The 89,332-nt window shown below is 71.4% G+C and carries 84 protein-coding genes and 1 pseudogene (1 of these 85 only partly in view); 41 read left to right on the top strand and 44 right to left on the bottom strand.

Annotated features, from left to right (window positions below):
* Nucleotides 1-183: 183 nt before the first annotated feature.
* The 11 genes from hypE to ACFQ6S_RS10000 all read right to left on the bottom strand — a co-directional run bounded on the left by hypE (nucleotide 184) and on the right by ACFQ6S_RS10000 (nucleotide 12,222).
* Entirely contained in the window at nucleotides 184-1,254 is a 1,071-nt protein-coding gene (hypE, locus tag ACFQ6S_RS10050) for a hydrogenase expression/formation protein HypE (protein ID WP_383405700.1), read from the bottom strand.
* Nucleotides 1,247-2,389, bottom strand: coding sequence for a hydrogenase formation protein HypD (gene hypD, locus ACFQ6S_RS10045; RefSeq protein ID WP_383405699.1), 1,143 nt, complete (start codon nucleotides 2,387-2,389; stop codon nucleotides 1,247-1,249). Before hypD ends, hypE begins: the two co-directional genes overlap by 8 nt.
* Nucleotides 2,386-2,676, bottom strand: a complete 291-nt coding sequence (locus ACFQ6S_RS10040) for a HypC/HybG/HupF family hydrogenase formation chaperone (RefSeq protein ID WP_383405697.1) — start codon at nucleotides 2,674-2,676, stop codon at nucleotides 2,386-2,388. The genes hypD and ACFQ6S_RS10040 overlap by 4 nt, the downstream gene beginning before the upstream one ends.
* A gap of 3 nt (nucleotides 2,677-2,679) precedes the next feature.
* Nucleotides 2,680-5,013, bottom strand: coding sequence for a carbamoyltransferase HypF (gene hypF / locus ACFQ6S_RS10035; protein WP_383405695.1), 2,334 nt, complete (start codon nucleotides 5,011-5,013; stop codon nucleotides 2,680-2,682).
* On the bottom strand, nucleotides 5,010-5,738 hold the full coding sequence (gene hypB, locus ACFQ6S_RS10030; protein ID WP_383405693.1) for a hydrogenase nickel incorporation protein HypB: 729 nt from the start codon (nucleotides 5,736-5,738) through the stop codon (nucleotides 5,010-5,012). Before hypB ends, hypF begins: the two co-directional genes overlap by 4 nt.
* A gap of 49 nt (nucleotides 5,739-5,787) precedes the next feature.
* Nucleotides 5,788-6,375, bottom strand: coding sequence for a hydrogenase maturation protease (locus ACFQ6S_RS10025; protein ID WP_383405691.1), 588 nt, complete (start codon nucleotides 6,373-6,375; stop codon nucleotides 5,788-5,790).
* On the bottom strand, nucleotides 6,372-8,081 hold the full coding sequence (locus tag ACFQ6S_RS10020; protein WP_383405689.1) for an enoyl-CoA hydratase-related protein: 1,710 nt from the start codon (nucleotides 8,079-8,081) through the stop codon (nucleotides 6,372-6,374). Before ACFQ6S_RS10020 ends, ACFQ6S_RS10025 begins: the two co-directional genes overlap by 4 nt.
* Before the next feature lie 165 nt (nucleotides 8,082-8,246).
* Nucleotides 8,247-8,759 (bottom strand): hypothetical protein, encoded by a 513-nt coding sequence (locus ACFQ6S_RS10015; protein WP_383405687.1) that lies wholly within the window; start codon nucleotides 8,757-8,759, stop codon nucleotides 8,247-8,249.
* Nucleotides 8,760-9,039: 280 nt separating this feature from the next.
* Nucleotides 9,040-10,122, bottom strand: a complete 1,083-nt coding sequence (locus ACFQ6S_RS10010) for a FecCD family ABC transporter permease (RefSeq protein WP_383405685.1) — start codon at nucleotides 10,120-10,122, stop codon at nucleotides 9,040-9,042.
* Nucleotides 10,119-11,123 (bottom strand): FecCD family ABC transporter permease, encoded by a 1,005-nt coding sequence (locus tag ACFQ6S_RS10005; RefSeq protein WP_383405683.1) that lies wholly within the window; start codon nucleotides 11,121-11,123, stop codon nucleotides 10,119-10,121. Before ACFQ6S_RS10005 ends, ACFQ6S_RS10010 begins: the two co-directional genes overlap by 4 nt.
* A gap of 55 nt (nucleotides 11,124-11,178) precedes the next feature.
* Nucleotides 11,179-12,222 carry an ABC transporter substrate-binding protein gene (locus ACFQ6S_RS10000; RefSeq protein ID WP_383405681.1) on the bottom strand — a complete coding sequence of 348 codons (1,044 nt, stop codon included), beginning with the start codon at nucleotides 12,220-12,222 and terminating at the stop codon, nucleotides 11,179-11,181.
* A 171-nt stretch (nucleotides 12,223-12,393) separates the two neighbouring features.
* Here ACFQ6S_RS10000 and ACFQ6S_RS09995 point away from each other — a divergent pair, with 171 nt between their 5' ends.
* Together ACFQ6S_RS09995 and ACFQ6S_RS09990 are read left to right on the top strand one after the other, a co-directional pair.
* Complete coding sequence (locus ACFQ6S_RS09995) at nucleotides 12,394-13,176, top strand: cyclase family protein (protein ID WP_383405679.1); 783 nt, start codon at nucleotides 12,394-12,396, stop codon at nucleotides 13,174-13,176.
* The gene (locus ACFQ6S_RS09990) at nucleotides 13,176-14,816 is read left to right on the top strand and encodes a thiamine pyrophosphate-binding protein (RefSeq protein WP_383405677.1); all 1,641 of its coding nucleotides are present in this window, start codon (nucleotides 13,176-13,178) and stop codon (nucleotides 14,814-14,816) included. The genes ACFQ6S_RS09995 and ACFQ6S_RS09990 overlap by 1 nt, the downstream gene beginning before the upstream one ends.
* A 62-nt stretch (nucleotides 14,817-14,878) precedes the next feature.
* Here ACFQ6S_RS09990 and ACFQ6S_RS09985 read toward each other — a convergent pair whose 3' ends face one another.
* Nucleotides 14,879-16,333, bottom strand: coding sequence for a glyceraldehyde-3-phosphate dehydrogenase (locus ACFQ6S_RS09985; RefSeq protein WP_383405675.1), 1,455 nt, complete (start codon nucleotides 16,331-16,333; stop codon nucleotides 14,879-14,881).
* A 158-nt stretch (nucleotides 16,334-16,491) separates the two neighbouring features.
* Here ACFQ6S_RS09985 and ACFQ6S_RS09980 point away from each other — a divergent pair, with 158 nt between their 5' ends.
* The 4 genes from ACFQ6S_RS09980 to ACFQ6S_RS09965 all read left to right on the top strand — a co-directional run bounded on the left by ACFQ6S_RS09980 (nucleotide 16,492) and on the right by ACFQ6S_RS09965 (nucleotide 22,644).
* The gene (locus ACFQ6S_RS09980) at nucleotides 16,492-17,451 is read left to right on the top strand and encodes a LysR family transcriptional regulator (protein WP_383405673.1); all 960 of its coding nucleotides are present in this window, start codon (nucleotides 16,492-16,494) and stop codon (nucleotides 17,449-17,451) included.
* A 156-nt stretch (nucleotides 17,452-17,607) separates the two neighbouring features.
* Nucleotides 17,608-19,572, top strand: coding sequence for a collagenase (locus ACFQ6S_RS09975; protein ID WP_383405671.1), 1,965 nt, complete (start codon nucleotides 17,608-17,610; stop codon nucleotides 19,570-19,572).
* Nucleotides 19,573-19,774: 202 nt separating this feature from the next.
* Nucleotides 19,775-22,159, top strand: coding sequence for a molybdopterin cofactor-binding domain-containing protein (locus ACFQ6S_RS09970; protein ID WP_383405669.1), 2,385 nt, complete (start codon nucleotides 19,775-19,777; stop codon nucleotides 22,157-22,159).
* A gap of 8 nt (nucleotides 22,160-22,167) precedes the next feature.
* Entirely contained in the window at nucleotides 22,168-22,644 is a 477-nt protein-coding gene (locus tag ACFQ6S_RS09965; protein WP_383405667.1) for a (2Fe-2S)-binding protein, read from the top strand.
* A 55-nt stretch (nucleotides 22,645-22,699) separates the two neighbouring features.
* Here the strand turns inward: ACFQ6S_RS09965 and ACFQ6S_RS09960 are convergent, their stop codons facing one another.
* Nucleotides 22,700-23,662 carry an esterase/lipase family protein gene (locus ACFQ6S_RS09960; protein WP_383405665.1) on the bottom strand — a complete coding sequence of 321 codons (963 nt, stop codon included), beginning with the start codon at nucleotides 23,660-23,662 and terminating at the stop codon, nucleotides 22,700-22,702.
* Between the two features lie 327 nt (nucleotides 23,663-23,989).
* Between ACFQ6S_RS09960 and ACFQ6S_RS09955 the strand changes: the two genes are divergently transcribed.
* On the top strand, nucleotides 23,990-25,204 hold the full coding sequence (locus ACFQ6S_RS09955; RefSeq protein ID WP_383405663.1) for a helix-turn-helix domain-containing protein: 1,215 nt from the start codon (nucleotides 23,990-23,992) through the stop codon (nucleotides 25,202-25,204).
* Nucleotides 25,205-25,215: 11 nt separating this feature from the next.
* On the opposite strand, the gene ACFQ6S_RS09950 is transcribed toward ACFQ6S_RS09955, so the two are convergent.
* Nucleotides 25,216-26,175: a LysR family transcriptional regulator gene (locus ACFQ6S_RS09950; protein WP_383405661.1), complete on the bottom strand. Its 960-nt coding sequence runs from the start codon at nucleotides 26,173-26,175 to the stop codon at nucleotides 25,216-25,218.
* Between the two features lie 117 nt (nucleotides 26,176-26,292).
* Here ACFQ6S_RS09950 and ACFQ6S_RS09945 point away from each other — a divergent pair, with 117 nt between their 5' ends.
* Nucleotides 26,293-26,988: a type 1 glutamine amidotransferase domain-containing protein gene (locus ACFQ6S_RS09945; protein ID WP_383405659.1), complete on the top strand. Its 696-nt coding sequence runs from the start codon at nucleotides 26,293-26,295 to the stop codon at nucleotides 26,986-26,988.
* 126 nt (nucleotides 26,989-27,114) lie between these two features.
* Here ACFQ6S_RS09945 and ACFQ6S_RS09940 read toward each other — a convergent pair whose 3' ends face one another.
* Nucleotides 27,115-27,357 carry a hypothetical protein gene (locus ACFQ6S_RS09940; RefSeq protein ID WP_383405657.1) on the bottom strand — a complete coding sequence of 81 codons (243 nt, stop codon included), beginning with the start codon at nucleotides 27,355-27,357 and terminating at the stop codon, nucleotides 27,115-27,117.
* Nucleotides 27,358-27,521: 164 nt separating this feature from the next.
* Between ACFQ6S_RS09940 and ACFQ6S_RS09935 the strand changes: the two genes are divergently transcribed.
* Together ACFQ6S_RS09935 and ACFQ6S_RS09930 are read left to right on the top strand one after the other, a co-directional pair.
* Nucleotides 27,522-29,024: a purine-cytosine permease family protein gene (locus tag ACFQ6S_RS09935; protein WP_383405655.1), complete on the top strand. Its 1,503-nt coding sequence runs from the start codon at nucleotides 27,522-27,524 to the stop codon at nucleotides 29,022-29,024.
* A complete protein-coding gene (locus tag ACFQ6S_RS09930) occupies nucleotides 29,021-29,569 on the top strand; it encodes a cysteine hydrolase family protein (RefSeq protein WP_383405654.1) in 549 nt (182 codons plus the stop codon). Before ACFQ6S_RS09935 ends, ACFQ6S_RS09930 begins: the two co-directional genes overlap by 4 nt.
* A gap of 31 nt (nucleotides 29,570-29,600) precedes the next feature.
* Here ACFQ6S_RS09930 and ACFQ6S_RS09925 read toward each other — a convergent pair whose 3' ends face one another.
* Both ACFQ6S_RS09925 and ACFQ6S_RS09920 read right to left on the bottom strand, forming a co-directional pair.
* The gene (locus tag ACFQ6S_RS09925; RefSeq protein WP_383405652.1) at nucleotides 29,601-30,506 is read right to left on the bottom strand and encodes a peptidoglycan-binding protein; all 906 of its coding nucleotides are present in this window, start codon (nucleotides 30,504-30,506) and stop codon (nucleotides 29,601-29,603) included.
* A 130-nt stretch (nucleotides 30,507-30,636) separates the two neighbouring features.
* Nucleotides 30,637-31,986 (bottom strand): phosphoribosyltransferase family protein, encoded by a 1,350-nt coding sequence (locus ACFQ6S_RS09920; protein WP_383405650.1) that lies wholly within the window; start codon nucleotides 31,984-31,986, stop codon nucleotides 30,637-30,639.
* Nucleotides 31,987-32,165: 179 nt separating this feature from the next.
* Between ACFQ6S_RS09920 and ACFQ6S_RS09915 the strand changes: the two genes are divergently transcribed.
* The 3 genes from ACFQ6S_RS09915 (at nucleotide 32,166) to pqqB (ending at nucleotide 34,436) form a co-directional block, all read left to right on the top strand.
* Nucleotides 32,166-32,915 carry a Type 1 glutamine amidotransferase-like domain-containing protein gene (locus tag ACFQ6S_RS09915; RefSeq protein WP_383405648.1) on the top strand — a complete coding sequence of 250 codons (750 nt, stop codon included), beginning with the start codon at nucleotides 32,166-32,168 and terminating at the stop codon, nucleotides 32,913-32,915.
* Nucleotides 32,916-33,016: 101 nt separating this feature from the next.
* Nucleotides 33,017-33,418 carry an SseB family protein gene (locus ACFQ6S_RS09910; protein ID WP_383405646.1) on the top strand — a complete coding sequence of 134 codons (402 nt, stop codon included), beginning with the start codon at nucleotides 33,017-33,019 and terminating at the stop codon, nucleotides 33,416-33,418.
* Nucleotides 33,419-33,584: 166 nt separating this feature from the next.
* On the top strand, nucleotides 33,585-34,436 hold the full coding sequence (pqqB, locus tag ACFQ6S_RS09905) for a pyrroloquinoline quinone biosynthesis protein PqqB (protein ID WP_383405644.1): 852 nt from the start codon (nucleotides 33,585-33,587) through the stop codon (nucleotides 34,434-34,436).
* A gap of 30 nt (nucleotides 34,437-34,466) precedes the next feature.
* Here pqqB and ACFQ6S_RS09900 read toward each other — a convergent pair whose 3' ends face one another.
* From ACFQ6S_RS09900 to ACFQ6S_RS09875, 6 genes are all read right to left on the bottom strand, one after another.
* Entirely contained in the window at nucleotides 34,467-34,856 is a 390-nt protein-coding gene (locus ACFQ6S_RS09900) for a MarR family winged helix-turn-helix transcriptional regulator (RefSeq protein WP_383405642.1), read from the bottom strand.
* A gap of 93 nt (nucleotides 34,857-34,949) precedes the next feature.
* Nucleotides 34,950-35,300 carry a VOC family protein gene (locus ACFQ6S_RS09895; RefSeq protein ID WP_383405640.1) on the bottom strand — a complete coding sequence of 117 codons (351 nt, stop codon included), beginning with the start codon at nucleotides 35,298-35,300 and terminating at the stop codon, nucleotides 34,950-34,952.
* A gap of 164 nt (nucleotides 35,301-35,464) precedes the next feature.
* Nucleotides 35,465-36,496, bottom strand: a complete 1,032-nt coding sequence (locus ACFQ6S_RS09890; protein ID WP_383405638.1) for a LacI family DNA-binding transcriptional regulator — start codon at nucleotides 36,494-36,496, stop codon at nucleotides 35,465-35,467.
* Nucleotides 36,493-37,401, bottom strand: a complete 909-nt coding sequence (locus ACFQ6S_RS09885; RefSeq protein ID WP_383405636.1) for a carbohydrate ABC transporter permease — start codon at nucleotides 37,399-37,401, stop codon at nucleotides 36,493-36,495. The genes ACFQ6S_RS09890 and ACFQ6S_RS09885 overlap by 4 nt, the downstream gene beginning before the upstream one ends.
* Entirely contained in the window at nucleotides 37,398-38,372 is a 975-nt protein-coding gene (locus tag ACFQ6S_RS09880; protein WP_383405634.1) for a carbohydrate ABC transporter permease, read from the bottom strand. The genes ACFQ6S_RS09885 and ACFQ6S_RS09880 overlap by 4 nt, the downstream gene beginning before the upstream one ends.
* Nucleotides 38,369-39,694 (bottom strand): ABC transporter substrate-binding protein, encoded by a 1,326-nt coding sequence (locus tag ACFQ6S_RS09875; RefSeq protein ID WP_383405632.1) that lies wholly within the window; start codon nucleotides 39,692-39,694, stop codon nucleotides 38,369-38,371. Before ACFQ6S_RS09875 ends, ACFQ6S_RS09880 begins: the two co-directional genes overlap by 4 nt.
* 182 nt (nucleotides 39,695-39,876) lie before the next feature.
* Between ACFQ6S_RS09875 and ACFQ6S_RS09870 the strand changes: the two genes are divergently transcribed.
* Both ACFQ6S_RS09870 and ACFQ6S_RS09865 read left to right on the top strand, forming a co-directional pair.
* Nucleotides 39,877-41,898: a beta-galactosidase gene (locus ACFQ6S_RS09870; RefSeq protein WP_383405630.1), complete on the top strand. Its 2,022-nt coding sequence runs from the start codon at nucleotides 39,877-39,879 to the stop codon at nucleotides 41,896-41,898.
* Between the two features lie 123 nt (nucleotides 41,899-42,021).
* Complete coding sequence (locus ACFQ6S_RS09865; protein ID WP_383405628.1) at nucleotides 42,022-43,590, top strand: arabinogalactan endo-beta-1,4-galactanase; 1,569 nt, start codon at nucleotides 42,022-42,024, stop codon at nucleotides 43,588-43,590.
* Nucleotides 43,591-43,663: 73 nt separating this feature from the next.
* Here the strand turns inward: ACFQ6S_RS09865 and ACFQ6S_RS09860 are convergent, their stop codons facing one another.
* Nucleotides 43,664-44,146 (bottom strand): SRPBCC family protein, encoded by a 483-nt coding sequence (locus ACFQ6S_RS09860; protein WP_383405626.1) that lies wholly within the window; start codon nucleotides 44,144-44,146, stop codon nucleotides 43,664-43,666.
* A gap of 258 nt (nucleotides 44,147-44,404) precedes the next feature.
* On the opposite strand from ACFQ6S_RS09860, the gene crcB (ACFQ6S_RS09855) reads away from it, so the two are divergent.
* From crcB (ACFQ6S_RS09855) to ACFQ6S_RS09805, 11 genes are all read left to right on the top strand, one after another.
* On the top strand, nucleotides 44,405-44,866 hold the full coding sequence (gene crcB, locus ACFQ6S_RS09855) for a fluoride efflux transporter CrcB (RefSeq protein WP_383405624.1): 462 nt from the start codon (nucleotides 44,405-44,407) through the stop codon (nucleotides 44,864-44,866).
* Entirely contained in the window at nucleotides 44,863-45,243 is a 381-nt protein-coding gene (locus tag ACFQ6S_RS09850; protein WP_383405622.1) for a DUF190 domain-containing protein, read from the top strand. Before crcB (ACFQ6S_RS09855) ends, ACFQ6S_RS09850 begins: the two co-directional genes overlap by 4 nt.
* The gene (gene crcB, locus ACFQ6S_RS09845) at nucleotides 45,240-45,614 is read left to right on the top strand and encodes a fluoride efflux transporter CrcB (RefSeq protein WP_383405620.1); all 375 of its coding nucleotides are present in this window, start codon (nucleotides 45,240-45,242) and stop codon (nucleotides 45,612-45,614) included. The genes ACFQ6S_RS09850 and crcB (ACFQ6S_RS09845) overlap by 4 nt, the downstream gene beginning before the upstream one ends.
* Nucleotides 45,615-45,708: 94 nt before the next feature.
* A complete protein-coding gene (locus ACFQ6S_RS09840) occupies nucleotides 45,709-46,548 on the top strand; it encodes an undecaprenyl-diphosphate phosphatase (RefSeq protein ID WP_383405618.1) in 840 nt (279 codons plus the stop codon).
* A gap of 155 nt (nucleotides 46,549-46,703) precedes the next feature.
* Nucleotides 46,704-47,381, top strand: coding sequence for a FadR/GntR family transcriptional regulator (locus tag ACFQ6S_RS09835; protein WP_272117025.1), 678 nt, complete (start codon nucleotides 46,704-46,706; stop codon nucleotides 47,379-47,381).
* Complete coding sequence (locus tag ACFQ6S_RS09830; protein ID WP_383405616.1) at nucleotides 47,378-48,817, top strand: amino acid permease; 1,440 nt, start codon at nucleotides 47,378-47,380, stop codon at nucleotides 48,815-48,817. Before ACFQ6S_RS09835 ends, ACFQ6S_RS09830 begins: the two co-directional genes overlap by 4 nt.
* Nucleotides 48,818-48,869: 52 nt before the next feature.
* Nucleotides 48,870-49,886: an asparaginase gene (locus ACFQ6S_RS09825; protein ID WP_383405614.1), complete on the top strand. Its 1,017-nt coding sequence runs from the start codon at nucleotides 48,870-48,872 to the stop codon at nucleotides 49,884-49,886.
* Between the two features lie 117 nt (nucleotides 49,887-50,003).
* The gene (gene aspA, locus ACFQ6S_RS09820; RefSeq protein ID WP_383405612.1) at nucleotides 50,004-51,413 is read left to right on the top strand and encodes an aspartate ammonia-lyase; all 1,410 of its coding nucleotides are present in this window, start codon (nucleotides 50,004-50,006) and stop codon (nucleotides 51,411-51,413) included.
* Between the two features lie 51 nt (nucleotides 51,414-51,464).
* Nucleotides 51,465-52,406 carry a glutaminase gene (locus tag ACFQ6S_RS09815; RefSeq protein WP_383405610.1) on the top strand — a complete coding sequence of 314 codons (942 nt, stop codon included), beginning with the start codon at nucleotides 51,465-51,467 and terminating at the stop codon, nucleotides 52,404-52,406.
* 243 nt (nucleotides 52,407-52,649) lie between these two features.
* Nucleotides 52,650-54,044 (top strand): polyprenol phosphomannose-dependent alpha 1,6 mannosyltransferase MptB, encoded by a 1,395-nt coding sequence (mptB, locus tag ACFQ6S_RS09810; RefSeq protein WP_383405608.1) that lies wholly within the window; start codon nucleotides 52,650-52,652, stop codon nucleotides 54,042-54,044.
* On the top strand, nucleotides 54,041-55,393 hold the full coding sequence (locus ACFQ6S_RS09805) for a glycosyltransferase 87 family protein (RefSeq protein ID WP_383405606.1): 1,353 nt from the start codon (nucleotides 54,041-54,043) through the stop codon (nucleotides 55,391-55,393). The genes mptB and ACFQ6S_RS09805 overlap by 4 nt, the downstream gene beginning before the upstream one ends.
* Nucleotides 55,394-55,479: 86 nt before the next feature.
* Here ACFQ6S_RS09805 and ACFQ6S_RS09800 read toward each other — a convergent pair.
* Both ACFQ6S_RS09800 and rho read right to left on the bottom strand, forming a co-directional pair.
* A pseudogene (locus ACFQ6S_RS09800) lies at nucleotides 55,480-56,313 on the bottom strand (D-alanyl-D-alanine carboxypeptidase family protein); the annotation flags it as partial.
* A 92-nt stretch (nucleotides 56,314-56,405) separates the two neighbouring features.
* Nucleotides 56,406-57,542: a transcription termination factor Rho gene (gene rho, locus ACFQ6S_RS09795; RefSeq protein ID WP_383405604.1), complete on the bottom strand. Its 1,137-nt coding sequence runs from the start codon at nucleotides 57,540-57,542 to the stop codon at nucleotides 56,406-56,408.
* Nucleotides 57,543-57,940: 398 nt separating this feature from the next.
* On the opposite strand from rho, the gene ACFQ6S_RS09790 reads away from it, so the two are divergent.
* The 3 genes from ACFQ6S_RS09790 to ACFQ6S_RS09780 are packed head-to-tail and all read left to right on the top strand — an operon-like array spanning nucleotide 57,941 to nucleotide 60,248.
* The gene (locus ACFQ6S_RS09790) at nucleotides 57,941-58,654 is read left to right on the top strand and encodes an SgcJ/EcaC family oxidoreductase (RefSeq protein WP_383405602.1); all 714 of its coding nucleotides are present in this window, start codon (nucleotides 57,941-57,943) and stop codon (nucleotides 58,652-58,654) included.
* Nucleotides 58,651-58,992, top strand: coding sequence for a YciI family protein (locus tag ACFQ6S_RS09785; protein ID WP_383405600.1), 342 nt, complete (start codon nucleotides 58,651-58,653; stop codon nucleotides 58,990-58,992). The genes ACFQ6S_RS09790 and ACFQ6S_RS09785 overlap by 4 nt, the downstream gene beginning before the upstream one ends.
* Nucleotides 58,989-60,248: an RNA polymerase sigma factor gene (locus ACFQ6S_RS09780; RefSeq protein ID WP_383405598.1), complete on the top strand. Its 1,260-nt coding sequence runs from the start codon at nucleotides 58,989-58,991 to the stop codon at nucleotides 60,246-60,248. Before ACFQ6S_RS09785 ends, ACFQ6S_RS09780 begins: the two co-directional genes overlap by 4 nt.
* Before the next feature lie 15 nt (nucleotides 60,249-60,263).
* Here ACFQ6S_RS09780 and ACFQ6S_RS09775 read toward each other — a convergent pair whose 3' ends face one another.
* Nucleotides 60,264-60,662, bottom strand: a complete 399-nt coding sequence (locus tag ACFQ6S_RS09775) for a nuclear transport factor 2 family protein (protein WP_383405596.1) — start codon at nucleotides 60,660-60,662, stop codon at nucleotides 60,264-60,266.
* Nucleotides 60,663-60,732: 70 nt separating this feature from the next.
* Here ACFQ6S_RS09775 and ACFQ6S_RS09770 point away from each other — a divergent pair, with 70 nt between their 5' ends.
* Both ACFQ6S_RS09770 and ACFQ6S_RS09765 read left to right on the top strand, forming a co-directional pair.
* Complete coding sequence (locus tag ACFQ6S_RS09770) at nucleotides 60,733-61,290, top strand: PadR family transcriptional regulator (RefSeq protein WP_383405594.1); 558 nt, start codon at nucleotides 60,733-60,735, stop codon at nucleotides 61,288-61,290.
* A 5-nt stretch (nucleotides 61,291-61,295) separates the two neighbouring features.
* Entirely contained in the window at nucleotides 61,296-62,036 is a 741-nt protein-coding gene (locus ACFQ6S_RS09765; protein ID WP_383405592.1) for a class I SAM-dependent methyltransferase, read from the top strand.
* Between the two features lie 18 nt (nucleotides 62,037-62,054).
* Here the strand turns inward: ACFQ6S_RS09765 and ACFQ6S_RS09760 are convergent, their stop codons facing one another.
* The 4 genes from ACFQ6S_RS09760 to ACFQ6S_RS09745 form a co-directional block, all read right to left on the bottom strand.
* Nucleotides 62,055-62,798 (bottom strand): GntR family transcriptional regulator, encoded by a 744-nt coding sequence (locus ACFQ6S_RS09760; RefSeq protein WP_383405590.1) that lies wholly within the window; start codon nucleotides 62,796-62,798, stop codon nucleotides 62,055-62,057.
* Between the two features lie 130 nt (nucleotides 62,799-62,928).
* Complete coding sequence (locus tag ACFQ6S_RS09755; RefSeq protein ID WP_383405588.1) at nucleotides 62,929-64,095, bottom strand: serine hydrolase domain-containing protein; 1,167 nt, start codon at nucleotides 64,093-64,095, stop codon at nucleotides 62,929-62,931.
* A 113-nt stretch (nucleotides 64,096-64,208) separates the two neighbouring features.
* Entirely contained in the window at nucleotides 64,209-64,613 is a 405-nt protein-coding gene (locus ACFQ6S_RS09750) for a nuclear transport factor 2 family protein (RefSeq protein WP_383405586.1), read from the bottom strand.
* Between the two features lie 10 nt (nucleotides 64,614-64,623).
* Nucleotides 64,624-65,592, bottom strand: coding sequence for an acetylxylan esterase (locus tag ACFQ6S_RS09745; protein WP_383405584.1), 969 nt, complete (start codon nucleotides 65,590-65,592; stop codon nucleotides 64,624-64,626).
* A 102-nt stretch (nucleotides 65,593-65,694) separates the two neighbouring features.
* On the opposite strand from ACFQ6S_RS09745, the gene ACFQ6S_RS09740 reads away from it, so the two are divergent.
* Nucleotides 65,695-67,074 carry an 8-oxoguanine deaminase gene (locus tag ACFQ6S_RS09740; RefSeq protein ID WP_383405582.1) on the top strand — a complete coding sequence of 460 codons (1,380 nt, stop codon included), beginning with the start codon at nucleotides 65,695-65,697 and terminating at the stop codon, nucleotides 67,072-67,074.
* A 26-nt stretch (nucleotides 67,075-67,100) separates the two neighbouring features.
* Here the strand turns inward: ACFQ6S_RS09740 and ACFQ6S_RS09735 are convergent, their stop codons facing one another.
* The 3 genes from ACFQ6S_RS09735 to ACFQ6S_RS09725 all read right to left on the bottom strand — a co-directional run bounded on the left by ACFQ6S_RS09735 (nucleotide 67,101) and on the right by ACFQ6S_RS09725 (nucleotide 69,126).
* Nucleotides 67,101-67,685: a hypothetical protein gene (locus ACFQ6S_RS09735; RefSeq protein ID WP_383405580.1), complete on the bottom strand. Its 585-nt coding sequence runs from the start codon at nucleotides 67,683-67,685 to the stop codon at nucleotides 67,101-67,103.
* A 78-nt stretch (nucleotides 67,686-67,763) separates the two neighbouring features.
* On the bottom strand, nucleotides 67,764-68,519 hold the full coding sequence (locus ACFQ6S_RS09730) for a ferredoxin reductase (RefSeq protein WP_383405578.1): 756 nt from the start codon (nucleotides 68,517-68,519) through the stop codon (nucleotides 67,764-67,766).
* A gap of 1 nt (nucleotide 68,520) precedes the next feature.
* Complete coding sequence (locus tag ACFQ6S_RS09725) at nucleotides 68,521-69,126, bottom strand: sulfite oxidase-like oxidoreductase (protein WP_383405576.1); 606 nt, start codon at nucleotides 69,124-69,126, stop codon at nucleotides 68,521-68,523.
* 343 nt (nucleotides 69,127-69,469) lie between these two features.
* Between ACFQ6S_RS09725 and ACFQ6S_RS09720 the strand changes: the two genes are divergently transcribed.
* Nucleotides 69,470-70,291, top strand: a complete 822-nt coding sequence (locus ACFQ6S_RS09720; protein ID WP_383405574.1) for a putative protein N(5)-glutamine methyltransferase — start codon at nucleotides 69,470-69,472, stop codon at nucleotides 70,289-70,291.
* On the opposite strand, the gene ACFQ6S_RS09715 is transcribed toward ACFQ6S_RS09720, so the two are convergent.
* Both ACFQ6S_RS09715 and ACFQ6S_RS09710 read right to left on the bottom strand, forming a co-directional pair.
* On the bottom strand, nucleotides 70,292-71,044 hold the full coding sequence (locus ACFQ6S_RS09715) for a hypothetical protein (protein WP_383405572.1): 753 nt from the start codon (nucleotides 71,042-71,044) through the stop codon (nucleotides 70,292-70,294).
* Between the two features lie 134 nt (nucleotides 71,045-71,178).
* A complete protein-coding gene (locus tag ACFQ6S_RS09710; protein ID WP_383405570.1) occupies nucleotides 71,179-73,257 on the bottom strand; it encodes a SpoIIE family protein phosphatase in 2,079 nt (692 codons plus the stop codon).
* Between the two features lie 269 nt (nucleotides 73,258-73,526).
* Here ACFQ6S_RS09710 and ACFQ6S_RS09705 point away from each other — a divergent pair, with 269 nt between their 5' ends.
* Nucleotides 73,527-74,399: a hypothetical protein gene (locus ACFQ6S_RS09705; RefSeq protein WP_383405568.1), complete on the top strand. Its 873-nt coding sequence runs from the start codon at nucleotides 73,527-73,529 to the stop codon at nucleotides 74,397-74,399.
* Between the two features lie 121 nt (nucleotides 74,400-74,520).
* Nucleotides 74,521-74,898 (top strand): hypothetical protein, encoded by a 378-nt coding sequence (locus ACFQ6S_RS09700; RefSeq protein ID WP_383405566.1) that lies wholly within the window; start codon nucleotides 74,521-74,523, stop codon nucleotides 74,896-74,898.
* 67 nt (nucleotides 74,899-74,965) lie between these two features.
* Here ACFQ6S_RS09700 and ACFQ6S_RS09695 read toward each other — a convergent pair whose 3' ends face one another.
* Entirely contained in the window at nucleotides 74,966-76,126 is a 1,161-nt protein-coding gene (locus ACFQ6S_RS09695) for a M20 family metallopeptidase (RefSeq protein ID WP_383405564.1), read from the bottom strand.
* A 169-nt stretch (nucleotides 76,127-76,295) separates the two neighbouring features.
* Here ACFQ6S_RS09695 and ACFQ6S_RS09690 point away from each other — a divergent pair, with 169 nt between their 5' ends.
* The gene (locus ACFQ6S_RS09690; protein ID WP_383405562.1) at nucleotides 76,296-78,311 is read left to right on the top strand and encodes an FAD-dependent oxidoreductase; all 2,016 of its coding nucleotides are present in this window, start codon (nucleotides 76,296-76,298) and stop codon (nucleotides 78,309-78,311) included.
* 31 nt (nucleotides 78,312-78,342) lie between these two features.
* Nucleotides 78,343-78,894: a PadR family transcriptional regulator gene (locus ACFQ6S_RS09685; protein ID WP_383405560.1), complete on the top strand. Its 552-nt coding sequence runs from the start codon at nucleotides 78,343-78,345 to the stop codon at nucleotides 78,892-78,894.
* Between the two features lie 46 nt (nucleotides 78,895-78,940).
* Here the strand turns inward: ACFQ6S_RS09685 and ACFQ6S_RS09680 are convergent, their stop codons facing one another.
* Together ACFQ6S_RS09680 and ACFQ6S_RS09675 are read right to left on the bottom strand one after the other, a co-directional pair.
* Nucleotides 78,941-79,480 carry a hypothetical protein gene (locus ACFQ6S_RS09680; protein WP_383405558.1) on the bottom strand — a complete coding sequence of 180 codons (540 nt, stop codon included), beginning with the start codon at nucleotides 79,478-79,480 and terminating at the stop codon, nucleotides 78,941-78,943.
* 168 nt (nucleotides 79,481-79,648) lie between these two features.
* The gene (locus ACFQ6S_RS09675; protein ID WP_383405556.1) at nucleotides 79,649-80,638 is read right to left on the bottom strand and encodes a fibronectin type III domain-containing protein; all 990 of its coding nucleotides are present in this window, start codon (nucleotides 80,636-80,638) and stop codon (nucleotides 79,649-79,651) included.
* A 444-nt stretch (nucleotides 80,639-81,082) separates the two neighbouring features.
* Between ACFQ6S_RS09675 and ACFQ6S_RS09670 the strand changes: the two genes are divergently transcribed.
* On the top strand, nucleotides 81,083-81,778 hold the full coding sequence (locus tag ACFQ6S_RS09670) for a glycoside hydrolase family 75 protein (protein WP_383405554.1): 696 nt from the start codon (nucleotides 81,083-81,085) through the stop codon (nucleotides 81,776-81,778).
* Between the two features lie 42 nt (nucleotides 81,779-81,820).
* Here ACFQ6S_RS09670 and ACFQ6S_RS09665 read toward each other — a convergent pair whose 3' ends face one another.
* Nucleotides 81,821-82,582 (bottom strand): SDR family NAD(P)-dependent oxidoreductase, encoded by a 762-nt coding sequence (locus ACFQ6S_RS09665; protein ID WP_383405552.1) that lies wholly within the window; start codon nucleotides 82,580-82,582, stop codon nucleotides 81,821-81,823.
* Nucleotides 82,583-82,722: 140 nt separating this feature from the next.
* Here ACFQ6S_RS09665 and ACFQ6S_RS09660 point away from each other — a divergent pair, with 140 nt between their 5' ends.
* Entirely contained in the window at nucleotides 82,723-83,373 is a 651-nt protein-coding gene (locus ACFQ6S_RS09660) for a TetR/AcrR family transcriptional regulator (protein WP_383405551.1), read from the top strand.
* 51 nt (nucleotides 83,374-83,424) lie between these two features.
* On the opposite strand, the gene ACFQ6S_RS09655 is transcribed toward ACFQ6S_RS09660, so the two are convergent.
* Nucleotides 83,425-84,186 (bottom strand): TioE family transcriptional regulator, encoded by a 762-nt coding sequence (locus tag ACFQ6S_RS09655; protein WP_383405549.1) that lies wholly within the window; start codon nucleotides 84,184-84,186, stop codon nucleotides 83,425-83,427.
* 58 nt (nucleotides 84,187-84,244) lie between these two features.
* Here ACFQ6S_RS09655 and ACFQ6S_RS09650 point away from each other — a divergent pair, with 58 nt between their 5' ends.
* Complete coding sequence (locus tag ACFQ6S_RS09650; protein WP_383405548.1) at nucleotides 84,245-85,447, top strand: erythromycin esterase family protein; 1,203 nt, start codon at nucleotides 84,245-84,247, stop codon at nucleotides 85,445-85,447.
* A gap of 29 nt (nucleotides 85,448-85,476) precedes the next feature.
* On the opposite strand, the gene ACFQ6S_RS09645 is transcribed toward ACFQ6S_RS09650, so the two are convergent.
* Genes ACFQ6S_RS09645 through dhaK form a run of 3 tightly spaced genes read right to left on the bottom strand, consistent with a single transcriptional unit; the run spans nucleotide 85,477 to nucleotide 87,518 of the window.
* On the bottom strand, nucleotides 85,477-85,887 hold the full coding sequence (locus ACFQ6S_RS09645) for a PTS-dependent dihydroxyacetone kinase phosphotransferase subunit DhaM (protein WP_383405546.1): 411 nt from the start codon (nucleotides 85,885-85,887) through the stop codon (nucleotides 85,477-85,479).
* Nucleotides 85,880-86,479: a dihydroxyacetone kinase subunit DhaL gene (gene dhaL, locus ACFQ6S_RS09640; RefSeq protein WP_383405544.1), complete on the bottom strand. Its 600-nt coding sequence runs from the start codon at nucleotides 86,477-86,479 to the stop codon at nucleotides 85,880-85,882. Before dhaL ends, ACFQ6S_RS09645 begins: the two co-directional genes overlap by 8 nt.
* Before the next feature lie 46 nt (nucleotides 86,480-86,525).
* Entirely contained in the window at nucleotides 86,526-87,518 is a 993-nt protein-coding gene (dhaK, locus tag ACFQ6S_RS09635) for a dihydroxyacetone kinase subunit DhaK (RefSeq protein ID WP_383405542.1), read from the bottom strand.
* 316 nt (nucleotides 87,519-87,834) lie between these two features.
* Between dhaK and ACFQ6S_RS09630 the strand changes: the two genes are divergently transcribed.
* A protein-coding gene (locus ACFQ6S_RS09630) for a SpoIIE family protein phosphatase (protein ID WP_383405540.1) crosses the window boundary here: on the top strand, nucleotides 87,835-89,332 show its 5' portion. Its footprint extends 689 nt past the window's final position; the window shows 1,498 of its 2,187 coding nt (coding positions 1-1,498); the start codon lies at nucleotides 87,835-87,837; its stop codon lies beyond the right edge, outside the window.

Raw genomic sequence — 89,332 nt, 5'->3', positions numbered from 1 at the left:
GCCCCTTCGACCCCGCTGGGGCTGCCGCCCCAGGCCTCGCTTCGGCCCTGAAGGGGCCTTGTCCTCAAACGCCAGAAGAGACGAAGCCACTCAACCCCCCCTGTTTCACCTCACACCACCCCCCCCCCCCCCCACTCCCCCGCTGGCCCAACAACCCCCCCCCCGGGGCCCGGTCGCGTGCGGTCAGCAGATACGCGGCAACTGCTCGCCCAACGGCAGGTCCACCACCCGGGTGCCGCCCAGACCGGTGGCGACCACGACCATCCCCGGATGCTCGGCGACGCACTCGCCGATCAACTCTGCCCCGGACCCTTGAGGATGGGCCCGCATCGCCACGAGGACCTCCTCCGCCGCCGACGGGGGCACGAAGGCGACCAGCCGCCCCTCGTTGGCCACGTACAAGGGGTCGAGGCCCAGGAAACCGCAGGCGTTCACCACCGCGTCCGGCACCGGGACGGCACGTTCGCGCAGCAGGACACCGGTTCCGGAGGCGCGGGCGATCTCGTTGAGGGAGGCGCCCAGACCGCCCCGGGTGGGGTCGCGCAGCACATGGATGTCGGGAGTGACGGCGAGCATGGCCGCCACCAGATCCGCGAGCGGCGCGGTGTCGCTGGCGATCTCGACGCCGAACTCCAACCCCTCACGGACGCTCATGATCGCCACCCCGTGCAGACCGATCGGCCCGCTGACGATGACCGCGTCTCCGGGCCGGGCACGCTGCGGGCGGATGTCCACGCCGGCGGGGACGAGCCCCACTCCGGCGGTGGTGACGTACACCCCGTCGCCGTGCCCGGACTCCACCACCTTGGTGTCACCCGTGGCGATACTGACCCCGGCCGCCTCGGCCGCCGCGCCCATGGAGCGGGCGATCCGCTCGACGACGCTCAGCTGCACACCCTCCTCCAGGACGAACGCGGCGGAGAGGTACGCGGGCCGGGCACCGCTCATCGCCAGGTCGTTGACGGTGCCGTTGACCGCGAGGTCACCGAGGCTGCCGCCGGGAAAGAACAGCGGCCTGACCACGTACGAGTCGGTGGAGAACGCCAGCCGGGCGCCGCCCAGTTCGAGGACGGCGGAGTCGGTGAGCGCGGCCAGGTGGCTGTTGCCGTAGGCAGGGGCGAAGACCTGCTCCATCAGCTCCGCCGACAGCGCACCTCCGCCACCGTGCCCCATCACCACGACCGGCTGGTCGCGCAGCGGGGCGGGACAGGTCCAGGCGGCCGGGTCGGCCGTCTCGGCGAGTTGTTCAGGCAACGGGGTTCATCTCCTCGCGCGCGGCCGGAGCGGCCTGCGGCGTCGGGCCGCTCATCCGGCGGTACAGGTAGTAGGCCGCGCAGGCGCCCTCGCTGGAGACCATGGTGGCGCCGAGCGGGGTGCGCGGGGTGCAGGTGGTGCCGAACGCGGCGCATTCGGTGGGCTTGATCAGCCCCTGGAGCACCTCGCCGCTGCGGCACTCGGCCGGCTCCTCGGTGCGGATGCCGGCGACGTCGAAACGGTGCTCGGCGTCATAGGCGCGGAAGGCGTCGGTCAGCCGCCAGCCGCTCGAGGGGATGGGCCCGATGCCGCGCCAGTTGCGGTCCGTGACCTCGAAGACCTCCTCGATCATGCGCCGGGCCGCCGGGTTGCCCCGCTCCTGCACGGCCCGGGCGTAGGCGTTCTCCACCCGGTGCTCGCCGCGCTCCAGCTGATGGACGGCGAGGCGGATGCCCTCGAGGATGTCCAGCGGCTCGAATCCGGTCACGACGAGCGGTACCCGGAACCTGTCCGCCAGGTCCGGGTATTCCGCCGTGCCCATCACGCTGCACACATGCCCGGCCGCGAGGAAGCCCTGCACCCGGCAGCTGGGGGAGGTCATGATGGCCTCGATGGCCTGGGGAACCCGGACATGGGACACCAGCAGGCTGAAGTTCTCCAGACCGAGACGGCGGGCCTGGTGCACGGCCATGGCGTTGGCGGGGGCGGTCGTCTCGAAGCCGATGGCGAAGAAGACGACCTGCCGGTCCGGGTTCCTGCGGGCGAGGTCGAGGGCGTCGAGCGGGGAGTACACCACCCGGACGTCACCTCCCTCCCCCTTGACCCGGAACAGGTCCCGGTCGGTGCCCGGCACCCGCAGCATGTCGCCGAAGGAACAGAAGATCACCCCCGGGCGTGCGGCGATCTCCAGCGCCTTGTCGATGACATCGAGCGGGGTGACACACACCGGGCAGCCGGGCCCATGGATCAACTCCACCTCCTCGGGCAGGAGTTGGTCGATACCGTGCCGGATGATGGAGTGGGTCTGCCCGCCGCACACCTCCATCAGCGCCCAGGGCCGGGTGACCGTGGCGCGGATCTCGTCCAGCAGCCGGCCGGCGAGAACCGGGTCGTTGAACTCCTCGACGTACTTCACTGGACCTCACTCCCGCTCTCCTGCTTGGAAGCCTGCTCCCAGGCGTCCCCGAACTCCTCCTCCAGCAGCCCCAGTTCCTCGAATAGCTTGAGCGAGGCCAGGGCCGACTCCTCGTCCAGGCGCTGGAGCGCGAACCCGACGTGCACGATGACGTACTCACCCACCCGCACATCGGGCACGTACTCCAGGCACGCCTGTTTCTGCACTCCGCCGAAATCGATCAGCCCGGTGAGCGGGTCCGCGTCGCCGTCGATGGCCACGACCTTGCCGGGCACTGCCAAGCACATGCGTCACTCCTCTTGTCGTTCGTGCGCCGCGACCACCAGCTGGCCGAGGGCCAACCCGCCGTCGTTCGGGGGGACTTCGCCGTGTCGCAGCACCGTGAAGCCGGCCCCGCCCAGCAGCCGCGCGCACTCCTCCTCCAGCAGCGCGTTGGCGAAGACCCCACCGCTGAGGGCGACGGTGCCCAGCCCCACGTCCTGGCGTGCCCGCAGGCAGAACTCCGTGACGGCCCGCGCGACGCCCCGGTGGAAGCGCGCGGCCAGCACGGGGGCCGGTGTGCCCCGCCGCAGATCGGCGACGAGCGCACTCAGCACCGGTGCGGGGTCGAAGGCCCCGGCCGCGATACCGAAGGTGTACGCCGAACCGTCCGCGTCCCACGCCGAAGCCGCCGCGGCCTCCAGCTCCAGGGCTGCCTGCGCCTCGTACCGCGCGCGGTGGCACACACCCGCAAGGGACGAGACCGCGTCGAAGAGCCGGCCCATGCTGGAGGTCGCCACACAGGCCACACCGCGGGCCAACTGCCGTTCCAGCAAGGTCAGTTCCTCGGGAGGGCAGGCCGTGACGCAGGGCAGGTCCGGGTCCCATCGCACACCCGCCGCCCACAGCCGCGCGAGCGCCAGCCGGCAGGGGTTGGCGACCCCCGCGTCCCCGCCGGGGAGCGGGGCGGGGGTCAGCCGGGCGAAGCGCCGGAAGCCGGCGTAGTCGGCGAGCAGGATCTCGCCGCCCCAGACGGTGCCGTCGTCTCCATAACCCGTTCCGTCGAACGCGACGCCGATCACGGGCGTCGTGCCGACGAGTGAGTGCTCGGCCATCGCCGACGCGATGTGCGCGTGGTGGTGCTGTACGAACACCGGTGTGCGGCCGGTTAGTTGGGCGGCCCGTCGGCGGGCCCACCGTGCCGAGTGGTAACCCGGGTGGCGGTCCGCGGCGACGAGTTCAGGGCTCACACCGGTCAGACGGCGCATCTGGGACTCTGCCCGCCGCGCCGCCGCCAGCGTGGTCAGCTCTCCCATGTCGCCGATGTGCGGCCCGAACCAGGCCTGGTCGCCCTCGCCGACGCACAGCGCGTTCTTCAGATCGCCGCCCACCGCCAGCGCCGGACGCACGGCCACCGGCAGCCGCAGCGGACGGGGCACATAGCCCCGGGACCGGCGCAGCACCTGCTCGGTGCCGTCGGGCCGCACCCGCAGCAGGGAGTCGTCGCAGGGAGAGGCGATGGGCCGGTCGTGGGCGAGCCAGGCGTCGGCCAGCCCGGCCAGCCGCGTCAGTGCCTCCTCGTCGTCCGTGACGATCGGTTCCCCGGAGCGGTTGCCGCTCGTCATGACCAGCACGCGCGGACCCGGCGGATCCCCGGGCAGCCCGAACAGAAGGGTGTGCAAGGGGGTGTACGGCAGCATCACGCCGAGGTGCGGGCTGCCGGGGCAGATCCCTGGTGCGAGCGGGTTCTGTCCGGCACGCCGGCGCAGCAGGACGATGGGGCGCCGGGGGCTGGTGAGGGCGGCCAGTTCCGCCGAGGACGGCACGGCGACGCGCCGGACGGCGTCGAGGTCCGCGCACATCACCGCGAACGGCTTGCCGCCGCGCTCCTTGCGGGCGCGCAGCGTGTCGACGGCCCGCGCGTTCATGGCGTCGCACGCCAAGTGGTAGCCGCCCAGGCCCTTCACGGCGACGATCCGCCCGGCCGTCAGCAGCGCCCGGGCCACCGCCGGTGCGTCGGCGTCCCGCGCGGGGCGGACGCCGCTGCCGGCAGCCGGCACCAGACGCAGCCGGGGACCGCAGTCGGGGCAGGCCACGGGCTGGGCGTGGAAGCGGCGGTCACCGGGATCGCCGTACTCCCGGGCACAGGCCGGACACATCGGGAAGCCGGTCATGGTGGTGACCGCCCGGTCGTACGGCATCCCGGTGGCGATGGTGAAGCGGGGACCGCAGTGGGTGCAGGTGACGAACGGGTGGCGGTGACGGCGGTCGGCCGGATCGGCCAGCTCCCGCAGGCAGTCGTCGCAGGCCGCCGTGTCGGGCGGGAGAAGTGTGCGGCCCGGGGAGCGGTCGGTGGAGCGGATGGTGAAGGCGTCGTCGGCTCCGGTGACGGGCAGGTCCTCGACTCCGACGCCGATGACGGCGGCCAACGGCGGCGGCTGTGTGGCGAGTCGGTCGCAGAAGCGGGCGACGCCGTCCGGCGGGCCCTCCACCTCGATGAGCACGCCGCTCGCCGTGTTGCTCACGAACCCGGCCAGCGCGAGGTCCGTGGCCAGGCGGTGCACGAACGGGCGGAATCCCACGCCCTGCACCGTGCCGCGTACGGTGACGCGACGGCGTACCGCCTCGGTGACGGGAGCCGTCATGAGGCGCGGCTCGTCGCGTGGACATGCCCGTGGGGGTGCGGCGCGAGCGGAGGCCGGTGGACGGGGGCCCCGTCCCGGGCGGCGAGCACCCGTTCCAGGAGCGTGTCGACTCCCTCGCCGCTGCGGGCACAGGAGCGCAGCACCTCCACACCGGGGTTGACCCGCTGCACATGCGCCTCGAAGGCGGCCGCGTCGAAACCGGCCGGCTCGGCCAGGTCTGTCTTCGTGAGCACCACGAGATGAGCCGAGCCGAAGGCCGTGGGGTACTTCAGCGGCTTGTCCTCGCCCTCGGTCACCGCCATCAGCACGATCCGCAGGTTCTCGCCGAGGTCGTAGGCCGCGGGGCAGACCAGGTTGCCGACGTTCTCCACGAACAGCAGCGAGGTGTCCGTCGGCAGCCAGCTCTCCACATGAGCGGTCAGCTGGCGGGCCTCCAGATGACACAGGCCGTCGGTCAGCAACTGCTTCACCGGGGCCCCCGAACGTGCCAGCCGGTCGGCGTCGTTCTCTGTGGCCAGGTCCGCGGTGAGCGCGGCCACGGGGATGCGGCGCTCCACCGCCCGGGCCAGCACACGCCCGAGCAGTTCCGTCTTGCCGCTGCCCGGGCTGGACAGCAGGTTGACCACACTCGTCCCGCGCCTGGCCAGCTCGTCGCGCAGGCCCGCCGCCAGACCGTCGTTCTTCGCCAGGACGGCCTGGGTGACCTCGTCCACGGACTCACACATGGGCGTTGCTCCTCGCGGTCGCTGGGGGACCGGCCAGGGGGCCGGTCCGCTACCGATCCTCCGCGCCGCCGCTCACCATGGGCCGGAGCCCGGCCGGGGACAGGGCGGCGGATTCGTCCGGGCGGCTCAACGGGTCGGTGGCCGCCGGGTCGGCGAGCAGCACCGGGACGATGTCGTGCAGGGCCGCCACGGCCCGCTCCACCGCGTCGCGCACCGTCGCGCTCATGCCGGGCGCGATGTCCTCGTCGCCGCGCGGCCGCAGCTCTGGCTCGCAGGCCAGGACGAGGACACGCGGGAGCGGCTCGTCGCCCAGATGCGCGGCCAGGGCCAGCACCTTCGCCGGGTCCATGCCGTGCGCCTCGGGCGGGGCGCCGCCCGAGGCGCCGTCGGGAAGCTCCGGTTCGATCAGCGACAGGGTGCCGGGCCGAAGCCCCCGCGCCGCGGCGTCGACCAGCAGCGCGAGGTCGTAGCCGTCGAGCAGCTCGTAGGCGAGATCCATCCCGCGGATGCCGAAGTCCCGCACCCGCACCTCGGGCGGCAGCGGGTGCCGGTCCAGGGCACGGATCACCTCCGGGCCGAAGGCGTCGTCCGCGAGGAAGATGTTGCCGACGCCCGCCACGAGCAGCCGTGTGCTCACCGGGCGTCCCCCATGGCCAGCGGGTGGGCGGAGCCTCTCAGCTGCTTGCGGACGAAGGCCGACCGCAGGGCGTGGTAGGGGGAGTGCAGATCGAAGAAGATGTCGCGCATCCGGGAGAGTTCGGCCCGCCGGTACTCGGCGAGCGGCCGGCGGGCCTCGTCCGACTGACGTGCCGCCGTCTTCGCCGCGATCCGCCGCGCGAGGTCCGGGTCCTCCGCGAGCGCGGCAGCCATGTGCCCGACCTCGGCACCGAACTCCTGCGCCGGCACGGACACCAGACGGTCCACCAGACCGATCCCCTCCGCCCTCGTCGCGCTCACCGGCAGCGCTTCGGCCATCAGCTGCCGTGCGATCTCCCCTCCGACGCGGCGGGGGAGGGTGTACGTCCAGAACTCCGACCCGTACAGGCCCATGCGCCGGTAGTGCGGGTTGAGGACCGTGCCCGAGCGGCACCACACCAGGTCGGCGGCCAGGGCGAGCATGGCCCCGCCGGCCGCCGCGTTGCCGCCGACCGCCGCCACCACCAGCCGGTCGGTGGTGCGTAGCACCGCTTCGACCAGGTCGTCCATGGCGTTGAGGTTGGTCCAGGACTCGCCCGCGCGATCGTCGGCCGCCTCGATGACGTTCAGGTGGATGCCGTTGGAGAAGAAGTCCCGGGAGCCACCGAGCACCAGCACCCGGGTGGGGCGCGTGAGCGCGAACCGGTAGGCGGCGTGCAGCCTGCGGCAGTGCTCGGTGCTCATCGCCCCGCCGGGGAAGGAGAAGTGCAGGAAGCCGACGTGGCCGTGCTGCCGGTAGCGGATGTCGGTCCAGGTATGGCGGTCGCGGCCCAGTTCGAGCGGGACGGCGATCTCCGGGAGCCGCGGCTCCGCCGGCCGCTGGAAGGAGGCCAGTACGGAGGCCGCGGGGCGGCGGAACGGCGCCGGATCGCCGGAGCTCTTGCGCGGGCGCAGCTCCGGGATCCACACCGCGCCGTCCACGGTGGCCCGGCAGACCGCCCCGGCGCGCGTCGCGAGCAGCTCGCCCGGGTCTCCCCGCAGCCGGTCCTCGAGATGCCCGCCGTGCAGGAACACCTCCCGGCCGAGGACTTCGTCCAGGACTCCCGGCTGCGAGTCGGCCGCCCTGAGCTTGCGCAGCACCGTGCCGGTGTCGTCGGCGTCCCAGTCGATCCGCCGCTGCTCCTGGCGGAAGTAGTCCCGCCACCGCACACGGATCGCCGGGTCGCTCTGGGACTGCGGCTTGAACGATCCTTCGGCGTATCGCTGCACGGCGAGCAGTACGGCGGCCGAGGCGGCGTCGGAGACCTCGCCCCGGTACAGGTCGCTCTTGCCGACGAGCGGCAGCGGGAAGGTCCGGGTGGCCCATACGGCGCCCGCGTCCATCGCCGCCTCGGCCTGGAGCACGGTCACCCCCCAGTGGGTCGCCTCCTCGGAGACCGCCCAGTCCAGGGAGGACGGGCCCCGGTCGCCCGGCGGCCCCGGGTGCACGATGAAGCAGGTGTGCTCCCGCCACACGTCCTCCGGCAACGCCGTCTTCAGCATCGGGGCGATGATCAGTTCCGGGCGGGTCGCGTGCACGGCGGCCCGGATCGCCGCGGGGCCGTGCGAAGCGAGGACGACGTCCACCCGGTGCCCGTGGTCGGACAGTTCCGCGTAGACGCGCTGGGAGAGGCTGTTGAACGCGCTGGCGACGAGCAAGATCTCCATGACCGGGCATGCTCGCTCGTTTGCGGAAGGGGAAGAAGCACCACGGCGGCGTTTCGCCGACCTCCCCGAAAACTCATCCTCTGTTCGGATTAACTGAGCGGCGCGCGGTGGTGCCCCGCGCAGGATGGGCGGCTGCGCGGGGCACCGGCTGGGCGGAGTGGGTCGTCAGGCGCAGAGCACGCGCGTCTCCGGGGTGAAGACCGGGCCGCCGCTGGTGTTCGTCGCGTCGCTGAACTCGGCGTAGTAGTACGAGTAGAAGCCGATGTTGCCGTTGCAGCCCGAGTCGGCGGCGATCTGGAGGGTCAGCGTGACGGTCCGGCTCTGACCGGGCGGGATGGTGGCGCCGTAGTTCGCGCCGAGGTTGCTGGGGCCGGTGCCGGAGCAGGGTGCGCTGCCTGCGGCCGTGGCCAGCGTGCAGCCGGTGAAGCTGTACTTCAGGTCGGGACGCTGGGTGGTGAGCCAGGTGGGCTCGATCGTCTGGTAGATGAACAGGACGTCGTACGTCTTGTTGTTGGTCAGCGTCATGGACAGCTGTACCGTGCCGCCGGGCGTCGTGGTGGCCGAGTCGGTGGCGAACGTCAGGCCGGCCGGCGCGGGGTCGGCCGCGCTCGCGCTGGGGGCCAGGCCGAAGACGGCGAGCAGCAGACCGAGGACGGCGGAGAGACCGATGCGTCTCATACGTGGTGATCGCATAGCCGGGGAGGTTAGGCAGCGGGCGCCCATGCCGTCTGCCGGGTGAAGGCGGCCCGGACCGGTGATCGACCGAATGTGTTCCTTGTGTGGTGAAGTTGTGACCTGCGTGTGAAGTGCCTGTTCGGCTATGGCGGAAGGTCCGTCGGCCGTAAGGCGCCAACCGCGACATTGGCGCGATACCGCGTACGCGGCGAGTCGCGGTGCCTCACGCGCCCCGGATGTTCTCGGGCATTCGTCGATTTCCGGCCTGCCGCCCCCGAGATCCTCAGGTTCCCTGACGGGCCCGGCGAGTGCGCGCGATCAGCCACATCAGATACGGGGCGCCGACCGCCGCCGTCAGAACGCCGACCGGCAGCTCGACCGGGGAGAACAGCCGGCGGGCCAGCAGGTCCGCGACGACCACGATCGTGGCGCCGGTCAGGGCGGAGGAGAGCAGCGGAATCTGGGCGGTGCGGGTCAGCCGGTGCGCGATCTGCGGGGCGAGCAGCGCCACGAAGTCGACCGGACCGGCGGCGCCGGTGGCCACGGAGGCCAGCACGACGCCGAGCGCGGTCAGACCCAGCCGGACCGGGCCCAGCCGCACGCCGAGTGCGGTCGCGGTGCTGTCGTCCAGGGACACCATGCGCTGGGCGTGCGCGGCCCACAGCAGCACCGGCACCAGGACCGCGAGGACCAGGGCGAGCGGTGCGGCCTGCTCGTAGCCGCGACCGTTGAGGGAACCGGTCAGCCACACCTTGGCCTGCTGGGCCACCAGATAGTCGCCCTTGGTGAGGAACAGCCGGGTCAGCGAGCCGAGCGCGATCGACACACCGATCCCGACGAGGACGAAGCGCGTCGCGTGCAGACCGCCCCGCCAGGCGAAGACATAGACGAGTGCCGCCGCCGCGAGCCCGCCCGCGACCGAGACGTACGGCAGCACGCTGTACGACGTCAGCCCGAACGTCATCGCGGTCACCGTCGCCGCACCCGCGCCGTGCGTCACACCGATGACGTCCGGACTGGCGAGGGAGTTGCGGGCGACGGTCTGGACCAGCGCGCCGGAGACACCGAAGGCGGCGCCCACCAGCAGTCCCGTCACCAGCCGGGGCAGCCGGAGGGTGCCGACGACCAGTTCGTCCGGGCTCGGCTGCCCCAGCAGCACATGGACGACCTCGGTGGGGGAGACGTACGACTCGCCGACGCACAGGGACACGACGGCCGTCACCGCGAGCAGGACGGCCAGCAGGAGCGCGACCGCGCTCGCCCTGCGGTGCAGCAGGAAGCTGCCGTCCCCCACGCGCACGACCGTGTAGCCGGCGGGGCGCAGCCGCCGCGCGGCGGGCCGGGGCCGTTCGAGTGGCTGTGTCATGCCGGCACCGTCGCCTTCCTTCGGACCAGCGCGACCAGGAACGGCACGCCGAGCAGCGCGGTCATCACCGCCACCGGCACCTCCGAGGGCGCGAAGACGACCCTCCCGAGTACGTCCGACACCAGGATCACCGTGGGTCCGAGCAGCGCCGACAGGACCAGGACCCAGCGGTGGTCGGCGCCCACCAGCGCCCGCGCCATGTGCGGGACGGCCAGCCCGATGAACGCGATCGGACCGGCCACCGCGACGGCCACCCCGGTCAGCACGGTCGCGGCGAGCGCGCCGAGCGCCCGCACCAGCCCCACCCGGTGACCGAGCCCCCTGGCCGCGTCGTCGCCGAGGGCCAGGGCGTCCAGACCCCGGGCCACGACGGCCACCAGCACCAGCCCCACGAGCACGAACGGCCAGGTCTGCGCGATGACTTCGCCGTTCCGGCCGCCGATCGAGCCGACGTCCCAGAACCGGAACTCGTCGAGCGCGCGGGCGTCGGTCGTGACGATGGCGGAGACCACGGAGGCGATGAACGCGTTCATCGCGGCCCCGGCCAGCGCCAGTTTGACCGGCGAGGCGCCACCGCGTCCGCTGCCCGCCACGGCGTAGGCGGCCACCGCCGCGAGCCCCGCTCCGGCGAACGCGAACCAGACATATCCGCTGGGCGTGTGGACCCCGAGGAAGGCGATGGCGCAGACGACGCCGAGCGAGGCGCCCTGGCTGACACCGAGGACACCGGGCTCGGCGATCGGGTTGCGGGTGATGCCCTGCATGACCACACCGGCGACCGCGAGGGCGAGCCCGACCATCACGCCGATGACCGTGCGGGGGACCCGCAGGGCGCGCACGACCTGGGCGTCGTCGCCGGTGCCGCCGCGCAGCAGGGCGTCGAACACCTCGGACGGGGCGATCTGCCGGCTGCCGAGGGCAAGGCTCAGCAGGACGGCGAGGAGCAGCAGGAGCATGCCCGCGGCCGTCCAGGCGAGCCGGCGCCGGGTGGCACGGGACATGCGGTTCCTCTTGCTGTTCGCTGTGCGGCGGACGAGTCCTCCCGCCGCCGGGGTCCTACTTGGTGAGGTACTTCTCCAGGTCCGCGAGCACCACGTCGGCCGCGGTGACGCCCAGGCCCAGGTACCAGGTCTCGTCCGGGACGTCGTACGCGTGCCCGGCCTTGACCGCCTTCAGGTTCTTCCACAGCGGGTTGTCCTGAGCGCGGGACTTGTCGGTGGCCTTCGCGTCGCCGTACACACCGGTGAAGATGTAGTCCGCGTCGGCCTGGTCGATGTTCTCTGCGCTCACCTCGGCGGCCAGGTCCTCGATGTCCTGGTTCTCGGGGCGCGGGATGCCGGCGTCCTTGAGGATGGTGCCGATGAACGAGGCGTTGGCGTAGAGCCGGATCACACCGTCGGGCAGGTAGCGTACCATCGACACGGTCGGCTTCTTCGCGCCGAGCTCTGTGCCGAGCTCCTTGACCTTGCCGTCGTAGGCGGCGAGCTTCGCCTTGGCCTCCGCGGTCCTGTCCAGGGCCGCGGCGTTCAGGAGGTAGTTCTCCTTCCACGTGAAGCCGGGGCGGATGGAGAAGACGGTGGGCGCGATCTTCGACAGCTCGTCGTACTTGTCGGCCGCGCGCAACTGGCTGCCGAGGATCAGGTCCGGCTTGAGGCCGGCGATGGCCTCCAGGTTGAGGTTGTTGATGGTGCCGACGTTCTTCGGGGCGCCGGCGTCCTTCTTGAGGTAGGAGGGCAGCTCGGGGGAGCCCTCGGTGGGGGCGAGGCCGACCGGCTCGATGCCGAGCGAGACGACGTTGTCGAGCTCGCCGACGTCCAGGACCACGACACGCTTGGGCTGCGCCTTGATGACCGTCTCGCCCATGGCGTGCTCGATGGTGCGCGGCCACTGGCCCGGCTTGGCGTCGGTGCCCATCCCGGCGGTCTTCTTCGCGGCCGACGCGAAGTCCTTGCCGCCCTTGGCCACGTCCTTCTTGTCCGCGGCGCCGGCGGCGGAACCCGTGGTGTCCGCACCGTCGTTGGAACCGCCGCAGGCCGCGAGGGACAGCGCCGCGGCGACGGCGAGAGCGACGGCGGCAGTGCCGCGGCGACGGTGAAGCATGACAGGGCTCCCTTTTGGTGCACATCGGTCGGCCCATTAGGCCAGCCTCACCTTATCCGGATCTTTCGTGTGCCCTACAAGTGAGTCTGTGTGGTTCCTGTCACGGTCTCGAGTGGGGCGCAGGGACTGAGATGCTGTCGGTGCGAGCACCGTCCCGTACGAGGAGGCGCCATGTCCGAGCCGTCCGTCCTTGCCGCGCTGGTGTCCGGGTTGCGAGGAGGGTCGATCGAGATCGTCGACCTGACCTCGCCCCTGTCGTCATCGACACCGGTGATCCAACTGCCGCCCCAGTTCGGGCAGACCGCGGTCTTCGAGCTGGAGGAGATCAGCCGGTACGACGACCGGGGCCCGGCCTGGTACTGGAACAACTTCCGCAGCGGCGAGCACACCGGCACCCACTTCGACGCGCCGAACCACTGGGTCACCGGCAAGGAACTCGCCGACGTGGCCTCGGTGCCCGCGCGCAGGCTGATCGCGCCCGCGGCCGTGCTGGACTTCACCGCGGAGGCCGCCGACAACCCGGACTTCCTGGTGGAGATCGACCATGTGAAGGCGTGGGAGGCCGACAACGGCCCCTTGCCGGACGGCGGTTGGCTGTTGCTGCGCACCGGCTGGGACGCTCGTTCGCACACCCAGGAGGCTTTCCTCAACGCCGACGAGAACGGCCCGCACACGCCCGGACTGTCGGTGGAGTGCGCCCGCTGGGTGGCCGAGGAGTCATCGGTGATCGGACTCGGGGTCGAGACGGTGGGCACGGATGCCGGGCGCGCGCACTCCTTCGAGCCCGCCTTTCCCTGCCACTCCTACCTGATGGGAAGTGACAAGTACGGTCTCACGCAGTTGCAGAACCTCGCCGCGCTCCCGCCGACCGGCTGCGTCGTGATCGCGGGACCGCTGCCCATCGTGGCCGGCTCCGGGGCTCCGGCGCGCGTGCTGGCGCTGGTGGAGCGGTGATGAAGGTCGCGGAGGCGGTCGGCAGGGCGCTGTGCGCGGCCGGGGTCGGCCAGGTCTTCGGGGTCGTCGGGTCGGGCAACTTCCACGTCACGAACGCGATGGTCGCGGCGGGGGCGCGGTTCGTCGCCGCACGGCACGAGGGCGGAGCGGCGACGATGGCCGACGCGTACGCCCGGACCACCGGCACCGTCGCGGTGGTCAGCGTGCATCAGGGCCCCGGTCTGACCAACGCGATGACCGGAATCGCGGAGGCGGCCAAGAGCCGTACACCGCTCGTCGTGCTCGCGGCCGAGGTGACCGAGCCGAGGTCCAACTTCCATGTGGACCAGGAGGCGTTGGCCCGTGCGGTGGGTGCCGCCGCGGTTCGGGTGACGTCGGCGGCGGAGGCCGTGGAGCAGGCGTGTGCGGCGGTACGGCTGGCGGTGCAGGAGCGGCGTACCGTCCTGCTCAATCTGCCCCTGCCGGTCCAGGCACTGGAGGTGCCCGACGGAGCCCTGGAGCGGGCGGCGCCACCGCGGGAGCGGACCGCTGTCGAGCCGGACGCGGCAGGCGTGAGCGCTCTGGCCGAGCTGCTCGGGCAGTCGGCACGGCCGGTCTTCGTGGCCGGCCGGGGCGCGCGGGGACCCGGCGGCCGGGAAGCCCTGGCGGCTCTCGCCGAGCGCCATGGCGCGCTGCTCGCGACCTCGGCCGTCGCGCGCGGCCTCTTCCACGGCGACCCGTGGTCCCTGGACGTCTCCGGAGGATTCGCCTCGCCCCTGGCCGCCGAACTGATCCAGGGCGCCGACCTGATCGTCGGCTGGGGCTGCGCGCTCAACATGTGGACCATGCGGCACGGCAACCTGATCGGCCACGACGCCACCGTCGTACAGGTCGACGACGACCCGTCCGCGCTCGGCGCGCACCGACCGGTCCACCTCGGCGTCCACGGCGACGTCCGCCTCACCGCACGCCAGGTGTTCGAGGCGGGTGGCGCCCAGCGGGAGGGCTACCGGACCGGCGAGGTCGGTACGGCCCTCGCGGCACGGCTGCGTCTGCGTGATGTGCCGTACGAGGAGACGAGCACCCGTGAGCGGATCGACCCGAGGACGCTGAGCATCGCGCTGGACGAGATCCTGCCTGCCGAGCGGGTGGTCGGCGTGGACTCCGGCAACTTCATGGGCTACCCGAGCGCGTATCTCTCCGTGCCGGACGAGAAGGGGTTCTGCTTCACGCAGGCCTTCCAGTCGATCGGGCTGGGGCTGGCGACCACGATCGGGGCGGCCCTGGCACAGCCGGACCGGCTGCCCGTGGCCGCGCTCGGCGACGGCGGCGCGTTGATGAGCGCCGTGGAGCTGGACACCGTGCGCCGGCTCGGGCTGCCCATGGTGGTCGTCGTGTACGACGACGAGGCCTACGGCGCCGAGGTGCACCACTTCGGCCCCGACGGGCACCCCCTCGACACGGTGCGCTTCCCGCCGACGGACATCGCCGCGGTGGGCCGGGGCTACGGCTTCGAGGCGGTGACGGTCAGGACGCGGGACGACCTCAAGGCCGTGGCGGACTGGGTTGCGGGCCCTCGGTCCGTGCCGTTGCTCGTCGACGCCAAGGTGGTCGCCGATCACGGCTCATGGTGGCTGGAGGAGGCGTTCCGGGGACACTGACCGGAGGGGACAGCGACGACCGCCCGGCGCACGCTTCAGCGGCACCGGGCGGTCGGACGGGATCAGACCGCCGGTGCCGGGTAGGTCGGGTACTCCACCCCGGAGACGTGCTGGACGACACGGATGACCTGGCAGGAGTAGCCGAACTCGTTGTCGTACCAGAGGTAGAGGATCGCGTTGTCGCCCTCCACCTTCAGCGCGCCGGCGTCCACGATCGAGGCGTGGCGGGAGCCGATGAAGTCACTGGAGACCGCGTCGGGCGCCGTGATGAAGTCGATCTGGCGGCGCAGCGGCGAGGTCAGCGACACGTCGCGCAGATAGTCGAGGACCTCCTCGCGGGTGGTCTCGCGCCCCAGCTGGAGGTTGAGGATCGCGATGGAGACGTCGGGCACCGGAACGCGGATCGAGCTGCCGGTGATCCTCGCCTTGAGGTCGGGCAGCGCCTTGGCGACGGCCGAGGCGGCGCCGGTCTCGGTGATGACCATGTTCAGCGGCGCGCTGCGGCCGCGGCGCTCGGACTTGTGGTAGTTGTCCAGCAGGTTCTGGTCGTTGGTGAAGGAGTGGACGGTCTCCACGTGGCCCCGCAGCACGCCGTACTCGTCCTCCATCGCCTTCAGCGGCGGGACTATGGCGTTGGTGGTGCAGGAGGCGCAGGACAGGATCTGCTCGTCCGGCTTGAGGGTGTCGTGGTTGACGCCGTGCACGATGTTCGGGACGTCGCCCTTGCCGGGCGCGGTCAGCACGACCTTGTCGATGCCGGGGCGCAGGTGCTCGGACAGGCCCTCGCGGTCGCGCCACTTGCCGGTGTTGTCGATCAGGATGGCGTTCTTGATGCCGTACGCCGTGTAGTCGACCTCGCTGGGGTCGTTGGCGTAGATCACCTTGATCGCGTTGCCGTTGGCGTTGATCGTGCTGTTGGCCTCGTCGACCGTGATCGTGCCCTGGAACTGGCCGTGGATGGAGTCACGGCGCAGCAGCGAGGCGCGCTTGACCAGGTCCTCATCGGCCCGCCCGCCGCCGCCCCGGACGACGATGGCCCGCAGCCGCAGGCCGTTGCCCGAGCCGGACTTCTCGATCAGCAGCCGGGCCACGAGCCGGCCGATGCGTCCGAAGCCGTACAGGACGACGTCGCGTCCCTCGCCGTGCTCGATCTTGTTGGCGCCGGTGGCACCGGCGACGGCCTCGGCCGTGAACGCCTCCACGGTCAGCCCGCGGTCGTCGGCCTTGTGCGTCGCGGCCAGCATGCCGATGTCGATCTGCGACGGGCCGAGGTCGAGCTCCGTGAGGGCCTTCAGGAACGGCAGGGTCTCGGTGACCGAGAGCTCCTCACCGGCGATCTGCCGGGCGAACCGGTGGGTCTTCAGGATGCTGACCACCGACTTGTTCACCAAGGAGCGGCTGTGGAGGAGGACGGTGACGTCCCGCTCCCGGTGCAGCTTCCCGATGAGCGGGATCATCGACTCCGCGATCTCCTCGCGGTTCTTCCAGTTGGTGAACGAGTCGTCGTTGACAGTCACAGGCCTATCTTTCGAGCTAGGAGGCGCTCATATGCTAACCGCAGCTTCCGATGAGCATTCAAAGGGGGGTCGGTGTGAGGTGAGATCATCCTGTTTCATTAGACTTTGGCCCTTTTGTTAGAGTGCACATTCTGTTGACGCGGAGGAGGAGCGGGCGGGTGGAGCTGGAGCTACGGCATCTGCGGGTGCTGTGCGCCATCGCGGACGCGGGGAGCGTGGGCCGGGCCGCGGCCGAGCTGGGTTACTCGCAGCCCGCCATGAGCACCCAACTCCGGCGCATCGAGCGGTACTTCGGCGAGTCGCTCTTCGAGCGGGGCCCGACGGGCGTGCGGTTGACGCCGTACGGCTTCGAGGTGGTCGCCCAGGCCCGTGACGTCCTCACCCGGGCCGACGCGATCGGGCGGCGTCCGGCCTCCGGTGACGCGTCCGCGCGCCGGACCCTGCGGGTGGCCGCGACCAACTCGCCGATGCTGGCCGGCATGGTCTCGGGCGTGCGCTCCCGGCTGCCGGACGTCTCGCTCGCGGTGAGCAGCGTGTACGCCTCCTCGAGGATCGTCGAGCTGCTGGAGGAGGGCGTGGTGGACGCGGCCCTCGCCGCGGACTACCCGGGCAGGGAGCTGGAACACTCGGACGCCGTCGCCCACCGCGGCATCGTCACCGAGCCGACGTTCGTGGCCCTGCCGGCCCGGCACCCGCTCGCGCAGCGCGCGCAGGTCGCCCTCTCCGATCTGGCCGAGGAGGCGTGGTTCCTGACGCCGGACGACGGCGCGGGCTGGCCCGGCGTCTTCTACTCGGCCTGTACGGCGGCCGGTTTCACACCCGCGGTCACGCATGAATTCCTGGGCGACCAGCAGCAGTTGCAGGGAATGATCGCCGACGGGCTCGGCGTGGCCGTCGTGCAGCCGACGATGCGGCCGGTGCCGAACGTGGTCGTCAAACCGCTGGTCGGCACGCCGTTGTGGTGTCGGTACGTACTGGCCTGGCGGCGCTCGGCGCTCGCCGAGGGCACGGTCGACGCCCTGTTCCAGTCCGCGACCGACGCCCACCGCCAACTCGTGGGACAGTCACCGCACTTGAGGACATGGGCCGCCCGGACCTGGAGCGCGGCCGAGGGGTAGCCGGCACCCCGCGGGCACTGATCAGGACGGCATGTTATGTCTCCTCAGTGCCATGTGCTATGTCACACGGCATTGTTGAGCCAAGGCGGCGTTGAGACAGTGCCTCACACGCCTCAGCACCCGTATCGAGGCGCATCCACCCGTGGAGGAATCCAGATGCGCTACCGCTTCGTGCTGCCCAGACGCATGGTCACGGCGCTCGCCGCCTGCGTCACCGTCTGCGGCTTACTGTCGACGCCGGCACTCGCCACACCCGCCCCTCGGGCCGACGCCGCGCCGGTCACATCCCGGGACTCGGCACAGTCCCCACCGCCGACCGGCCCGGCCCTCAACTCCGCCGCCCGTCCCGCCGTACAGGACCGGCCGCTCGACCCCGCCCACCTGCCCCCTCTGACACCGACGCGCGTCCCGACCCGCCCGAGCACGGAGCCCGGCCTCCAGGCGGCCCCCTGCACACCGGGCGACTTCGGCCGCCGGACCGGCGCCGCGCTCGTCGCGTTCGTCAAGGCGTCGACCACGGACTGCGTCAACACCCTGTTCGGGGTCACCGGCACGGACGCCCGCGCCGTCTTCCGGGAAGCCCAAATGGTCACGATCGCCGAGGCGTTCACGCGCACGGCGCGGCAGTACGCCGGCGACAACTCCGCCCAGGTGTGGCAGCTCGTCCTGTTCCTCCGGGCCGGGTACTACGTACAGTTCAACAACCCGGACGACGTCGGCCCGTACGGCGCATCCCTGGCCCGGAACTCCGTCCGCGGCCTGGACTCCTTCTTCGCCCGCCCGCACTCCAGGGACGTCACCGCCGCCAACGGCGATGTGCTGGGGGAGGTCGTCATCCTCACCGACAGCGCCGACCAGCAGGCCCGCTATCTGCGGGTCTACCAGCGGATATTGAAGGCGTACGACAGCTCCTACGACGCGATCCTGAGCATGCTGGCGGCCGTCAACTCCGTCTACACCCCGCTCTGGAGAGGCAACTGGAACGCGGAGTACGTCAGCGCCGTCACCGCCGACCCGTCCGTCGTCCGCACTCTGCACGCCTTCGCGCTCGACCACCTCGACCTGCTCGGCACCAACCGTGCGTACCTCACCTCCAACGCCGGGATGAACGTGGCCCGTTACGTCGAGCACCCGGCCCTGCGGCCCACGGTGCGCCCCCGGGCCCGGCACTTGCTGGACACGACCCGGATCACCGGCCCCACGGCAGGTCTGTGGGTGGCGGTGGCCACACAGGCCGACTCCTACGACCACGCCAACTGCGCCTACTACGGCGTGTGCGACCTGGCCGGCCAGCTGACCCGGGCCGCCCTGCCCGTCACCCGCGACTGCGACACGACGCGCACGATCCGGGCCCAGTCGCTCACCTCGGCCGACCTCGACGCCGCCTGCGCCAGTGTGCTGCGCCAGGACGCGTACGTGCACGATCTGGTCAGGGACGACGGACCCATCCCGGGCCAGTACCTGTCGAGCCTCGACCTGTTCGTCTTCGCCAGCCGTGAGGACTACCGGACGTACGCCGGAGCGATCTTCGGCATCAGTACGGACAACGGCGGCATGACGCTGATCGGAAACCCGGCGGACCCCGCGAACGAACCGTTCGCGGTCATGTACCAGAAGAGCCAGGACACCGGACACGCCGCCCGGATCTGGAACCTCAACCACGAGTACACGCACTACCTCGACGCCCGCCACGACATGAAGGGCGACTTCGCCCAGCAGACCTCGGTGCCGGACGTCTGGTGGATCGAGGGACTGGCCGAGTACGTGTCGTACGGCTACCGCGGCATCACCTACGACCAGGCGGTGACGGAGGCGGGCAGGCACACATACCGGCTGAGCACCCTGTTTCAGAACACCTACACCAACAGCGACGTGACCCGCACCTACCCGTGGGGCTACCTCGCGGTCCGCTACATGTTCGAGCGGCACCCGGCCGACGTCCACCGTATGCTCGCCCGCTTCCGCGTCGGCGACTACACCGGTGGATACGCCGTCTACGCCACCGACATCGGCACCCGTTACGACGCCGACTTCGACGAGTGGCTGACGGGCTGCGCCGGCGGGGGCTGCGCGGCGGCACCGGCCGTCGGTCGAGGGTCGTCCCGGGGATCTGCACGCTGATCGGCTCTGGGCGCGGATCCATGTGAGGCCCGGCCCGTTCGTCACGCCCCTTCCCGCCGGAGCCTCCGCAGCTTCACAGGCGAGGCGGGTTGTGGGCGTTGCGTGTCGAAGCGTCGCCAGGATCTTCCGGAACGCGTGCGGGCCGTGCACAGTCAGGAGCCGCCGAGCACGGCCGCACGCCACGTCGCCGGGAGGTCAGTCGATGGGAACGCACCACCGCTCCGAGCTGCCGCACCAGCGCTCGGGCGGCCCGGTCCATGGATCGCGGCGGCCGGACACCGCGTCCGCCGCCGACCCCGACGGCGTCAGCCGACGCCGATTCCTCGGCTATGTGGTCGCCGCCTCGACGCTGACCGTCGCCGCACCGCTCGGAGAGGCGGTCCTCGCGCCCGCCGAGGCCGCCGCGGCGGTCCCCTCGCTGCCCGGCCCGGCCGAGATCTACGACCTCAACGACATGCTCACCCACGCCGCGCTGCCCACGGCGAACCTGATCACCATCCGGCTCGACAGCGACGGCACGGCCTCCTTCGCCCTGCCGCGGGCCGAGGTCGGCCAGGGCATCACCACCTCCAGCGCCATGCTGGTCGCCGAGGAACTGGACCTGCCGCTGGAGAAGATCCACGTCACACTCGCCGACGCACGACCCGAGCTGCTCTTCAACCAGCTCACCGGCGGCTCGAACACCACCATCTCCACCTACACCCCGATCCGCGTCGCCGCCGCCGTGGCCCGCGGCCGCCTGCTGAAGGCCGCCGCGCTCGAACTGGGGGAGGCCGTCGGCATCCTGAGGGCGAAGGCGGGGGTCATCACCTCCACGGTGACCGGGAAGAGCGTCGGCTACGGCGAACTCGCCGAGAAGGCCGCCTCGATGGCCACCGGCCAGGTCGCCGTCACCCTCAAGGAGCCCGCCGACTTCAAGGTGATCGGCACCGCACGGCGGCGTATCGACGCGCTGGAGGCGGTCACCGGCCGCAAGAAGTTCGCCATGGACGTGCAGGTGCCGGACGCGCTGCCGACGATGGTGTGCCGGCCGCCGACGATCAACGGCACCGTCCGCTCGGTGCGGAACCTCGACGCGGTGCGGGCCATGCCCGGCATCACCGACGTCGTCCGCGTGCCGACCGGCGTCGCCGTGCGCGGCCGTACCTTCGGCCAGTGCATCGACGCGGTCCGCGCGCTCCAGGTCGACTGGGGGCCCGGAACCGCCGAGGACGCCTCCGACGACAGCATCCGCGCAAAGCTGCGCAAGGCCGAACTCCCGCTTCCGGGGCTCGACTTGCTGACCAAGTCGGTCGACGCCCGCTTCACCTTCCACTTCGCCAGCAACAGCGCCCTGGAGACCAACTGCGCCGTCGCCGACGTCACCGAGGACTCGGCCGAGATCTGGGCGAGCCTGAAGGCGCCGATCGTCGCCCAGGAGGAGATCGCGCTCAGGCTCGGACTCCCGGTGGGCGCGGTCAAGGTCCATGTGACGGAGGGAGGCGGCTCCTTCGGCCGCAAGCTGTTCCACGACGCCGCGGGCGAGGCCGCCGAGGTCTCACGGGCGATCGGCAAGCCGGTCAAGCTGATGTGGCACCGCACCGACGACTTCCGGCAGGGCCGGACCCACCCCATGTCCACCTCACGGGTGCGCGCCACCTACGCCCTCGGCCAGGTGCTCGCCTACGACCAGCGCCACACCTCCGTGGCCACCGACTTCGGCCACGGCGTGGGCGAGATCATCACCGCCGAGGCCAGCCGGCTGCCCGTCGGCGACCTCACCTTCTCCGAGACGATCTTCACCCTCACCCAGCAGACCCCCTACCACTTCGGCGTCGTCACCCAGCTCCTCAGCGAGACCGACAAGGGCTTCAACACCGGCTCGATGCGGAACATCTACTCGCCCAACGTGCGCTGCGCGCAGGAGCTGGTGGTGGACGAGCTGGCGAAGCGCATGGGCAAGGACCCCTACCGGTTCCGCCGCTCCTTCCTCAAGGACGAGCGGGCACGGGCCGTCCTCGACAAGGTCGCCGAGGCGGGGGAGTGGGGCCGCGCCATGCCGGCCGGGACGGCGCAGGGCATCGCGCTCCATCCCGAGTACCACGCGTACGTCGCGGTCCTCGCCGAGATCGACTGTCGCCCGCAGACCACCGGACGCGAGATCCCCGACGCGTACACGGGCCCGCGTGTGACCAAGGTCGTGTGTGCCGTGGACGTGGGTCTGGCGGTCAACCCGCGCGGCCTTCAGGCCCAGATGATGGGCGGCATCATGGACGGCATCGCGATCACGCTCAGCTCCGGACTGCACCTCGCGGGCGGCCATTTCCTCGAGGGCAGTTGGGACAACTACTTCTACACCCGCCAGTGGAACACTCCGCCGGAGCTGGAGATCATCGTGATGCCGCCGACCACCGACACCCCCGGCGGCGCGGGGGAGTTGGCCGTCGCGGGCGCGATGGCCGCAGTGGCCTGCGCCTACGGACGCGCGACGGGCACGATGCCGACGGCCTTCCCCCTCAACCACGACGAACCGCTCGGCTTCGAGCCGCTGCCCACCACCCCGCCGATCCCCGCGTCCCCCACCGACGGCCTGAGCCGCGCCTTCTAGGAGCCCCCGTGCCCGAACACACCTTCATCCTCAACGGCGAGTCCGTCACCGTGGACATCGAGGACGACGTACGGCTGCTGTGGGTGCTGCGGGACGTCCTGGGCGTCACCGGACCGAAGTACGGCTGCGGACTCGGCGTCTGCCAGGCCTGCACGAGCCATATCAACGGCAAGGCGTTCAACCCCTGTTCGGTGCCCGTGAAGGATCTGCGCCCCACCGACGAGGTCACCACCATCGAGGGCCTGCCCGCCACGGTCGGCAGCGAACTGCACCCGATGCAGGAGGCCTGGCTGGAGTACGACGTCGCCCAGTGCGGCTACTGCCAGCCCGGCCAGATCATGACCGCCGTGGCCAAGGTCCGCCAGGCCCGCGCCGAGGGCCGTGACATCAGCGAGGCCGACCTCGACGAGATCCGCAACGTCTGCCGCTGCGGGACGTACCACCGCATCCGGGAGGCGATCGTGGCGGGCGCGAAGAAGTACTGAGCGCGCCCCACGGCCCCGCGGAACGCTCCGCACGGCCATGGGATCACGCGTTGTCTCAGCAGGTCGGACGCTGGGCGTGGGCGGGGTCGAGCGCGTTCAGGACGAGCCGTCCGGCCAGGTCGTTGTAGCTGATGCCGATGTGGTCGATGAACTCGGCGGGGCACACGTCCTGGAGCTTGACGTTGGTGACGTTGGGGGCCGTGTCCAGATAGGCCGAGGTGTACGGGGTGACGACCTCGTCGTACCGGGTGGTGATCACCGTGTAGGTGACGCCCGGGTCGGTCTCGCTGGCGGAGTTCAGGTCCCGGAGGAAGTCCGAGCCGATGAGCTGCTGGCTGCATGCTTTGCAGCCCGCTCCGAGAACCGCGTCGCCGCCGGGGATCACCAGGGCGAGCAGGCCCAGGCCCGAGAACGTGGTGCCATGGTTGGACGGGGTGAGGGCGACGAGCTTGTCGACCTCTGCCGCGCCCCCGAGGTTCTTGATGTAGTACCGCGGCATCATGCCGCCCTGGGAGTGCCCGACGAGGTCGACCTTCGCGGCGCCGGTGGCGGCCCGGACCCGGTCGACGAAGTCCGCCAGCTGCCGGGCCGAGGCGGCCATGTCCTTGGTGCCGAGCAACGGGCCGGAGCCGCCGCCGTGGTTGAGGGCGAAGACGCAGTACCCGGCCTCCTTCAGCCGCGGAGCCAGCGCCGCCCAGTTGTCGTAGCGGTTCTCCATGGTGCCGTGCACGAGGACGACGGGACGCGGATGCGCGGCACCGGGACGGCAGGCGAAGTCGTTGGCGCCGGAGGGCACGGCCGTGGGGTGGGCCAGGGAGTAGGCGAACGCGGACGCGAAGTCGTGCCGGGGCGGGCCGACCGGATCGGACGCCGCGACCGGCGCGACGTCGTTCGTGGCCGACGTCGCCTGCGACCGGTCGACGCCGACGACGCCGATACAGACGGCCGCCGTGAGCCCGGCCAGGGACGTGGTCACCAGGCGTCGGTGTCGGGTTCGTCGCAGTCTGCGGGTGCGCATGAGGGGCTCCTCTGACTGGTCGTGGGGAGCGCCGGCGGATCCGTGCGGCCTGGCCCCAAGGGGATGGGTCAGGACGAGGTGAAGCCTTGTCACAAGAGCGAGACACGGAAGCTACTGGCGCGTAACGTCGGACCAACACTCGCGTCGCCCGCGGGTGCCGACCAGGAGAGCCGCGGAGGAGACGAGAAAGATGTCATGGGCGTGACACCTTTCCCGGACTGCCCCTCACCAGGGGCAGCTTCCGCGCGCGCCACCGCCGGCCCCACGGCGAGCGCGCCGCTCCGTACCCGCCGCCCCTCACCCGCCGCCCGAGACGGAGCCACCGCGATGACGCCACCGGCCGAGACGTTCACGCGTCAGCCCTGGCACGAGCTGCCCCCGGCGATCGCCGCGCTGATCCGCTCCCGGACCGAGCACATCGTCGCCGACATGACCCGGGCGATCCGGGACGAGGTGCCCGCCTACCGCCGACCGCTCGAATCCGCCGTCGGCCGCGACCTGACCGAGTCGATCCGCCGGGCCGTGCTCCAGTTCGCGGAGCTGATCGAGCACCCCGACAGCGCGCAGGACCACCACCTCGACCACTTCCGGCACCTCGGGCGGGTCGAGTTCCTGAACGGCCGGACGACGGACGCTCTCCAAGCCGCGTTCCGGGTCGGCGCACGCGTGGGCAGCCGACGCTATGCCGAGTTCGTGCAGGAGGCCTCGTTGCCGCCGGCGACCGTCCTGACCCTGCACGATGCCGTGCTGATCCACATCAACGCGCTGTCCAACGAGTCGGTGAAAGGTTTCCTCGCCGCGCAGTCCCGCTCGGAGGGCGAGGTGAAGCGGGCCCGCCGAGCGCTGGTGGAACGGCTGCTGGAACCGCCGCGAGGGCAGGAGCGCGCACCGCTGGGGCCGCTGGCCGAGAGGGCCCGCTGGACGCTGCCGGGTGCCGTCGCGTCCGTGATCGTCCGCTCGGCGGGGCGCTTCTCCGTACCCGGCGCGGACGGTGAGGTGCTCTCCCTCAGCCGGGGGAGCGACCTCCTCCTGATCGTGCCCGAACCGGAGACGAGCGGGCTGATCGACCGGGTGCGGGACGCCGCCCGGGGCCGGGTCGCCGTCGTGGGCCCGACCGTTCCCCCGCATGAGACATGGCTGTCGCTCCAGTGCGCCCGGCTCGCCGTCGACCGGCGTGCGGAACTGCCGGCCGGGCCGGGCGACGCGGGCGCCTTCCTGCGCGTCGACGACGAGCTGGCGGAGCTGCACCTGCTCCGGGGCGCACCGATCGGGCAGCTGATCGGCCGCCGGGTGCTGGGCGTCTTCGCGGATCTGCCCCGGGGACGGGCCGTCCGGCTCGCCGCGACCCTGGACGCCCTGCTGATGTCCTGGGGCCGGACGGCCCCCGAGGTCGCCCAGGCGCTGGGCATCCATCCGCAGACGGCCCGCAAACGCCTGCGTCAGCTGGAGGAGCTGTTCGGCGACCGGCTCGGCGACCCGCGCTTCCGGTTCGAGGCCCTGCTGGCGCTCCGCACGCACGCGCTGCACGCCGACACCGGGTGAGCCGCCCGAAGTCACCCGTCGCGAACGATCTCCAGCAGGTGGTCGCGGACAAGGGCGACATGAGGGTTGCCGGAGGAGCCCGGGCGCTGGACGAGGAAGCCGGTGTTGATGGGCGGATCGTCCGGGTCGTGCAGCAGGACCAGTGCGCCCGAGGCCAGTTCGGCCGAGCAGAGGTAGCGGGGGAGCACGCTGAACCCCGTACCGCCCGCCACCGCGGCCTTGACCGCGCTCAGGTCCGGCATCGTGACCGCCGGGTGCCGCACCAGACGCCTGCCGAAGACATGACGCCAATAGCGGCGCACGATCGGCACGTCCTCGGCGTAGGCGACCAGCGGTACGCCGTGCAGCGCGGCGGGCCCGTCGGCCGTGAGCCGCGCCGGACCGCCGATGCGCTCCGCCCAGGCCGGAGCCGTGACCAGCACGAACTCCTCGTCCACCAGCGGCACGGAGGCCAGGGCTCGACCGCGCGGCCGGTAGGTGGACAGCACCAGGTCGTAGCGGCCCGCCCGCAGCTCCGCCAGCAGCGGTTCGGTCAGACCGGGCGTGATGCGCAGCCGTACGCCCCGGTCGACCAGCGGCGCGAGGGCTGGCATCACACGGTGGGTCAGCAGCTCGGCCGGACCGGCGAGGTGCACCGGTTCAGCTGGGGAGACGTCGCCGGGGCCGCCCGGCCCCGTGATGGTGGCGAGGGCGTCCAAGGGCTCCACGATCCGGGAGGCGAGCTCGTCGGCATAGGGTGCGGGGGCCACGCCGCGCGCCAGCCGCTGGAACAGCTCCCGGTCCAACTGCCGCTCCAGCGTGCGGATCTGCGTGGTGACCGTCGGCTGGGACAGGCCCAGCAGCCGGGCGGCGGCGGTGAAGGAGCCGGTCCGGTACACGGCGAGAAACGTGCGCAGCAGGTTCAGGTCCACCGACGCCGCGCCGCCGGGCTGGGCCCCTTCTCCCTCCTCATTGAAATCCCTATGTCTCATATGGATGAGCCTATTGGATTCCAATGGCTGACCGCGCGTACGGTCGGAGCATCGACGTCCTGACGATCCGCACGCACGGCGTCAGGACTTCCAGGAACCCCTCGCGAAAGAGCCCCCATGTCGAAGATCCTGTTCGTGATGACCGGCGCCGACCACTGGACGCTGGCCGACGGCGCCAAGCACCCCACCGGCTTCTGGGCCGAGGAGGCCGCCGCGCCCTACGAGGCGTTCAAGGCCGCCGGGCACGAGGTCGTCGTGGCCACCCCGGGTGGTGTCGTACCGCCCGTCGACAAGGGCAGCCTCGCGGCCGAGGCCAACGGCGGTCAGGAGAACGCCGACCGCATCGCCGCCGTGCTCGACTCGATGACCGAGCTGCGCAAGCCGATCCGGGTGGAGGACGTGAACCTCGACGACTACGCGGCCGTGTTCTACCCCGGCGGTCACGGCCCGATGGAGGATCTGGCCGTCAACGCCGAATCCGGCGGGCTGCTGACCCTCGCCCTGGAGTCCGGCAAGCCGCTGGGTGTCGTCTGCCACGCCCCGGCCGCCCTGCTCGCCGCCACGAAGGCGGACGGCGCCAACACCTTCGCCGGCTACCGGGTGGCCGCGTTCACCAACGCCGAGGAGACCCAGGCCGGTTTCGCCGACAAGGCCAAGTGGCTGCTCCAGGACCGGCTCACCGAGGCCGGTGTACAGGTCCAGGTGGGCGAGCCGTGGGTCCCGAACGTGGTCGTCGACCGCAATCTGGTCACCGGCCAGAACCCCTCCTCCGCGGCGCCGCTCGCCGTGGAACTGCTGAAGCGGCTGGGCTGAACCCCAGGCCCCGGCCGCCGCGGCGGGCCGGGGAGGGGGACATGGCGAGGACGCCCCGTGCGCGACACGCATACGAGGCGTCCTCGAAGCCAAGCTCGCCGTCAACGCCGAGCTACGGCAGCCTGCCTACTGCAGGAAGGAGGTGCCGGTGTCGCCGAAGCCCTGCCCCGGCTCCACGTCCTGCTGCCCTTCGGCGCCGAAGCCGGCGCCACCCTGGTCGGTGAACGAGGGTCCCTGCCAGCCCTGGGTTTCCTGGCTGCCGACGCCGGCGCTGTTCTGGTCGTCGACGTCCGCGTGGGCGACGGCAGCGCCGCCGAAGACGGCCAGAGCTCCGAGAGCGGTGGCGGCAAGTGCGGTGCGAATACGCATTCGTACTCCTGTGAATCGGGTGTTGGTGTCTCATGAACATCACCCTCGGAGCGCGAGAGGTACACCAAGACCCACTCGGACGAGTGACGGTCGCATGGCAACCAGCGCGACGGACACCCGCCGACGGTGTTCCGCGGTGGGACGAGCGGTGCGACGATGCCGGGATGATCACACCCCCGGACCCCCTCGACGGCAGATCCCCGAGCCGAAGGCTCCAGGTGGAGACCCACGGCCTTGACGTGATCGCCGACGCCGAACGCAAGGGCACCCCACGGACCCTGTTCTGGCCCTGGTTCGGGGCCAACGTGTCCATCCTGGGCCTGAGTTACGGTGCCTTGGGGCTCGGCTTCGGGATCTCCTTCTGGCAGGCCCTGGTCGCCGGAGTCGTCGGCATCCTCTTCTCCTTCCTGCTGTGCGGGTTCGTCGCCGTGGCCGGGAAGCGCGGCTCCGCGCCGACCATGGTGCTCGGCCGGGCCGCGTACGGCGTGGGCGGCAACCGCCTGCCCTCCGTGATCTCCTGGGTCCTCACCGTCGGCTGGGAGACCGTGCTGTGCGCCCTCGCCACCATGGCCACCGCGACCGTGTTCGACCGGCTCGGCTGGGGTGGCGGCACCGGCACCCAGGTGGTCGCCCTGATCCTGGTCGGGGCGTTGACCGTCGTCGTCGGTGTCATGGGCTTCGACCTGATCATGCGGCTGCAGACCGTGATCACCGTGGTCACCGGCGTGCTCACCGTCGTCTACGTCGCCCTGGTCGCCGACCACATCCACTGGTCCACCGTCAGCGCCGTACCCGCGGGCTCCGCCCAGGAGTTCATCGGAGCCCTGGTCTTCATGATGACCGGCTTCGGCCTCGGCTGGGTCAACGCGGCCGCCGACTACTCCCGCTATCTGCCGCGCAGCGCGTCGAGCCGGGGCGTGATCGGCTGGACAACCTTCGGCGCGTCGCTTGCGCCACTGCTCCTCCTTGTTTTCGGACTTCTGCTGGCAGGCTCCTCCCGTGAGCTCGACGAGGCCGTCGCCGCTGACCCGATCGGCGCGTTGACGACCCTCCTGCCGACCTGGTTCCTGGTCCCGTTCGCCGTCGTCGCCGTCCTCGGCCTGGTCGGCGGCGCGGTCCTCGACATCTACTCGTCCGGCCTGGCCCTGCTCTCGGCGGGCCTGCGCGTGCCCCGCCCGGTGGCCGCGCTGGTCGACGGCGTCCTGATGATCCTGGGCTCGATCTACATCGTCTTCGTCGCCGACGACTTCCTCGGTCCGTTCATGGGCTTCCTCACCACGCTGGGGGTCCCCATCGCCGCCTGGTGCGGCATCATGCTCGCCGACCTGGCCCTGCGACGTCGCGACTACGACGAGCCCGACCTCTACCGCCCCACCGGCCGCTACGGCGACGTACCGCTCACCCCGCTGCTCCTGACCCTCACGGCCACCGCGCTCGGATGGGGCCTGGTCACCAACGCGACGGCGAACTGGCTGGAATGGCAGGGCTATCTGCTCGGCCCGCTGGGCCTCGGCGGCAGGTCCGGCGCCTGGGCGTACGCCAACCTCGGCGTCCTCGCGGCCCTCGCGCTCGGTTTCCTCGGCACGCTGGTGCTGGGCTGTGGACGCGTCCGAGAGCAGGAGGAACGGACACCGAGCCCTTCGGCGGACGCGGGGGCAGCCGTATGACCGCCGGACTGCTCGCGGTCATCGACATGCAGCGCGTCTTCGCCGACCCCGACAGCCCCTGGGCCTCCCCACGATTCACCGAGGCGGCGAAAGGCGTACGGCGTCTGCTGCCGGTCTTCGGGGACCGGGTCACGTTCACCCGTTTCGTGGCACCGGGGAAACCGGAGGGCGCCTGGCGGGCGTACTACGAGCAGTGGCCCTTCGCCCTGCAACCTCCAGACGCCCGACTCTGGCAGCTCACCGACGAGTTCGCCTCCCGCGCACGGCATGTGCTGGACGCCACCACCTTCGGCAAATGGACCCCGGAACTGGCCCGACGCACGGCCTCGGAGGGCCGCCTCGTCCTGGCCGGCGTCAGCACCGACTGCTGCGTCCTGTCCACGGCCCTCGCGGCCGCCGACGCGGGCGTAGAGGTGGTGGTCGTCGCCGATGCCTGCGCGGGTGTGGACGACGACTCGCACACCAGGGCTCTGCAAGTGCTGGACCTGTACCGGCCGTTGATCACGGTGACGACGGTCGCCGAGCTGCTGGCGGCGGGGATGTGAGTCACCCGGACCGCCCGTGACCCGCCACGGCTTAAGAGGTCTCGGATTCGAGTGACTTCCGGGTCGCCGTGCCGTAGACGCCCGGCTCGTCCGTGAGGATCACGCGGGTGAGCTGGTAGCCGCGTACCGCGGTCTCGACCTGACGGTCGTAGTCGCCGTCGACGGCGCCGTCGTAATAGCCGATCTGACGCAGGCGGAGCTGGAGTTCGGTCACTTCCGGTCCGCTGTCACCGAAGCGGAGGATCGGGGCCTGTTCCGCGGGGGCGCTCGGCTCGACGGGGGTGGCCGAGGGTCCGGAGCTGGAGCCGGACGCGGACTCGGTGGGGGTGGCGGAGCGGGTCGGGGTGGGAGTCTCGGCGGTGGCCGTCGGGCCGGCAGAGGATGTCGGGCTCCCGGCGGCCGGGGCGGAGGAGACACTCTCGGAAGGCGCCCCTTGCGCTGCGTCCCCGGTGGTGTCGTCCGGGACAGGTGCCCGCACCCCGTCGGACGGAGCGCCGTCCCGCGCGGGGCTCTCGTACGAGAGGAGGCCGCCGACGAGAGCGCCCGTCACGAGCGCGGCCACGGCGACTCCCGCGCCGGTGATCAGAAGGGTCCGGCGCCGACGCCGGGGGACCGTCCCGGCGTCCCCGTCCGGCAGGAGCCGTTCGGCGACGGCGCCGGCGAACACCGTCCCGGCCGTGGGCGTCTCCCCCGGATCCGGCAAGTCCCCTCGCTCCTGCGGGACTTCGCGGCCCTTCGCGACCTCCCCTGCGTCGCCGCCGAGTGCCACGAACGGCCGTATTCGCACCGGATCGAAGTCCTCCGCCGCTGCCGCCTCCGCCGTGCGCGTGTCACGGCGGGCATCGGACGCACGTCGGGCGCAGGAGCAGGCGGGGGTTCCGTCCGATGCCCTGGGCGTGCCGCACTCCGGGCAGACGGGGCCGTTCAGTTCGCTCACGCGTGGCGTCCCTCTCCGTGCAGAGATCCAGAGTTTAGGCATACGTTCTGCACGCAATCTCCATGACCCCGGGGGTCGGCGGAACCGAGGCCTCCGGGCCGCCCTGAGTAAGCAGCGCGGGTTCCGTACGTCACGCCGACCGGCGTGGTGGCGCAGGGGCGGTGGGGCGGTCGAGGTGGGCGGTGAACCAGTCGCGGGCCAGTTCGGCGACGGTGGTGAGGGTGCCGGGTTCCTCGAAGAGGTGGGTGGCGCCCGGGACGACGGCGATGCGGTGCTCGCAGTGCATCCGGTCGGCGGCGAGGCGGTTGAGGCTGAGGACCTGAGTGTCCCGGCTGCCGACGATGAGCAGGGTCGGCGCCCGTACATGGGTCAGCGCCGCCGGGGTGGCCAGGTCGGGGCGGCCGCCGCGGGAGACGACCGAGCGGACGCCGGAGCCGGACAGCGCGGCGGCCTCCAGTGCGGCGGCGGCGCCGGTACTGGCCCCGAAATAGGCGACGGGCAGCCCGGTTTCCTTGCGCAGCCATACGGATGAGGCGTGCAGCCGCCGGGCGAGCAGGAGGATGTCGAAGACGTTGTGCCGGTCGTGCGCCTCGTCGTCGGTGAGAAGGTCTAGCAGCAGGGTGGCCAGGCCCGCGCGGTTGAGGGCGGTGGCGACGTACCGGTTGCGCGGGCTGTGCCGGCCGCTTCCGCTGCCGTGCGCGAAGGCCACGGCCGCCGGTGCGCCGTCCGGCACGACGAGGTGGGCGCCCAGCCGTGCCCCGGCGGCGGGGATCAGCACCTCGCGGTCCGGAGACGACGGGAATTCCCCGTGCCCGAGCGGAGTCGAGGGCGCGGAGCGGGGCGTTCGGCGGGCGGCCTCCGCGAGCAGGGACGTGACCTCGGCGTCCGAGACCTGGGTGAAGTCCCGGTACCAGGCACCCACCGAGCCGAAGATCCGGTGCGTCTGCGGGCAGACGACGTCGTCGGCCACCTGCCGCAGCCGGGCGACGCTGTGGGACGGCGCGACGGGCACGGCGAGCACGACACGGGCCGCCGCCTGACCTCGTACGACTCGACAGGCGACCTCGGCCGTGGCCCCGGTGGCGAGCCCGTCGTCCACCACGACGGCCGTGCGCCCGGCGATCGGCAGCGCGGCCCGCCCCTGCCGGTAGTCCCGCACGCGCCGTTCCAGTTCGGTTCGCTCGGCTTCCTCGACGTGCGCCTGCTCGGCGGAATCCAGCCCGGCCTCGCTGATCACGTCCCGGTTCAGGACACGGACGCCATGCTCGCCGATGGCCCCGAAGCCCCACTCCGGCTGCCGGGGCACGCCCAGCTTGCGCACCACCAGCACATCCAGCGGGGCGCCGAGATGCCGGGCCACCTCGGCCGCCACGGGCAATCCACCGCGCGGCAGGCCCAGCACCACCACATCCCGACCGCGCAGCTCCTCCAGCCCTCCGGCCAGCAGCCGCCCGGCCGCCCTGCGGTCGTCGTAACGCATACACCGCCTCCCGCGCCCATCAGGGCGGGAGCCTGTTCCGTCCTTCTCAGGCTACGACTGTTCGCCCGCCACCGATGCCGGCGGAGACCACGGGGCAAGTCGATTGCACTCGCAGCACCGGACCCGGCATCGTTCCCACACACTTGCCCGCCCAGTCCCCCCGCCGAGGAGACGCACCGGTGTCCGACCTTCCCCCGCGCAGCTTGGCCCTCCTCGGCGGCGGCTTCTCCACCGAGGAGGACGGTCTGCTGGACGACTGGCTCCTGCGCCAGGCGCGCACATCCCGGCCCAGGGTCTGCTTCCTGCCGACGGCGAGCGGAGACGCCCCCGCGTACGTCGAGAAATTCCTGTCCGCCTTCGGCGCGCGCCCCTCCTGCGCGCCCTCCGTTCTGCCGCTGTTCCAGCGCACCCTCGACGACGAGGCGCTGCGCGCCTTCCTGCTCGCCCAGGACGTCGTCTATGTGGGCGGCGGCAACACCGCGAACCTGCTCGCCGTGTGGCGCGTCCACGGTGTGGACCGGCTCCTGCGTGAGGCCTGCGACCGCGGCACGCTGCTGTGCGGCATCAGTGCCGGAGCCAACTGCTGGGCAGAGGCCTCGCACACCGACTCGTTCGGGCCGCTGACGTCCCTGCCGGACGGCTTGGGACTGCTGCCGGGCTCGGTCTGCCCGCAATACGACGGCGAACCGGGACGCCGCCCCTCGTTCCGGTCGGCGGTGGCAAGCGGGGAGCTGCCCGCCGGGTGGGCCCTGGACGACGGAACCGGGGCCCTCTTCGTGGGCGGTCGTCTGAGGGAGACGGTGACGCGGGTTCCGGGTGCGCGGGTGTACCGGGTGGAGCCCGACGGCACGGGCTCCGGTGTTCACGAGCGTGCCCTGCCCTGTCGGGGCCTCTCCGATCAACCGACCGCTCCCGAAGGATTCCGCTGAGTCGGCCGCCCCGCCCGATCCCCTGGACAGCCATAGGAATGCTCCCGTCCGGATCGGGTACGCGAGCAGCGCTGTAGACCGTCGCTACCAGGGGATCTGCCATGGAAACACCCGCGAACGACAACACCGCCACACCGGCACGGCAGGCGCTGGACGCGCTGGCCGACAACACGGAGGACAGGGCGGCGCTGGACACGCTCGCGAGCAGCGACGTCCTCGTCCCGGTGCCCGACGACGTGGGCGAGGCGGACGCGACCGACCCCGGCGCCGTTGCGCTGCCCGTCATCGAGCGGCCGGGCGGCGAGCCGGTCGTCCCGGTCTTCACCTCTGAGCCCGCGATGGCGGAGCTGCTGCCCTACATCTCCCGCTACCGCCTGGTCCCGCTGGGCGCACTCGCCTCTCAGTGGCCGTCCGAGGATCTGGCGCTGACCATAGACGCCGGGTCCGCGCATCCGCTGACCCTGACCTCGGAGGGCGTACGCACCCTGCTCGCCCGCCCGTGACCTCACGGGGTGCGGGGCCGGTCGGCTGAGTCCCGCCCCCTTACCCCGACCAGTTCCGGCCGCGCCCCGAAGGTCGGCCGGAACTGCCCCCTGCCTCGGGGTGGTTCGGCCGTATGGAGAGGGAAGATCCCACCGAGGGGCCGACGTGAAAGGGTGGGGGGTCGTCTTGAGGGTCGTCCTGCTCGGCACCGCCGCCGGAGGCGGCTTTCCGCGCTGGAACTGCGCCTGCGTCCGGTGCGACGCTGCCCGCGACGGGAAGCTTGCCGCCCGCGGCCCGGAATGCGCGGCCGTCACCGGCAACTCCCGCGACTGGTGGCTGCTGAACACCTCGCCGGACATCCGCGCCCAGCTCACCGCCGCCTCCGCCCTGTGGCCGGGTGCCCGGCACATCCCGGTGCGGGGCGTGCTGCTGACCGACGCCGAGGCCGATCATGTGGCCGGGCTGGCGGTGCTGCGCGATGCCGCGGGGCTGAAGACGTACGCCGCCCCACCGGTGCTCGCCGCTCTGGGCCCGGCGCGGGCGGCGCTCGGCCGGCACGCCCCGTGGGAGTGGGCGGACAGCCTCACCGAGGGCGGATTCGTGCTGGCCGGCGGCCTGGTCGTCACGGCGCATCCGGTCGTGGGCAAGGCACCGGCGTACGTACCGACCAGGACCTCGGATCACCGCTGGGTGACGGTGTACCGCATCGAGGACCTGGCCACCGGCCGTGTCCTCGTGTACGCGCCCCGCGTCAGCACCTGGTCCCCGCTGCTGGACGACCTGGTCGCGACGGCCGACTGCGTCGTGCTGGACGGCACGCACTTCACGCCCGACGAGGCACCGCAGACCGGGTGCCATCTGCCCGTCTCGGGCCCCGTCGGCAGCCTCACCGCACTGGCCCGGCACCCGCACGCCCGCCGGATCTACACCCACCTCGCCGACACGAATCCGCTGCTCGACCCGGGCTCGGCGGCCCGTGCACAGGTGGCGGAGGCGGGCATCGAAGTCCTTCCGGACGCCACCGAGTTCGCGCTCTGACCGCTCGGTGAGCGTCGCTCGCCGGTCGCGTCAGCCGCTCAGCGTCCGGGCCAGCGCGTCGCGCTGCAACGGCAGGACCTCGGCGTGCAGGTCACGGCCCTTGCGGGTCAGGGTGACGTACACGCCACGACGGTCCTCCGCGCAGACGGAACGCTCCACCAGGCCGTCCTTCTCCAGGCGGCCGATCAGCCGGGACAGCGCGCTCTGGCTGAGATGGACGCGTCCCACGAGGTTCTGCACCCGGCACAGCTCGCCCTCCTCGGGCGCCGCTGCCGCGAGAATGTCGAGCACCTCGAAGTCGCTCGCGCCCAGACCGTGCGGGTGCAGTACGCGGTCGATCTCGCACATCGTGCGGGCGTGCACCGACAGGATGTCCCGCCACCGTTCCTCGAGCCCCGCGTCGGCCGTTTTCGCTGCCATACCGGCACGGTAACACCGATTCGGCCATTTGTTGTCCGCGCAACTAGTGCGCGTGCAAGTGTGCGAGCGGAGTGCGGCCGACGGTCGATGCGGTCAGCCGGTCGGGTCCTGGAGCAGCCCGACGAGGTTGCCGTCGGCGTCCTTCACCGAGGCGATCAGCCGGCCGCCGCCGACGTCGTGGACGTCCTGGAGCGACTCGGCGCCCGCCTTCAGCAGGGCCGCGTGGGCCGCCCTGATGTCGGCCACATGCCAGTAGGGGACCGGACCGGTCATGCCCTTCGCGTGTCCGTTGGGGTCGAGACCGACGTCCTGACCGGCGTCCTTGTAGCCGACGTAGTACGGCTCGTCCGCATACGGCTCCGTGGCCAGCAAGGCGCTGAACAGGGCCTTCGCCCGGTCGAGGTCCTTGACGGGGTAGATGATCGTGTTGACTCCGGCGGTCATGACGTCCTCCTCGGTGAAGCGTGGCCGACGGGTTTTCGTCGGTGGTTTCACGCTAGGACGGGGGGCGTGGTGGGTGGCTTCTCGATTCCTGACCGGCTCGCGGATTCCTGCCCGACCTCTGTCGCGAGCCGCTCATTCCACTTCTCCACCACCCGGCCACGCCGCTACGTCGAGTCCCGCCTCACCAGCTCCGTCGGCAGGATCACCGCCGCCGGGTCCTCGCCCCCGATCTGCGCGAGCAGCAGCCGTACCATCTCCGCGCTGATGCGGTCGTACGGCTGCCGGATCGTCGTGAGGGCGGGGGTGGCCTCCGTCGCCGCGGCGGAGTCGTCGAAGCCGCCCACGGACACGTCCTCGGGCACCCGGCGCCCCGCCCGGTGGAGCGCCGTCAGGGCGCCCTGTGCCATCAGGTCGGAGGCCACGAACAGGGCGTCCAGATCGGGTGCCTGCGCCAGCAGCCGCCCGGCGGCCGCCTCGCCGCTGGCCCGGCTGTAGTCGCCGGAGACGATGAGCCGATCGTCGATCTCGACACCCGCTTCGGCGAGTACCTCCTTGTAGCCGGCGAGGCGATCGACACCGCCCGGGGTGTCCAGCGGGCCGCTGACCACGCCGATCCGGCGGCGGCCCACGGACAGCAGGTGGCGCACCATGTCCCGGGCGCCGTCCCGGTCGTCGGCGGCGACGTAACTCACCTTGGAGCCGAGCCCCATCGGCTTGCCGCACTGGACGAGGGGCACACCCGCCTCGCGCAGCTCCTCCGCGACCCGGTCACCGGAGTGGCTGGACACCAGCAGCACCCCGTCGACGTGCCCGGCCGTGATGTACCGCGTGATGCGCCGCCGTTCGTCCTTCGTACCCGCCAGCATCAGCAGCAGCGGGATGTCGTGCGCGGCGAGCGCCTGGGTGCAGCCGCTCAGCAGGACATTGAAGTTGGGGTCCTCGAAGAACCTCTCCTGCGGTTCGGTCAGCAGGAATCCGATCGAGTCCGAACGGCCCGTGATCAGTGAGCGGGCATGCCGGTTGACCACGTAACCCGTCTTGCGGATCGCCGCGTTGACCGCCTCCTGGGCGGTGGGGCTGACGTAGTGCCCGCCGTTGAGCACGCGCGAGACGGTGCCCCGTGAGACTCCGGCCTCGCGCGCCACGTCGTGGATCGTCGGCGGTCTGCGTCGGCCCCCCGTGTTGCTCATGGTCATGACTTTACGGCCCCGGAGAGCAGATCCAGGCTCCAGAAGCGCTGGATGACCAGGAAGAGCGCCACCAGCGGAAACACGGCGAGAAACGCGCCGGTGATCACCAGCGTGTACAGCGCCGGGGTGTTGGCCCCCTGCTCGAGGAGTGTGTACAGACCGAGCGTGATCGGGAACTTCTCGTCGTCGCTGAGCATGATGTACGGGAGCAGGAAGTTGTTCCAGATCGCTACGAACTGGAACAGGAACACCGTCACCATGCCGGGCACCATCATCGGCAGCGCGACCCGAGTGAAGATCCGCCACTCGCTCGCCCCGTCCATCCGCCCGGCCTCGACCACGTCGGCCGGCACGGCGGCGGACGCGTAGACGCGCGAGAGGTAGACGCCGTACGGCGAGAGGATCTGCGGCAGCAGCACGGACAGGTACGAGTCCGTCAGGTCGGCCTTCGCCAGCAGCAGGTACTGCGGGATGGCGAGGATCACCGGCGGCATCAGCACACCCGCCAGCAGCACGTTGAAGATCGCCTCGCGGCCCGGGAAGCGGTAGATGGCCAGCGCATAGCCGCTGCACGCCGAGACGACCGTCGACAGCAGGGCGCCGAGACCGGCGTACAGGGCGGAGTTGCCCATCCACTGCCAGTAGACGCCGTCGCGGTAGGCGCTCAGGTCGGAGAAGTTGTCGGCGAAGCCCGTGCCCGGCAGGAAGGTGAACGTGGAGAACAGCTCACTGCCGGACTTCGTCGCCGCGATCACCACCCAGGCCACCGGCAGCAGGCAGTAGACGGCGCCTAGCAGCAGCGTGACGGTCGGGATCAGCGAGATCCGGCGGCGCAGCGGCGGGCGGCTCCGAGCGGTGCCGGGTGTGACCCCCGCGGCCGTGTCGGCCGTGCCGACGGCAAGGGAGCTCATCGTGCTGCCTCCTGCTTGTTACGACGGTTCGCGGCCCGCAGGAAGCCGAAGGACAGCAGCAGCGTGACCAGGGCGATGATCGTCGCCTGCGCGGCCGCCGCGTAGATGTCGCCCTTGCCGAAGGCGTCCTGGTACACCTTCATCAGCGGACTCCAGGTCGTGGCCACGGAGTTGGTGAGCGGCTTCAGGGTGGTCGGCTCGTTGAAGACCTGGAGCGTGGCGATGATCGAGAAGAAGAAGGTCAGCACCAGCGAGGGCGCCACCATCGGGATCTTGATCCTGAGCGCGATCTGCAGCGGCGTGGCGCCGTCCAGCTTCGCCGCCTCGTACACCTCGGCCGGGATGGCCTGCAGCGAGGTGTAGATGACGATCATGTTGAAGCCGGTGCCGCCCCACACCGCGATGTTCGACAGGGCGAGATAGAGCGGGCCGCCGTCGAGGAGGTCCGGCTGCGGCAGGCCCAGCTTCTCCAGCACGTAGTAGAAGGGGCTGACGTCCGGCAGATACAGAAAGCCCCACAGCAGCGCGGCCACGACGCCCGGGATGGCGTACGGCAGGAAGATCGCGAGCCGGGTGAAGGGCGCGAGCCGCACCTTCTCGGAGTCCAGCATCAGCGCGAACAGCAGGGCTAGGCCGAGCATCACCGGGACGACGATGCAGCCGTAGCCGAGCACACGCAGCGCGCCGTTCAGCAGCTCGCTGTCGGTGAGAGTGTCGGTGTAGTTCTCCAGACCGGCCCAGACCTCCTCGCGGGCGCCGGCACCGAGGCCGAGCCCGGAGACCTGCACCTTGCGGAAGCTGAGCCAGACCGCGTAGCCGATGGGGAGCGCGAAGAACAGGGCGAAGAGGATCGTCGCGGGGATGAGGAAAAAATAGGGGGCGCTTCGCGCTCGTTTGAGGGTGGTGGTGGGAGACGGGTGGGCGTACGGGGCCCCCTTCACCCCGTACGCCCTCCGGCTTGTGCTGGTCACTCGGAGACCTCGAAGCCTTGCTTCTTCAGGTCGGCGACCGTGTCGTCCTGCATCGAGTTCAGGGCGGCGACGAAGTCCGACCTGTCCTTGGCGGCCTTGCCGAACGCGTCCTTGAACGTCGTGTAGGCGACATTCACGTTCGGGCCCCAGGCGGACGGCGCCGTGGTCTCGGCGATCTCGGCGGCCTTGGTGTAGAAGTCGGCCTGGTGGGAGAAGTAGTCCGGCGGTGTGGTGAACGCGCCGCTGAGCTGGGCCGACGTGGAGGCCGGGTAGATGCCGCTCTCCTTGGCCAGCGCGTTGAGGGCGTCGCCGTCGGTGTTCAGCCAGGCGGCGAACTTCGCGGCGGCCGCCTTGTGCTGGGAGTCGGTGCTGACGGCGGTGGAGGAGCCGCCCCAACTGCCGGTGACGTTCTCCGACTGCGACCACTGGGGGAGCGGGGCCATGGCCCACTTGCCCTTGGTGTCGGGCGCGGCGGTGGTCAGCGTGCCCGGCGCCCACACGGCGCTCACCCAGGCGATCTGCTTGCCGGTGTTGAGCGCCTTGTTCCAGGCCGGCGTGTACATCGGCTGGTTGTCGATGGCGCCCTCCTTGACGAGGTCGCCCCAGAACTTGGCGACCTTCTGGGAGGCGGTGTCGTCGATGCCGACCTGCCACTTGTCGCCGGAGGTCGTCCACCACTTGGCGCCGGCCTGCTGGGCGAGGCCCGCGAAGAGGCCCGAGTCATTGGCGGAGAAGGTGGTGAGGTCCGTGTCCGGGGCCTTCTTCTTCAGCGCGCGGGCCGTCTCGGCGAACTGTTCCCAGGTGGTCGGGACGGTCAGGCCGTACTTCTCGAACAGGTCCTCGCGGTAGTAGAACATCATCGGCCCGATGTCCTGCGGGACCGCGTACACCGCGTCGGTGCCCAGCGTGGTCTGCTGCCACACGCCGTCGGCGAACTTGCCCTTCGCGTCGCGGACTTCGCCGGCTATGTCCGCGACCGCGTCGTTGCTGACCAGCGTCGGCAGCGCCTGGTACTCGGCCTGCACCAGGTCGGGGGCCTTGCCGGCCTTGTGCGCGGTGAGGATCTTGGTGACCAGCGTGTCGCCGGACGCCTGCTTCTTGACCGTGACCGTGATCTGGTCCTTCTTGCCCGGACCCTTGTTCCACAGGTCGACGACCTTGTCCATGCCGGGCGTCCAGGTCCAGTACGTCAGCGAGACGGGACCGGAGTCGGCCTTGCTGTCCTCGGAGCCGCAAGCGGTGAGGGCGGTCGCGCCGAGGGCGACGGCGACACATGTGGCTGCACCTCTGGACAAGAGTCGTCGGCGCTGTGAGATGGGCATGGATCTCTCCCCTGACCTGGGCCCTCGCCTGTTGCCAGGGCCTGCCATGCTTCTGTGAGCGTTCACAGTAGAGAAACATCCCGGACACTTGTCAATGGTTGTTGCTGTGCGGTTATGTTGGGCTCGCATCGCCGATCGAGTGTGTGCACGTTCCCAAATGATCGATTAATCGGGAGAGATCCATGCCGGAGACCAACCCCAGGGGCCTCACCGGGCTCGCCTTCGGTGGGGACTACAACCCCGAGCAGTGGCCGGAAAGCGTGTGGCAGGAGGACGTCCGGCTGATGCGGGAGGCCGGCGTCACGATGGTGAGTGTCGGGATCTTCTCCTGGGCCCTGCTGGAGCCCGCTCCCGGTGTGTACGACTTCGGCTGGCTGGACCGTGTGTTCGACCTGCTGCATGAGCACGGCATCCGCGTCGACCTGGGCACCCCGACCGTCTGCCCGCCGGTGTGGTTCTACCGCGCCCACCCCGAGGCGCTGCCCGTGACGGCGGAGGGCGTGCGCCACGAGTTCGGCTCACGCGCCGCCGTCTGCCACAGCAACGCCGACTACCGCGCGGCCGCCACCACCATCACCACCAAGCTCGCCGAACGCTACGGCGATCACCCGGCGCTGGCGATGTGGCACGTGCACAACGAGTACGGCGTCCCCGTCTCGGCCTGCTACTGCGACTCCTGCGCCGCGCACTTCTGCCGCTGGCTGGAGTCGACGTACGAGACGGTCGACGCGGTCAACGAGGCCTGGGGCACCGCCTTCTGGGGCCAGCGCTACACCGACCTCGGGCAGATCAACCCGCCGCGCCGCACACCGACGGCCGTGAACCCGGCCCAGGCGCTGGACTACAGGCGGTTCGCCGACGCCACCATGCGCGAGAACTTCCGTATGGAGCGGGACATCCTGCACCGCCTCTCACCCGGCGTCCCGGTCACCACCAACTTCATGACGGCGCTCAGCCAGTGCGACTCCGTCGACTACTGGGCCTGGGGCCGCGAGGTCGACATCGTCACCAACGACCACTACCTGATCACCGACGGCCGCCGTACCCACGTCAACCTCGCCATGGCCGCGGACCTCACGCGCTCGGTGGCCGGGGGAGCGCCCTGGATCCTCCTGGAGCACTCCACCTCGGGCGTCAACTGGCAGCCCCGCAACCCGGCCAAGGCCCCCGGTCAGATGGCGCGCAACTCCCTCGCCCATGTGGCGCGCGGTTCCGAGGGCGCCATGTTCTTCCAGTGGCGGCAGTCCCGGCGCGGCGCCGAGAAGTTCCACTCGGCGATGGTCCCGCACGGCGGCACCGACACCCGCGTATGGCGCGAGGTCGTCGAACTCGGCGCCTCCCTCGACTCGTTGAGCACCCTGCGCGGCACCCGCACCCGGGCCGACGTGGCCATGCTGTGGGACTGGCACTCCTGGTGGGCGCAGAACCTCGACTGGCGCCCCAGCGAGGACCACGACGCCCGCGAGCGCGCCGACGCGTTCTACGAGGTGCTCTACGACCGCCACCTCACGGTCGACTTCGCCCACCCGGAAGCCGACTTGTCGAGGTATCCCCTTGTCGTCGTACCGGCTCTGTATCTGATGACCGAGACGGCCGGGCACAACCTCAAGGAGTACGTCGAGAGAGGCGGCACCCTCGTCGTGTCGTACTTCTCCGGCATCGTCGACGAGCACGACGCCGTGCACGAGGGCGCCTGTCCCGGGCCACTGCGGGACGTCCTGGGCCTGACGATCGAGGAGTTCTCCCCACTGCTCCGGGAGCAGTCGGTGCGCATCACCGGCCCCGACGGCTCCGAGCTCAGCGCAGACGTGTGGTCGGAGTTCGTCGTCCCGCGCGGGGCGGAGACCGTCTGGACGTACGCCGACGGCCTGACCGCCGGCCGGCCGGCCGTCACCCGGCACCGCCTCGGCGAGGGCACCGCCTGGTACGTCTCCACCCGCCTGGGCGCCGAGGGCCTCGACGCGCTGCTCGGCTGGGCGATCGAGGACGCGCAGGTCGCACCGCGTGTCGACCTTCCCCATGACGTAGAGGTCGTGCGTCGCGCCGGCGAGTCGGGCAGCTATCTGTTCGCCGTCAACCACACCGCGTCGGACGCCAAGGTGCCGCTGGAGGCGCCGGGCACCGAACTGCTGACCGGAGAACGCGCCGCGGGCCGTCTCGAGGTCCCCGCGGGAGCCGTCCGGGTCGTACGACTCGACGGCTGAGCCGACTCCCCTCCGCCCGCGCGTGCCGCGAGCCGCGGGCGGAGGGGCTCCTCACCGCCGTGGTTCCCCACCGCGGCGGCGAGGGACCCCCATCCCCATACGTCGAAGGGACGACGGACGAAGATGTTCCATCCCAGACGCACCCTCCAGGTCCTGCTGATACCGCTCGCCGCCGGACTCGCCCTGACCGCCCTGCCCGCGCAGACCGCCTCGGCGGCGAGCACGCTCACCAACGGCGGCTTCGAGTCGGACGGCACCGGCACCGCCACCCCGGCCGGCTGGTCCACCTACTCGGCGGCCGGGCAGAACTCCGCCTCCTTCACCGAAGCCGGTGGCCACAGCGGGAGTTACCGACTGACCCACTGGTCGTCGTCGGCCTACAAGGTGGAGACCTACCAGTACCTGTCGGGCCTGACCAACGGGAACTACAAGCTCACCGCCTGGGTCCGCTCCGGCGGCGGCCAGAACTCGGCGTACATCGCGCTGAAGAACTGCGGCGGCGCCGAACAGCGCACCGACCTCCCGGTCTCGGCGAGCGGCTGGATCCGGATCGTCGTGCCGGTCAGCGTGACCGGCAACCAGTGCACGGTCAGCATCAACAGCGACGCGAACGCGGGCAACTGGCTCAACGTCGACGACCTGACCTTCGCCTCCGGCACGGGCGGCACCTCGATCCACGGCGCCGACATCTCCTCCCTCGCCAAGAGCGAGGCCAAGGGCGGCCTCTACCGGACGAGTTCGGGTGCCACCGGCGACGCGGTCACCATCCTGAAGAACACCGGCATGAACTACGCCCGCCTGAAGGTCTGGGTCAACCCGGCCGACGGCTACAACAACAAGACACGCGTCCTCGCCCTGGCCAAGCGCGTCAAGGCGGCCGGCATGAAGCTGCTGGTCGACTTCCACTACTCGGACACCTGGGCCGACCCCGGCGCCCAGTCCAAGCCGGCCGCGTGGTCCGGGCACTCCTACAGCCGGCTCAGGACCGACGTCTACGACCACACCTACGACGTCCTCAACGCGCTCAAGGCACAGGGCACCACCGCCGACATGGTCCAGGTGGGCAACGAGATCAACGGCGGCATGCTGTGGTCCGAGGGCTCCACGGACAACTGGGCGCAGCTCGCCGGCCTGCTCAACTCCGGCTACGACGCGGTGAAGGCGGTCAGTTCGTCCACCACGGTCGCACTGCACCTGGCCAAGGGCGGCGACCTGTCCGGCACCCGCTGGTGGTTCGACAACGCGGTCGCGAGCGGCGTGAAGTTCGACGCGATCGGCCTGTCGTACTACGGCTACTGGCACGGCACACTCCACGACTTCCAGACGACGCTGGACGACGCGGCCTCCCGCTACGGCAAGCCGGTCTTCGTCGCCGAGACGGCCTACCCGTTCCGGCTGGACAGCGAGGACTCGCACGAGAACATCATCGACACCCCCGCTGAACTGGTCTCCGGCTACCCCGCCACAGTGGCCGGGCAGACCAGGTGGATGAACGACGTGGCGAGCATCGTGGAGGCCGTCCCGAACGGCCGTGGCCTCGGCGTCTTCTACTGGGAGGCGACCTGGACCGCCGTCGCGGGCAGTGGCTGGGACCCGGCCGACGCCTCCTCTGGCAACGGCTGGGAGAACCAGGCCCTGTTCGGCTACGACGACAAGGCGCTCCCGTCGACGGCGTGGTTCAGCCACCGGTGAGTCGGACTAGTCGGTGAGACGAGGCCCGGCCGCGCCGTTGCGGCCGGGCCCCGCGCGTCAACGGCCGTGCGTCCTAAGGGCGTTGGCCGCCCACACCGCTCTCCGGTACCGGATCGAGCTCGCGATGCTCGCGCACCGCGATCCGGGCCAGCTTCGTCAGCATCATGCCGTTGCGGATCGCGACGACGTAGTCGACGGGCAGGCCGTGCATCCGGGTGCCGGGGCCCCGGAGAGGGTGCCAGTCGATGACGAACAGGGTGTGCTCGCCCCACGGGATCAGCTTCATGGCGATGCGGGCCGCGCCGAAGGGATCCGCCCTCGCCTCCAGTTCCAGTCGCCGCCGCGGTTCGCAGATGCGGACGACGACGGTGTCGTCCAGGGTCAGCCGGCCGGCACCGACCCGCACGCGCAGCCTCGCGCCCACCTCCGGCCAGTCCGGGTCCACGGCGAGCACCTGCTGCGTTCCCGTGACCCACTCGCCGTAGCGACGGCCGTCGGACAGCAGGCTCCAGACCTCGGACGGCGAGCTCAGGATCAGACGGCGGTTGCGGGCCACGCCGACCACGCTCCTTCTCCTCGGCAGCTCAGCGGGCCCTTCGACAGTAGCCGCGCCGTGCAGGCGGAGCATCCGCAGCGAAGCGTTCGGGACGATGGGCCGACAGGACCGTTAACCTGTTGACCAGCCGCGATCACCCTCGCGGCGCGGCGGTGGGGCCCGCCGTACCCGAACCGCGGCAGTGCTGCCGCCAACGGTCCCTACTTGCACCCGCGAGGCCCGCACACCCGGGCCCAGGCGAGTAGGAGACGTACGACCATGACAGCTCCTGACACCGAGAGCCTCCGCGCCCCCGCCGGCACCTCGCGGCCGTCGGCCTGGCGGGCACAGGCGCCGATCATCGCGGTGGTCGCGGCCGGCGGAGCGATCGGTGCCATGGCCCGGTACGCGCTCACCCTGTGGTGGCCGGTCCGGCCGGGGGGCTTCCCGTGGGCGACCTTCTGGACCAATGTCGTCGGCTGCGCCGTGATCGGCGTGTTCATGGTGGTGATCACCGAAGTATTGGCCGCCCACCGCCTCGTCCGCCCCTTCTTCGGCACCGGAGTGCTCGGCGGCTTCACCACCTTCTCCACCTACGCCGTGGACATCCAGAGACTGGTGGACGACGGCCACCCCCGCATGGCGATGGCCTACCTCGCCGCCACCCTCATCGCGGCACTCACGGCGGTCTGGCTCGCGGCAGCGGCCACCCGCCGCGTCCTGAAGCGGAGGCAGTCATGACCGGACCGACCGGCAAGGCGCTGCGTCTGACCGTCCTCGTCGGCGAGCACGACACCTGGCACCACAAACCCCTCTACGCGGAGATCGTGCACCGCGCCCACGCGGCCGGCCTCGCGGGCGCCAGCGTCTTCCGCGGCATCGAGGGCTTCGGCGCCTCCTCGCTGATCCACACCTCACGGCTGCTGTCGCTGAGCGAGGACCTGCCGGTCGCGGTCGTGGTCGTCGACAGCGAGGAGCGCGTACGGGCCTTCCTGCCGCAGCTCGACGAAATCGTCACCGAAGGCCTCGTCACCCTCGACGACTGCGAGGTCGTCCGGTTCCCCAGCCGGCCCGGCATTCCGGGCACATCGGACGCGAAGGGTAAGAAGTCGCCGTGAACTGGCTCCTGGTGATCGCGGGCGCCGTCGTCGGCGCGCCCCTGCGCTACCTCACCGACCGTGCGGTGCAGTCCCGGCACGACTCGGTGTTCCCCTGGGGCACCTTCGCCGTCAACATCTCCGGCTCTCTGATCCTCGGCCTGCTCACCGGCGCGGTGGCGGCCGGCGCCGCGAGCTCCCACCTCCAGCTGCTGCTCGGCACCGGCCTGTGCGGCGCCCTGACCACGTACTCGACCTTCTCGTACGAGACCCTGCGGCTGACCGAGACGGGAGCCGGGCTCTACGCCTTCGGCAATGTCGTGGGGAGCGTGACCGTGGGCCTCGGTGCCGCGTTCCTCGGCGTGGCGGTCGCCCAGACGGTGTGGTCGTAGGCCACCATCGCGGCGTCGTGGGCCACGGAACCACACCCGCACCTGGTAGGACAGTGCGCACCACCCGTCCCGCCGACCCCCGGAACTGGATCCCATGAGCGCCATCAGCGTCGGTCAGGCCTTCGTCCTCGGAGCCGTCGAGGGGGTGACCGAGTTCCTGCCCGTCTCCTCGACCGGCCATCTGAAGATCACCGAAGGGCTGATGGGTATCCCGGTCGACGACGACGCCGTCGTCGGGTTCTCCGCCGTCATCCAGGTCGGCGCCATCGCCGCCGTCCTCGTGTACTTCTTCAAGGACATCGTGCGGATCGTCTCCGCGTGGCTGCGCGGGCTGCGGGACAAGGAGGAGCGATACCACCACGACTACAAGTTCGCCTGGTGGGTCATCTTCGCGACGATCCCGATCGTCGCCGTGGGCCTGGCCGCCAAGCCACTCATCCAGGGACCGCTCGCCTCCCTGTGGGTCGTCGCGGGCTCGCTGATCGTGGGCAGCGGTGTGATGTGGGCGGCGGACCGGATGGGACGGCACAAGCGAGGGGAGGACGACACCTCCTTCAAGGACGCGATGCTCGTCGGCAGCTCCCAGATCCTCGCCCTGCTCTTCCCGGGCTTCTCCCGCTCCGGCGCCACCATGTCCACGGCGCTCATGCTCGACCTGGACCGCCTCGCCGCCACCCGCCTGTCCTTCTTCCTCGGCATCCCGGCCCTGACCGGTGCCGGCATCTACGAGCTGAAGGACGCCCTCGGCGCGACGGGCACGGGCGTGCTGCCGCTGGCCGTCGGCACCGCCGTCTCCTTCGTCGTCGCCTACGCCTCCATCGCCTGGCTGCTCAGGTTCGTCGCCAAGCACTCCTTCAACGCCTTCGTGATCTACCGGATCGTCGTCGGCCTGCTGCTGTTCGGGCTGCTGGGCGCAGGTGTGATCAACAGCTGACCCGAGCCAGGCGTGATGGCGGCCTGCCGGCGTCACGCCCGGTGAATCTCTCCCTTTGCATCCCTTGACACCACCCACAGCTCACCCGGAGTATCTGTCCCGTGAACCTGTCAGACAGCCGGACAGCCGGACAGCCGCCGCGACGCATCAGCGCCATGGAAGCGGTGCTGGCGCATCTGCGCGACGCCATCGAGCGCGGCGAATACGCCGTCGGCGACAAGCTGCCCTCCGAGGCGGAGCTCTGCCGGACCCTGGAGATCAGCAGGCCCGTCCTGCGCGAGGCCCTGAGGGCCCTGCAGACCATGGGCCTGACCGTCTCCAAGACCGGCAAGGGCACCTTCGTCGTCGCCAACGCCGTCGAGGACCCCACCTTCGGCGACTACTCGGCGAGCGACCTGCTGGAGGTGCGCCGGCACGTCGAGATCCCGGTCGCCGGGTACGCGGCGCTGCGCCGCACCCCGGAGAACCTCGACCACCTCGCTCACCTGCTGGACCGCATGGAGCGGGAGACGGACACCACCGCGTGGGTCGCGATGGACACCCTCTTCCACCTGGCCGTGGCCGAGGCCGCCCAGAACCCGGTCTTCCGCCGGGTCATCGAGGAGATCCGCGACGCACTGGCGCGTCAGTCGGCCTTCCTCAACGAGCTGGGCGGCCGCCGCGAACAGTCCAACCGGGAGCACCGGGCGATCGTCGAGGCGCTGATCGACGGTTCCGAACTCGACGCGACCGACGCCATGGCCCACCACCTGGATCGCGTCGAGACCACCCTCACCGACATCGTGCGCCCCCCGCGCACGGACAGCACCACGGAAGGCGGACCCGAGGCGTGAGTGAGCAGTCCCTGCACGAGGGCGTGCAGAAACGTTCCAGCCATGTCGACGCCGGAGACGCCGGCTACAGCAAGTCGCTGAAGTCGCGGCACGTCAACATGATCGCCATCGGCGGTGCGATCGGCACCGGCCTGTTCCTCGGTGCCGGCGGCCGACTCGCCGACGCCGGCCCGTCCCTGTTCATCGCCTACGCGGTCTGCGGCGCCTTCGCCTTCCTCGTCGTACGCGCCCTCGGCGAACTCGTCCTCTACCGCCCGTCCTCCGGCGCCTTCGTGTCGTACGCCCGGGAGTTCATGGGAGAGAAGGGCGCGTACACCGCGGGCTGGATGTACTTCCTGAACTGGGCGACCACCGGCATCGCCGACATCACCGCGGTGGCGACGTACACGCACTACTGGGGCATGTTCTCCGACATCCCGCAGTGGGTGATCGCGCTGATAGCCCTCGCGGTCGTCCTCACCGTCAACCTGATCTCCGTGAAGATCTTCGGCGAGCTGGAGTTCTGGTTCGCGATCATCAAGGTCGGCGCGCTCGTCGTCTTCATGTGCATCGGCATCTTCCTGCTGGTCACCCAGCAGCCGGTGGACGGCCACACCCCCGGCCCGTCCCTGATCACCGACAACGGCGGCCTCTTCCCCAGCGGCCTGCTGCCCATGCTGCTGATCGTCCAGGGCGTCGTCTTCGCCTACGCCTCCGTCGAGCTGGTCGGCGTCGCCGCCGGTGAGACCGAGAACCCCGAGAAGATCATGCCGAAGGCGATCAACTCGATCATGTGGCGCGTCGGCCTCTTCTACGTCGGCTCCGTCCTCCTGCTCTCGATGCTGCTGCCCTGGTCGTCGTACAAGGCGGGCGAGAGCCCGTTCGTCACCGTGCTGTCCAACATCGGCATCCCGGCGGCCGGCGGCGTCATGAACCTGGTCGTGATGACCGCGGCCATGTCCTCGCTCAACTCCGGCCTGTACTCCACCGGCCGCATCCTGCGCTCCATGGCCATGTCCGGCTCCGCCCCGAAGTTCACCTCGGTGATGAGCCGCAGCCAGGTCCCGTACGGCGGCATCCTGCTGACCAGCGGTATCTGTGTCCTCGGCGTCGGACTCAACTTCGTCGTCCCGGCCGATGCCTTCGAGATCGTGCTGAACTTCGCCGCGATCGGCATCCTCGCCACCTGGGGCATGATCATGATCTGTCACCTGCTCTTCTGGCAGAAGACCCAGAAGGGCGAGCTCGACCGGCCCGGCTACCGACTGCCGGGCTCCCCCTGGACCGAACTCGTGACGCTGGCGTTCCTCGCCTCCGTCCTGGTCCTCATGTACGCCGACGGAGGCGCCGGCCGCACCACCGTGCTGTGCCTGCCGCTGATCGTCGCAGCGCTGGTCGCGGGCTGGTACGCCATCCGCAGCCGGGCCGGGCGCACCACCAGCAAGGCCGACGCGTGAGACCCGTGTCGGTCGACGACGCCTCATCGACCCACGACAACCAGGCAGTGTGATGTACAGCAGTTTCATAGCGGACGCACCCCTTGTCCGCGAACCTCTCCACGCACCCGTCGCCCACCTCATACGCGGCGGAATGATCGAAGGCATGCACTACGGCTCGGTCGTCGTCCTCGGCGCCGACGGCGAGGTGCAGTTCCAGCTCGGTGACATCGAGGCCGCCTTCTACCCGCGCTCCGCCCTCAAGCCCGTCCAGGCCGTGGCCATGGCGCGGGCCGGGCTCCCGCTCGACGGCGAGCTGCTCTCGCTCACCGCGGCGAGCCACTCCGGCGAGGAACGCCACCTCGCCGGAACCCGGCGCATCCTCGAACTCGCCGGGCTCACCGAGGACCACCTGCGCAATGTCCCGGACATGCCGTACGACCCGGTCGTCCGGGACACCTGGGTCCGGGAGGGCCGTGCGCCCTCCCGGCTCGCCCAGAACTGCTCCGGCAAGCACGCGGCCATGCTCTATGCCTGCCGGCTCAATGGCTGGTCACTGGAGGACTACCTCGATCCTGGGCACCCCCTTCAGCAGGCGATCGCCGAGATCGTGGAGGACCTCACCGGGCAGCGGATCGCTGGCGCCACGGTCGACGGGTGTGGGGCGCCGTTGTTCTCCGTCTCGCTGCACGGGCTTGCTCGCGCCGCCGCCCGGATCACCACCGCGGTGGCGGGGACGCCCGAGGCGCGGGTCGCCGACGCGATGCGGGAGCACGCCGAGATGGCCTCCGGCTCGGGGCGGGATGTGGCCGCGCTGATGCGGGCCGTGCCGGGGCTGCTCGCCAAGGACGGCTTCGAGGGCGTGCAGGTCGCTGCGCTGCCGGATGGTCGGGCCATCGCCGTGAAGATCGCCGACGGGGCGAATCGGGCGCGGGTGCCGGTTGCTGCCGCGGCTCTTGCCTGGGCTGGGGTTGACCCGGACTTGCTTACCGAGTTTCAGGGTGAGGCGCTGCTTGGGGGCGGGCGGGAGGTCGGGTGTGTGCGGCCCGTTCGATCGCTGGAGCCGGTTGTTGTTTCCGCCTGCGCCTAAGGATCTGCCGGATCTCTGTTACGGCGGCTGCGGGTTGTCTGTGGCTTGTCGCGCAGTTCCCCGCGCCCCGTCAGGGGCGCTGTCCCTCACCTTCTCTGAAAGAAGAGCCGCTTCTCCATGAACGCCGTCATCCGCAGCGAGCACGATCTGCTTGGCGACCGTGATGTCCCCGCCGACGCCTACTGGGGTGTCCACACCCTGCGGGCCACCGAGAACTTCGCCATCACCGGCACGCCCATCTCGGCCTACCCGCACCTGATCGACGCCCTCGCCGCCGTCAAGGAGGCCGCCGCTCTCGCCAACGAGGAGCTCGGGCTGCTGGAGCCGAAGAAGGCGGCCGCGATCGTCGCCGCCTGCCGGGAGATCCGGGCCGGTGAGCTGCACGACCAGTTCGTCGTCGACGTCATCCAGGGCGGTGCCGGCACCTCGACCAACATGAACGCCAACGAGGTCGTCGCCAACCGGGCGTTGGAACTGCTCGGCCACGCGAAGGGCGAGTACCGGTACCTGCACCCCAACGAGGACGTCAACCTCGGTCAGTCGACCAACGACGTCTACCCGACCGCCGTCAAGGTCGCGACGGTGTTCGCGGTGCGTGGGCTGCTCAAGGCGATGGCCGTGCTGCAGGACGCCTTCGCCCGCAAGGCCGTCGAGTTCCGCGACGTGCTGAAGATGGGCCGTACGCAGCTGCAGGACGCGGTGCCGATGACCCTCGGCCAGGAGTTCTCCGCGTACGCCGTGATGATCGACGAGGACCGGTCCCGGCTCGCCGAGGCGGTCGAGCTGATCCACGAGATCAACCTGGGCGCCACCGCCATCGGCACCGGCCTCAACGCCCCCGCCGGATACGCCGAGTCCGCGCGCCGCCATCTCTCCGAGATCACCGGGCTGCCGCTGGTCACCGCCGCCAACCTGGTGGAGGCCACCCAGGACTGCGGTGCGTTCGTCCAGATGTCCGGTGTCCTGAAGCGCATCGCCGTCAAGCTCTCCAAGAGCTGCAACGACCTGCGCCTGCTGTCGTCCGGGCCGCGTGCGGGTCTCGGCGAGATCAACCTGCCGCCGGTGCAGGCGGGTTCGTCGATCATGCCCGGCAAGGTCAACCCGGTGATCCCCGAGGTCGTCAACCAGGTCGCCTTCGAGGTGATCGGCAACGACGTCGCCATCACCATGGCCGCCGAGGCCGGACAGCTCCAGCTCAACGCCTTCGAGCCGATCATCCTGCACTCCCTGTCCGAGAGCATCACGCACCTGCGCAACGCCTGTGTGACCCTCGCCGAGCGCTGCGTGGCCGGCATCACCGCCAACACCGAGGCGCTGCGCCGGAGCGTGGAGAACTCCATCGGCCTGGTCACCGCCCTGAACCCGCACATCGGGTACACGGCCGCGACCGACATCGCCAAGGAGGCCCTCGCCAGCGGCCGGGGCGTGGCCGAACTCGTCCTGGAGAAGGGCCTGTTGCCGGCCGAGACGCTCGCCGACCTGCTGCGCCCGGAGGTCGTCGCGGGCAACGGCCAGGCCCTCGTCTGACCGGTAGGGACACAAACCTCGGATGCGCGCCGGGACCGGCCGGGAGGCACAATGGTGATCATGGCAGCGTCGACGTCGTCACTGACCTTCCAGCCGATCCTGGAGCGCATCGCGGAGGAGATCGAGCGGACCCCCGGCCGCGGCCGGCCCGCCGACTACATCCCGGCGCTCGCGGCCTGCGACCCGCGTCGCTTCGGCATGGCCGTCGCGGAACTCGACGGCACGGTGTACGGCGTGGGGGACTGGCGCGAGCCGTTCTCCACGCAGTCCCTCACCAAGGTCTTCACCCTCGCCCTCGACCTGGCCCGCGAGGGCGACGAACTCTGGGAGCACGTGGGCCGCGAGCCCTCCGGCAACCCCTTCAACTCCCTCGTCCAGCTGGAGTACGAGAACGGCATCCCGCGCAACCCGTTCATCAACGCGGGCGCCCTGGTCGTCACCGACCGCCTCCAGACCCGTACCGGAGACGCGGCCGGTGAACTCCTCGCCTTTCTGCGTGCCGAGAGCGGCAACCCCGCCCTGGACTTCGACGAGGACGTCGCCGCCTCCGAGACGGCGAACGGCGACCGCAATGCCGCCCTCGGCCACTTCATGGCGTCGTACGGCAATATCGACAACCCCGTGCCCGCCCTGCTGGACCAGTACTTCCGCCAGTGCTCCGTCAAGGCCTCCTGCGCCGACCTCGCCCTGGCCACGTCCTTCCTCGCCCGCCACGGCGTCCGCGCCGACGGCACCCGCCTGCTCACCCGCAGCCAGGCCAAACAGATCAACGCGGTCATGTTGACGTGCGGTACGTACGACGCGGCGGGCGACTTCGCGTATCGGGTGGGTCTGCCCGGCAAGAGCGGCGTGGGTGGCGGAATCATCGCGGTGGTGCCGGGACGGTGCACGCTGTGTGTCTGGAGTCCGGGGCTGGACGAACGGGGCAATTCGGTGGCGGGGGTGGCGGCCCTGGACAGATTCACCACTCTGACGGGCCTGTCGGTGTTCTGAAGGGGGGCCGCTGAAGCGCCCCTTCAGGGGCGCGGGGCGTGATCGATTTGCGGCTACCGCCGGGTGGGCGCGACAAGCCACAACGCTCCCGCACCCTGCCACGAACCGCACCAGGCAGACGCGTTGCACCCTTCAACCAACGGCCACAATCGATCACCGGCCGGTCATACCCCGGCTTCCCCCCGGAGGGAACCGCGTCAACTACTGGCCACCCGGCGTTGCCACGCTGACCGAGTGTTGGCCATGGCTTTCCCCGTCGATCTCCGCCGCTGCCAGATACTCGGTCTGGCCGGTACCGCCTTTCTCGCCCTGGGCGGTGAGACGTCCGGTGCGCTGCCGGTCCGGGAACTCCTGGCCCCGAGCTCGGTCCACGCGGCCCTCGGCCTGGTCGGCGTGTACTTCGGCGTCGTCCTGCTGATAGCGGCGTGGCTGCTGCTCGGCCGGCTCGTGCGCAGCGCCGACCCGCCGACCCCGCGCGCCCTGCTGCTGGTACTGGCCGTGTGGGCCACCCCGCTGCTGATCGCGCCACCGCTGTTCAGCCGCGACGTGTACAGCTATCTGGCCCAAGGGGCCATGGTCGACGCGCACATCGACGTCTACGCGTACGGCCCCTCCCACCTCGGCGGTCCGCTCGCGGACGAGGTCGCCCCGCTGTGGCGGCACACGGCGGCCCCCTACGGCCCGGTGTTCCTCGGTGTCGCCTCCGTGCTGTCCGGCGTGACCCGGGGCGAACTGCCCGCAGGGCTCCTCGGTATGCGGCTGATAGCGCTGCTCGGCGTGGGGCTGATGGCCGCCGCGCTGCCGCGCCTGGCCCGGCACAGCGGAGCCGACCCGGCGGCCGCGCTATGGCTGGGCGCGCTGAACCCGCTCGTGCTGCTGCACCTGGTCGCGGGCGCCCACAACGACGCCATCATGCTCGGCCTGCTGGGCGCCGGACTGGTCGCGGCACTCGGCCGGTGGCCCATCCTGGGCGCCGTACTCGTCACGCTGGCCGCGCTGGTCAAGGCGCCCGCCGCGCTGGGCCTGGTCGCCGTGGTACTGCTTCAGATGCGGTCCGGCCACCACCCGGTGAAGGCCGTCCTGAGCACGGCCGCCGCCTCAGCCGCCACCACGGTCGCCGCCACGGCCGTGGCGGGCACGGGATACGGCTGGATAGGCGCCCTGGACACCCCGGTCTCCTCGCAGAACTGGGCGCTCACCAGCCTGCTCGGCCGGGCCACGGGCTCGCTGCTGGAACAGGCGGGCAGTGATCTGGCGCCGCTGGCCGTCCCCGTGTGGCACGCCTTCGGCCTGGTGCTCACCGGCGTCCTCGTGCTCCTCATATGGTGGCGCTGGCGTCCGCGCCCGGTGTACGCGCTCGGGCTGAGCCTGGCTGCCGTGGCCGCCTTCGGACCGGCGATCCGCCCCTGGTACGCCCTGTGGGGCCTGTTCCTCATCGCCGCCGCGGCCCCCAGCACCTCGGTGCGGCACCGCGTGGCGGCGTTCACGGGAGTGCTCGCGCTCGCGGTACTGCCCAGCGGCAGCTCCGCGGACGTCGGCCAACTGGTGCTGGCGGTCTCCGGCGGTGTGCTCGCCGTGGTCGTCCTGTGGCAGGCACATATGGCCGCGCAGGCCCCGGCGTTGGAGCGCACCGCATGAAACTGCCCCGTACCGACCGCGGCCGGCTCGCGCTCGTTCTCGTGCTCGTCGCGGCCGTGACCGTCTTCACCGCCACCGTGCCGCTGCTGCGCGACTGGTTCGACCTGCGCGTCTACTACGGCACCGTCGACAGCTGGATGCACCACGACGGGCGTCTCTACGACTACCGGGTGCCCGGCACCACGTACGGCTTCACCTACCCGCCGTTCGCCGCCGTCGTCATGCTGCCCATGGCGCTGGTGGACCTGCACGTCGCCATCGCGCTGGCGCTGCTGCTCAACCTGGCGGCACTGGCCTTCGTGCTGCGCGTGCTGGCCGGGCGGGCCTGGCGGCGCTACGGCTGGTACGGCTGTGCGCTGGCCGCCTGCGCGCTGGCCCTGTTCGAACCGCTGCGGGACACGTTCAGCTTCGGCCAGGTGAACATCCTGCTGCTGGCCCTGGTGCTCCTCGACTGCTGGTTGCTGTCGACGGGCCGGGCACGCTGGGCGGGCGTGGGCATCGGCCTGGCGGCGGCGATCAAGCTGACGCCGGCCGCGTTCATCGGTCTGCTGCTGGTGGCCCGGCGCTGGCGAGCCGCCGCCGTGGCCACGGCCGTCGCCGCGGCGGCGACGGCGCTGGCGGCGTGGGTGGCGCCGGAGGCGTCCCGCTTCTACTGGACGCACGCGATGTGGGACACCACCCGGGTGGGCCGTCTCGACTACGTCTCCAACCAGTCGCTGCAAGGCATCCTGGCCCGGCTGGACGTGTCGAGCCGGGCGGTCTGGGCGGTGGTGGTGCTGCTGGTCCTGGGCGTCTGGGTGGTCCGCACCCGGCGGGCGGCCGTGGCGGGCGACTGGACGGCGGCGTTCGCGCTGACCGGGCTCACCGCCTGCCTGGTCAGCCCGATCACCTGGGTCCACCACCTGGTGTGGCTGCTGCCGTCCTTCGCCGTCCTGGTCCGCGACGGGCACCGGCGCGTCGCGGGCGTTCTGTACGCGGTGCTGTGCACCAGCGTGGTGTGGCTGTGGTTCGACGACGCGTCCGGCGTCGACGGCTTCCTCGGCAGCAACACCTACGCGTGGATCACCCTCGGCCTGCTGCTGTGGCTGCCGGTCGGTCAGCTCGGCGCCGAACGGTCCACTCTGCCGCGTGTCACGAGCGAGACGGCACCGGCGCCGGCCCCGGCGGCGCCCGCGATAGCGCAGGCCGCGGCCCAGCCGGCCTCGCCCTCGGGCGCCACCGGCGCCACCACGGGAACCGTCTCGGGCCCCAGGCTCGGTCTGGCCCGCAAGCCGTCGAGCGACCCCACCGGTTCGACCCGTCCGGCCGCGCCGAATCCCCAGTCGAGCAGTTCCCCGGCCTCCTCGTAGACGGCGAGCCCGCCGCCCGTCCGGGGGTGCAGCACCGTCACGACGAGGGCGCGATCACCCCGGCGGGCGGCGGCGACCAGCGTGTTGCCCGCCTCGCTGGTGTAGCCGTTCTTGATGCCGATCACCCCGGGGTACCGGGTCACCCCGTCCGCACCGGTCAGCAGCCGGTTGGTGTTGAGGATCGGGTACTCCCAGCCGCCCCCGCCCGGGAACATCGCCTGTGCGGTGCCGCAGTACCGCGCGAACTCCGCGTTGCGCAGCCCCGCCCGGCCGAACACCGCCAGGTCGTACGCCGACGACACCTGGCCCGGCGTGTCGTAGCCGTCCGGCGACATCACCCGTGTGTCGAGGGCACCCAGCGCACGCGCCTTGGCCTGCATCCGGGCGGCCGTGGCACGCCAGCCGCCGTTGAGCGAGGCCAGCACCCTTACCGCGTCGTTGCCGGAGCTGAGGAACACCCCGCGCCACAGATCGGCGATCCGGTACGTACGTCCCTCGGCGACACCGACCAGACTGCTGCCGGCCCCGATCCCGGCCAGCTCCTCCTCGCGCACGGTGTGCGGGACACCGGCCGGGAGGGTCGGCAGCAGGGTGAGGGCGAACAGCGTCTTCAAGGTGCTGGCGGGCGGCAGCTTCCGGTGCGCCTCGTGCGCGGCGAGCACCTCGCCGGTGTCGGCGTCGGCGACCAGCCATGACAGCGCCGAGACCACGGGGACCGGGCGCGTGCCGGGAAGGGGCCGCGCCAGCGTGCCGGACCGGTAGAGCAGAGCGGGCTTCGGGGCCGCCGTTCGGCGCTCGTCGGCCGTGTCGGGGTCGTGCCCGGTGCGGGCGAGCGCCGTGGCGGGCGCGAGCGCCAGCAGACCGGCCGCGCAGAGCACGCAGGTGGACACAAGTGTCCGGTAAGGAAATCCGATCTTCATACTGCCAACCTAGAAAGGCGGGCGCCTCGGAACGCGATGGCCGGGCCGGTCGGGGCGCGCCTGCACCCGGACGGGCGATGCTCCGTGACGTCTCACTCGCCGGGCAGCGTCGGCTGGATCCGCCGAAGGAAGGTGGCGTTGTCGGGGGTCTCGCGCAGGCGTTCCAGGAGGGTCTCCAGGTTGGACTGGCCGTCCCGGGTCTGCAGGGCCCGGCGCAGTCCGCGTACGGTGGTCAACTCGGCCGGGGCCAGCAGGAGTTCCTCGCGCCGGGTGCCGGACGGATTGATGTCGACGGCGGGGAAGACACGGCGGTGGGCGAGGTCCCGGTCCAGGCGCAGCTCCATGTTGCCGGTGCTCTTGAGCTCCTCGAAGAAGTAGTCGTCGGCCCGGGAGCCGGTCTCCACCAGGGCCGTGGCGAGGATGGTGAGCGAACCGCCCTCCTCGGCGAGCCGCGCGGCGCCGAAGAACCGCTTCGGCCCCTGCAGCGCGGCCGCGTCGACACCGCCGCTGAGGGTGCGGCCACCGGACGCGGCCGCGTTGTTGTGCGCCCGGCACAGCCGGGTCAGGGAGTCCAGCAGGATGACGACGTCCTCGCCAGCCTCGACGAGCCGCTTGGCCCGCTCGATGACGAGCTCGGCCAGCGCGATGTGCTGTTTGGGAGCCCGGTCGAAGGTCGAGGCGTACACCTCGCCGCGCACCGAGCGCCGCATGTCGGTGACTTCCTCGGGGCGTTCGTCGAGGAGCACGACCATCAGCCGGCACTCGGGATGGTTGCCGGCGACGGCGGCCGCGATCTGCTGGAGGAGGACCGTCTTGCCGGTCTTGGGCGGGGCCACGATCAGACCGCGCTGGCCCTTGCCCACGGGGGCGATCAGGTCGGCGACCCGGCCGGTCGCACCGGAGGCCGGGTGTTCGAGGCGGATCCGCTCACGCGGGTGAAGCGGCGTCAGCTCGCCGAAGGTGCGCCGGTTCTTGTCCGGGGTGCGCCCGTTGACGCGGGCGACCTCGGTGAGGGCGCGCCGGTCGCCGCGTACGCCGTCCACGAGGTCGCCCTTGCGCAGGCCGTACCGGCGGATCAGCGTGGGGGAGACCTGAAGGTCGGCGGAGGTGGGCAGCAGGTTCTCGGCGCGCAGGTGCCCCTTCCCGCTCGCGTCGATGTCGAGGACACCGGTGACGGTCTGGGCCGGGCGCTGCTGCTGGACTGGGGGGTGTTCGAGTGTGGTGGTCATGGAGGTCTGTCCTTTCAAGGACGGAAGGCATGGGTCATGCGGAAGGAAGGGATGAGCCGCGGACATCGGGAAGGCGGACAGAGCGCCTTCTGGCGGCGGGAAACAGCACCTCGACTGCGACAGAACCGCTGGTCACGAGGTGGTGAGGAGAAGCCGGTACACCGACCGGCGAACTACGGAGAAACTGCACCGGCGCCCACGACTGGGCGTACACAAGTGCTGACGCGACGGTACCACGCTCATTCAGCGCGTGGCGAGCAGTCCGTATCAGGGTGAACGCACCCAGGACTTCTCCTATTCCGTAGCTCCAGTCCCTACGTCCGCTCACCCGGGTGTCGATTCGGACCGGTCCCGTTCGTCGGTGGGGTGTAGGAAGCTCATGAGGACCGGGAGGAACCATGAAGTACATGCTGCTCGTCTGCGGCGACGACACCGCCGACGCCTCGGGCATGACCCCCGTCGAGCCCTGGGTGGAAGACCTCGGCGAACGCCACGTACGCCTGCACGGCCATCGGCTGGCGCTTCCCGCCCAGGCCGTCACCGTGCGGGTGCGCGACGGCGAGGTGCTGCGCAGCGACGGCCCGTTCGCGGAGACGAAGGAGTACGTCGCCGGATTCGACATCCTGGAGTGCGACGGCATCGAGGAGGCGGTCGAGGCGGCCGCGCGGCATCCCGTGGCCACCATCGGGGCCATGGAGGTGCGGCCGTTCTGGGACGACGAGGACGCCGAGACGCGGATCCGCGCGCTCGACGCCGAGCTGACCCGGGCCGCGGGGGAGCGGGACGTCGACCGCATGGCGGCCTGCTACGCCCCGGACGTGCTGACGTACACCAAGGGCCGGGACCACCAAGGGGCCGACGCCCTGCGCAAGTCGATGGAGGAGTTGTTCGCCGGAGTCACCGGTCCCGTCCTGCGCGAGGTGCTGGACCTGCGCGTCCACGTCGACGAGAGCGTCGCATTCGGACACGCCCTCGTCCGGCTGCGCGCCACCCGCACGGACGGCACACCGATCGACGACACGCTGCACATCACCACCGGCTACCGGGACATCGGTCTGCGCTGGCTGATCGCGCACGAACACATCTCCCTGCACACCGAGGAGCGGTCATGAGGTACGTCCTGTTCATCTGCACCCCTGTCGGCGGCGAGGAACTCAGCCCCGAGGAGATCGCCGAGGATCCGCGCTTCACCGACTACATCGACGAGGTCCGCAGCCGCGACATCGTCAAGGGCGGCGCCCGTCTGCGCCCGCACACCGACGCCACCACCGTGCGCGTCCAGGGCGACGAGGTCCTGCTCAGCGACGGGCCGTTCGTGGAGTCGAAGGAGTACGTCGCCGGACTGGACATCATCGAGGTCGCCGACCTGGACGAGGCCATCGCCCTCGCGTCCCGGCATCCCGCGGCCCTCGGCGGCGGCTCCGTGGAAGTGCGGCCGGTCTGGGAGTGAGCGCCACGAACGAGGTCGAGGAGGCCGTCGCCGCGGCCTTCCGCGAGGAATGGGGCCAGGTCGTCGCCACCCTGATCCGGGTGACCGGCGACTGGGACCTCGCCGAGGAGTGCGCCCAGGACGCCTTCGCCCAGGCCCTCGACCGGTGGCGGCGCGACGGAGTGCCGCGCCGCCCCGGCGCCTGGCTGACCAAGACCGCCCGCAACCGCGCCCTGGACGTACTGCGCCGGGAGGCGGTGGGAGCGGCGAAACTCAGGGAGGTGGCCGTGCTGGCCCGCGACCGGTCGTCGTACGACCCCGAAGACGGCGGTGACGACAGTGGTGTCCAGGACGACCGGCTGCGGCTGATCTTCACCTGCTGTCATCCGGCGCTGCCCATCGAGGCCCGGGTCGCCCTGACGCTGCGTACGCTCGCGGGCCTGACCACGCCGGAGATCGCCCGCGCCTTCCTCGTCCCCGAGGCGACCATGGCGCAGCGTCTGGTGCGCGCCAAGCGGAAGATCCGCAATGCCGGGATCCCGTACCGGGTGCCGCCCGCCCATCTCCTGCCCGAGCGCACGACCGGTGTGCTCGGCGTGATCTACCTCCTGTTCAACGAGGGGTACGCGGCCACCGCAGGCGCCGATCTCGTCCGGACGAACCTCTGCGCGGAGGCGATCCGCCTGGCCCGTGTGCTCGCCCGCCTCATGCCCGACGAGCCCGAAGTGCTCGGCCTGCTCGCGCTGTTGCTGCTGCACGACGCCCGCCGCGACACACGGGTCGACGCGGCAGGGGAACTGGTGACCCTGGAGGACCAGGACCGTACGGCCTGGGACCGCGCGAAGGCCGGCGAGGGCACCCTCCTGCTGGAGACCGCGCTGCGGCGTGGCCGTGCCGGGCCGTACCAGATCCAGGCCGCCATCGCCGCCTGCCACACCAACGCGCCCGGCGCCGAGGACACCGACTGGGCCGACATCGCCGCCCTGTACGGCGAGTTGAGCCGCTTCGTGCCCTCGGCCGTGGTCCGCCTCAACCGCGCGGTCGCCGTCGGGATGGCCGAGGGCACGGAGGCGGGCCTCGCCGTGGTCGCGCGGTTGGAGGAGGAAGGGGAACTGGCCGGGTACCACCTGCTGCCCGCCACCCGAGCCGACCTGCTGCGCCGCAGCGGCCGTACGGACGAGGCGGCCGACGCCTACCTGCGGGCGCTGGAACTGGTGGAGAACGACGCGGAACGGAGGTTCCTCGAACGACGGCTCGCCCAGTGTCGATCCGCGTAGGGCTCGTCGGAGGTGTCACACCGACCGGGCCTCGGCCTCCTTCACGATCTTGTCGAACTGCGCCCCCATCGCCTCGGCCAGGGCCTTCGCGCCAGACAGGGGACGGACCATGACCATGAAGTCGTCGATCAGCCCGTCCTCGTTCACCCGGAGGAAGTCGCAGCCGGTGAGCTCTCGGTCGCCCACCCGCGCGGTGAAGACCAGCGCGTGATCGCGGCCGCCCGGGTCGTTGATCTCGCGCTCATAGCGGAAGTCCTCGAAGACCCGCATGACACCGCGCAGGATCGCCGCCGTGATCGCCTTTCCGGTGTACGGCTTGAACACGGCCGGGCTGGTGAAGACGACGTCCTCGGCCAGCAGCGCCTCGATCGCCTCGGCGTCGCCTGCCTCGACCGCCTCACGGAACGCGCGCATCGGATCACCTCATAGTCAATTAGTTGAGTAGGTGCGGATGAGAATAATCATCTGCTGTTAACGTGTCCACATGTCCCTCAAGTACGCCGTCCTGGCCGCCCTCCTGGAAGGCGAGGCCTCGGGCTACGAGCTGTCCAAGGTCTTCGACATCTCGTTCGCCAACTTCTGGCCCGCGACCCCGCAGCAGCTGTACCGGGAGCTGGAGCGCCTCGCACAGGACGGCCTCGTCGAGGCGAGGTTCGTGCAGCAGGAACGGCGGCCGAACAAGCGGATGTTCACCCTCACCGAGGCCGGCCGGGAAGACCTGCGCGCCTTCGCCGCCGAGCCGCCCCGCCGGCCCACCGCGATTCGCGACGAACTCCTGATCAAGCTCCAGGCCATGGAGGACCCCGAGGGCACCCGAGCCATGGTCGAGGAGCGCATGACGTGGGCGCGCGGCAAGCTCGGCCGCTACGAACGTCTCCGTGAGCGCATGCTCGACGGACGGACCGAGGAGGAGTACCTGCGCGAGTACGACCGGGTCGGGCCCTATCTGACGCTGCTGGCCGGAATCTCCTTCGAGGAGGAGATCCTGCGTTGGTGCGAGCGGGTCCGCACGGTCCTTCAGCAGCGTGTCGCTCAGGGGTGACGCGGATGTTCAGCCCCCAAGGACCCTCGCTGCGCGAACTCGCCGTCCAGGCCCTGTCGTCCGTCGAGCGCGGATACGACCTGCTCGCCCCGAAGTTCGACCACACGCCGTTCCGCACGCCGGACTCGGTGCTGACCGCCGTCGCCTCGGCGCTCGCCCGGACCGGCCCGTACGACGACGGGCTCGACCTGTGCTGCGGGACGGGTGCCGGTGCCGAGGTGCTGGCCGACGTGTGCCGGCGCAGCGTCACCGGTGTGGACTTCAGCGCCGGCATGCTCGAGGTCGCCCGGCGGCGGGTGAAGGCGGGGGAGGGGCGCGCAGGGAAACCGCGCGTCGACTGGGTGCGCGCTGACGCCCGATCGCTGCCCTTCGGCCCCGCCTTCGACCTGGTGGTGAGCTTCGGGGCGTTCGGGCACTTCCTGCCCCGAGAGCTGCCCGGACTGTTCGCCCAGGTCCACTCCGTCCTGCGGCCCGGCGGAAGCTTTGCCTTCCCCGTCGTCGCCCCGCCCCGTCCCGCCTCCCTCGGCTACTGGATGCTGCTGGGCTTCGACGCGGTGATGCGCGTGCGCAACGCCCTGTGGCGGCCGCAGTTCGTCATGTACTACCGGGCCTTCCGGCTCGGGGAGGTGCGAAGCGAGCTGGCTCGTGCCGGGTTCGAGGTGGAGCTCCGGGCCCTGCCCGAGTTCGGGCGGCGGCGGGACGGCAGCCCGCGGGTGCGGATGGTCGTGGCGCGACGGCCGGACTAGGCGCTCGCCGGCGCGCGCTCACCCCGCGGCCGGCAGTGTGAACTCGTAGACCAGGGCGTCCTGTTGGGCATCCACGACCAGGTCCGTGATCTCCAGCGGGCGGGCGTGCTGGTCGTGTACCCAACGGGTGACCCGCACCGCGGACGCTCCCGGGAAGCGGGTGATGGCGTCGCGATGGTGCAGTGTGAGGCCTGCCTTGCGCATCCAGTCGTAGGCGCGGCGCAGTTGGGCGGAACCGGAGAAGTCGGTGCGCTCGCGATAGCGGCCCAGCTCCGCCACCTCGGTGAGTGCCACCGCGGAGAAGGACGTCACGGCCGTACGCCTGCCGCGTCCGTCGGCGTCCGCGGACTCGTAGCGGTGCACCAGGGTGGGCCGGTGCGGGGCCAGCCCCAGGGCCTCGGCGTGCTCCGGGGGAGGGGTCTCCCAGGCGACCGTGGCCCGGTCCACGGCGCCCGGGCCCGCGTTCCGGGCGCCGACCGGGAAGGTGAGCGACGCCGTGGTCTCGACCGGCAGACCGGGCAGCGTGGCATGGCTGCCCCGCCGGTCGGTGGCGACCAGACCGCTGCGCCGCAGCACCTCCAGCGCCTGTCGTACGGTCTCCCTGCTGACCCCGAAGTGCTCCGCCAACTGCCGTTCTCCCGGCAGTCGTTCACCGGGCGGTACGGTCCCGTCGCGCAGTTCGTCGAGCAGCTCGGTGGCGATCCTCCAGTACAGGGGCTGCGCGTCGGTGAGCGGGCGGTCGTGCGGGGTGGTGCGGGCCATGCCGCGCCTCCTGTTGGTGACGTGTCGTAGCCGTGCGGGCTCCTTGCGTCACCAGATCCAAGCATTGGTCTACACCACCAGGGAAGGGTGGCCTCTCACTTCGGCCGAAACGGTCCGCGCCGGCAGGGCGTCACAGGGCGCTGTAGAGGGCGTCGACCAAGGCCATCTTCCTCGGGTCATCGGCGATATGAGGCCCCATCCGGTTCATCGCGTAGCCCAGCGACACCCCGGCCTCCGGGTCGGCGAGCCCGCACGAGCCGCCGAAGCCGTCGTGTCCGAAAGCGCGTCGGTTCGGGCCGTACGAGCCGTTCGGCCCGCTCAGCCACAGACCGAGGCCGACCTCGGTGTCCTTCTCGAATCCGGCGCCGAGCACCAGATCACGGCAGCTGCCCTGCCCCTCGCGCACCCGTTCGGCCGCCTCGGGGGACAGCACGCGATGGCCGGCGTACGACCCCCGCCCGGCGAAGATCCCGTAGAGGGCGGCCACCGCACGCGCGGTGCCGTGCCCGTTCGCGGCGGGGATCTCGGCGGCCCGCCACTCGGGCGAGTTGCCCTGAGCCGCTCCCACGGCCGGGTTGATCAGCGCGGCCAGGGCGGCGGGGGTCAACTGGCTGAAGATCGCCGCCTGTTCGCTGGTCTGCTCGACCGGCGGCTGCACCAGCTCGGCCACCCGATCGGTGTCCTTCTCGGGCAGCCCGATGGCGAAGTCGATCCCGAGCGGCCCGGTCACCTCCCGTTCCAGGAAGGCCCCCGGGAGCAGTCCCGACACCCGGCGTACGACCTCCCCCACCAGGAAGCCGTACGTGAGCGCGTGATACCCGGAGGCTGTCCCCGGCGCCCACCACGGCTCCATCGCCGCGAGCCGCTGGGTCGTCAACTCCCAGTCGCACAGCTGCTGAAGAGAGTGCGGCTCCCGCAGGCCGGACAGGCCCGCGCGGTGCGACAGCAGATGGCGTACGAGGATCTGCTCCTTGCCCGCCGCGGCGAACTCCGGCCAATAGGCGGCCACCGGCGCGTCGAGGTCCAGCAGACCCCGGTCGGCGAGGAGGTGTGCGCACAGCGCCGTCGGCCCCTTGGTCGTCGACCACACGTTGACCAGCGTGTCGCGCTCCCAGGGGCGGCTGTGTGCGGCGTCGGCCCATCCGCCCCAGAGGTCCACCGTCGTCGTGCCGTCGACCGTGACGGCGACCGCGGCGCCCAGTTCCCCGCGCTCCCGGAAGTTCGCCTCGAACGCGGTCCGCACCGCCGCGAACCGCGGATCGCAGTGCCCGTTCACCTGTGCCTCGCGCTCCGACATGAGCCACCCCACCCCTCGTCGTCCACCGGGAACCCGGACCGCGGTACCACGCTCCGGGCCCCCTGAACGTACCGACTGGTCGGACTGGACGGAAGGCGTCGCGCACACCGAGCTCACCGGAGGAACAATGCGCCTTCCGGCTCCCGGTGGCCCCCGACGGTGTGCCAGTAGTCGCGCGTCTCGACGGCCAGCCCCGCCGCGTCGAAACGCGCCAGGACACACCCGGCGAGTGTGACCGGCTCGCCGTCCTCCTCGCCGAGGACCCGGAACTCCGCCACGGCAACGCCGTCCTGGCCGACCACGGGTGCCGAGAAGCGCACGTCCGTCACCCGCTCCCCGGCGAACGACCAGCGCAGATACGCCGCCAGCTCGGCACGTCCCCGATGCGGCCCGCGGAACGGCATCGAGCGGTGGACGCAGTCCTCGGCGTAGAGTTCCAGCAGCGCGTCCACGTCGTGCTCGGCCCAGGCCCGCCGCCACACCCGGACGAACCGCTCCGCGGCCTCTCGCGTCTCCATGCGGGCCCGCTCAGGCGTGCGAGCGCAGCCAGTCCAGCTTGGCCGCCTCGTGGAAGGGGCCGCCGCCCTCGTGGTCGTTGAAGTCGTACACCTCGATGGCCTTCTCGTCGTGGGCCCAGGCGTTGAAGGCCGCGAACACGGTGGACGGCGGGCAGGTCTGGTCCTCCAGGGCCGCGGAGAAGAGGGCGGGCGCCCGGCCGCGGGCCGAGAAGTGGACGCCGTCGAAGTAGGACAGGGTGCGCAGGACGTCCTCGGCGCGGCCGCGGTGCGTCTTCAGGTAGAGGCCGATCTCACGGTACGGGTGGCGGTCCGTGACGGTGGCGGCGCGCGGGTAGTCGAGCAGGAACGGCACGTCCGGGGCGATGGCCGTGAGGTCGGGGACCAGGCCGCCGACCGCGATCGTGATGCCGCCACCCTGGCTCGCGCCCAGCGCGACCGTGTGCGAGGCGTCGGTCAGGGGGTGCGAGCGGGCGGCCTCGACGGCACGGACGGCGTCGGTGAACACCCGGCGGTAGTAGTAGTTCTCGGGTGCGTCGATGCCGCGGGTCATGAAGCCGGGGTACGCCGGTGCGGCCCCCACCGGGTCCGGCGTGCCGCCGCCGGCGCCCCACGCGCTGCCCTGGCCGCGGGTGTCCATCATGAAGTGCGCCCGGCCCGTGGAGGCCCACAGCAGGTTCTCGTGCGGCAGGCCGCGCCCACCGCCGTAGCCGATGAACTCCACGACCAGCGGCAGCGGCTCCGTGGCCCCGGCCGGCAGCCGCAGCCAGCCCTTCACCGGGTGACCGCCGAACCCGGCGAATGTCACGTCGTACACCTCGACCGTCGACAGCCCCGTGTCGACCGGCTCGAAACGGGCGTCCAGGTCGTGCTCGCGCGCTTCCGCGAGCGTCTTGGACCAGAACGAGTCGAAGTCCTCGGGCTCCACGGACTCGCTGCGGTATTCGCGCAGTTCGTCGAGCGGAAGGTCGAACAGGGCCATGGAGGACCACCTTTTCGAAGAGTGACCGCGGATGATCACACGGTACGTGGATGATCGGAGGACTCGCCAGATCTTTGCCGGTCAAGCGCCTACGATGGCGCCATGACGTCTGCCGTCGATCATCCGGTCGGGACCGCGGAACTTCTGGTCAGGGACGCCGAACTGCTCGTCGTGGACGGTGTGCGGGAGATCCCCGGCGGCTGGCTGGCCGTCACCGGTGGTCGGGTGACCGCCGTCGGCACCGCCGGGAGCGAACCCGAGGCCCACACCACCGTCTCGGCGGCCGGACGCCTGGTCACCCCGGGCCTGATCAACACCCACCATCACCTCTACCAGAACCTCACCCGCGCCTACGCGCCCGCCGTGAACGGCTCGTTGTTCGACTGGCTGACCACCCTCTACCCGCTCTGGGCGCGCCTCGACGAGGAGGCTGCGTATGTGTCGGCGTACGTCGGCATGGCCGAACTGCTCATGGGCGGCTGCACCACGTCCTCCGACCACCTCTACGTCCATCCTCGCCCGCGCCTCGTCGACGCCGAGATCCGCGCCGCCCGCGACATCGGCTTCCGCTTCCACGCCACTCGTGGCTCGATGACCCGCTCCGTCGACGACGGAGGCCTGCCGCCGAGGAGCGTCACCCAGACCGAGGACGAGGTGCTCGCCGACAGCGAGCGCCTGATCACGACGTACCACGACCCCGGACCGGGCGCGCTGGTGCGGGTCGCGCTCGCGCCCTGCTCGCCCTTCTCGGTGACCACATCGCTGATGACGGCGACCGCCGAACTCGCCGAGCGCCACGACGTACGGCTGCACACCCACCTCGCCGAGGACCACGACGAGGACACCTACTGCCTCGAGACCTACGGCTGCCGTCCCGTCGAGTACTTCGAGCAGACGGGGTGGATGAGCGACCGCAGCTGGGTCGCGCACTGCATCTACCCGACCGGCGACGAGCTGCGCCGCCTCGCGGCCGCGGGCGTCGGCGTGGCGCACTGCCCCAGCTCCAACATGCTCATCGGCGGCGGTACCGCGCGCGTGCGGGAGATGCGCGAGCTGGGCCTGCCCGTCGGCATCGGCTGCGACGGTTCCGCCTCCACCGATCACGCCTCCCTCTGGCTGGAGACGAGGGCCGCGCTGCTGCTGGGCCGCTACCGCGGCGGACCGGGTGCGATGACCGCCCGTGACGCCCTGGACATCGCCACCCGTGGCTCGGCGCGCTGCCTGGGCCGGGACGGCGAACTGGGTCATCTGCGGCCCGGGGCCTGCGCCGACCTCGTCGTCTGGGACCTGCACGAAGTGGCGCTGGCCGGTGCGCTGAGCGACCCCGTGGAGGCGTGGCTGCGATGCGGGCCGGCGCGGGCATGGACGACGGTGGTCGGGGGCCGGATCCTCGTCGACCGGGGGGAGCCTCGGCTCCCCGCACTGGCGGACGCGCTGCGGTCGCATGGCGGGATCGCGCGGGGAATGCAGCAAGGGGGGTAGGGGGCGGATCTACGACATGCCCCGGCTCATGCCCGACGGCCCGTCCACTCCGGCTCCGTGTGGGCCCACTCCGCCTCCCATTCGGCCATACGACGGCTCATCGCGGTGTGCCGTACGACGGTGTGACCGAGGAGGATCAGGGCGCCCGTGCCGACCGTCACACAGACGCCGATGGTGACGGTGTGCTGCCAGACAGCCGTGTCGTCCGGCGGCGGGGCCACGCCTCTGCCCCGGGAGTCCAGCCATACGTCGACCGTCTCGCCGGGCCGGGTGCCCGCCGGGACATGGGCCGTGGCCGTGCGGGGTCCGTTCGCCGGGTCTGTCCAGCGGACGGTGACGTTGGCGGACGGCCGGCGCCCGCCGTACGCCATGGGGACGGCGTTCGAGGTCCGGCCGACGACCTCGGCCCGGACCTGACGGCGACCCTCGCGCCGCTCCTTGACCGTGGCTCTGGCGTCGTCATGAGCCCACCACGCCGCGAACACCCCCACCAGCGGTGCCACCACGACCAGCGTGACGGCCACGGCCAGTAACGTCCACGCCTCCACCACATCCGACCGGCGCCGCAGCGGACTCGGCCGCCGACGCCAGCCACGCACCCGGCTTCGCATGCCGTCCAGGTACCCCGCACACCGGACATCGCTCCTGACAATCCGGGACGGATACGCCTCTCCGCGCCCGGCGAGCGGTCAGCCGAAGCGTTCGATCCGGATCCGGTCCACCGGCTGACCCGCCGCCACGAGCAGTCGCGAGGCGTGTTCGGCGAACGCGTTGGAGCCGCACACATAGGCCTCCCACCCGCCGGGCGGCTGCTCGGCCAGGAGTGGCGCCACATGTGCGGCGGCCATACGTCCCACGGGCACACCCTCGGGCGCACGGCGTGTGAACACCGGCGTCGTCTCCGCGCCGAACTCCCGTGCGTAGATGAGCTCCTCGGGCCCGCGCGCCGACACCAGCAGCCGCAGCGGCACATCCAGACCCCGTGCGCGGTGGTGCCGCAGCATCGACATCAGCGGTACGACACCGGAGCCGGCGCCGACCAGCAGCGCGGGCCGGTCCCCGGGCCAGGCGAAGAAGCCGCTGAGCGGGCCGCGCACCTCGACCGAGTCGCCGGGCTTCGCCACCGTGTGGAACCAGCCGGAGACCTCACCGCCGTCCACATGGTCCAGGGTGAGCTCGATGTGTCCGGAGTCGTCGGGCGCGGACGCGATCGAGTAGTGGCGCTGGGCCACATAGCCGTCCTCGGCGGTCAGCCGCAGCGCCAGGTGCTGGCCGGGCAGATGACCCGCCCAGGCGGGCACCGCGAGCCGGAAGGTGGCGGCGTGCGGGGTCTCCCGGCGGATCCCGGTGATCGTGGCCGACTGCCACACCGTGGCGGCCTGCTCGCTGACGGCGATCCGCCCGGGGACGGCGAAGCGCGTCGGCGCAGTGAAGGTATCGGTCATCTCAGTCACCGGAGTACCGCTGCTCCTCCCACGGGTTGCCGCGGGCGTGGTAGCCGTTCTGCTCCCAGAACCCCGGCTCGTCGTGGTCGGCGATGCGCAGACCCGCGATCCACTTGGCGCTCTTCCAGAAGTACAGGTGCGGCACCAGCAGTCGCGCCGGGCCACCGTGCTCCGGCGCGAGCGGCTGACCGTCGTACTCCCAGGCGATCCAGGCGCGTCCACCGGTCAGGTCGGCGAGCGGCAGGTTGGTGGTGTAGCCGGTGTGCGCATAGGCGACGGCATGTGTGGCGGACACATGGGGCCGGACCATATTGAGGAAGGCGTCCAGCGACACACCGGCGAACCGCACACCGAACTTCGACCAGCCGGTCACGCAGTGGATGTCGCCCTCGTACATCGACGTGGGCAGTTCGTGTGCCTCCTCCCAGCTCCAGCCGCGCGGCTCCGCGACCAGGCCGTCGACGCGGAAGGACCACTCGGCGGGCGTCAGCTCGGGTGTGACCTCGGCGGACAGGACGGGCCAGTCGTCGCCCGCGTCGTACTGGCCGGGCGGCAGCGCGGCGTTCCGGACGCGCGGGCGCCCGGTGAAGCCTCGGGTGACGTTCATGTGGGTGGCGCCTCCAGGCCGTCGTGGGCGACGGCCCGCGGTTCGAGCGTGATCGGTACGTGCTTCGTACAACCGTACGTGCTCCGGGGGCGCGACCCGCTCGCGGGTGAGGAGCGGCGGCTCGGCGAGAGTGCCTCGGCCGCCTTCGTACATGCCTGGGAGCGGTAGTGATCGTTGGGGTAGTGTGGCCGTCCGGCCGGGGCAGTCCCGGCGTGGGCAGTCAGGGAGGTGAGACCCATTACCGCTGTGTCAGGTCGGGTGCTCTCCTCTCGGATCGGCGCGGATCACCGCCGGTAGGCGACCGCGAGAGCATCCTTCGGCTTTCGAAAGGCTCTCGGCTTCCATGCCCCCTCTGTCTCCTTCTTCGCCCGCTTCCCCCGCCCCGCTCCCGTCGGACGGCGTCGTGGCCGCGCTGCGTGCCGCAGGCTGTGTCTTCGCCGAGGACGAGGCCCGGCTGATCCTGGCCGCCGCCCGCACCCCGGACGAGCTGGCCGCCATGGTGGAGCGGCGCGTCGCGGGTCTGCCCCTCGAACTCGTCGTCGGCTGGGCCGAGTTCCGCGGGCTGCGCATAGCCGTCGAACCCGGCGTCTTCGTGCCCCGCCGCCGTACCGAGTTCCTGGTCGAGCAGGCCCTCGCCCTGGCGCCCGAGGCGTCCGTGCTCGTCGACCTGTGCTGTGGCTCGGGCGCGGTCGGCGCGGCCCTGGCCGCCGCACTCGGCCCGCGCGGCCCGATCGAGCTGCACGCCGCCGACATCGACCCGGTGGCCGTGCGCTGCGCCCGCCGCAACGTCGCCCCCTACGACGGTCAGGTGCACACCGGCGACCTCTTCCAGGCGTTGCCCGGCAGCCTGCGCGGCCGCGTCGGCATCCTCGCGGCGAACGTGCCGTACGTACCCACCGACGAAGTCGGCCTGCTGCCCGCGGAGGCGCGCGACCATGAGCCGCGTGTCGCTCTCGACGGCGGTCCGGACGGCCTGGACGTGCTGCGCAGGGTCGCCGCCGAGGCGTGCCGCTGGCTGGCGCCCGGCGGCTGTCTGCTGATCGAGACGAGTGAACGCCAGGCACCGACGGCCCTGGAGGCCTTCACCCGCAGCGGGCTGTCGGCGCGTCTGGTCGTGTCGGAGGAGCTCTACGCGAATGTCGTGATCGGCCTCAAGCAGCCCTGATCAGGTGGTCGCGCCGCTCTTCGAAGGGCTCGCGGAGGGGTCGGGGTTACGCCAGTCCCAGTGGCGCGGCCCGGGGTGCTTGTCCCGCCCGTCGCCCGGCCCCTTGTCCCTGCCCTTCTCCCTCTTCCATTCCTCCCAGTTGCCCGAGAGCACACGGGAGGCCGTCCTGGTGTCGTCGTCGGACCGGGTGCCGACGACGAAGATGTCGTCGCTCTTCTTGAGGGCTTCTGCGCCCGAGCTCTTGTCCCCGTCGTGGCGGACGGTGGTGTCCGAGCCGACGGTCCACGTCCACTCGGCGCCGTCCTCGCTCTTGACGGTCACCTGGTCGCCGTCCACCTTCTCGACGGTGCCGCGCTGCCAGGTCCGTACGACCCACTCGTCCGTGTCGGGGTCCTTCACGGTGGACTCGCCGTGCACACCGCCTCCGCCGAGCCCGAACCACATGCCGGGCCCGTGCCGTTCACCGGGGGTGCCCGGCGTCGGCTCTGCCGACCCTGATGCCGACGGCGAGGCGCCGTTGCCGGAGTCCGACGAGGTCGCGGCATAGGCGACCGTCCCGCCGAGGGCCAGGGCGGCCACCGTGGCCGCCGTCGTCACCGTCCGGGCGCGGACGGACTGGCGCCGCCACAGTCCCCGCAGGGCCGCACCCCGGGCGTGCTCGGGTTCGGTGCCGTCAGGTCCCGACAGGACCTCGAAGTCGGTGCCGGCCGGTTCGCCGCCGACGTGGTGTGCGTGATCCGGATCGTGTGTCACTGCTCGCTCCCATCGGTCACGGCACCCGGCATCCCCATGCCATGCCTTGCTGTGATTGTGGGTTGCGGACGGTAAGGAACGAGTAATCAGTTCCTGTGAAAACGGGCACCCTCGTGCGGTCGGCGCCGCAGTGGTCAACTCGGGGGCAGCACACGTGCGATGAGCAGTGCCACGTCGTCGGAGTTGTCGGGCCGGTGCAGGGTGCGCAGGAGGAGGTCGCAGCACTCCTCCAGATCGCGGTCGGGGTCGTCGAGGAGCTCCAGGAGGGCATCGAGGCGTTCGTCGAGCGGGTGCTGGCGGGTCTCGACGAGGCCGTCGGTGTAGAACACCAGCTGGTCGCCGGGTCCGAGATCCACGGTCGTCGTGGAGAAGGCGACACCGCCCACGCCCAGTGGTGCTCCGGTGGGCAGTTCGAGGAGCTCCGGGGCATGGCCGTGGCGGACACGGACCGGCGGCAGATGGCCCGCGTTGGTGATCCGGCACTGGCGCAGCTGAGGGTCGTGGACGGCGTAGACGCAGGTGGCGATGGAGTGGTCGAGGCCCTGGGTGATCTTGTCGAGGTGTTCCAGGAGCAGGGTCGGTTCGAGGTCGAGCGAGGCCAGCGTGTGGGTGGCCGTGCGCAGCCGGCCCATGGTCGTGGCGGCGTCGATGCCGCTGCCCATCACATCGCCGACGACGAGCGCGGTCTTGTCGCCCTCCAGCGGGATCACGTCGAACCAGTCGCCGCCGACCTCGGCGCTCGCGCCCGCCGGCTGGTAGCGGGAGGCGACCTCCAGGCCGCCGGTCACCGCGGGATGGCTGGGCAGCAGACTGCGCTGCAGTGTCAGGGCGGTGTCCCGGGCGTTCTGGTACCAGCGGGCGTTGTCGATCTGCACGGCCGCGCGGGCCGCCAGTTCCCGGGCGAGCAGCAGGTCGTCCTCGCTGAACGGCAGCGGATTGCGGGTGCGCTTGAGGTCGAGCGCGCCTAGCACCTCGCCGCGCGCGATCAGCGGCACCGCCAGATAGGAGTGCACGCCCGCGCGCGCCAGCTGCATCGCCGCCTCGGGGGAGCGGGCGATCCGGGGCAGGTCCTCCTCCTCGACGTGCGGGACCATGACGGGGCTGGCGGTGCGCACACACTGGGTGACGAGGCGGTCCGGGCCGTAGCGGGCGACCTCGCCGGGCGGGTCGGCGGCATCCAGAGCCTCGGTGGCATGGCCGGTCTGGACGGCCAGGGCACGGATCACCGCCGGTTCCGCGGGGCCCAGGGCGCTGCGTCTGCCCTCCACCACCGCTTCCAGCAGGTCGACGGCGGCGATGTCGGCGAGCTCCGGCACGGCGACGTCGGCCAGCTCGTGCGCGGTGCGGTCCAGCTCCAGCGTGGTGCCGATCCGCGTTGAGGCGTCGGCGATGAGCGCCAGGCGCCGCCGTGCCGTCTCTGCCTCCAGGGCGGCCTGATGCTGCTCGGTGATGTCCACGGCCATGCCGGCCACGCCGAGCACCGTCCCCGTGGTGTCCTCCAGCCGGTAGAGCGAGACGGACCAGTGGTGCTCCCGGTCGGGGTCGGCCTGCGTGCGGCCGACGATATGACTGTTGATGAGCGAACGGCCGGTCTTCAGCACGTCGAGCAGGGCCGCCTCGATGCCGTCGGCGTCGACCTCGGGCAGCAGCTCGCGCGGTGTGTGGCCGATGTGGTCCTCGGCGGGAATGCCGTTGAGCTGTGCCAGCGCCGGGTTGACCGAGACGTAGCGCAGTTCGGTGTCGAGGACCGCGAGGCCGATCGGGGCCTGCGCGATGGTGCGCGTCGACAGCGCGACGTCCCGCTCCACCTGGCGGACGGTCGTCTGGTCGGCGCACAGACCCAGCGCGTAGACATCGCCCTGGTCGTCCAGCAGCCGCATGTTGCGGAACTCCACCAGACGCGTGGAGCCGTCCTTGCGTCGGATCGGGAACGCCCCGGCCCAGCCCTCACCGGTCTCCATGACATCGGCGAACAGCTTGACAACCAGGTCGACGTGCTGCTCGTGAACCATGATCTGGGCGGCGAACTCGCCCAGCGCCTCCTGCGCCGAGTAGCCGAACAACTCCTCGGCCTGGGGGCTCCACAGCACGATGCGCCCCCCGGTGTCCAGCACCACCGAGGCCACTCCGAGCACGTCGAGCAGCCCGCTCGGACCCATGGGCCCGCGCACCGGCTCGCCGCCCTCGGCGCCGGGAGATTCGGCTGGAGACATCCCACGCACCGCCTTCACCCTTCGTCGCGGCACGTCGTTCCCCCGTGCCGACTCCCCTTGTTCTACCGCGTTCAACCGTCTCCGGGCCCCCTCGGTCGTTCACCTCCACCATCCCTCAACACAGCGGCGGACGTCCGACGAAGTCGGCACCGGGGCACGTGACTGTGGCCGATCAGACAGCAGCCGTTCGTCTGCTTGGTCTGTACATGACCACATCACCCCGCCAGACTGTCCGCCGACACGCACCCCACCCCCCAAGGAGACGCCCCATGGCCCTGCGTGCCCGGCAACGTTGTCATGCCGTTCTCACCGGCCTCGTCACCCTCGCCTCAGTAGCCGTGCTGTCCACCGCGGCACCCGCCCAGGCCGCCGACACCTGGACGGAGGTCGGCTCCGACCGCGCCGACCCGCTCGCCGAGAGCCAGGGCCTGACCTCCGTCGAGGTCCCGGCGAACAGCCCCAATCGCTACACCGGCATCGGCACCATCCCCGTCTCGGTCAGCAGCCGCGGCTGGAACCACGTGGGAGACCCCGACGCCTCGTACAACGGGTACTACATCGAGCCGTACCAGGCCGACTCGGGCACCGCGAAGATGTTCCGGGTGCAGGCGCCGAACGGGACGTGGTCCGAGTACGTCCACACGCTGGGCTCCGGCGAGGCGCTGAACAACTCCTTCGTCGCCATCACACCCGGCGGCCAGTGGATGGTCTCCGGCGAGTGGGGCACCATGACCCGCCTGCTCGTCCACCCCACGCCCGGCGTCAATGCCGGCACGTCGCCCTCGGCGAACCTCCCGTGGAGCTCCAGCATCCGGCTGGACCACGCCGTACGCGATGTGCAGGGCTGTGACTTCCTCAGCTCCACGACCCTGCTGTGCGCCTCCGACGATCCGGCGGGCACCCTCTTCGGCATGACCAAGCCGCTGCTCCAGATCGACCTGTCCGCGGAGCCGGGTTCCTCCGATGTGACCGGCCATGTCACGGCCCTGCGCCAGCTCCCGCTGCGCAGCTCCTGCTCAGGCGGGTTCGAGGCGGAGGGCATCGACTACGACCGCCGCAGCGGCACTCTGCGGGTGATCGTCATCTCGCCGGGCTTCTGTGTGCTGACCGACAGCAAGACGTACCGCTTCACCCGCGGCTGAGACGCGGACGGGGCGGCTCCGCCGGTAGTGCTCAGACGCGCGTGGTGCTTTTCTTGGGTTGGGGTCCGGTTCCGCGGGCTACCCGTGGCACCGCGGTGTGGCCACGAGAGGAGCGATCACGATGGGTCGTGAACGACTGCACGAGGAGCCCGTGTCCGTCGAGATCAGCGGATGCAGCAAGGAAGACGCCCGGATCGTGTTCGACGCGCTGAACGCGTGCTTCGAGTCGGACCGGCGCCCCGAGGACGTGCCGCAGCAGCTCCATGAGACCCGTCCCATGGTGTGGCTCGGCACGTTCGAGGTGACGGACGTGCAGGAGTGCGCGCCCCCCGCCCGGCTCTCGTCGACCGTCGAGGCCGACGCGCAGGGCGGCTACTGGGCCATCGAACGGCTCCGCACGACGCTGGACTCCCTGTTCACGGTGCACGACCTCACGTCGGCCTCGGGCGACCAGGAGCGGGAGCTGCACGTGGTGCTGAGGAGCCGGACCGGGCTGTGACGGCCGGATTCGGCAGCTGAGGAGCCGGCCGGCTTCGGACGGCCGAGTTCGGCAAGGGCGAGCTCGGTCACGACGAACCCAGCAGGCCGAGTACGGCGCGCCGGTAGACGGCGTGGACGGCGGGCAGGTCCTCCAGGCAGGCCCGCTCGTCCACGCCGTGCAGGCCGGCGTATCGCACCCCGAAGCCCGCGGTGGCCGGGATGCCCTCGCCCGCGAGCAGATTGCCGATGTTCGACGGGCCGGCGGTCTTCGGACGGACGGCGAGACCTTCTGTGGCCGCGGCTTCGAGCAGCGCCGCCGCGGGCTGCCGGTCGTCGGAGAGTCGATACGGCGGCCAGGAGGCCACCGGCCTGATCGTGGTCGGGCGCGGCGCGGGTACCCGTACGTCCAGCTCGTCCGCCGCCGCACGGACCAGCCGCCCGGCGGCGCGGGCGTCGAAGCCGGGGGTGGTGCGGATGTCGACGCCCAGCTCGCACAGGTCGGGCACGACCGAGAAGCCCTGGCCGCCGTGGCAGGAGGTCACCGTCAGCTTCGGCGCGAGGGGGAACTCGCCCTCGGCGCCCGGGAGTTCGGCCTCCTCCAGGAGCCGTACGAGATGCGCCGCGCGCGAGACCGCACCCGCCGCCGCACGGCGGGACCCCGAGTGACCCGAGGCCGCGTGCACCGCGATCGTGGCCCGCCACAGACCGCGTCCGCCGACCACGACCTCGTCGAGCCCCGGGTAGCCGATCAGCACCCCGGCCGGGCGGACCGCCTCCGCGTCGGCCAGATAGGCGCGAGCGCCGCCGAAGACCCCGGTGTGCTCGTCGGCGTCGAGGAGCACCGCGAGGCCGCCGGACAGGTCGTCGGCCCGGCCGTGCAGCTCGGCCGCGATCCCGCAGAACATCGCCGCCGCGAGCTTGGAGTCCGCCGCGCCCCGGCCGCGCAGCCATCCGTCGACGACCTCGCCACAGGGCGGAGGGAACGACCACGCGGCCTCGTCGCCGTAGGGCGCGGTGTCGACACAGGCATTCAGGGCCCACCAGGGACCGGGCCGGCCGCCCGCGACCTCGATCAGCAGGCCGACGGCGTCGCCCCTGCCGTCGTGAAGGCGCCGAAACGGCAGCGCCCGCCCGGTGAGCCAGTCCTCCAGGACGCCGAGGACGGGGCCGTAGTCGTCGATCCCGGCGCGGCTGGGGCAGCGGATCAGCCGCTGGGCGAGGTCGATCACCTCGGCGGGTGTGGTCATGGGGCCACTGTGCCCGAAGGCGGCCGGTGTGAGTGCCCGACGTCGGTGACCGGTGTCGGCGACCGATGTCAGTGGCCGGTGTCACTCCTCCCCGGTTGTGCAACTAGTTGCATAAACGCTGCGCGGTCCTCTACAACTACGTGACGACGACACCGCACGGAGGGGCCCGATGAGCCGTTACCCGCACCTGCTGAGCCCGCTGGACCTGGGCTTCACCACGCTGCCCAACCGCGTTCTCATGGGCTCCATGCACGTCGGTCTGGAGGAGGCCGAGCGCGGCTTCGAGCGCATGGCGGCCTTCTACGCGGAGCGGGCGCGCGGGGGAGTGGGCCTGATCGTCACCGGCGGTATCGCGCCCAACGACGAGGGACGGCCCTACGAGGGCGGCGCCAAGCTCACCACCGAGTCGGAGGCCGAGCAGCACCAGGTCATCACCGAGGCCGTGCACCGCGCGGGCGGCCGCATCGCGATGCAGATCCTGCACTTCGGCCGGTACGCCTACCACCAGGACCTCGTCGCCCCGAGCCCGCTCCAGGCGCCGATCAGCCCCTTCCCGCCGCGCGAGCTGACCGACGCCGACGTCGAGCGGACCATCGACGACTACGCACGCGCCGCCCGTCTCGCCCGGCAGGCCGGGTACGACGGCGTGGAGATCATGGGCTCCGAGGGCTACCTGATCAACGAGTTCATCGCCAAGCAGACCAATCGGCGCACCGACCGCTGGGGCGGCTCGTACGAGAACCGCATGCGCTTCCCGGTCGAGATCGTGCGGCGGGTGCGCGAGGCAGTCGGCGACGACTTCATCATCGTCTACCGGCTGTCCATGCTGGACCTCGTCCCGGGTGGTTCCACACTCGACGAGGTGATCACCCTCGCGAAGGCCGTCGAGGCCGCCGGCGCGACGATCATCAACACCGGTATCGGCTGGCACGAGGCGCGCATCCCGACCATCGCCACCTCGGTACCCCGCGGCGCGTACACCTGGGTCACGAAGCGGCTGATGGGCGAGGTGTCCGTCCCGCTCGTCACCACCAACCGCATCAACACCCCGGAGCTGGCAGAGGAGTTGCTGGCCGACGGCTGCGCGGACATGGTGTCGATGGCCCGCCCGATGCTCGCCGACCCCGACTTCGTCGCCAAGGCCGCAGCCGGGAAACCGGAGGCGATCAACACCTGCATCGGCTGCAACCAGGCCTGCCTCGACCACACCTTCAGCGGCAAGATCACGTCCTGCCTGGTCAACCCGCGCGCCTGCCACGAGACCGAGCTGACGCTGTCGCCGACCCGGCTGCGCAAGCGTGTCGCGGTCGTCGGCGCCGGACCGGCCGGACTGGCCTGTGCCGTGAGCGCGGCCGAACGCGGCCACGGGGTCACGCTGTTCGACGCCGCGAGCGAGGTCGGCGGCCAGCTGAACGTCGCGCGCAAGGTCCCCGGCAAGCAGGAGTTCGACGAGACCCTGCGCTACTTCCGCCACCAGCTCGACTGGCAGGGCGTCGAGGTGCGTCTGAACACCTGGGTGTCGGCCGAGGATCTCGCCGACTACGACGAGGTGGTGATCGCCACCGGCGTCACCCCGCGCACCCCCGACATCCCCGGCGTCGACCACCCGAGCGTCGTGGGCTACCTCGACGTCCTGCGCGGCGGCGCCACGGTCGGCGAGCGCGTGGCCATCCTGGGCGCGGGCGGCATCGGCTTCGACGTCGCCGAGTTCCTCACCGACGGCGGCGACAAGGCGAGCGAGGACCCCGAGACGTACTTCCGCCACTGGGGCGTCGACATGGACTACACGGCCCCCGGCGGTCTCGCCGCCCCCGAGCGGCCCGCCCCGCCGCGTACCGTCCACCTGCTCCAGCGCAAGACCAGCAAGGTCGGCGCGGGCCTCGGCAAGACCACCGGCTGGATCCACCGCACCGAACTCAAGCACCGGGGCGTCACCATGGTCCCGGGTGTGCGCTACGACCGTATCGACGACGCCGGCCTGCACGTCACGGTCGGCGAGGAGAGCACGGTCCTCCCGGTGGACACCATCGTGCTGTGCACCGGACAGGAGCCGCGGCGCGAGCTGTACGAGGAGCTGCTGGCCGCCGGTCGCACCCCGCACCTCATCGGCGGCGCCGACGTGGCCGCCGAGCTGGACGCCAAGCGGGCCATCAAGCAGGGCACCGAGCTGGCAGCGAGCATGTAGGGGCGCGCGAGCGCGTCTCTACGATGACCCCATGTCACTCCCGCACGCGATCCTCACCGCCCTGCTCGAAAAGCCGTCCTCGGGGCTGGAGCTGACCCGTCGCTTCGACAAGTCGATCGGGTACTTCTGGTCGGCGACCCATCAGCAGATCTATCGCGAGCTGGGAAAACTGGAGGCCGAGGGCTTCATCCGGACCCTGCCGTCCGAGCAGCCGGCCCGTGGGCAGAAGAAGAGCTACGAGGTCCTGCCCGCGGGCCGCGCCGAACTGGCCCGCTGGACCGGCGCGTCCCAGGAACCGCGGCCGCACCGCGACACGCTGCTGTTGCGGATGCGTGCCGCGGCGGTCGTGGGCACCGAGGGCATCGAGGCGGATCTGCGCCGCCATCTCGCACTGCACCGACGGCAGTTGACGGAGTACGAGGAGATCGAGAAGCGCGACTTCCCGCCCGGCAAGGACAGCTCGCAGGACCGGCTGCGACACCTGGTGCTGCGCGCGGGCCTCGATCTGGAGACCTTCTGGATCCAGTGGCTCACGCACGCGCTGGAGGAGTTCGCGGAGCTGCCGGGGCACGAGACGGCGTGAGCCAGGGGCCGTGACCGGCGGCGACGGCCGCTCTGCCCACCCGCCCTCAGGCCCGGTACGGCTTCGACTTGCGGCGCAGGTACCAGACGGTGCCCGCCACGGCGGTACCCACCAGCGCACCGCCGCCCACCAGCGTCAGGGTGCCGAAGTCCGTCGAGGAACCGCCCATGCCGCCCATGACACCGCGCGACGGCGAGGCCGTGGCGGAGATCGTGCGCGTGGGGCTGGCGCCCGCGACGACGACCGACTGGGTGCCCGCCGTAGTGCCGTTGGAGCACACGACGATGACGGTGTAGGTGCCGGGACTCACGTTCGCCCAGGCGGCCGACTGAAGCGCGGCCGTCCCCGACAGGGAGGCCTGGCGGCCCTGGGCGAAGCTCGCCTGCCGGCTGTTGAGCAGTGAGGCGGTGCCCCAGCTGCCGTTGACGTTCGTGCACGCGCGGGTCGTGACGGAGACCGTGGACCCGGTGGTGCTCACGGAGATCCCCGACTGCGCGGCGGCCGGGATCGCGGCTGCGAGGAGTGGAAGAGCGGAGGCGGCTGCCAAGGTCAGGCCCGAGCGGAGGAAGAGCGATGAGTTGCGCATGTGGATTCCCTCCGGCGGCACGGTCGGCGGTACGTCCGTTGCGCCGCCGAGGGTCGGGAACGCCCGTGCTGCCTCAGGGGAAGCCAACGCGCCCCGGGGCCGGCCCGCATGCGGGCGTCCCCCGGACAGGTGACACGCTGCTGCATCCGGGGGACCCCGGACCGGCTGTCAGCCCCGCTCGCCGCCGGTCGTCACGGTCCGCTCCGCCGAGAAGCCGCCCCAGGTGCCGTCCGGCAGCCGCCCCCGGATCCGCACCCGGTGGCTCACCCCGCTCTCCGGGCCCAGGTAGAAGCTGTACGTGGCCTTGTCGCGGGGCGCGCTCCCGCCGTACACCAGCGAGGTCGCCGCATGGCCGTCGAGCTGGACCTGGTACTCCGTGACGACACCGTCGGCGCGCGGCGGCACCCAGCTCAGGTCGAGGTAGTGGGCCCCGTCCGCACGGTGGGTCGTGGCCCGGAAGCCGGTCGGCGCGGTGCCACGCCCGTCGTCCTTGCCCGGCGTGGTGACGCCGACCGCCGCCGTGGCCGGGGAGAGGTTGTCGGCCGCGTCCCGGGCCCGCACGGTGAAGGAGTAACGCGTGCCCGGCCGGAGCCCGGTGAGCACCGTCGCCGTCTGGTTCCCGCCCACACTGTGAATCTTTGCCTCGCCCTGATAGATGTCGTACGACACCACGTCCCGGTCGTCCGTCGCTGGTGACCACGACAGCTCAACCGCCCGGCTGCCGACCGCCCGGCCGTCCGCCTTGCCGGGGCGCGTCGGGGCGGACCGGTCGGCGGCCACCGCCCTGGGAGTCGTCGCCCGGACCTGCTTGCTCGGCGGGCCCAGACGCCCGTCGGTGTCACGGGCCCGCACGGTGAACGCATACGTGGTCGCGGGCTTGAGCATGGTGACATCCACCATGTGGGCGGAGCCCGGCACTTCCTTGACCTTCGTGGAACCCCGATATACCTCGTAGACCTGGACGCCGCCGTCGGCCGAGACCGCGCTCCACATGACGTGCACACTGGTCGCGCTGCCCGCGGCGGCGGTGACCCCCGTGGGCGCCCCGGGCAGCCGGCCGCCGCCGTCCCCGTCCGTCGCGCCCCATGCGCACGAGGAGAGCAACAGGGCGAGCGCCGCACAGGCGACGGCGGATACGAGTACGGGAACGCGTCGCACGACTGTGCCTCCCGGGGGCGGCCTCGCGGCAATGGTCCGGACCAATATGACGCGGGTGACGCGATCACATCAAGAGGGCGGTCGCCGGTGACCTGCCAGGAGTCGGAGACTTCCCGGTCGTTGGTGACCCGCCCGGAGGATTACGTATGCTGAAGTTCCTCGCGGCCGAACTCTCCTTGAGGGATGGGCAGTTCGTGCCGCCCGGCGCGGGCCGCTGTCGTCGCTGATCCGGCGCCGGACGCGGGTGGCCGGGGGGTCGGGTCCGGTGCGGACTCAGACCCCCGGCCCCTGGCGGAGTCCGGGGACCGATGTCGCGTCGGTCGGGATGTGCACCGTACGGACCCCTCTGGTGGCAGCGTGATCGAAACACCAGCAGATTGGTCCGGGTGTTCGTCAGTACCTGATGAACGCCTGTCAGTGTCCCCGGCGAGAGGGTTCCTTGTCGTGCGTTTCCAGTCGCTGACGCTTGCCGCAGCGGGCGCCGCCCTGCTGGCCCCGACCTCACCGCCCCCCGACCCGCCCTTCGTGCCGGACGGGCCCGAGGTGCTCCGCGAGGTCGACGTCAGCGCCGCCGACCTGCTGTCGAGGGTGAGCAAGTGCACGGCCGTCTCCAAGGGGCGCTACCGAAGCGACAACGGCGCGACCGCGAAGATCCCGGTCTGCGGCACGGATGATGTCGTGTTCTGGAAGGCCGACATGGACATCGACTGCGACGGTCAGGTCACCGGCCGCTGCAACAGCCGTACCGATCCGCACTTCTCCGGCGCGACGGCCTTCCGGCAGTCCGACGGCCGCCCGCTGAGCGCCGAACGCCTCCCGTACATAGTCGTGCCCACCCCGAGCGGAATATGGGACTACCGGGCCCACGGCGTTCGTGGCGGCTCGGTCGTGGCCGTCGTGTACCGGGGCCGGGTGCGGTACGCCGTCGTCGGCGACGTCGGGCCGCGCGGCATCATCGGCGAGGCGTCGTACGCCACCGCCAAGGCCCTCGGCATCCCGTCCGATCCGCGCAGCGGCGGCACCGCCTCCGGCGTCACCTACATCGTCTTCAAGAACACGCGGGTGAAGCCGATCGAGGACCCCGCGGCCGCGGTGGTGGCGGGGGAGCGGCTGGCGAAGAAGTTCGTCGGCGGTGAGTGAGGTTGCCTGAGGCCCCTCGCGCACACGCCGCGTGAGTGCCCGTCAGACCGCCGACCAGCCGTCGTCGACGGGCAGGATCGCGCCGTTGATGTTGCTCGCGGCGTCGGAGGCGAGGAACACGATGGCGGCGGCCTGTTCCTCGGGCTGGGCCAGCCTGCCGATGTTGACGAAGTGCGGGCCGATCGCCGCCGGTCCATGCGCGTCCTGCGCCGCGTCCACGACGATGCCGGTCTGAGTGCCGCCGGGGGCGATCGCGTTCGCCCGTATCCCCTGCTTGCGGTACATCACCGCGAGCGACTTCGTCAGGCCCACCACGCCGTGCTTCGACGCCGTGTACGCCGCGCCCGCCGCGCTGCCGCGCAGGCCTGCCTCGGACGCCGTGTTCACCACAGCGCCGCGGCCCGCCTTCAGCATGTGCGGCAGCACCGCCCGGGTGAGCAGGAACGGGGCGGTGAGATTGACCCGGATGACCCGCTCCCACTCGGCGTCGGAGACGTCCGCCAGCGCCGACATGCGGTCCATTATCCCGGCGTTGTTGACCAGGACGTCCACGCCGCCGAAGCGCTGCACGGCGGTCTCGACGACCTGGTCGACGACGGCCTGCTCGCTCAGGTCGCCCACCACCGCGACCGCGCGGCCGCCCGCCTGCTCGATCTCCTTGACGACCTCCTGGGCGCCCTCGGCGTTGAGGTCCGCCACCACCACCCTGGCGCCCTGCTCGGCGAAGGCCAGGGCTGCCGCCCGCCCGATGCCCGACCCCGCTCCGGTGACGATGACGCTGCGTCCGTCCAGTCCGCCGCTCATGAGGTACTCCCATCCGTGAGTCCGAGGGGCGGTATGCCGAACGCGCCCGGGGCCACCCTAGCGACTTAATGTCTCTGAGTGACATAAAGTCGTCGGGGAGAATTCCGGAAGAGCGATAAGCGCCGGCCGGAAGGGACACCATGACCGCAGCCCGCGGAGGTACGAGCCGCCCAACGGGCCGACCGCCCTTGACCGAGGAGCGCAAGGCGGAGATCCGGCTGGAGATCGCGCGGGCCGCGGTGGACCTGTTCGTCACCCAGGGCGTGACGGCGACCACGGGTGAGCAGATCGGAGCGGCGGTCGGCGTCTCCGCGCGTACCGTGTGGCGCTACTTCCCGAGCAAGGAGAGCTGTGTACGGCCGCTGTTCTCGGCCGGCATCGACCTGATCGCCGACCGGCTGCGGCGCCGGCGTCCCGGGCAGCCCCTCGAGGAACTCTTCGACCGGGAACTCACGGACGAGGGCCACCTCCTCGCCGGCCCCGACCGGGCGACCGTCGGCGCGCTGGTACGCCTGACCCGCACCGAGCCCGGCCTGCGCGCGATCTGGCTCCAGACCTACGACGAGGCCGAACCGGCGTTCGCCGGCGCCCTCGCCGAACGCGCCGGCCTGCCCGCAGGCGATCTGCGCCCGACGATCCAGGCGGCGATCTTCAACGCGGCCCTGCGCGCGGCGGTCGAGCACTATGCGTGGCACACCGCCGACACCCACCCCGACCGGGACACGGCACAGACCGAGTTGGCGGCGACACTGCGCTCGGCGCTGGCGGTCGTGGCCGAGGGCGTCGGCTAGGAGGGGAGCGCCGGTGGATGCCCTCGGGAGGGCTGTCGGCCCGACGAAGCCTCACGCACGCTCGCGGAGGTACGCCTCCAGCTCCGCGGCCCCGATCAGCAGTGCCCGCCCACGGGACGACAGCCGGCCCTGCCAGTCGCGCAGCGCGCCCTCCAGCGGCTCCAGTCCGCCGGCCGACCGCACCTGGGCGATCAGCGGGGCGATCTGCTCCAACAGATAGCCGCCGCGCCTGAGTTGATGTGCCAGCCGGGCGTCCCGTACGGCCGCCTCGTCGTAGACCCGGTAGCCGGTCAGCGGGTCACGGCGCGGGTGTAGCAGCCCGGCGCGCTCCCATTTGCGCAGCGTCGCGGGCCGGATTCCGAGCTTCCCTGCCAGCGGTCCGATGAAGGTGCCGCCGGACCCGGACCCGGACCTGGACGCCGCGGCCGGCTCGGGTTTCACACCGGGCTCGGGGGCTGTGGGGGTCTCCAGGTCCCGGAGGGCGCTCTCCACGGCCTGGAGGGTCCGACGGTCGTCGAGGAGTTCGGCGTGGCTCTCGTCGATGAGACGGAGCGCCTCATCCACCGCGCCCTGGTTCACCGCCCGCATGATCGACGTCGCCCCTTGGTGCCCATGGCCCGGCACCAGGGCGAGGAACGCGCGCAGGGCCGTCGCGTGCAGTGAGGTGTAGGTGCGGTAGCCGTGGGGTGTGCGACCGGCGGCCGGAAGGATGCCGGCCTCCTCGTAGTTCCTGATCGCCTGCGTGGACAGACCGTGCCCGCGCGCCAGATCAACCGGCCTGAGCCGTTCGCCGCTTTGAAGGTTTCGACCCATGCGGGGGACGATATCGCGGGAAAGTTTCAACCGAAGGTTCAACGATACCGTTGAAGGTATGGCGACCGACATCAAGGACACCGCCCATGCCGTCGAGGCTGCCGCCGTCATGAGGCTGCTCCCGGCCCGCCCCCGGCTGCTGGCCCTGGGCGAACCGACTCACGGCGAGGACACGCTGCTCGAACTGCGCAACGAGCTGTTCCGAGAGCTCGTCGAGCAGGAGGGCTACCGGACGATCGCGATCGAGAGCGACTGCCTCATGGGCCTGGTCGTGGACGACTACGTCACCGCGGGCAGGGGCACTCTCGACGAGGCCATGGAGCACGGATTCAGCCACGGCTGGGGTGCCTACGCGGCCAACCGCGAGCTCGTGCGCTGGATGCGCGCTTACAACGACAGCCGGCCCGCGTCCGATCGGCTGCGCTTCGCCGGTTTCGACGGCCCGCTGGAGATCACCGCGGCTGCGAGCCCCCGCCAGGCCCTCACCGCACTCCACGGCTACCTCTCCACCCGGGTGGACGCGGACCTGCTCCCCTGCACCGGGGAGATGCTCGACCACCTGCTCGGGGCCGACGAACGGTGGACCGATCCCGCCGCGATGATGGACCCGGCCCGATCCGCGGGACAGTCGGCCGAGGCCTGTCGGCTGCGGCTGCTCGCCGACGATCTGGCGGCGCTGCTCGACGCCCAGACGCCGCACCTGATCGCGACGACCTCATGGGACGACTGGGACCGGGCGCGGCTGTACGGGCGCACTGCCACCGGCCTGCTGCGCTACCACTACTGGATGGCCGACACCTCACCGGCCCGCATGACCCGGCTGTGCGCGCTGCGGGATTCGATGATGGCCCACAACCTCCTCGCCCTGGCCGAACGGGGCCCGGCACTCCTCCACGCCCAGAACTCCCATCTCCAGCGGGAGGAGAGCACGATGCAGATGTGGCAGGGGCCGGTGCAGTGGTGGAGCGCCGGCGCTCTGGTGAGCGCCCGACTCGGCGAGGAGTACGCCTTCGTGGCCACGGCGCTCGGCACGATCCGGCACCGGGGCGTGGACACACCGCCGCCGGACACCCTCGAAGGACTTCTGTACGCACTCCCGGAGGACCGCTGCGTCATCGACACCCGGCAACTGGCCGCCGCCCTCGGCGATACGCGGCCGGCGCCCCGCGTATCGCCGTGGTTCGGCTACGCCCCCTTCGACCCCGCACGCTTGGGGGACATCGACGGCATGGTGTTCGTGAAGGACGCCTTGCAGAGCTAGGGCCCTCAGTCCTCGAACCGCGCGCTCCCTCACACCTTCCGATAGGTGTACGCCTCGGCGGCCGCCGCCTCCACCGCCGCGAGGTCGGCTCCCGCCGCCGCCGTGACGACCGCGGCCACCGCCCCCTCGACGAAGGGGGCGTCCACGAGCCTTGTGCCGTCCGGGAGTTCGTCGCCCTCGGCGAGCAGGGCCTTCACCGTGAGGACCGCGCTGCCGAGGTCGGTGAGGACGGCGACCCCGGCACCACGGTCCACGGACGCGGCCGCCGCGGCGATCAGTTCGGCACTGGTGCCGAGCCCTCCGCTCTCGGTGCCGCCCGCCGGGGCCACCGGTACGTCCGCACCGCCGCCCGCGAGCCCTCGCGCCAGCTCGGCCACCGACGCGGCCACCTCCGCGCTGTGCGAGACCAGCACGATGCCGACCTTGCCGTCGTCACTCACCGTTCGCCTCCGCCAGCCCCGCGATCAACAGCGCCGACGACGTGGCACCGGGGTCCTGGTGCCCGACACTGCGCTCCCCGAGATAACTCGCCCGGCCCTTGCGGGCCTGCAACGGCGTCGTCGCCAGCGCGCCCTCGTCGGCGGCCGACCGAGCCGCGAGGAAACCGTCACCGAGCGCGTCCACGGCCGGCACCAGCGCGTCGATCATGGTCTTGTCACCCGGCGCCGCGCCACCGAGCGTCATGACCGCGTCCACTCCCGCCCGCAGAGCCTGGGCGAACTCGTCCTCGCTGACCTCAGCAGCGTCCCCGAGGGCCTTCCCGGTCCGGCGCAGCAGCGTGCCGTACAGGGGCCCGGACGCCCCGCCCACCGTAGAGATGAGCTGTCGCCCGGCGAGGATCAGGACCGCGCCGGGCGTCTGCGGGGCCTCCTTCTCCAACGCCGCGGATACGGCGGTGAACCCGCGCAGGAGGTTGCTGCCGTGGTCGGCGTCCCCGATGGGCGAGTCGAGGGCGGTGAGCCGTTCCGCCTCACGCTCGACGGAGGCGGCGGTGGCCGTCATCCAACGGCGGAAGAAATCGGCGTCGAGCACTGGATCTCCTTGCGTGGCAGGTGCGTTGCGGTCGTCCGGCTCCGGATCACATACCCCACCGCAGCCCCGGCGTCTTCACCGGCGCGTTCCACAGCCGCAGCAACTCCTCGTCGACCTGGCACAGGGTGACCGAGGCGCCGGCCATGTCCAGCGAGGTGACGTAGTTGCCGACCAGCGTGTGGGCGACGGCCACACCGCGCTCGGCGAGCACCCGCTGGACCTCGGCGTTGAAGCCGTACAGCTCCAACAGCGGTGTCGCGCCCATGCCGTTGACCAGGACGAGGACGGGATTGCGCGCGGGCATGTCGTCCAGAATCGCGCCCACCGAGAAGTCGGCGATCTCGCCGGACGTCATCATCGCCCGCCGCTCCCGGCCGGGCTCGCCGTGGATGCCGATGCCCAACTCCAGCTCGCCGGGCGGCAGATCGAAGGTGGGGCTGCCCTTGGCGGGCGTGGTGCAGGCGCTGAGGGCGACGCCGAAGCTGCGGGAGTTCTCGTTGACCTGACGTCCGATCGCCTCCACCCGCTCCAGCGGCTGCCCCTCGTCCGCCGCGGCGCCGGCGAGCTTCTCCACGAAGAGCGTGGCGCCGGTGCCGCGCCGCCCCGCCGTGTAGAGGCTGTCGGTCACGGCCACGTCGTCGTTGACGAGTACCTTCGCGACCTGGATGCCCTCGTCCTCGGCGAGCTCGGCGGCCATGTCGAAGTTCAGGACGTCACCGGTGTAGTTCTTCACGATGAACAGCACGCCCGCCCCGCTGTCCACCGCGGCGGCGGCCCGCACCATCTGGTCGGGCACCGGCGACGTGAACACCTCGCCCGGACAGGCGGCCGACAGCATCCCGGGACCCACGAAGCCACCGTGCAGCGGCTCGTGCCCGGACCCACCACCGGAGATCAGGGCGACCTTGCCCGACACGGGCGCGTCCCGCCGTACGATCACCCGGTTCTCCACATCGACGACCAGTTCGGGATGGGCGGCGGCCATCCCTCGCAGCGCGTCGGCGACCACGGTCTCGGCAACGTTGATCAGCATCTTCATTGGTGCCTCCTGGTGACACTGACAGATTAGCCTTTGGCCCGTGTTTACGCAGGTCAGATGACCAAACGCAGACCTGATGACGGCTCGTCAGGCGTCGGCTGCCGTGCTGCTCGGTGTTATCGGCGTGTGCTCTCGAAAGTATCGACGCTGACCGGGCGCGGGTCACGTGCGCGGTCACCGGTTCGGCCTGGCGGCGCTGTCGACGACCGCTACCCGGCGTACGGGATGCTCACGCATCACGTCCGCGAGGACGCACCGTGATCAGCTCGTCGCTGCATGCCTCGGCCACGACTTGAAATGTGATGAATACCCTCATATGGGTACGAGGCGGTCGAGCATCCGACCACTCCCGGGAGACGGCTTGACCCGATCAACAGCGCAGCCCGGCGCCACGACCGCAGCCGTCGACGCGGCACTGCTGGACGTGGTCCGGGACTGCGGTGCCGCCAGAGGGCTGCTCTACGTCCTGCCGCCCTCCGGTGACGCTCTGTGGCTGCGGGCGCTGACCGGCGCGCCGCGTGAAATGGCCACGCCGTGGACCCGGGTCGCCCTGTCCGACCAGGTACCGGTGGCGGACGCCGTACGCGAAGGCCGGCTGGTGTGGATCGCCGACATGGAGGAGATGGCGCGCCGCTACCCGCGTACGGCGCTCGTGCTGCCGTACGCCTTCGCGCTGGCGGCCGCTCCGCTCAGCGCGCAGGGGTCGCCCGTCGGCGGGTTGGCGCTGCTGTGGCCGGGCGCCCATCCTCCACGGCTGAGCGCCGGCGAGCGTGCCGCCCTCGACGCCGGCTGCCGTCGGCTCGGCGACCTGCTGGGCCGTACGAGCGAGGCCTTCCATGCGCACGACGAGCCGCGGATCCTGCCGCATCCGTCGTACACCCGGGTGCCGCCCGCCGAGGCGGGTGAGCTGGCGGCGTTCATCGCCCGGCTGCCGGGAGGGGCCTGTGCGCTGGAGGTGACCGGACGTATCACGTTCGTCACGCCCGAGGCGGCGCGGCTCCTCGGGGCCGACGCGGACGATCTGATCGGAGCCCTGCCCTGGGAAGCGCTGCCCTGGATGGCCGTGCCCGAGATCGAGGAGCACTATCGGGCCGCCCTGCTGAGCGAACAGCCCACCGCGTTCAGGGCGTTGCGCCCGCCGGACAGCCTCCTGCTCTTCGAGCTCTACCCGGACCCGTCCGGCATCAGCGTCCGCATCAGCCCGGCGGCCCCGGCGGACGAGCTCTCACCGGGACCGCTCCGGTCGGCCGCCGGGTCGGCCGAACCCACCACCGGACCTGGCCGGGCCGGTCTCCTCTACCACCTCATGCACCTCGCCGGAACGCTCACCGAGGCCGTCGGCGTGCAGGACGTGGCGGACCAGACCGCCGATCAGCTCACGCCCGCCCTGGGCGCCACGGCGATAGCCCTGATGGCGCCGCGGGAGGGACGTCTGAAGATCCTCTGCCATCGCGGTTACGACGCGGACCTGATGCAGTACTTCGACGACCTGCCCCTCACCGCCGACACTCCCGCCGTGCGTGTGCTGGACACCTGTAGCCCGCATTTCTTCGCCACGTTCGACGAACTGCAGGGGGCGTACCCGCACGCCGTGCATCTGGACGACAAGGCATCCTGGGCGTTCCTTCCGCTGGTCGCCTCGGGCCATGCCGTCGGCTCCCTCGTGCTCGCCTACGACCGTCCGCAGCACTTCCCGCCCTCCGAGCGCGCCGCGCTCACCGCGCTCGTCGGTCTGGTGGGCCAGGCCCTCGAACGCGGCCGGCTCTACGACACCCAGTACGCCGTGGCCCATCGGCTCCAGGCCGCGCTGCTTC

Origin of the sequence: Streptomyces sp. NPDC056479 (genome assembly GCF_042795335.1) — a bacterium.
Lineage (GTDB): Bacteria > Actinomycetota > Actinomycetes > Streptomycetales > Streptomycetaceae > Streptomyces.
Note: the sequence above shows the minus strand (reverse complement) of the source record. Positions and strands in the feature narration are given on the sequence as shown.

Excerpts from the sequence above, each read along its gene's own strand:
- ACFQ6S_RS10040 (WP_383405697.1), bottom strand. The coding sequence starts at position 2,676 with ATGTGCTTGGCAGTGCCCGGCAAGGTCGTGGCCATCGACGGCGACGCG.
- hypF (WP_383405695.1), bottom strand. The coding sequence starts at position 5,013 with ATGACGGCTCCCGTCACCGAGGCGGTACGCCGTCGCGTCACCGTACGC.
- hypB (WP_383405693.1), bottom strand. The coding sequence starts at position 5,738 with ATGTGTGAGTCCGTGGACGAGGTCACCCAGGCCGTCCTGGCGAAGAAC.
- ACFQ6S_RS10020 (WP_383405689.1), bottom strand. The coding sequence starts at position 8,081 with ATGGAGATCTTGCTCGTCGCCAGCGCGTTCAACAGCCTCTCCCAGCGC.
- ACFQ6S_RS10015 (WP_383405687.1), bottom strand. The coding sequence starts at position 8,759 with ATGAGACGCATCGGTCTCTCCGCCGTCCTCGGTCTGCTGCTCGCCGTC.
- ACFQ6S_RS10010 (WP_383405685.1), bottom strand. The coding sequence starts at position 10,122 with ATGACACAGCCACTCGAACGGCCCCGGCCCGCCGCGCGGCGGCTGCGC.
- ACFQ6S_RS10005 (WP_383405683.1), bottom strand. The coding sequence starts at position 11,123 with ATGTCCCGTGCCACCCGGCGCCGGCTCGCCTGGACGGCCGCGGGCATG.
- ACFQ6S_RS10000 (WP_383405681.1), bottom strand. The coding sequence starts at position 12,222 with ATGCTTCACCGTCGCCGCGGCACTGCCGCCGTCGCTCTCGCCGTCGCC.
- ACFQ6S_RS09995 (WP_383405679.1), top strand. The coding sequence starts at position 12,394 with ATGTCCGAGCCGTCCGTCCTTGCCGCGCTGGTGTCCGGGTTGCGAGGA.
- ACFQ6S_RS09990 (WP_383405677.1), top strand. The coding sequence starts at position 13,176 with ATGAAGGTCGCGGAGGCGGTCGGCAGGGCGCTGTGCGCGGCCGGGGTC.
- ACFQ6S_RS09975 (WP_383405671.1), top strand. The coding sequence starts at position 17,608 with ATGCGCTACCGCTTCGTGCTGCCCAGACGCATGGTCACGGCGCTCGCC.
- ACFQ6S_RS09970 (WP_383405669.1), top strand. The coding sequence starts at position 19,775 with ATGGGAACGCACCACCGCTCCGAGCTGCCGCACCAGCGCTCGGGCGGC.
- ACFQ6S_RS09960 (WP_383405665.1), bottom strand. The coding sequence starts at position 23,662 with ATGCGCACCCGCAGACTGCGACGAACCCGACACCGACGCCTGGTGACC.
- ACFQ6S_RS09955 (WP_383405663.1), top strand. The coding sequence starts at position 23,990 with ATGACGCCACCGGCCGAGACGTTCACGCGTCAGCCCTGGCACGAGCTG.
- ACFQ6S_RS09950 (WP_383405661.1), bottom strand. The coding sequence starts at position 26,175 with ATGAGACATAGGGATTTCAATGAGGAGGGAGAAGGGGCCCAGCCCGGC.
- ACFQ6S_RS09945 (WP_383405659.1), top strand. The coding sequence starts at position 26,293 with ATGTCGAAGATCCTGTTCGTGATGACCGGCGCCGACCACTGGACGCTG.
- ACFQ6S_RS09940 (WP_383405657.1), bottom strand. The coding sequence starts at position 27,357 with ATGCGTATTCGCACCGCACTTGCCGCCACCGCTCTCGGAGCTCTGGCC.
- ACFQ6S_RS09935 (WP_383405655.1), top strand. The coding sequence starts at position 27,522 with ATGATCACACCCCCGGACCCCCTCGACGGCAGATCCCCGAGCCGAAGG.
- ACFQ6S_RS09930 (WP_383405654.1), top strand. The coding sequence starts at position 29,021 with ATGACCGCCGGACTGCTCGCGGTCATCGACATGCAGCGCGTCTTCGCC.
- ACFQ6S_RS09920 (WP_383405650.1), bottom strand. The coding sequence starts at position 31,986 with ATGCGTTACGACGACCGCAGGGCGGCCGGGCGGCTGCTGGCCGGAGGG.
- ACFQ6S_RS09910 (WP_383405646.1), top strand. The coding sequence starts at position 33,017 with ATGGAAACACCCGCGAACGACAACACCGCCACACCGGCACGGCAGGCG.
- ACFQ6S_RS09900 (WP_383405642.1), bottom strand. The coding sequence starts at position 34,856 with ATGGCAGCGAAAACGGCCGACGCGGGGCTCGAGGAACGGTGGCGGGAC.
- ACFQ6S_RS09895 (WP_383405640.1), bottom strand. The coding sequence starts at position 35,300 with ATGACCGCCGGAGTCAACACGATCATCTACCCCGTCAAGGACCTCGAC.
- ACFQ6S_RS09890 (WP_383405638.1), bottom strand. The coding sequence starts at position 36,496 with ATGACCATGAGCAACACGGGGGGCCGACGCAGACCGCCGACGATCCAC.
- ACFQ6S_RS09885 (WP_383405636.1), bottom strand. The coding sequence starts at position 37,401 with ATGAGCTCCCTTGCCGTCGGCACGGCCGACACGGCCGCGGGGGTCACA.
- ACFQ6S_RS09875 (WP_383405632.1), bottom strand. The coding sequence starts at position 39,694 with ATGCCCATCTCACAGCGCCGACGACTCTTGTCCAGAGGTGCAGCCACA.
- ACFQ6S_RS09870 (WP_383405630.1), top strand. The coding sequence starts at position 39,877 with ATGCCGGAGACCAACCCCAGGGGCCTCACCGGGCTCGCCTTCGGTGGG.
- ACFQ6S_RS09865 (WP_383405628.1), top strand. The coding sequence starts at position 42,022 with ATGTTCCATCCCAGACGCACCCTCCAGGTCCTGCTGATACCGCTCGCC.
- crcB (WP_383405624.1), top strand. The coding sequence starts at position 44,405 with ATGACAGCTCCTGACACCGAGAGCCTCCGCGCCCCCGCCGGCACCTCG.
- ACFQ6S_RS09850 (WP_383405622.1), top strand. The coding sequence starts at position 44,863 with ATGACCGGACCGACCGGCAAGGCGCTGCGTCTGACCGTCCTCGTCGGC.
- ACFQ6S_RS09840 (WP_383405618.1), top strand. The coding sequence starts at position 45,709 with ATGAGCGCCATCAGCGTCGGTCAGGCCTTCGTCCTCGGAGCCGTCGAG.
- ACFQ6S_RS09835 (WP_272117025.1), top strand. The coding sequence starts at position 46,704 with ATGGAAGCGGTGCTGGCGCATCTGCGCGACGCCATCGAGCGCGGCGAA.
- ACFQ6S_RS09825 (WP_383405614.1), top strand. The coding sequence starts at position 48,870 with ATGTACAGCAGTTTCATAGCGGACGCACCCCTTGTCCGCGAACCTCTC.
- aspA (WP_383405612.1), top strand. The coding sequence starts at position 50,004 with ATGAACGCCGTCATCCGCAGCGAGCACGATCTGCTTGGCGACCGTGAT.
- ACFQ6S_RS09815 (WP_383405610.1), top strand. The coding sequence starts at position 51,465 with ATGGTGATCATGGCAGCGTCGACGTCGTCACTGACCTTCCAGCCGATC.
- mptB (WP_383405608.1), top strand. The coding sequence starts at position 52,650 with ATGGCTTTCCCCGTCGATCTCCGCCGCTGCCAGATACTCGGTCTGGCC.
- ACFQ6S_RS09805 (WP_383405606.1), top strand. The coding sequence starts at position 54,041 with ATGAAACTGCCCCGTACCGACCGCGGCCGGCTCGCGCTCGTTCTCGTG.
- rho (WP_383405604.1), bottom strand. The coding sequence starts at position 57,542 with ATGACCACCACACTCGAACACCCCCCAGTCCAGCAGCAGCGCCCGGCC.
- ACFQ6S_RS09790 (WP_383405602.1), top strand. The coding sequence starts at position 57,941 with ATGAAGTACATGCTGCTCGTCTGCGGCGACGACACCGCCGACGCCTCG.
- ACFQ6S_RS09785 (WP_383405600.1), top strand. The coding sequence starts at position 58,651 with ATGAGGTACGTCCTGTTCATCTGCACCCCTGTCGGCGGCGAGGAACTC.
- ACFQ6S_RS09775 (WP_383405596.1), bottom strand. The coding sequence starts at position 60,662 with ATGCGCGCGTTCCGTGAGGCGGTCGAGGCAGGCGACGCCGAGGCGATC.
- ACFQ6S_RS09770 (WP_383405594.1), top strand. The coding sequence starts at position 60,733 with ATGTCCCTCAAGTACGCCGTCCTGGCCGCCCTCCTGGAAGGCGAGGCC.
- ACFQ6S_RS09765 (WP_383405592.1), top strand. The coding sequence starts at position 61,296 with ATGTTCAGCCCCCAAGGACCCTCGCTGCGCGAACTCGCCGTCCAGGCC.
- ACFQ6S_RS09760 (WP_383405590.1), bottom strand. The coding sequence starts at position 62,798 with ATGGCCCGCACCACCCCGCACGACCGCCCGCTCACCGACGCGCAGCCC.
- ACFQ6S_RS09755 (WP_383405588.1), bottom strand. The coding sequence starts at position 64,095 with ATGTCGGAGCGCGAGGCACAGGTGAACGGGCACTGCGATCCGCGGTTC.
- ACFQ6S_RS09750 (WP_383405586.1), bottom strand. The coding sequence starts at position 64,613 with ATGGAGACGCGAGAGGCCGCGGAGCGGTTCGTCCGGGTGTGGCGGCGG.
- ACFQ6S_RS09745 (WP_383405584.1), bottom strand. The coding sequence starts at position 65,592 with ATGGCCCTGTTCGACCTTCCGCTCGACGAACTGCGCGAATACCGCAGC.
- ACFQ6S_RS09740 (WP_383405582.1), top strand. The coding sequence starts at position 65,695 with ATGACGTCTGCCGTCGATCATCCGGTCGGGACCGCGGAACTTCTGGTC.
- ACFQ6S_RS09735 (WP_383405580.1), bottom strand. The coding sequence starts at position 67,685 with ATGCGAAGCCGGGTGCGTGGCTGGCGTCGGCGGCCGAGTCCGCTGCGG.
- ACFQ6S_RS09730 (WP_383405578.1), bottom strand. The coding sequence starts at position 68,519 with ATGACCGATACCTTCACTGCGCCGACGCGCTTCGCCGTCCCCGGGCGG.
- ACFQ6S_RS09725 (WP_383405576.1), bottom strand. The coding sequence starts at position 69,126 with ATGAACGTCACCCGAGGCTTCACCGGGCGCCCGCGCGTCCGGAACGCC.
- ACFQ6S_RS09720 (WP_383405574.1), top strand. The coding sequence starts at position 69,470 with ATGCCCCCTCTGTCTCCTTCTTCGCCCGCTTCCCCCGCCCCGCTCCCG.
- ACFQ6S_RS09710 (WP_383405570.1), bottom strand. The coding sequence starts at position 73,257 with ATGTCTCCAGCCGAATCTCCCGGCGCCGAGGGCGGCGAGCCGGTGCGC.
- ACFQ6S_RS09705 (WP_383405568.1), top strand. The coding sequence starts at position 73,527 with ATGGCCCTGCGTGCCCGGCAACGTTGTCATGCCGTTCTCACCGGCCTC.
- ACFQ6S_RS09700 (WP_383405566.1), top strand. The coding sequence starts at position 74,521 with ATGGGTCGTGAACGACTGCACGAGGAGCCCGTGTCCGTCGAGATCAGC.
- ACFQ6S_RS09695 (WP_383405564.1), bottom strand. The coding sequence starts at position 76,126 with ATGACCACACCCGCCGAGGTGATCGACCTCGCCCAGCGGCTGATCCGC.
- ACFQ6S_RS09690 (WP_383405562.1), top strand. The coding sequence starts at position 76,296 with ATGAGCCGTTACCCGCACCTGCTGAGCCCGCTGGACCTGGGCTTCACC.
- ACFQ6S_RS09685 (WP_383405560.1), top strand. The coding sequence starts at position 78,343 with ATGTCACTCCCGCACGCGATCCTCACCGCCCTGCTCGAAAAGCCGTCC.
- ACFQ6S_RS09680 (WP_383405558.1), bottom strand. The coding sequence starts at position 79,480 with ATGCGCAACTCATCGCTCTTCCTCCGCTCGGGCCTGACCTTGGCAGCC.
- ACFQ6S_RS09665 (WP_383405552.1), bottom strand. The coding sequence starts at position 82,582 with ATGAGCGGCGGACTGGACGGACGCAGCGTCATCGTCACCGGAGCGGGG.
- ACFQ6S_RS09660 (WP_383405551.1), top strand. The coding sequence starts at position 82,723 with ATGACCGCAGCCCGCGGAGGTACGAGCCGCCCAACGGGCCGACCGCCC.
- ACFQ6S_RS09655 (WP_383405549.1), bottom strand. The coding sequence starts at position 84,186 with ATGGGTCGAAACCTTCAAAGCGGCGAACGGCTCAGGCCGGTTGATCTG.
- ACFQ6S_RS09650 (WP_383405548.1), top strand. The coding sequence starts at position 84,245 with ATGGCGACCGACATCAAGGACACCGCCCATGCCGTCGAGGCTGCCGCC.
- dhaK (WP_383405542.1), bottom strand. The coding sequence starts at position 87,518 with ATGAAGATGCTGATCAACGTTGCCGAGACCGTGGTCGCCGACGCGCTG.